The organism is Pseudomonas sp. P7548 (assembly GCF_013386585.1).
GTDB lineage: Bacteria > Pseudomonadota > Gammaproteobacteria > Pseudomonadales > Pseudomonadaceae > Aquipseudomonas.
The window spans coordinates 57,672-173,014 of record NZ_JACARO010000011.1; the positions used below are offsets into that span (position 1 = coordinate 57,672).

The window sequence follows — 115,343 nt, forward strand, 5'->3', positions numbered from 1 at the left end:
CGCTACCAACAGCACCAGGCCGGCGCCGATAAAACCGTTACGCTTGCTTGCCAGCAGGCGCGGCAGGTTGCACAGCACGGCGGCGGTCAGTGCCAGCGCAAATGAGATCAGCCACATCCCGCCCAGCGGCGCGAGGCCGGTGAGAGGGCCATCGAGCTGGCTGTAACCGGAGTACAGCCAGGGGAAACCGGTGAGGAACCAGCCGCGAAACGCTTCCTGGCCCACCCACAGCGCGGCGAAGGTCAAGGCATCGGCCAGCGGCGCCTCATTGCGACGCAGCCAGCGCGCCCACAGCCAGGCGGGCAGGGCGAAGAACCAGGCGATCGCGGCGGTAAACAGCAGCATCAGGAAACCGGCCAGCAACACCGAAGCGCCGCCGAAGTGATGGATGCTGTAGTAGATCCAGCTGGTGCCGGCGCCAAACAGGCCGAAACCGAAGCACCAGCCACGGCCGAGGGCCTGGCGTGGGCTCAGCTCCCGCAATCCGACATAGAACAGGCCGACCGCCACCAGCGCAAACGGCCATAGATCGAACGGCGCCAGCGCCAGGGTGGTGATGGCGCCGGCCACCACGGCCAGCAAATTACCGGGCCAGCCGGGGCGGGTTAGGCGCTGCATGTCATTCCTTAGCGGGCAATAGGGGTCAAGCGGATCAAGTGGATACGACGGCTGTCGGCATTCAGGATGCGGAAGCGATACGCGCCAATTTCGGTGGTTTCGTTACGTTTTGGCAGGTGGCCGAACGCACTCATCACCAGGCCGCCCACGGTGTCGAACTCATCGTCGGAGAATTCGCTGTCGAAGAATTCGTTGAAGTTCTCGATCGGCGTCAGCGCCTTGACCAGGAAATCACCGCTGGGCAGCGGCTTGATGTAGCTGTCCTCTTCGACGTCGTGCTCGTCTTCGATGTCGCCGACGATCTGTTCCAACACGTCTTCGATGGTGACCAGGCCGGCTACGCCGCCGTATTCGTCGATCACAATGGCCATGTGATTGTGGTTGGCGCGGAACTCACGCAGCAACACGTTCAGGCGCTTGGATTCAGGTACGAAGGTGGCCGGACGCAGCAGGTCCTTGATGTTGAAGTTGTCGCCGTTCTCCTTGAGGATCAGCGGCAACAGGTCCTTGGCCAGCAGGACACCCATCACGTCGTCATGGCTTTCGCCGATCACCGGGTAGCGCGAGTGCGCCGAGTCGATCACGGCCGGGAGGAATTCCCGTGGGGTCTGGTTCGCCTTGATGCTGATCATCTGCGAGCGCGGGACCATGATGTCCCGAACCTGCAGGTCAGCCACCTGGATGGCGCCTTCGACGATGGCCAGCGCTTCGCTGTCCAGCAACTTGTTCTGATGGGCCTCGCGCAGCAGCTCCAGCAGCTCCTGGCGGTTTTTCGGCTCGTGGGCAAAAGCCTGGGTCAATTTACCCAGCCATGACTTCTGCCCGTTGCTCGATCGGTCTTCGCTCATAGCGATTACTCTGAATCCTTTATTGTTACAGTTGAGTGTTTTTTAAGCTTCGTCGTCCGCATACGGGTCCGGATGACCCAATTCTGCAAGCAACGTTTGTTCCAGTGTTTCCATTTCCAGGGCTTCGTCATCGTCTATATGGTCGTAACCCAAGAGATGCAAGCAGCCGTGGATAACCAGGTGGGCCCAGTGGGCCTCAAGTTCCTTGCCTTGTTCCTTTGCTTCACGCTCCACCACCGGTACGCAGATCACCAGGTCGCCCAGCAGCGGGATATCCAGTAACTCATCCGGTACGTCGGCGGGGAAGGACAGCACGTTGGTCGCGTAATCCTTCTGGCGCCAGGTGTGATTCAGTTCACGGCCTTCGGGCTCGTCCACCAGGCGAATGGTCAGTTCCGAGTCGGCGGTGCGCTGGCGCAAGGCCAGGGCGCACCACTGGCGGAACTGTTCTTCGCTGGGGGCGGGCGCTTCGGTGGCGACTTGCAGGTCAAGCTCAAGCATCGTGGCGCACATCCTTGACGGGGGCGTCGTCGCGGTGCTCGAAGCGCTCGTAGGCCTCGACAATGCGCTGCACCAGCGGGTGGCGCACGACGTCCTTGGGCGAGAAGTGCGTGAAACTGATGCCCGGTACGTCCTTGAGCACTTCAATCACATGGCCCAGGCCCGATTTGGTGCCCCTGGGCAGGTCAACCTGGGTAATGTCGCCGGTGATAATGGCCGTGGAGCCGAAGCCGATGCGGGTCAGGAACATCTTCATCTGCTCGACCGTGGTGTTCTGGCTTTCGTCGAGGATGATGAAACTGTTGCTCAAGGTGCGGCCGCGCATATAGGCCAGCGGGGCGATCTCGATCACCTGGCGCTCGATCAGCTTGGCCACGTATTCAAAGCCAAGCATCTCGTACAGCGCGTCGTAGAGCGGGCGCAGGTACGGGTCGATCTTCTGGGCCAGGTCGCCGGGCAGGAAACCGAGCTTTTCGCCCGCTTCGACCGCCGGACGCACCAGCAGGATGCGGCGCACTTGCTCGCGCTCAAGGGCATCCACTGCACAGGCCACGGCCAGGTAGGTCTTGCCGGTACCGGCAGGGCCGATGCCGAAATTGATGTCGTTGCCCAGGATTGCCTTGACGTACTTCTGCTGATTCAAGCCCTTTGGGCGAATCATGCCTTTCTTGGTTCGCAGGGCCACGCTGGCTTCGGCCACCGGGTTGTTGGCCAGGTCTTCCACAGCTGATTCCTGCAAGTACAGGTGCACGATTTCCGGCGACAGTTCACTGCCCTTGGTTTCGCGGTAGAGACGGCGCAGCAGGTTTTCTGCCGATTGGGTGGGCTGGGGTTCGCCGATGAGCTCGAACTGATTGCCGCGGTTGCGGATCTCGATGCCCAGGCGTTGTTCGATCAGACGCAGGTGCTCGTCGAACTGTCCGCACAGATTGGCGAAACGGCGAGCCTCAAACGGCTCGAGGAGAAAACGATGGGGTTCTGCTATGGGTGCGTTCAAGGTTGCTTTTAGCCGCCCTTTGGCTGTTGAGGTGAAAGAGAGAATAACGCCAGCTGCTTGTGTGCGAAAGCACTTAAATCGGCTGACCTCGATCTCAGTAACAATGAAGAACCCCTGTGGGAGCTGGCTTGCCTGCGATGAGGCCAGCACATCCAAAATAGAGGCAGGCTGTTACATCGCTATCGCAGCGATGCGGTGACCCGACAAGCCAGCTCCCACATTTGATCTTCATTTGTAGTCAGAGTGTTTGTGTCAGTTGATCAGTGAGCCGCGCAACGAGTGCGGTTGCGCCGCATCAATGTGCACATCCGCAAACTGGCCGATCAAGGTTGGATTGTCGCAGCGGAAGTTGACGATTCGGTTGTTCTCGGTGCGGCCTTGCAGCTCGCCCGGGTCCTTTTTCGAATAGTCGGTGACCAGGATGCGCTGGATCGACCCGACCATTTGTCGGCTGATCTCGAACCCTTGCTGGTTCAGGCGGTGCTGCAGCGCATTCAGGCGCTCTTTTTTCAGCGCTTCCGGGGTCTCGTCCACCAAATCGGCCGCAGGCGTGCCCGGGCGCTGGCTGTAGACAAAGGAATAGGAGAAGTCGAAACCGACGTCTTCGATCAGCTTCATGGTCTGCTCGAAGTCTTTCTCGGTTTCACCCGGGAAGCCGACGATAAAGTCCGAGCTGATGCAGATACCCGGCACGGCGGCGCGCAGTTTGCGCAGTTTGGATTTGTACTCCAGCGCCGTGTGGTTGCGCTTCATCGCCGCCAGGATGCGGTCCGAGCCCGATTGCACCGGCAAATGCAGGTGTTTGACCAGCTCTGGCACTTCGGCGTGGGCCTGGATCAGGCTGTCGGAGAACTCCAGCGGGTGCGAGGTGGTGTAGCGGATGCGCTCGATACCGTCCACGGCCGCCACCACGCGGATCAGCTCCGCCAGGTCGGCCAGGCGCCCGTCGTCGGTCAGGCCGCGGTAGCCGTTGACGTTCTGGCCCAGCAGGGTCACTTCACGCACCCCGTTTTCGGCCAGGTGGATGATTTCCGACAGCACGTCGTCAAATGGACGGCTGACTTCTTCGCCACGGGTGTAGGGCACCACGCAGAAGGTGCAGTACTTGCTGCAACCTTCCATCACCGACACGTAGGCGCTCGGGCCGTCGATGCGCGGCTCGGGCAGATGGTCGAATTTTTCGATTTCGGGGAACGACACGTCCACCTGCGGCAACTTGCTGATGCGTGCGGCGTCGATCATTTCCGGCAGGCGGTGCAGGGTCTGCGGGCCGAAGACCACGTCGACATAAGGCGCGCGGTCGCGGATGGCGGCGCCTTCCTGGCTGGCCACGCAACCGCCGACGGCGATCACCATGTCCGGGTTGGCCAGTTTCAATTCACGCCAGCGGCCCAGCTGGGAGTACACACGGTCCTGGGCCCGTTCGCGGATTGAGCAGGTATTGAGCAGGATCACGTCGGCATCTTCGGCGCGGGCGGTGACTTCCAGGGCCTGGTGTTCGCCCAGCAGATCGACCATGCGCGAGCTGTCGTACTCGTTCATCTGGCAACCGTGGGTTTCGATGTAAAGCTTCTTGGCCATGGGAATCGTCAACTGGTGGTAAAGAACCGCGCATTATAGGGGGCATGCCCATTGGTTCCTAGCGTTGTGCATCGGGTGCCATGCTATAGTTCGCGCCCTCTTTTATATCCCCGATGTGTTATCCGCCCACCATGACCAAACGTGAAGCTCCAATCTACAAGGTGATTTTCCTCAACCAGGGCCAGGTGTTCGAAATGTACGCCAAGCAGATCTATCAGAGTGATCTGTGGGGTTTCCTGGAGGTGGAAGAGTTCGTCTTTGGCGAGCGCACCCAATTGGTCGTTGATCCGGGCGAAGAGAAGCTCAAGGCGCAGTTTGAAGGCGTGGTGCGCAGCTTTGTGCCGATGCATTCGATCGTGCGCATCGATGAGGTGGAGCGCCTGGGCACGCCGAAGATCAGCGAGGCCCGGGGCACCAGCAATGTGATGCCTTTCCCGATGCCAATGCCCGAGAAGTAAGGCTTTTAATCGCGGCGCGGCCTTCGCAGGCAAGCCAGCTCCCACATTTGACCGAGTTTCACTTTTGGAATGCGTTCAATGTGGGAGCCGGGCTTGCCCGCGATAGCGGTAGAAGGGTTTAGCTCAAATCAGGGAAGGGGTGAGAAGGGCGAACGCCCATCGGCACTCTGCAATTCCTGCAGGTAGTTACGGAAAATCTGGCCCAGCACCTGGGTGGCCACTTCCAGTTCATCGCGCTGCATGTGCTCGGCGACTTCGTCGGCAGTGTCCAGCGCGTCTTCAGCGCCGTTGACCGCGGCCATCTTCAGCACGATATAGGCCTGGACGTTGTTGGCTGGCACGCCTTCGCCCTTGAAGAACATGTTGCCCAGCTCAAATTGTGCCTGCGCATGGCCCTGCAACGAGGCTTTCTCGAAATAGCTCAAGGCTTTGTTGAGGTCGCGGGCGGGGTTCTTGCTGTCGTGGTAGTACTCGCCCAACTCGTATTGCGCCTGCGCATCCCCGCCATCGGCCTGTTTCTGGCACGCGCTCAGGGCTTCGGCCTGGCTGTCTGGCTGGGTATTGAGGGTGCAACGACCCATCGCTGGGATTAACAACGAGTTGCCGCCTGCTTGTGCATGTGCCAGCAGCGGCTGAAGGAGCAACAGGCAGCCCAGAACCAGGGTGCGGCCGGTGCGTTTCATGGGAATCGACTTACCTCTGACGGGGCACGCGGACCCTCGGGGGTCCAATAAGCGCGCATTATGAAATAAGCAGGCCCCTGCTTACAAAGTCTTTACTCGTTTTTCTGCTGCGTGGGCAAGTTATCTGCCGGATTGCAGGTGATTTCTCGAAAAATGCAGGAAATCTCTGTAAGCAAAGTAGCAAATCTGACGCCGCCAGGGGCAGCGCCAGGTTTTTGCGTCACTTATTTCAGGGCCGCGAAGGCGCGCTCGGCAGCGTCCAGGGTCAACTTCAACTCGGCTTCGCCATGGGCGATGGAGGTGAACCCGGCCTCAAAGGCACTCGGCGCCAGGTACACGCCGCCTTCGAGCATCAGGTGGAAGAAGCGCTTGAACAGGTCGGCATCGCTGCCCATCACGTCATCGAAGGTGACGATGTCGTCGGCGCCACTGAAGTACAGGCCGAACATGCCGCCCGCCTGGGTGGTGACAAACGGAATGCCCGCCGCGTCGGCACGCTGTTGCAGGCCGTCGAGCAGGCGGGTGGTGTAGTCGGTCAGCTCGGCGTGGAAGCCCGGGCGGCTGATCAGGCGCAAGGTGGTCAGGCCGGCGGCCATGGCCAGCGGGTTACCCGACAGGGTGCCCGCCTGGTACACCGGGCCCAGTGGCGCGATGTGCTGCATGATGTTGCGTTTGCCGCCGAAGCAGCCCACTGGCATGCCGCCACCGATGATCTTGCCGAAGGTGCTCAGGTCGGGCGTCACGCCGTAATAGGCCTGCGCGCCGCCGAGGGCTACGCGGAAACCGGTCATCACTTCATCGAAAATCAACACCACGCCGTGCTTGTCGCACTGCTCGCGCAAACCTTCCAGGAAGCCCGGTGCCGGTGGCACGCAGTTCATGTTGCCGGCGACCGGCTCGACGATGATGCACGCCACGTCCTGGCCCACTTCGTTGAGCATCTGCTCGACGGCGCCAATGTCGTTGAACGGCAGGGTCAGGGTGTGTTTGGCAAACGCGGCCGGCACACCGGCCGAGCTAGGCACGCCCTGGGTCAGCAGGCCCGAGCCGGCCTTGACGAGCAGGCTGTCGGAGTGGCCGTGGTAGCAGCCTTCGAACTTGATGATGCTGTCGCGGCCGGTAAAACCGCGGGCCAGGCGGATGGCGCTCATGGTGGCTTCGGTGCCGGAGCTGACCATGCGCACCATTTCCATCGACGGCACGATCGAGCAGACCAGGTCAGCCATCTCGGTTTCCATGGCGGTCGGTGCGCCGTAGGACAAGCCGTGTTCCAGCTGCTTGCGCACCGCGTCGAGCACGTCCGGGTGGCTGTGGCCGAGAATCATCGGGCCCCAGGAGCCCACGTAGTCCACATAACGTTTGTCGTCTTCGTCGGTGACGTAGGCGCCTTCGGCGTGCTTGAAGAACAGCGGCGTGCCGCCGACGCTCTTGAACGCACGCACGGGGGAGTTCACACCGCCGGGGATGTGTTTCTGGGCATTGGCAAACAGCGTTTCGGAACGGGACATGATCGGGCTCTCTGAAATCAAATCTTAAGAAGGGCGTTGAACGCACGGGCGCGGCGGGTAACTTCCGCAGTGCTGTCGGCACCGAACAGGCCGTGCACCACGGCGAGCAGGTCGGCACCGTGGGCCACCAGCGGCTCGGCGTTTTCCAGGGTCACGCCGCCGATCACGCAGATCGGCAATTGCACGCGGGCGCGGGCCTGGGCGAGCATTTCAACGGTAGCGGCAGGTGCGCCGGGCTTGGTACTGGAATTGAAGAAGCGGCCAAAGGCGACGTAGCTGGCGCCTTCCCGGGCGGCCTGCTCGGCCAGTTCGATCTGGCTGTGGCAGGTGGAGCCGATGATCGCCTTGGAGCCGAGCAGCGCGCGCGCCGGGGTCAGCGGGCCGTCGGTTTGCCCCAGGTGTACGCCGACGCCCAGGCGCGCAGCCAGTTCGGCGTCGTCGTTGATGATCAGCTGGGTCTTGTAGCGTGAGCACAGCTCTCGCAGTTTTTCCGCCTCACGCAGGCGACGGGCTTCGTCGTTGCTTTTGTCGCGGTACTGCAACAGGGTCACGCCGCCGTCCAACGCCGCTTCGACGTAGGCGAGGAATTTGCCGGCCAACAGTTGGCTGTCGGTAATGGCATACAGGCCACGTAGTTTCATCGGGCAGGCCTCTTAAGTCTTACGAGCAGAAATCCAGCGGCAAGCGGCGCGGCACGAACTGGCCCTGGCCGAGTTGTTCGGCATCACGCAGGGTGCGCCAAGTGTAGTTGAGGGCCGATTGCACGGCGCTCACCAGGCCTTCGCCCTGGGCAATCCGCCCGGCCAACGCGCTGGCCAGTGTGCAGCCCGAACCATGGTAGCTGCCCGGCAGGCGCTGGCAGGTAAAGGTCTGGTGCGTGCCGTCGCGGCTGTAGAGGCGGTTGTGCACTTCGTGCTCGTCGCCGTGGCCGCCGGTGATCAGCAGGTGCTTGATATACGGCAGCAGCTTCTCGGCGCATTCATCGGCCGTGCCGTCTGGCAGCTCGGCGAGGATGCGCGCTTCGGGCAGGTTCGGCGTGGCAATCAACGACAAGGGCAACAGCCGCTCGCGCATTGCATAACCGACTTCGTCCTTGCCCAGGCTGCCACCGCCACCGGCGCGCAGCACCGGGTCGCATACCACGGGCAGGTGCGGGTGCGCCTGCAGCAGTTCGACCACGGTGTCGACCATCGCCGTGGAGCCGAGCATGCCCAGCTTGACCGCCGCCACTTCGGAATCGCTGAGCACGGCATTGGCCTGGGCCAGTACCCACTCGCGGTCGAGCACGCGGAAATCGCTGACATTGACGGTGTTCTGCACGGTCAGGGCGGTGACGGCCGGAGCCGCATGGCAACCCTGGGCGAGCAGGGCTTCGATATCTGCCTGCAAGCCGGCGCCACCACTGGGGTCGTGGCCGGAGAGACAGAGGACAACGGGGCGAGAGCTGTAGATATTCATGGTGCGCGAGCTTACCACCAAACGCTTTTTGCGTGGCTGTCTGGCGAGGGGTGAATTTCACGGCCTGCCAGACGGGTTTATGGCTGTTTGCCAGCCAGGGTTTGTTGTTGAAAATGCGCTGAAAGTACCGTTCTAGAGCCTTTCAAAAAATTATTTCAATGGTGTCTAATGGCCTTTACCGGCTATGCTAAAGTGGATCCAAACAACTTACTGTATCGCCGGTATACGTCTTCTCAAAAGGAATGGGGGCTTTTGACAGAACCGGACAGGCCACGCTGGGGCTCTATGCGCTATTTGCTGATCTTAATCTTGTGCGGGCTGCCGATGCTCGCCAGCGCCATCGAGTTCGACCAGGCCACTCGCAGCCTGCCGCTGGGCCGGGTCATGCAAGTGCTCGAAGACCCTACCGATGCCCTCACCATCGCTGACGTCAGTTCCCCTGGCTACGCTTCGAAATTCAAGACCCACGACAAAGCCACTCTCAACGCCGGCTATTCGCGCTCGGTGTTCTGGCTCAAGGTCGACCTGCATTACGTTGCCCTGGATGCCCGCGCCCCGCGCACCTGGTTCCTGGAGCTGGCCTACCCGCCACTCAATCGCCTGGACCTGTACCAGGCCGACGGCACTGGCAAGTACCGCCTCACCACTCGCACCGGCAGCGCGCTGCCGTTCTCCAGCCGCGAAGTGCGTCAGAGCAATTACCTGTTCAAGCTCAACTTCGTGCCCGACCAGCAGGAAACGGTCTACCTGCGCCTGCAAAGCGAAGGCTCGATCCAGGCACCGTTGACGCTCTGGGCCGGCACCGCTTACCTGGAAGAACAGCCGCTGCGCCTGTATGTGCTGGGGGCGATCTATGGCGTGCTGCTCGGCATGTTGATCTACAACCTGTTCATCTACCTGAGCGTGCGCGACACCAGCTACCTTTATTACATCTTCTACATTGCGTCGTTTGGCCTGTACCAGTTGTCGGTCAATGGCGTGGCCGTGGAGTACTTCTGGCCGAACAACCCGTGGTGGACGAACGCGGTGGTGCCGTTCCTGATCGGTTCGGCGGCGCTGTTTGGCAGCCTGTTTGCGCGCAGCTTCCTGCACACCGCGCAGCACAGCCGTTGGCTGGATCGCATCCTGCTGGGGCTGGCCGCGTGTGGCGGGCTGGTGATGGCCCTGGCGCTGCTGACCAGTTATGCCGTGGCGCTGCGCCTGGCCACCGGCTTGGCGCTGGTGTTCACCGTGACCATCTTTGTCGCCGCGATCAAGGCCTGGTGCTGTGGCCAGCGCATGGCGCGCTACTTCATCATTGCCTGGTCGGCCTTCCTGCTGGGTGGCGTGGTTAACACGATGATGGTGTTGGGCTACCTGCCCAACGTGTTCCTCACCATGTACGCCAGCCAGATCGGCTCGGCCATCGAAGTGGCGCTGCTGTCCCTGGCATTGGCCGACCGCATCAACGGCATGCGCGAGCAGCAGGCGCAGATCCTCTTCGATGCCAGCCAGAAGCTCGAAGTGCTTAACCAGGAACTGGCCCGCAGCAACCGGCTCAAGGACGAATTCCTGGCCACCCTGACCCACGAACTGCGCACGCCCATGAACGGCGTGATCGGCTCCCTCGAACTGATGCAGACCGTGCCCTTGGGCGATGACCTTGCGCAATATCAGCAAACGGCTGCCGGTTCGGCGCGGGACATGATGCGCATGGTTAACGGCATCCTCACCCTCACCGAACTGCAGGCCGGCCGCCTCACCGCCCAGGCCCAAGTGTTCAGCCTGCGCGGTGTGCTCGACACCTTGCGCCAGCAGTTCAACGCCAGCGCCCAGAGCAAGGGCCTGGCGTTTTCCATTGATGTGGCCGACGAGCTGCCCGACCGCGTGATGGGCGATGCCGACAAATTGGTCCAGTGCCTGGACTGCCTGCTGGACAACGCCTTCAAGTTCACCCATGAAGGTGTCGTGCGCCTGCGTGTGGTGGGCGTGCCCCACAGTGATGGCAGCTTGCGCCTGAGCTTTATCGTCACCGATACCGGTATCGGCTTTGCTTTCCTCGACGAGGCCACCCTGTACCAGCGCTTCTTCCAGCTTGACGGCTCGACCACCCGGGAATACGGCGGCCTGGGGATCGGCTTGGCAATCTGTCGTCAGTTGATTGAGCTGTTGGGCGGGCGCCTGACCCATCATTCCGAGCCGCGCAAGGGCAGTCGGTTCCAGTTGGAAGTGAGCGTCGAGCAGGTCGCGCCCGAGCCCAAGCCCACCGGGCCGGAGCCTTTCGGTCAGCGTGCGCCCCAAGAGTGCGCGGTACTGCTGGTGGATGACAACAGCGTGGGCCAGTTGGCCGTGCGCGGCATGCTGCTCAAGCTGGGCTATCGGGTCAAAACCGTGGACAGCGGCCCGGCTGCGCTGGCGGTTTTGCAGGGTGAAACCTTTGATGCAGTGCTGCTGGATGTGCCTGAAGGCGGGTTCTCGCTGTGTTGTCAGATCCGCGCCTTGCCGGGCTGTGGCGAGCTGCCGGTGATCGCCTTGAGCACCTCGTTACAAGCCCCGGAACGCGAGCGCTGCCATGGCATTGGCGTGACTGATCGACTGGCCAAGCCGGTACGATTCGAGGCGTTGCAGGCGGTGCTGGAGCGCCGTTTGCTGTGCCCGTTAGAGGGTGAAAGCGCCGGGCATTAGGCGCATATGACACTTTTTTAAGCGGGGCGACGGTGCTTAACTGAAATTCAGGCCTCAATTGCACGTGGCCTTTTTTAGGAGGCCCGTCATGAACCTGCATCAATTTGCCGAAACCCACGACGTCACCAACCAGCCCCCGTCGCTCGACGGCACCAACCTGTATCGCATCGACTTGCCCCTGCAGGAATGGTCGCGCCGCTTTGGCGCCGGCTGGGCCGAGGCGCGTATAGACGCCTACGGTGCGCTGGCCGGCGGGCCGCTGATGGAGGCCGGATTCCTGGCGAACCAGAACAAACCGGTGTTCAACAGCCATGACCGATATGGTCATCGGATCGATCTGGTCGAGTTTCATCCCGCTTACCATGAACTGATGCGCACGGCGGTGGAGCATGGCCTGCCGTCGCTGCCGTGGGCCCATCCGCAGTCCGGTGCCCATGTGGCCCGCGCCGCCATGACCTACCTGCACAGCCAGGCGGAAGCCGGCACCGGTTGCCCGCTGACCATGACCTTTGCCTGTGTCCCTGCCCTGCGTCTGCAACCGGACCTGGCGCAGGCCTGGCTGCCGAAGATCCTCAACACCCAGTACGACCCGCGCAACGTTGGCATTGCCCACAAGGCCGGCGCCACCATTGGCATGGCCATGACCGAGAAACAAGGCGGCACCGATGTGCGTGCCAACACCACCCGCGCTTACCCCGTGGGCGCGGGCGGCCCCGGGCAGGCCTACGAACTGGTGGGCCACAAATGGTTTTGCTCGGCGCCGATGTGCGATGCCTTCCTGACCCTAGCCCAGACCGACAAAGGCCTGACCTGTTTCCTGCTGCCCCGGCACCGCCCGGATGACACGCGCAACGAGTTTTACATCCAGCGCCTGAAGAACAAGCTGGGCAACTGCTCCAATGCTTCCAGCGAAGTGGAGTTCCGTGGTGCCCTGGCCTGGATGGTCGGCGAAGAGGGGCGTGGCGTGCCCACCATCATCGAAATGGTTGCCATGACCCGCTTTGATTGCATGGTCGGCTCCAGCGCCCTGATGCGTCAGGCGCTCACCCAGGCCAGCCATCATTGCGCCCACCGTTCGGTCGGCGGCCGTGTGCTCAGCGAGCAACCGCTGATGCAAAACGTGCTGGCCGACCTGGCCCTGGAAAGCGAGGCCGCCCTGGCCTTGAGCATGCGCATGGGGCGCGCGCTGGATCATCTGGGCGATGAGAGGGAAGCCAAGTTCGCCCGGTTGGTGACGGCGGTGGGCAAGTATTGGATCTGCAAGCGGGCGCCGGCGATGATCAACGAAGCAGCCGAATGCATGGGGGGAGCAGGCTATGTGGAAGACAGCATCCTGCCGCGCCTCTACCGTGAGGCTCCGGTGAATTCGACCTGGGAAGGTTCGGGCAACGTGCAGTGCCTGGATGTACTGCGCGCGCTGTCGAAAGAACCCGGTGTGTTGGAAGCGTTGTTCGTCGAGCTGGGGGATGGGCATGGCGACAAATCATTGGTGCGGCATATTGATCGGTTGAAAGCGGCCTTCATGGACACCCAGGACATTCAATACCGCGCACGGCAATTGACCGAGGACATCGCCATGGCGCTGCAGGCCAAGCTGCTGCTGGAGGCCGGGAATGCGGCAGTCAGCGATGGCTTTATCGCCAGCCGCCTGGGCGAATCGTCCGGTCGGGTATACGGTACGTTGCCGCGTGGTGTGGATGTGGGGGCTATTGTTGCTCGTTCGACGCCAACCCTCTGACTACACTCGATTAAAATGTGGGAGCGGGCTTGCTCGCGAATGCGTTGTGTCAGTCACCTATTCATCAACTGACAGGCCGCATTCGCGAGCAAGCCCGCTCCCACATTATTAACCGCATTCCAAACCCGGTGTTTCAGTGAAGCTGGGATACAGGCAAGATGAAGGCCTGCACGTCAGAACACAGGATGCTTACCGTGACCGAAGCTTTTGTTGTCGTTCAAACCGCCGAGGAAGCCGTGGATCGGCTGGCGGCTCTGCATGAGCGTGCTACCGGCGCGCTTAACCAAGCCCTCAAGCGATACCTCAAAGACCGCGTCGAGCCCGACGCCGAACAACGTGCGCTGTTTCGCTACCCCGAACTGCGCCTGACCTACCACTGCCACGGCGAAGTCCCACAGACGACCCGGGCGTATGCCAAGGTCCAGTTGCCGGGGACCTACAGCGTCACCGTCACCCATCCCGGCGCGTTCCGTAAATACTTGCTGGAGCAACTGGTGCCGCTGATGCACGACTTCACCGTGACGGTGGAAGTGGGCGTCAGCCAGCAGAACATTCCCTACCCGTACGTGGTGGAGCAGGGCGACGAGCTGGCCGGTTCCGGTGTAACCGCCGCGACCCTGGCCCGGGTATTCCCGAGCACCGACCTGTCGGCGGCCACCGATGGCATCGCCGACGGCCTCTACGATTGGGAAAATACCGACCCGCTGCCTCTGGCATTGTTTGATGCGGCCCGCGTGGACTTCTCCCTGCGCCGCCTGGTGCACTACACCGGCAGCGACTGGCGCCATGTGCAGCCGTGGATCCTGCTGACCAACTACCACCGCTACGTTGACCAGTTCATCCTGCATGGCCTGGAACAACTGCGCAGTGACCCGCGCTTTATCCGCATGGTGCTGCCGGGCAACGTGGTGATCGACAAGTCCATGGACCATGGCGAAGCGTCTGCCATCGCCGCGGGCGTGGTCTGGCACCGTTACCAGATGCCGGCCTACCACCTGCAGGCCAGCGATGGCCATGGTGTGACCCTGGTGAACATCGGCGTTGGCCCGTCCAACGCCAAGAACATCACCGACCACCTGGCGGTGCTGCGTCCGCATTGCTGGCTGATGATCGGCCACTGCGGCGGCCTGCGCCAATCCCAGACCATCGGCGACTACGTGTTGGCCCACGCCTACATGCGCCGCGACGGGATTCTCGACCGCGTGGTGCCACCGAACATCCCGATCCCGGCCCTGGCCGAAGTGCAACTGGCCTTGCAGCAGGCGGCGGCCAACGTCACCGGCGAAAAAGGCGAAGAGCTGAAAAAACGCCTGCGCACCGGCACCGTGTTGACCTATGACGACCGCAACTGGGAGCTGCGCTGGGCCCAGGAGCGGCCGCTGATCAACCTGTCGCGTGCTGTGGCCGTGGACATGGAAAGCGGCACCATCGCCGCCCAGGGCTATCGCCTGCGGGTGCCGTACGGCACGTTGTTGTGCGTGTCGGACAAGCCGCTGCACAGCGAGATCAAGCTGCCGGGTTCGGCCAACGCGTTCTATGAGCGTGCGGTGAGCCAGCACTTGAAGATCGGCATCGAGGCGGTGGATTTGCTGCGCACCGAACTCAACTCGCTGCACTCGCGCAAACTGCGCAGCTTCGACGAGCCGCCGTTCCGCTAGTTGGGATGGTCATTTAGCGGTCAGGCCACTAGCATTGTCGGTCCTGACCGTTAGATGTACCGAAGCCATGTCCCGTCCCACTCGTCCCGATTCGCGCCGCCCTGGCGTGAAACCTCCGCACTCCGCTGCACGCCGTGTTGCCAAGGCGCCACCGGCCGAGCCCAAATTGATCCTGTTCAACAAGCCGTTCGACGTGCTGACCCAGTTCAGCGACGAAGGCGGGCGCGCCACACTCAAGGACTTCATCGACATCCCTGGCATCTACCCGGCCGGTCGCCTGGACCGCGACAGCGAAGGCTTGCTGCTGCTGACCAACGATGGCCAACTGCAGGCGCGCATTGCCGATCCCAAGCACAAGCTGGCGAAAACCTACTGGGTGCAGGTGGAAGGCGAGCCGACGCAAGAGCACCTGCAACGCCTGCGCGACGGTGTGGAACTCAACGACGGCATGACCTTGCCCGCCGAAGCGCGGCAACTGGATGAGCCCGAGTTATGGCCGCGCAACCCGCCGGTGCGCTTTCGCAAGAGCGTGCCCACTCATTGGTTGGAACTGGTGATTCGGGAAGGGCGCAACCGCCAGGTTCGGCGCATGACCGCTGCCGTGGGCTTGCCGACGTTGCGCCTGGTGCGTGTGCGCATTGGCGACTGGTCGATCGACGGCCTGGACCAGGGCCAGTGGAAGGAAGTGCCGGCGCGCTTATAAAGCGCCGGACTCGATCAGGCCGATCACCACGCTCTTGATGATGAAGGCGGCCACGCCCAGCCCCAGCACGAAGAACAGAATGAACGAGCCGAAGCGCCCGGCTTTGGACTTCTTGGCCAGGTCCCAGACGATAAAGCCCATGAAAATGATCAGGATAGTGACCAGGCCGGTCATCATCCATTCTTCAAACAGGGCGGGATCGATGTTGTTCATGCGGGAATTTTTCCGACAAGGCAGGCGGGAAAGTATACGGCAGTGTTACAGGCACAACATTGACCTGCGTCGTGGCGGGGTCAATGTGGGAGCTGGCTTGCCTGCGATAGCATCACCTCGGATAGGCTGATACACCGAGCCGCCTGCATCGCAGGCAAGCCAGCTCCCACATTTGTTATGCGGTGAGGTTAGGTGCGCAGGTGGGTCAGCGGCAATTCGGTGCTGTTAAGCACCTGGTTCAGCACAAAGCTGGAGCGCACGCTGGTCACGCCTTCGATGCGGGTCAGGTGGCCCAGCAGCAGCTTTTGATAGTGGTCCATGTCCGGCACCACCACTTTCAACTGGTAGTCGGCATCCATCCCGGTGACCAAACTGCATTCCAGCACCTGGGGCAGGGTGCGGATGGCGGCTTCGAAGTTCTCGAAACGCTCCGGTGTATGCCGGTCCATGCCGATTAGCACATAGGCCGTGAGGCTCAAGCCGAGCATCTTGCGGTCGAGCAGCGCGACCTGGCGGGCGATATAGCCGTCGTCTTCCAACTGCTTGACCCGGCGCGAGCAGGGCGATGGCGACAGGCCGATACGCTCGGCCAACTCCTGGTTGGAGATCCTCGCGTCGCGCTGCAATTCCGCCAAAATACTCAGGTCGTATCGGTCAAGCTTGCTCATTGGGTTGGCCTTTGTCGTAACTATTGCGGTGAATTATCTATGAAGGGTTAAAAATTGCGCAAGCACTGTTTATTGACGCAATCTTCGCAATCATCTGCCGGGCGCTCGCGGGTATCTTTATCAACAGAATCACCGCCTGGACAACAGTCCACTGCAGCCCGCCCAATCAGGCCCGCTGCGGCCGCCACCCCAGCAGGGTTGAGCCGGCCTCCAGGCTGCACACTGTCCAGAAGACGGCGTGAGGTGAGCCAACGTCAAAAGCGTTGAGCCAGGACGAAATTCTCAAGGGGTGGCCGACGGGTCACCCCTTTTTCTTTGCCTTCAGAAAATTGTTCTCGTGACTGATAACCTGTCTTAGAACCGGGTGAGGCTTTTCCAGTCTCATGGTATGAGGCCGGACACTCTAGGCCCTAATCCGCAGTGAGGAATAGCATGAAGCGCATCTGGCGTATGGCAGGTGTAGGTTTGCTGATGATCAGCGTCGGCACGCAAGTGATGGCCGACGACCCACGCTCAGAAGGCGGTGGTCAGCATGAACGAGGGCCCGAAGGCGGGCGGCAAGGCAACGAACAGCCGCGACCGCAGAACAACCAACCGCGACCTGAAAATAATCAGCCGCGCCCTCAGAGCCCTCAACCGCGGCCCGAAAACAATCAGCCGCGTCCGCAGAATCAACATTTCGAAAACAACCCGCCACGCCCGCAGAACGAGCACTTCGATCGTGGCGAGCAGCGTGGCGGCGGGCAATGGCAAGGGCGCCCACAAGGTGCTGATCAGCCTCGGCCTGCGCTGCAACCGGCCCAGCCGGCCAACAACCTGCCGATCCAGGGACGCCCGGATACCGTGCGCCAAACCCAGGAACCGCGCCAGGGTTACTACCAGGACATCCCGCGCCGCAACGACGGCAACCCGCATTGGCAAGGCGGCAACGCCCCAGGCCCGCGCCCGGGCGGCGGCTTCAATGGCCACCCCAATGACGTTCGCTGGCCGGGCCGCCCGAATGGGCACGGCAATGGCTGGGGCCCGGGGCCGCAGTATCGCCCGGGGTACACCGTCGACCGCTTTACCGACCGCAACTACCGCGTGCCTTACCGTGGCCAGGATTACTTCTTCTCCGGCGGCTACTGGTATCGCCCCCAAGGCCCGCGTTATGTGGTGGTGACGCCGCCTTACGGCATTCGCGTGCAATACCTGCCGGATTACGCTCGGGAAGTGTGGGTGGGCAGTGCGCTGTTCTTCGTCGCCGCCGGTGCTTATTACACCTACGAAGCCAGCTCCCAGCAGTACGTGGTAGTGCAACCGCCTGCACAGCCGCCGGCGCCCCAGGGCAATGGCTATGACGTGATCGCCTATCCCGCCAATGGCCAGTCACCGGCCCAGGTACAACAGGACGGTTACGACTGTTATCGCTGGGCGGTGCAGCAAAGTGGGTTCGACCCGCAGGCCGTCACCTACGCCCCGGACCCCGCGGTGGTGCAAACCTACCGCCAGGCCCAGGGCAACTGCCTGAGCAGTCGTGGTTACCAGGTGCAGTACTAGGCCTTGTTGCCGGTGACCACTTCCCGCGGGTCGGCGTGCACCAGCACTTCGGCGCGCGGGTAGGCTTGGTGAATGGCATCGGCGGCCTGGTCGCTGATGCCATGGGCCACTGATAGCGTCAATTCCCCTGGCAACTCCAGGTGCAGCTGCACAAACCAATGGCTGCCGGAAATCCGCGTGCGCAAATCATGCGCACCCAACACCCCCGGAACGCCACGGGCCAGTTCCAGCATATGCTGGCTCACATCAGGCGGCAGCTCCTCATCCATCAGCACCGCGAAGCTTTCCCGGGCGATCTGGATGGCACTCCACAAGATGTAGGCCGCGATCCCGAGGCCGAACCAGGCATCCACCTGATTGAACCCGAACCCCGCCAGTACCAACGCTACCAGGATGCTACCGTTGAGCATCAGGTCGGAGCGGTAATGCAGCGAGTCAGCCCGCACCGCGTTGGAGCCGGTTTCGCGGATCACCCGGTGTTGCAGCATCAGCAACGCCACGGTCATCACCAGGGAAAACACGATTACCCCGATGCTCAACCACGGCGCACCGACCGGTTCTGGGTGTTGCAGGCGTTGATAAGCCTGGAACGCGATCAGCACCGCACTGCCGGCGATAAACAGCGCCTGGGCCATGCCCGACAACGATTCCGCCTTGCCGTGCCCATAACGGTGATCGTCATCGGCCGGGCGTAGTGCGTAGTGCACCGCCAGCAAATTCAGCAGCGAAGTCACGCCGTCCAGCAGTGAGTCGGTCAACCCGGCGAGCATGCTCACCGAGCCGCTGAGCCACCAGGCGATGGCCTTGGTGATAATCAGCGCACAGGCCACGCCCACCGAGGCGCGCGTCGCCAGGCGCAAAAGCCGGGCGTGTTCGGGGCTGCTGGTCATAGGCGGGTCGAATCCTTAGGCAGCGGGTTTCAGGCCCAGGGAGGCGAGTTGTTGCACGCTGCCCTTGAACTGGATCATGCGCGGGTCGTCCAGCGGCAGGCGGTGGCCGGTTTCTTTCTGGATGATGGTTTGCAGCTTGGCGTTGTCGACCTTGCCGTCGGCGCCGATGGCTTCGTGGAGTTTTTCCGGGGCCACCTGAGCGGTCTTGCCCGGCTCGAAATAGATGGCGCCGGTGGCGAAGTCCACGCCAAACGCGATCAGGCCCGGGATCACATAGAACAGCAAGCCAATGGCGTCGAGCACGGCGACGGTGGGATCGATCTTGCCGTCGATCTGGCCACGGCGGTCGGGGAAGAAGATCGAGCCGCAGGCCGTCAACTGGCTCAGCAAGGTGACGGTGAGGACACCGCCGATGATGCGGGAAGCGATACGCATGGACTATCTCCTGAACACAATTAATACGGGACTATAAGCGACGAAGATCCAATGTGGGAGCGAGCAAGCCCGCTCCCACATTTAACCGTGTTGCCAAGTCAGTCGGGTGGTGCGTGTGAGACCACCATCGGCATCCGGCAGTTCGCCGTTATACTCGCCGCTCTGCTTTGGAGCCAGTATGAATTCGTTGCCGATCGATGATGTTTTACCCGCCCTGCGTGACGCCTTGGCGAATCGCCATGAGGCCGTGCTGGAAGCGCCCCCCGGCGCCGGTAAAACCACCCGCGTGCCCTTGGCATTGTTGAACGAGCCCTGGCTGGCCGGGCAGACCATCCTGATGCTCGAACCCCGCCGCCTGGCTGCGCGTGCTGCCGCCGAACGCCTGGCCAGTGAGCTGGGCGAAAAGGTTGGCGAAACTGTCGGCTATCGCATTCGCCTGGACAGCAAAGTCGGCCCCCACACCCGCATCGAAGTGGTCACCGAAGGCATCCTCACCCGCCGCCTGCAGGACGACCCGGCGCTGGAGGGCGTGGGGTTGCTGATCTTCGACGAATTCCACGAGCGCAGCCTCGACGCCGACCTGGCGCTGGCCTTGAGCCTCAACGGCCGCGACCTGTTTCGCGATGAGCAGCCGCTGAAAATCCTGTTGATGTCCGCCACCCTCGAAGGCGAGCGCCTGGCTGGCCTGCTGGACAACGCGCCGATCCTGCGTAGCGAAGGGCGCATGTTCCCGGTGCAGATGCGCTGGGGGCGGCCGTACCAGGCGGGTGAATTCATCGAGCCGCGTGTGGTGCAGACCATTCTTGAGGCTGTGCACGATGAGACCGGCAGCATTTTGGTGTTCCTGCCGGGCCAGGCGGAGATTCGCCGGGTCAATCAGCAACTGGCCGACGCTTTGGGTGATCGCCCGGATGTGCTCCTGTGCCCACTGCACGGTGAACTCGACCTCAACGCCCAGCGCGCCGCCATCGACCCGGCGCCTGCGGGCAAACGCAAAGTGGTGCTGGCCACCAACATTGCCGAGACCAGCCTCACCATCAACGGCGTGCGCGTGGTGATCGACGCCGGGCTGGCGCGGGTGCCGCGCTTCGACCCGGGCAGCGGCATGACCCGCCTCGACACCCAGCGCATCTCCCGCGCCAGCGCCACCCAGCGAGCCGGCCGGGCAGGGCGGTTGGAGCCGGGGGTGTGTTACCGGTTGTGGTCCGAGGACCAGCACGAAGGTCTGGCCGCCTACAGCAGCGCGGAAATCCTCGCCGCTGACCTGGCCGGCTTGGCCTTGCAGTTGGCGCGTTGGGGCGTCACGCCCGCTCAACTGGTGTGGCTGGATGTGCCCCCGGCCGCGGCTTATGCCCAGGCCCAGGACTTGCTGGTGCGCCTCGGCGCCTTGAATGAAGACAAGCTGACCGCCCACGGCCAAAAAATGGCCGAGCTGCCGGCCCATCCGCGCATCGCCCATCTGCTGCTGCGCGGGCAGGACCTGGGACTGGCGGCGACGGCCTGTGATGTCGCGGCCTTGTTGGGTGAGCGCGATATCTTGCGCGGTGGTGGCGCGGATTTGCACAGCCGTCTGGCACTGCTGTCGGGCGAAGAACGCGCGCGGGGTGCTCAAGGTGGCGTGCAGCGCGCCAAGCAACTGGCGCGGCAATATCGCGGTTACCTGCGAGGCCAAGCCACGCAACCCGTGGCCGACCCCGACCACCCGCGTTGGCTCGGCGCCTTGCTGGCGTTGGCTTACCCGGACCGCGTCGCCCAACAACGTCGCCCGGGTGGTGCCGAATACCGCCTGGCCAATGGCCGTGCTGCGCTGTTCGCCGAGGCCGACAGTTTGATGAAACAAGCCTGGCTGGTGATCGCCGACCTCGGCAGCCGTCAGGGCCAGCGCGAAGAGCGCATCTACCTGGCGGCGGATTTCGACCCCGCGCTGTTCGACACGGTGCTTGCCGAGCAAGTGCGCACGGTCGACCAATTGGATTGGGACGAGCGCGAAGGCGTGCTGCGTGCCGAGCGCCAGCGCAAAGTCGGCGAACTGGTGCTTAGTCGCGAGCCGCTCACGGGGCTCGATGAAGCCGCGCGCAGCCAGGCGCTGGTCAACCTGGTGCGCCGCAAAGGCCTGGAGCTGCTGCCGTGGACGCCCGAGCTGCGCCAATGGCAGGCCCGCGTCATGCTCTTGCGGCAACTGGACGCCGGAAAAACCAGCGAATGGCCCGATCTCAGTGACAGCGCCTTGCTCGCCAGCCTGGAGCATTGGCTGATGCCGTACCTGGGCAAGGTCTCGCGTCTGAGCCATTTCGCCAACCTGGATATCTCCAGTGTCCTGCACAACCTGCTGCCTTGGCCGCTGCCCCAGCGCCTGGATGAACTGGCGCCGCAACATGTGAAGGTGCCATCCGGGTCTTCGGTGCGCCTGGACTACAGCGAACAGCCGCCGATTCTGGCGGTGCGCCTGCAGGAGTTGTTCGGGCTGGCCGACACTCCGCGCATTGCCGGTGGGCGCCAGGCGGTGAAGCTGCATCTGCTTTCACCGGCACGCCGGCCGGTGCAGGTGACCCAGGACCTGGCGAACTTCTGGCGCAGTACCTATGCCGAGGTGAAGAAGGACCTGAAGGGGCGGTACCCGAAGCACTACTGGCCGGATGACCCGCTGATTGCCGAGCCCACCGCCAGGATCAAACCGAGAAAGCCGTAACGATGAAGATCCAAATGTGGGAGCGGGCTTGCTCGCGAAAGCGGTGGATCAGACAACACATCTGTGTCTGACCCAAAGCATTCGCGAGCAAGCCCGCTCCCACATGGGTTTCGAGGTGTGGGTTACTGCGCAGCAGGCAGCAGGAAGCGCGCGATCACCGGCAGGTGGTTGGAGATGCGCAACGTATCGTCCTGGCGAACCTTCGCCTCCACCCGCTTGATGCGCGGGCTGTAGAACAGGTAATCCAAGGTGCGATCCGGGCCCGTGACACGAGGGTCGTTGGGGAAGTACGTCAGCCATTTCTCACGGTCGATGCCGCTTGATTGGCTGTTGCTCGGGATCATCGGGTATTTTTCCCACAGTAGATGCAGCTCGCTGTCCGGCGAATACTGCCCACGCTTGCCCGCGTCCAGGCGCAGGAACTGCCCCAACGGCAGCAAGTTGAAATCCCCGCCAATCAGCCAGGGCGTGCCCCGGCCTTCGAATTTGTCCAACAGTTTGACGGTGCTGTTCACCTGCTCTTGCACGGCGCTGCGGCCGGGGGCGTCACCGTCGAAGCGGGTATTGAGCACCGCCAATTGGCCGCCGTCGCTCAACGGCAGATAAGTCAGCAGCAGCGCAGGCTTGGGTTGGAACTGACGGGCGATGAAGTTCGCCTCAGGCACTGGCAATTGCAGGCGCTCGGCGTGTTCGATCTGGTAGCGGCTCAGGGTCACGAGCTTGCGGCCGACGCTACCGAAGATATGCCGGTCGGGCACAAAGTCGGCTTTCCAGTCGAAGGCTTGGGTACTGCAGGGGTAGAGATCGGCCACGCGCTCCTGGAGCAGCGTGACCTGGTCCTGATAGTGGGAGGGCTTGGCGTTTTCGTCGAGTTCCTGCAACAACAGGATGTCGGGTTGTTCTTCGCGGATCACCCGTGCCACTTCGTCGAGGCTGGCGGCCATGTCTTCGACGGTGGGACGCTCGTCCGGGCCGCTGCCATCGGCGGTGTCGTACCAGAACACGTAGTTCTTGCCGGCCAGGTATTGCACGTTCCAGGTCATGACCTTGAGCGCCTGCCCGGGCAACAGCGTGGGCGCGCGGGGCGCCACACAACTGACGGGCAGGGTTTGCTTGGGCTCGGGGCGCCAGGTCAGGCTGTAAACCATGGCGGCGAGCAGGCCGGCGACGATCACCAGGCCCAGCAAGGTTATGCGCAATAAACGGGTCATCGGCTCGGCTTATAGCGTTTGGAAAGTGCCACGGAGCATATCACCGCGCGTCGGCATCGCCACCGATCAGCATGAATAAACGGAACAGCACCACGCTGGTAAACAGCTGCAGGAAGCTGTGGGCGCTGTCGATCAATACGCCCAGCATTGGCGCGGGATCGGGATAGGCCGCCACGCTTGCGCCCTTGAGCAGCCACAACGGCGTCATCACGCACAGCAGGCACACCAGGATTCGCCAGAAATGCCCACGGGTCAGGCGGAAACTTTCCTTCATTGCCGCCAGCGCCGGCATGCCGCGCAGCACCAGCAGGTATTCGGCAAACGCCAGCACCACCATCAGCCACAGGCCCGGCAGGAAATACAACGACAGGCCCAGCAGGATCAGCAGGGTGCTCATGGCCGTGAGCAGGGCGAAACGTGGCCACAGCGTCAGGGCCATGGCCCACACGTCCTTTGTGCGCGGCGACTCGCCACGGGTGCGGGCGTCGAGAAACAGGATCAAGGCGCCGGTGTACAGCGGGTAGACGAGCAACCCCACCACCACGCTGTAGCCGGGGAAGGCGTCCGGGCCCAGCGTGTGATCGAGCACCTGTTGCAGCAGGGCTTCGAGGATCACCAGCGGCAGGCACAGCTGGACGATGGCGCCCAGGTTGCGTTGGGTGAAACGAAAGGAGTCGCGCAGTACGTCTAACGGATTCATCGGGTTCATCACAGGCCTGAAAGCAAGGCCCACACTTTAACCGATCAGGGCTGGCGGTAAGCAAACGTAAACCTTGCGTAAAGACCATTGAAACGTCTGGTAACAGCCCCATAACTAGAGGCGTAGCTTGCCTGATCACAGGCAGGCCCATGATTTCTACCGGCAATCTAACGAGGTCGCCATGAACAGCGAAGAGCAAACCCTGATCGATGGACTGTTTTCACGGTTGCAGCAAGCCGAAACGGACTCAGCCCCCCGCGACGCCCTGGCCGAAGCGCGGATCAAGGAGCACATGACTCGCCAACCAGCGGCCGGGTACTACATGACCCAGTCGATCCTGGTGCAAGAACACGCGATCAAGAGCCTCGACGCGCAGAACAAGCAGCAGGCGCAACAGATCCAGCAATTGCAGGATGAGCTGCAACAGGCCCGTTCCCAGGCCGCACAACCCGCGCCGAGCAGCGGTGGTTTCCTGTCGAGCATCTTTGGCGGCGGTTCCCGCGACCCGCAACCGGCCCAGAGCGCCCCGGCATCTTCGGGGGGCGGCTGGCGCGAACCGGCACGGTCTTCGTTTGGCCAGCCGGCGCCGCAGCAGAACTACGGCGCCCCGCAACAGAACTACCAACAGCCACAACAAGCCCCGGCCGCGCCGATCGGCAGCGGTTTCCTGGGTGGCGCATTGAAAACCGCCGCAGGCGTGGCCGGTGGTGTAATGCTGGCCGAAGGTATCAGCAGCCTGTTCCACCACAACCAGCAACCCCAGGTGGTGGAAGAAATCATTGAACAACCGGCGCCGGCCAGCGATCAGGGCGGCTGGGGTAACGATGACCAGCGCTTTGCCGGTGGCAATGACAGTTGGGGCAACAACAGCGACAGCTTCGCCGACAACGATTACTCCGACGACTCCTCCTCCTTCGGCGACGACGATTCCTTCGTCTGACCCTCCCACGCCCGGTGCGCTTCGTCGCCCCGGGCTGATTTTTCGCTGAAACTTTCCCGTGGCTGGCATACTGGCGCCTTTGCGGACCTTCGCTTTCGAGGTCCACGCGGCAGCCATGGGGAAGTGCGGTGAAGAAAATTGCAGTGTTCGCCGATGTACAAAACCTCTATTACACCGTGCGCCAGGCGTATGGCTGCCACTTCAACTATGCGGCGCTGTGGGCTGACATCAGCGCGCGCGGGCAGATCGTCGAGGCGTACGCGTATGCCATCGACCGTGGCGACAGCAAGCAGCAGCAATTCCAGCAGATCCTGCGCAACCTGGGCTTCACGGTAAAGCTCAAGCCCTACATCCAGCGCAGCGATGGCTCGGCCAAGGGCGACTGGGACGTGGGCATCACCATCGACATCATGGACGCCGCCGACCATGTCGACGAAATCGTGCTGGCCTCCGGTGACGGTGATTTCGACATGCTGCTCGACCGCATCATCCACAAGCATGGTGTCGAGGCCGTGGCCTACGGTGTGCCGGGGCTGACCGCCAATTCATTGATACGCGCCGCCAGCCGCTACGTGCCGATCGAAGGCGCGTTGCTGCTCAAATAAACAGTTAGACGGAGTTGGAACAGGTTTGGAACGGATAGCGGTCATCGACTTTGAAACCACCGGCATCACCCCCAGCAGCCACTGCCGGGCCACGGAAATCGCGGTGGTCATCCTCGAACGTGGCCAGATCGTGGACCGCTACCAGAGCCTGATGAATGCCGGCGTGCGCGTGCCCGGGTTCATCGAGCAACTCACCGGCATCAGCAACGCCATGCTGCGCAGCGCACCACCGGCCGAGCGGGTGATGAACGAGGTCAATGAGTTTGTCGGCACCACGCCACTGCTGGCCCACAACGCCGCGTTCGACCAGAAGTTCTGGGACTTTGAGCTGGGCCTGATCCGCCGCACCCGCCTGCAAAAGTTTGCCTGCTCCTTGCTGCTGGCGCGGCGCCTGATGCCGTCGGCGCCCAACCACAAGCTCGGCACCCTGACCTCATTCGCCCAACTGCCCCACACCGGCAAGGCTCACCGGGCGATGGCGGATGCGGAGATGGCCGCCAACCTCACGGCGCACCTGGCCCAGGAACTGCGCGGCACACACGGCTTGCGCGAACTGTCCCACGACCTGCTGTGCAGCTTGCAGAAAGTGCCGGCCGCCAAGATCACCGAACACCTGAAGAAACATCGCGGGTTCTGAACCCGCCACGACTTCAAGAACACTGATGACCCAAATGCGGGAGCGGGCTTGCTCGCGAAAGCGGTGGATCAGTCGCCGGATATATTGACTGACACTCCGCTTTCGCGAGCAAGCCCGCTCCCACAGTTGACCGAGTTGCCAAGCCTGAATGCAATCTCCTGTGGGAGCCGGGCTTGCCCGCGATGGCGTCAGTCCGAGCGGCGATGTATTCAGGGAATAAACGCCATGACCGAAACCGGCGACCCCGACCCGCCTTCCAGCGCCAAAACGCCGATCACCACCGTTGAGCCCTTGGCCGGCAACCGATCAAGGTTCGTCAGGCACTCCAACACAATCCCGTTCCCCGCCAGCACCGCATGGTTCGTCGCGAAGGTGGTGCTTTGCCCCGGATCGACCCCATGGGTGTCGATGCCCACCCCGGCGACCTGTCGTTGTGAAAGCAAAAACACAATCGCGGCCTCGCCAATCCCGGGAAAATGAGAGCCTCGGGCGTCGTGCCCGAAAAACGCAGCCGGGTCATTCCACAGGTGCTGCCAGCCGGTGTACATCAGCACCACGCTGCCCGGTTCGATGATGCCGTGCTGGCGCTCCCAGTCTTGAATGTCTTGCACGCTGATTTCGTAATCCGCCGTGCAACGAGCGCGCACATCAATCACCACCGCAGGCCGCACCAGGTCTTGCGGCACGTAGCCATCAATCCCCATTCCATCGGCATAGAAACTGTTCGGCGCGTTCATGTGGGTGGCGCTGTGCTCACCCATGCTGAAACGCCGCAGGAAATAGCCGTCCTGTTCCAATGAGGCAACGTCTGTGAATTGCACCGGTGGGTCCCCCGGCCACAGCGGGATACGCGGCGTGATCGGGTGGCTGAGGCTCACGACATTGCTGTAGTCAGCCACCGTTCTTACCCTCCAGTTGCCCCAGCGGCACCCGCCGCTCTATCGCGCTCGACAAGATGATCGAGGTCTTGCTGAACCCGAACTTCGCCACCCGGTTGATTAAGTTCTCCAGCTCGGGCATCGAGCCCACCGCCGCCTGCATGATCACGCACGGGTCGCCCGTCACGCGGTGGCATTCGGTCAGTTCGGGGATTTCGGCCAGGGCGTCGTACACCTTCTGGTTGCCGTGGTTGGTCAGGCGCAGTTCCATCACGCATTGAATCGGCAGGCCGACCTTGGACAGGTCCACCTTGGCCTGGTAGCCGGTGATCACGCCGCTGGCTTCCAGCTTGGCCACGCGTTCGGCGACGGCGGGGGCGGAGAGGTTCACTGTGCGGGCCAGTTGTGCGTAGGACGCGCGGCCGTCTTCAAGCAGGGCGCTGAGGAGCATGCGGTCGTATTTGTCCATGAGAAGGCTCCAGTAGCGCGTGGCTTTCGAAAGCTTGGGTTATAGCCTTCATAACCGTGTTTTGAAAAGTGTATGGGCGCTTTAAACAGGTTTTGTAACTTATGTTTATCGGCCGACCTTTCTAGAATAAGCCTCCCGTTCCTGCCGCAGAGCTGCCCAATGCCTGGCCCACGTCGCTTTCCGTTACCGTTGATCGCTGCCTTTTTTGCGTTGTATGTGATTTGGGGTTCCACCTACCTGGTGATCCGCATTGGCGTGGAATACTGGCCGCCGCTGATGCTGGGCGGGATTCGCTTTCTGGTGGCCGGGATTGCGATGTATGGTTTTTTGCGCTGGCGCGGAGCGCCGGCCCCCACCTGGGTGCAGTGGAAGGCGGCGGCCAAGATCGGCGTGTTACTGCTGACTTTCGGTAATGGTGCGGTGACGGTGGCCGAGCACACGGGGGTTGCTTCCGGTGTGGCCGCGTTGGCGGTGGCGACGGTGCCGTTGTTCACCTTGTTGTGCGGGTACTTCTGGGGCGCACGCAACACACGTCTGGAGTGGGCCGGGGTGGTGCTGGGGATTCTCGGCATCGCCATGCTCAACATGGGCTCCAACCTGCAGTCGAGCCCGACCGGGGCGATGTTGCTGCTGTTTGCCGCCGCCTCCTGGGCCTTTGGTTCGGTGTGGAGCAAACACCTGCCGTTGCCGGCCGGCGCCATGGCCAGCGCGGCGGAAATGATCATCGCTGGTGCCTTGCTGCTGGTGGGCAGCGCGCTGACCGGTGAGCGGCTGCACGCCGTGCCCCCGCTGGAAGGCTGGTTGGCCCTGGCTTACCTCGCGGTGTTCGGCTCGATCATCGCCTTCAATGCCTACATGTACCTGCTCAAGCACGTGCGCCCTGCGGCGGCGACCAGTTATGCCTACGTGAACCCTGCGGTGGCGGTGTTGCTCGGGATTGTGTTTGTCGGTGAAACCATCGGCAAGGAAGAAGCCCTGGCGATGCTGGTGATCATCAGCGCCGTGGTGCTGATCGGCTTGCCCCAGTGGCGCAAGCCGAAGCCGGAAATAAGGTAAACTCCGCGCCATTGCGACTTGCGCTGAATTTTTCCTACGGTAAACACATGACTTTCGCCACCCTTGGCCTGATCGAACCCTTGCTGCGCGCCCTTGAGACGCTTGGCTACCAGACCCCGACGCCGGTGCAGGCGCAGGCCATTCCGGCCGTGCTGGCCGGTCGCGACCTGATGGCTGCGGCTCAGACCGGCACCGGCAAAACCGCTGGTTTCGCCGTGCCGCTGCTGCAATTGCTGACGATGGAAGGGCCGAAAGTTGCCCCCAATTCGGTGCGTGCGCTGATCCTGTGCCCGACCCGCGAATTGGCCGAGCAGGTTCACGCCAGCGTCGCCGAGTACGCCCAGAACCTGCCGCTGACCACCTACGCGGTGTACGGTGGCGTGAGCATCAACCCGCAGATGATGAAGCTGCGCAAAGGCGTTGATGTGCTGGTGGCCACCCCGGGCCGCCTGATCGACCTGTTCCGCCAGAACGCGCTGAAACTCAACCAGCTGCAAACCCTGGTGCTGGACGAAGCCGACCGTATGCTCGACCTGGGCTTCTCCGAGGAGCTGGCGAACATCTACCGCATGCTGCCGAAAAAGCGCCAGACCCTGCTGTTCTCCGCGACCTTCTCCGATGACATCCGCCTGCTGGCCGGGCAGATGCTCAACGACCCGCTGAGCATCGAAGTCAGCCCGCGCAACGTTGCCGCCAACACGGTCAAGCAGTGGATCGTGCCGGTGGACAAGAAGCGCAAGCCGGAGCTGTTTGTGCACCTGATGCGCAAAGGCCGCTGGAAGCAGGTGCTGGTGTTCGCCAAGACCCGCAACGGCGTGGATGCGTTGGTGGACAAGTTGCAAGGCCTGGGCATCAACGCCGACGGCATTCATGGCGACAAACCGCAGGCCACTCGCCAGCGTGCGCTGGACCGTTTCAAGACCAGTGACGTGCAGATCCTGGTGGCCACCGATGTGGCGGCCCGTGGCCTGGATATCGAAGACCTGCCGCTGGTGGTCAACTTTGACCTGCCGATTGTGGCCGAGGACTACATCCACCGTATCGGCCGTACCGGCCGTGCGGGCAACACCGGTGAGGCGATTTCCCTGGTGTGTGCCGATGAAGTGAACATGCTGTCGGCCATCGAGATGCTGACCCGCCAGACCCTGACCCGCAAGATGGAGCCGGAGTTCGAACCGGAGCATCGCGTGCCCGAGACCGATGCCAGTGGTCAGGTGGTGAAGAAGCCGAAGAAACCGAAGAAGCCAAAGGCGTCCGGTGGTGGCGGCAAGCGCAACCTGGGCAAGTGGGTGGACAGTGGCGAAGTGGCGCCGGCTGAGCCGTCGATCAAGCCGGTGCGCAAAGTGCCGGTGTTCAATACAGGCCCGCGCAAGAAGAAGTGAGTTTTTAGGTGTTGCGGATGGCCTCTTCGCGAGCAAGCCCGCTCCCACATTTGAATGCATTCCAATTTTGGAACTCGGTCGAATGTGGGAGCGGGCTTGCTCGCGAAGGCGGCTGTGAATTCACCGCCAGTCTCAGCGGTTAAGCCATTCCAACACGCCGCGCCCCGCCATCCGCCCACTGGCAAAACACCCCGTCAGCAAATACCCGCCCGTCGGCGCTTCCCAATCCAGCATCTCCCCCGCACAAAACACCCCCGGCAGTTGCTTGAGCATCAACCGCTCATCCAGCGCTTCAAACGGCACGCCGCCTGCGGTGCTGATCGCTTCATCCATCGGCCGGGTTTTCACCAGGGTCAGGGGCAGGGCCTTGATATCCACGGCCAACTGCGCCGGGTCATTGAAGTGTTCAGCCGGTGCCCGCTCCCGCAGCAACGCGGCTTTCACCCCATCCAGCCCCAACTGGCTGTGCAAATGCTTGCTCATCGAGCGTGAACCACGGGGCTTGGCCAGGGCGGCCTGGACCTTATCCAGCGGTTTACTGGGCAGCAGGTCGATGTGCACGGTCGCCGCGCCGTCACGGTTGATCGCCTCACGAATCGGTGCCGACAGCGCGTAGATCAGGCTGCCTTCGATGCCCGTGGCCGTGACCACGCACTCACCCAGGCGCGGCTTGTCGTCGTCCAAACCGATGGCGACGTTTTTCAACGGCGCACCGGCGAATTTGCTGACCATCAACTCGCTCCAGGACGACACCTCAAACCCGCAATTGCTCGGCTGCAGCGCGGCGTAAGGCACGCCTTTGTCTTCCAGCAGCTTGAGCCAGGCGCCGTCCGAGCCCAGCCGCGACCAGCTGCCGCCGCCCAATGCCAGCAATACCGCATCGCTGTGGACCGCTTTTTCACCGTCCGGGCTGTGGATAAGTAACTCACCGCTGGCATTCCAGCCGATCCAGCGATGGCGGGTGTGGATAACCACGCCTTGCTCGCGCAGGCGTTTAAGCCAGGCGCGTAGCAGGGGCGCGGCTTTCATGTCGGTAGGAAATACGCGGCCGGAGGTGCCGACAAAGGTCTCGATGCCCAAGCCATGAATCCACTCGCACAACGCCTCGGCGCCAAACGCGCGCAGCAGCGGCGCCATGTGCGGTGCACGCTCGGCGTAGCGCGACAGGAACGCCGGGTAGGCCTCGGAATGGGTGATGTTCATGCCGCCCACCCCCGCCAGCAGGAACTTGCGCCCCACCGACGGCATGCCGTCGTACAGGTCCACCCGCACACCCGCCTGGCTCAAGACTTCAGCGGCCATCAGCCCGGCAGGGCCGCCGCCGATAATGGCAACGTGGGAGGAGGTGGTGGACATCAGCAGGCCTGGGCAAAAGAAAAGGGCGCCCATTGTAAGCAATTGTGGTGCTTATGTAGTGAGCGGGCTTGCCCCGCGCCGCGGTGTACCAGGCTAACGTGAAGCGCCTGGTCAATCGCGACGCGGAGCAAGCCCGCCCACCACAGGCAACGGCGTGCCCGGGGATCAAGCAAAGCCGGTGTTGGTGTTTGGCGGGTACTCGTCGGAGCGGTCGGCATCGGTGATCGGGCCACCGGTGAGGCCGTATTTGTCCAGCACGGGCACCAGGGCGCCGAAGAACGCGTCCTGTTGTTTCTCACGCTTGACCACTTCGATGATCGGGAACACGAACGAGGTGATGATGCCCACGCCCGCCGCCGCCCAGCTCAATACACCGGCGAAGGTGCCGGCGATGGCGGCCGCGTCGGCCACGCCAAACAGGCCGGCGCCGCCTTCGATGATCGACGCCACCGCCGCGCCGGTGCCGAGGGCGCCGCTGGTCAGGGAGAAGCCGGCGTTGAGCTTGTCACCGGAGAATGCGCTGTTGACCCCACTGATCAGGCCGAACACGCCGCCGATAAAGCTGCCGGCGCCGCCGACGATTTTGCCCAGGTTTCCCAGTTTGTTGAGGCCGTCGGTGTTCTGCACCATCTTTCCGGTAGGGAAGTCGCCGATGCCCTGGGGCTTGCTCGGGTCAACCGGCGTGGGTTTCCAGGCCATGCCGTAGCCGGCTTCCTTGGCGTATTTGGTGCCGCCTTCGGTGATCAGGCCGGCGAACTGCATGCCCGCGGCCACGCGCCCGGCGTTGTCGGCCGGGCTGTTACCGCCGGTGGCCGAGCGCGCCGCCAGTACGCCGCCCGCCAGCAGGGCGCTGCCGATGTGCAACAGGCCCTGTTTGTAGGCGTCGCTGGCGTTGAGGTTCAGGCCATCCACGGCCTTGGGCAGCACGTCGCTGATCTTCTGGGTCTGGCGGTTGACGTCCCACATCGAGCGGATCAGCGAGATCACATCCTGGGGCTTGATCTGCGCCCCCGTGGCGTCCTTGAACATGTCCGGGTTGTCGGCCATGGCCTGGTTGAGGATGGCGGTGGTCTTGGCTTCGTCGAAGTTGCCGTTGGCGTCGCCGAAGGTGCTTTTGAGCACGTCGTCGTTGGCGCCATTGACCAGGCTGTCGGAGACCGCCTGGTTGACGTATTGCTGCACGGTGGAGGAGTCCTGCGCCGAGACCTTGTCGCCCAGAAACTCCTTGAGCAATGAGGCGTTGGCCGCGTACTGGCCGATGACCGTCATCGGGTCGGCATTCGGCGCGGCGAGGCCGTTCTGCAGGTCTTGCCCGCTGACGATGTGGTCCTGGAAGTACTGCTGGATCTCGGCCGACTTGCCTGACTTGTCGGCCATGGCCTCCAGGTCCACCGTGCCATTACCGCCCAGGGCCATGTCGGTGAGGGTGGCGTCGGTGCCGGCCAGGCTGAGCCCGTCGATCAGCGACACCGGATTGCCATTGCTGTCCTTGGTCGCCAGGGCGGTGTTGATCACGTTGCCGCTGTTGATCTGGCTGTCCTGGTAGTGCTGCATCTCGGTCTTGATCGCCGGGTCGCTGTTGACGATGTCGCGCATGCCGTCGGCCTGGTTCTGGGCCATGAAGGTCTTCACGTCCGGGTCGCCGGCCAACTGGTTGACGGCTGCGTCCAACTGGTCGGCGACTTTGGATTTGGTCGGGTTGAGGTGATATTCGCTGTCGGCAGTGATCCCGGCATACAGGTCGCCGTCGCCGACCTTGTCGCTGGAGGCCAGGCGCGCACGGGCGTCGCTGATTTCCAGCATCACGGCGGCCTTGGTCTTGCCGTCATAGTTTTGCGGGTTTTGCAGCACGTCCTGGGTCAGCTTCGAGGTGTCGACACCGGTCACCGAGCTGCGGATCGAGGCGTTGCTGAGCATCATCAACACGCCGTGATCGTCGGTGGGCGCCTGGTTTTCCAGCCAGGCACCGAGGTTCTTCTGCTGGGTGATGCCGTCGGCGGTGGCGGTGGCGGGCAGGTCGCCGGCCATGTCGAGGGTGCGCATCATGCCTGGGGTCGACCAGTAGCCGGCAGCGCCGGTCAGTTCGGGGCTCAGGCCGCTGTCGTTCTTGATGGCGTTGAGGTTGTCGGTGGTCAGGCTGCCGTTGTTGGCGCGCTGGTTGGGGCCTTCCATCGCGGGGCCGGCGCTGCTGACCAACGAGATATTGGCCATGACCAGCGCGGCCGACTTGGCGTTCGCCTTGGCCAGGTCGCTGGCACCCGGGTTTTTGCTAAGAAAGGTGCTGTAGGACTTGGAAGCGGCCGACAGATCCTTGTTCGACTGGCTGATGAAACTGTCGACGTTGCTGTGGGTAATCACGCCGTCGCTGCCGCCCAGGCCGCCGCTGTCCAGGGCATTCATGAGGCTCGGGCTGCCGGCCAGGTATTTGAGGCAGGCCTGGGCTTCGGGCGGCAGGTCGGCCGGCGGGTTGGAGAAGTCGATGGGGCGGTCGTGCATGCCCCACTTGTCCCAGTTGTCGCTGAGCATTTTGGCTGCGGCGCGTGGGCGGTCGAGGTCACGCTCTTCCTGGGTCGGCGTGCCGCTGGTGTTGCCGACGATCTTGTCCCAGTCCTTGGGGTTGGCGTATTGGGAGTTGTCGATCCAGTTGGTGTCGACGGCACCGCCCACGTTGAAGATGCCGTTGGATTCCTTGACCACCGAGGCATACAGGTCGGGGCTGATCGCCTGGGACACGATGACCTTGTCGCCGGACGCCGTTTCGTAACGGATCAGGCCGTGGCCGAGTTCTTCCGGGGTGCCCACCAGGCTGACGCTGCCGGTTGCGCTGGCGTCGGCGAGGGTGTAACCGGCGTTTTTGCTGTCGTTGATCAGGCCCCAGGTCTGGCCGTCGCCGGCCACCTGGTTGTACAGGTCGGGGTTCACTTCGCGGCTGACCACCACCTTGTCACCCGAGACGGTCTCGTAGCGGATAAAACCCGGGCCGATTTCATCCACAGGGCCGATGCCCTTGTAGTCGCCCAACCCCGGCGCGGTATCGCCGGCCTGGGCGATGCGGTAGCCATCGGCCTTGCTGGCATTGAGCGCGTTGACGGCGTCGACCTTGCCGGCCATGCCGTCGAACAGGTAGGGCGTCATCTGCTTGATGATGATGATGTCCTGGCCGTCGCGGGTCTTGAGGTCCAGCACGTTGTCGGAAATCTTGGTGATGCTGGCGATGTCCGCCAGGGGCACGCCAGTGTTGCTGATGTCGGCGAGGTTGGGGTCATTGAGGCGCTTGATCGCCTCCTGGTCGCCGGTGGCCATGACGGCGGCGATTTTCTGGTCTTTGGTGTTGTCGGTCACGCCGCTGGCCAGCACTTTGAAATTGCCGGGCTTGGCGGTGTCCTTGAAACCCGCCACGGCGCGGGCCATGGCGGTTTCGAAGGTAGCCGCGACCTTTTTCAGGGCGTCGTCATTGCCGGGGGTTGTCACGGTGCCGATCTTGTAGGTAGCCATCGCCGGGTACTCTGAAAACGGGAAGGTGTTCAGGGTGACGATGGGTTGCGGCAGTTTTGTTGCAAATCTGGAACAGGTCGAATGTTCCACAACGTTTCACGGCTGTGGAAAAGTATGTGGTCAAAAAACGTACAGTTTCCTGCAGGCTATACGGGAACTCGCTTGCAGCCCGTTACGCTCAAGTTATCCACAGGCCGTTCCACAGGCACTGTGGGTAACGCCCACAGTTCAGTGACAACCTGATGACGTCCACACCCGGTGTGCGCTGTGGTGCAGGATGCCATGGCGCCGGGCCAGGGCTGGGCGGTCCTTGCTGTAGCCGCCGCCGATCACGCCCATCACCGGGATGTCGCGGCCCAGGCAATGGCGCATCACGCTTTCGTCGCGGGCGGCGACGCCTGCGTCGGTCAGCTTGAGGTAACCAAGGGCGTCATCCTTGTGTACATCCACGCCCGCGTCATACAGCACCAGGTCGGGCTGGTAGAGCGGCAACAGGTAGTTGAGGGCGTCGTCGACCACCTTGAGGTAATCGGCATCGCCCATGCCCATGGGCAGGGGAATGTCCCAGTCGCTCTGGGCCTTGCGCGCCGGGAAGTTTTTTTCGCAGTGCAGCGATACGGTGATGGCGTCCGGCGTGTTGTGGAGGATGCGCGCGGTGCCGTCGCCCTGATGCACGTCGCAATCGAAGATCAGCACGCGGTTGACCCGGCCGCTGGCCAGCAGGTAATGGCTGATCACCGCCAGGTCATTGAAGATGCAAAAACCGGCTGGGTAATCGTAGTGGGCATGGTGGGTGCCGCCCGCCAAGTGGCAGGCCAGGCCGTGTTCAAGGGCTTTTTCGGCTGCCAGGATGGAACCGCCCACGGCGCGCACCGTGCGTCGGGCCAGGGCTTCGTTCCAGGGCAGGCCGAGGCGCCGTTGGTCTTCGCGGGACAACTCGCCACCCATGTAGCGTTCGATATACCCAGGGTCATGGGCCAGGGCCAGAATCTCTGCCGGGCACAACTGCGGGCGCAGCAATTGGCTGTCTTCGGTCAGGCCGCTGTCCACCAGGTGATCGCGCAGCAGGCGAAACTTGTCCATGGGGAACCGGTGGTCTGCCGGAAACTCGGGGCTGTAGTCGTCGTGGTAGATCAGGGGCAGGGGCATGGGATTTTCTGACAGGAACCTGCGACGCATCTTACCCGCGTTGTACACTCACGCACATGGCAAGGGAGGGGACCCATGGAGCCGATACTGGAATTGGAAAGTGCACGTCTGGTGCTGCGCCAATGGCGCGACAGCGACCTGCCGGAATTTGCGCGCATGTGCGCCGACCCGCAGGTGATGCGCTATTTCCCGGCCAAGCTGAGCCACCTGGAAAGCGCCGCATTGATCGGGCGCATACGTGGGCACTTCGCGGAATACGGCTTTGGGTTCTGGGCCTTGCAGCGCAAGGACACGGGCGAGTTTATCGGCCTGACCGGGCTGCAGAATGTCAGCTTCGAAGCGGGCTTCACCCCGGCAGTGGAGATCGGCTGGCGCCTGGCCCGTGAACACTGGGGCCTGGGGTATGCCAGCGAAGCGGCGTGGACGGCCTTGCGCTGTGGTTTCGACCGGTTGCAACTGGATGAAATCCTCGCGTTTACCACCGAGTCCAATTTGCCATCACAAAAAGTCATGCAGGCCATCGGTATGCATTACGATCCCCAGGCAGATTTTGAACACCCCAAGGTCGCAGCTGATGACCCGCTGCGCCATCATGTGTTGTACCGCATCACCCGCGCCCAATGGTTGGACACGCTGCACGGATAGGCAGCCCGGAATGCCCCGTAGATTTTAGGAGTTGCTCTATGAGCCAAGTATTGGAAGACCTAGTGGACTTGCTGACCCTGGAGCCGATCGAGGAAAACCTCTTTCGCGGCCGCAGCCAGGACCTGGGTTTTCGCCAACTGTTCGGCGGCCAGGTGCTTGGCCAGTCGCTGTCGGCTGCCAGCCAGACCGTAGAAGAAGCGCGGCACGTGCATTCCCTGCACGGCTATTTCCTGCGCCCTGGCGATGCCGCCTTGCCGGTGGTGTATTCGGTGGACCGCGTGCGTGATGGCGGCAGTTTCAGCACGCGGCGCGTCACGGCGATCCAGAAGGGCCATCCGATTTTCACTTGCAGCGCCTCGTTCCAATACGACGAACAGGGCTTCGAGCACCAGACCACCATGCCCGTGGTGGTCGGCCCGGAGAACCTGCCGTCGGAGCTTGAGCTGACGAAGCAACGCGCCCACCTGATCCCCGAGCCCATGCGCGACAAGCTGCTGTGCCCCAAGCCGATCGAAGTGCGCCCGGTGACCGAAAAAGACCCGTACAACCCTCAGCCGTCGGACCCGGTGAAGTACGTGTGGTTTCGTGCCGATGGCGCGCTGGCCGATTCGCCGGCGCTGCACAAATACCTGCTGGCCTACGCCTCGGACTTCGGTTTGCTGACCACCTCGTTGCTGCCCCACGGCAAGACGGTGTGGCAGAAAGACATGCAGGTCGCCAGCCTCGATCACGCGCTGTGGTTCCACGCCGACCTGCGTGCCGATGACTGGTTGCTGTACGCCATGGACAGCCCCTGGGCCGGCAATTCCCGTGGATTCTCCCGTGGCAGCGTGTACAACCGTGCCGGGCAACTGGTGGCGTCGGTGACCCAGGAAGGCTTGATTCGCCATCGCAAGGATTGGGCATGAGCCTGGCGGACGTTAAGCACTGGGTATTTGACATGGACGGCACCCTCACGGTGGCCGTGCATGACTTTGCGGCCATTCGCGTGGCCCTGGAGATTCCGCCCGAAGACGACATCCTCACCCACCTGGCGGCGTTGCCTGCCGATGTGGCTGCGGCCAAGCATGCCTGGTTGCTGGAACATGAACGTGAACTGGCGCTGGGTTCGGTCGCCGCCGAAGGCGCGGTGGAGCTGGTGCGCGAGCTGGCGGGACGCGGTTATCGCCTGGGCATCCTGACGCGCAATGCGCGGGAATTGGCCCACGTGACCCTGCAAGCGATTGGCCTGGCCGACTGCTTTGCTGTCGAGGACGTGTTGGGGCGTGATGATGCGCAACCCAAGCCCGATCCGGATGGCTTGCTGAAACTGGCCGCGGCCTGGGATGTTTCGCCGAGCGCGATGGTGATGGTGGGCGACTACCGCTTTGACCTGGACTGCGGCCGGGCAGCGGGGACACACACGGTCCTGGTCAACCTGCCGGAGAACCCGTGGCCGGAGTTGGTGGATTGGCATGCAGCCGACTGCTTGGCCTTGCGCCGAATGATCTAGATCGGCCTCTGAAGATCAAATGTGGGAGCGGGCTTGCTCGCGAATGCGGTGTGTCAGATTCAAATAAGTTGACTGATCCACCGCCTTCGCGAGCAAGCCCGCTCCCACATGGTTGACCGTATTTCTTCAGTAACTATTGGGTAAACAACACTTTCTGCCCTTCAGGCGAGGTAAACATCCCATCCCCGTTGTGCCCAACGCCTGGCACTTCCACCAGCTTATGCGTCAGTTGCGGGTGACGCTGCTTGAGGTAGTCGAAGTAGTTGTGCCCGCGAATCAGGCGATACGCGCCCTGGGTTTCGGCCCCACAGCTCTTGTCCAGTGCCGGGTGGTTCGGGTCAGTGTCTTGTTGGCCCAGCAGGTAGGTGATGTTGCGTGACACATAAGCCTGTTCCAGCTGCTCGGCGCTCTGGCCCTTGGCGTAGGCCGGCAGGTTTTGCATGCCGTATTTCCAGTCGTTGAAGCCTGGGCAACTGGCAACATCAAACTTCACCGGACGCTGCGGTGTGAAGTAGGCGTAGGACGACGGGTTGGCCACCACATACCGCAGGCTGATGCCTTCGGTTTGCAGCATCGGGTGGTCGTGGCCGGTGAGGGCGAAACGCTGCACCACCTGGCCGCCGCCGGAGTGGCCGGCCACCACGATTTCTTTCAGCGCCGGGAACAGCTTGCGGTTGCCCAGGTGCTTGATGATCTGGTCGAGGGCGCCGTAGGAACTGATCTGGCCGGGGCCGGTAGACGGCTCGCCAGCCATCCAGTCGTTGCCGTTCCAGCGCAGTACCTGGTTGTCCAGGTGGTTGCGCTTGATATCCAGCTCATTCAGGAACTGCGGTGCGATCACCAGGGTGTTGGCGGCCTGACCTGCGTGTTCAGCTGCGTCTTCGCCGCTCTGCAGGTAGGTCTGTGCATTGCGCAGGCGCCCGTGCACGATGATCAGGGCGCGGGTGACCTGCGGCAGCGGTTGGTTCCAGTCCTGGCTCAAGCCCAGGCTGAGGTCGCCGGCATCCAGGTGAAAACGATCGGGGCTGACCACCTTGACCCCATGCTCTTTCTCGGCGGCCCAGGTGGCGGTGGAGCAGGACAACATCAAACCCAGCAGCAATCCCAATCGTTTATTCATTTAAAGACTCTTCGCCGTAAAGGTGTCGCATTGAGTGATCTGGCCACCCGCAAAGCCGGTCTTGAACCAACGAACCCGCTGTGCCGAGGTGCCGTGGGTAAACGAGTCGGGCACCACGCGCCCTTGACCCTGTTGCTGCAAACGGTCATCGCCGATGGCGTTGGCCGCATTCAGTGCTTCTTCAATGTCGCCGGGCTCCAGCCAGTTCAGGCGCTTCTGCGCGCGGTTGGCCCATACGCCGGCAAAACAGTCGGCTTGCAGCTCCTGGCGTACCAGTAGGCCGCCGTCGCCTTGCATCTGCCGGCCTTGCTGGCGTGCGGCCTGGATCTTGGCCGAAATGCCCAGCAGCGTTTGCACGTGATGCCCCACTTCATGGGCGATCACATAAGCCTGGGCAAAGTCGCCCGCAGCCTTGAAGCGTTGTGACATCTCCCGGAAGAAATCCAGGTCCAGGTACACCTGTTGGTCGGCCGGGCAATAAAACGGGCCGCTGGCCGAGGTGGCGCCACCGCAGGCGGAATTGACCCGGCCACGGAACAGAATCAGTTTCGGGTTCTTGTAGGTCAGGCCGTTCTCCTTGAACACCTGGCCCCACGTGTCTTCGGTGTCACCCAGCACCGCGCGTACAAAGTCAGCCTGTTCATCGTTGGCCGGTGGTGCCTGGCGGGTCTGCGTGCTCACCGAGGGCGCCTGCTCCATCTGGCCGGTCAACTGGCCAAGGATCTGCAGCGGGTCCTGGCCGGTCAGCCAGCCAATGCCGACGATCAGCACGATGGCCGTGAGGCTCAGGCCCTTGCCGCCGCCAAAGCGCATGCCGCCACCCCCGCCGCCACTGTCGTCACGGGCATCCACCACGTTGTCGCTGCGTCGGCCTTTTTTCCATAGCATGGGGCAATCCTCTCGATGAACCTGAAAACAGTGTTGTTGGTGCGTGGGCATGGCGCCAGCCCGGCTGTCCGACAGGTACGAGAGCTGCGTAGTATCGCTGCTGTCAGTCCGTGCCGGCAGAGGGGCCAGATGAAAGTTGTGTCAGCTTTGCAGCTGGATCAGTCGCGGCAGTAACCTTCGCCGGTGTCGACGACCAGGCAATCCTTTTTATCCGCCAGCCATTTCAAACCGGTGGCTTCACCGTCGCCGGCGGTCAATTGTTGCGGGCCGTCCGGACGGGTAAAGGCGATGCCATCTTCATTGGCTTCGCCTTTGAAGGTGCCGGAGTCATCGGCGTCGAGGCCGTATTGCATGGTCAGGATGTAATGACCACGGCCGATGCTGTCGTCTTTGGCGATGGTCAGGTTCAGGCCTTCCACGCCCACCCACTTGCCCACCCATTTGTCGGTGGGCGGGTTGGCCGGCACCAGGGTGGCTTGCACCGACGCAGGGGCCGGTTTGGGGGCGGGGGCTTCCTCCTTGTTACAGGCGGTGAGCAGGGCAAGGGTTGAAAGAACGAAGAGTGTTTTTTTCATAGCGGCAAGGCCTTGGTTAAAAAGTGCACAATGCGGGGGCAAACGTGCAGCGTTGGACTCGAATCCCGTGATTTAGTGCGCTGTTCGCCCGGTGTTTGGTTATGCTCTTGGGGCGCACACAGGCGCGGCTGCTAGATTACCGGGTTGAGTGCTGCCACGTTCAGTGCTCAGCGTTCAGCCTGCCATGCAAGAGAATTCAATGACTGTCAGCACACCGCTTTCCGGCGTCAACCATCCGTTCAAAGGCATCTTGCTGATTGTGCTGGCGACGTTTCTGTTTTCCAGCCACGACGCCTTGTCCAAGTACCTGGCCGGGTTCTACCCGATCGTGATGGTGGTGTGGGCGCGCTACCTGGTGCACACGCTGTTGATGGCCGGGATCTTCCTGCCGCAATCGGGCCTGCGCGTGTTGCGCAGCAAGCGGCCGGGGATGCAGGTGGTACGGGCCTTGTGCCTGCTGGGCACCAGCCTGTTCTTCACGGCGGCGCTGCATTACATCCCGCTGGCAGAAGCCACGGCGGTGAACTTCCTGGCGCCGATCCTGGTGACGGCGCTCTCCGTGCCGCTGCTCGGCGAGCATGTGACACGTGGCCAATGGCTGGCGGTGATCTGCGGCTTTGTCGGCGTGCTGATCATCATCCACCCCGGTGGCGAGCTGTTCACCCCGGCGGTGCTGCTGCCGCTGTGTTCGGCGCTGTTCTTCTGCTTCTACCAGTTGCTCACGCGCATCCTCAGCCAATACGACACGCCCACCACCAGCAACTTTTTCGCCGGGCTGTGCAATACCTTGGTGATGAGTGCGATGGTGCCGTTCTTCTGGCAGATCCCGACCTTGTGGCACGGTGCGCTGATGCTGGCGCTGGGCACCTGCGGGATGACCGCCCACTTGATGTTGACCCAGGCGTTCCGCTTTGCGGCGCCGGCCTTGCTGGCGCCGTTCGGCTATTGCCAGATCGTGTTTGCGGGGTTGTTGGGCTGGCTGGTGTTCAACCACACCCCCGATGTGACCACGGTGGTCGGCATCGGGGTGATCTGCATGAGTGGGCTGGCCGCTGCCTGGCAGCAGCGGCGCAAGTAGATCAAACGTCTACGGTAGGAATCTTGCGCGGCGCCATGAAGTACATCCAGGTCAGTGCAATGAAATACATCGCCGGGATCAGGGTGAACAACACGGTGTAGTTGTTGTTCGTCACGGTGAGAATGTGGCCGACGATCTGGGTCATGAACATGCCGCCGATGGCCGCGCACATGCCGCCGAACCCAAACACCGTGCTCATCATGTGCTTGGGCGTGTAGTCCATCACCAGGCTCCAGATGTTGGCGGTCCAGGCCTGGTGCGCACCGATGGCCAGGGAAATGGCAAACACCGCGACCCATAGTTGGCTGGAACCCGCCGCCATGATCACACCGACGATACAGCAGGCGAACAGCAGCATCGACAGCAAGCGCGCCTTGATCGAGTTCATGCCACGGCCGATCAGGAACGACGACAGAATCCCCCCACCTACGCTGCCGAAGTCGGCCGTCAGGTAAATGATGATCAGCGGGATGCCCATCTGCGTCACGTTGATGCCCAGGTTGTATTGCTGGTTCAGGAATGGCGGCAACCAGTACAGGTAGAACCAGAACACCGGCGCGGTCATCGAGTAGGCGAGGGCGAAGGCCCAGGTGCCCCGCATGCGCAGGATGCGGCTGAACGGGACGCGGGGTTGTTCCGGTTCGACTTCCTGTTGCACGTAGTCCAATTCGGATTGTTTAACGGTGGGGTGCTCTTCGGGGTTGTAGTACTTCAGGCCCCAGCACACCAGCCAGATTCCGCCCAGTGCCGACATGCACAGGAACGCCGCTTGCCAGCCCCACACTTGCAGGATCAACGGCAGCAGCATTGGCGTCATCATCGCACCGACGTTGGTGCCGGCGTTGAAGATGCCGGTGGCCACGGCGCGTTCACCGGCCGGGAACCACAACCGCGTGGTCTTGACGCAGGCCGGGTAGTTGGCCGCTTCGGTGATCCCGAGGATAAAGCGGCAGACCATAAAGCCCACCGCCGAGGTGGCCAGGCCGTGGGCGCCGGTGGCCAGGCTCCACAGCAGCACCGCGCAGAAGAACACGCGTTTCACGCCGACGCGGTCGATCAAGCGGCCTTGCAGCACAAAACCGATGGCGTAGCCCACCTGGAACCAGAAGTTGATGTTGGCGTAGTCCATCGCCGTCCAGCTCATTTCCTTGGCGAGGATCGGTTGCATCACGCCCAGGGCGGCGCGGTCGATGTAGTTCAGGGTGGTGGCGAAGAACACCAGGGCCAGCATGCCCCAGCGAGTTTTACCCACGGCCAGGGCGCCGCGGATCTTGTCGCCGATGCCGGCGTGCGGGTTGCCCGGGCGCGCGGCCAGGACGGAGTTTTGCGAAGGCATGAGGTCGTACCCGTTTTTTGAAATTTTTATGGTGTGTTCTGGGTCTTGTTGCTGAATCGATGGTGCGCAGCGGTTAAAAAATCGTCAATTCGCCAAAGGGGCATAGTGTTCGATAATCGCACCAAAAACTAACCGGTTCGTACATTTTAATTGCTGTGTGTAAAGCTGGGGCCAATAATTTGCCGTAAATAACAATTGCCGGGAGTCGCCCCATGCAACGTTCCATTGCCACCGTTTCCTTGAGCGGCACCCTGCCGGAAAAGCTCGAAGCCATTGCCGCCGCCGGGTTTGACGGCGTCGAGATCTTCGAAAATGACTTGTTGTATTACGACGGCAGCCCCCGGGAAGTTAGGCAGATGTGCGCTGACCTGGGCATTGCCATCACCTTGTTCCAACCCTTCCGTGACTTCGAAGGGTGCCGCCGCGACCGCCTGGCGCGCAACCTGGAACGCGCCGAACGCAAGTTCGACCTGATGCAGGAGCTAGGCACCGACCTGGTGCTGGTGTGCAGCAATGCCTCGGCGGATTCGGTGGGCGACGAACGCATTTTACTCGATGACCTCAGCCTGCTGGCCGAGCACGCCGGTCGTCGAGGCTTGCGCATCGGCTATGAGGCGCTGGCCTGGGGCAAGCACGTGAACACCTGGCAGCAGGTGTGGAACCTGGTGCGCCAGGTCGATCACCCGAGCCTGGGGGTGTTGCTCGACAGCTTCCACACCTTGTCGCTCAAGGGCGACCCGAGTGGCATCGCCCAGATACCCGGCGACAAGATTTTCTTTGTGCAAATGGCCGACGCGCCGATCCTGGCCATGGACGTGCTGGAGTGGAGCCGGCATTTTCGCTGCTTCCCCGGGCAGGGCGAATTCGACCTGGCGGGCTTCCTCGCACCGATCATCCAGAGTGGCTACACCGGGCCGTTGTCCCTGGAGATTTTCAACGACGGCTTCCGCGCAGCACCGACGCGGGCGAATGCGGCGGATGGTTTGCGCTCGCTGCTGTACCTGGAAGAAAAGACCCGCGAACGCCTGGCGCAGGAGCAACCAGCCACGCCGGCGGACATCCTGTTTGAAACCCCGGCTGCCAGCGACTACGACGGCATCGAGTTCCTTGAATTTGCCGTGGATGAAAGCCTGGGTGCGAAGCTGACGCAATGGCTGGAGCGCCTGGGTTTCGTCAAGGCCGGGCAGCACCGTTCCAAGAGCGTGAGCTTGTTGCGACAGGGCGATATCAACTTGATCCTCAACTGCGAGCCGTATTCTTTCGCCCACAATTTTTTCGAGGCCCACGGGCCGTCGTTGTGCGCCACGGCGATTCGAGTCAAGGATAGCGCCAAGGCCCTGGCGCGCGCGGTGGCCTACAAAGGCCAGCCGTATCGCGGGCTGGTGGGGCCCAACGAGCTGGAGTTGGCAGCGGTGCGTGCGCCGGATGGCAGCCTGATTTATCTGGTGGACCCGTCCGAAGGTTCGCTGTACGACACCGACTTCAACCTGCAACCGGCGACGGCCTCCAGCGGCGGCCTGCTGCGCATCGACCATATGGCCATGGCCCTGCCGGCTGACAGCCTCGACAGCTGGGTGCTGTTCTACAAGAGCCTGCTGGATTTCGAGGCCGATGATGAAGTGGTGCTGCCCGACCCTTACGGTTTGGTGAAAAGCCGTGCGCTGCGCAGCCGTTGCAGCTCGATCCGCCTGCCGCTGAATATTTCCGAGAACCGCAACACGGCGATTTCCCACGCGCTGTCGAGCTATCGCGGCTCGGGCGTGCATCACATTGCCTTCGATTGCGCGGACATTTTCGCCGAAGTACGTCGGGCCAAAGAGTCGGGCGTGCCTCTGCTGGATATCCCGCTCAATTACTACGACGACCTCGCGGCGCGCTTTGATTTTGACGATGAATTCCTCAGCGAACTGGCGTACTACAACGTGTTGTACGACCGCGACGCCCAGGGCGGCGAGTTGTTTCATGTGTACACCGAGCCGTTCGAAGGGCGGTTTTTCTTCGAGATCATCCAGCGCAAGGGCGGCTATGCCGGCTACGGCGCGGCCAACGTGGCCGTGCGCCTGGCGGCCATGGCCAAGTCCCGCAGCGGTGCGGTGCGCCAAGCGCGTTTATAAGGGCTGGCCAGGTGCTTCCTTCGGGAAGCATCGCGGCCCATAATCAGCGCCTGCATAACAATGGCCGTGAGCGCACCATGACCTCGAGTCCCGAACTCCCCGCAGTGTCAGACGCACCGCGCAAGAGTCGTAAGAACAACCCGGAAAAGACCCGCGAAAACATTCTCCAGGAAGCCATTGTCGAGTTTGTCCAGCAGGGTTTGTCTGGCGCTCGCGTGGATGCGATCGCCGAACGTATCCACACCTCCAAGCGCATGATCTATTACTACTTCGGCAGCAAGGAGCAGTTGTACGTCGAGGTGCTGGAGAAGCTCTACGGCGATATCCGCAACACCGAAACCCGCATGAACCTCACGGCGCTGGAGCCGCGCGAGGCGATTCGCCGGCTGGTGGAGTTCACCTTTGATCACCATGACCAGAACGTGGATTTCGTGCGCATCGTGAGCATCGAAAATATCCACAATGCCGAGTACGTGAAGCGTTCGGACGCGATCAAGGCGATGAACAGCAACATCCTTGAAGCGTTGGGCGCAACTTTGCAGCGCGGGGCCGAGATGGGTGTGTTCCGCGCAGGACTGGAGCCGCTGGACGTGCACCTGCTGATCAACTCATTCAGCTTTTACCGGGTGTCCAACCGTCATACGTTCAGTGAGATCTTTCAGATTGAATTGTCGGATGAGGCGGTCAAGCAGCGGCATCGGGACATGATTTGTGAGTCGGTGATGCGTTACCTGCAGGCGTGAGAGCGCACGGTGCTTAAGGCTGAAATGCAATCGAAATGTGGGAGCGGGCTTGCTCGCGAATGCGGTGTGTCATTCACAGCATATGCTGACTGACAAACCGCATTCGCGAGCAAGCCCGCTCCCACATTTCGGATCTTCGTTTTGCCAATTAGCTATTCATGCTTTGGAAGTGCGCCAGCATCCTGTCGGCATCCGGCACTTCACCACTGAACAACTCAAACGCCTTCACCGCCTGAAACACCGCCATGTTGCCGCCATCCAGCGTGCGGCAACCCAGGGCACGGGCATCACGCAGCAGCTCGGTTTCCAACGGGAAATACACAATTTCCGCCACCCACAACTCGGCGCGTAACAGACTTGACGGCACCGGTGTGCCCGGCAGTTTGGCCATGCCCATCGGCGTGGTGTTCACCAAACCATCGGCCTCGGCCATGGCGTTTTCCAGATGGCTGCCCACCTGCGCACGCCCGGCACCGAAGCGCTGGGCGAGGTTATCCACAAGGTCGCGGGCACGGCTGGGGTCCACGTCAAAAATACTCAACTGTTCCACACCCTCGGCCAGCAGCGCATGGGCCACCGCCGCACCTGCACCGCCAGCACCCATCTGCACCACGCGTTGGCGTGCCACATCACTCAGGTTTCTGCGAAAACCCTCGGCGAAACCCAGGCAGTCGGTGTTGTGGCCGATGCGTTTGCCCTCCCTGAACACCACCGTATTGACCGCGCCAATGCCGCGCGCCTCGTCAGACAGCTCATCCAGCAGCGGCAGAATGGCCTGCTTGCACGGGTAGGTAATGTTCAACCCGGTGAAGTGCATCAGTTCGGCGGCGTCGAGCAGGTCGGGCAGGGCGTTGATGTTCAGGTGCAGGGGTTCCAGGTCGATCAGGCGATACAGGTAGCGCATGCCCTGGGCGTCACCTTCCTGTTCATGCAGCGCGGGCGTGCGGGAGGCCTGGATACCGGCGCCGATCAGGCCGGCGAGGATGCGCGGTTTCATCGGGCTCACCCTTTCAAGGTGTGGCTGAAATGTTCCAGGGCCAGGTGATAACCATGGCTGCCGAACCCGGCCAGCACGGCCTTGGCGATCGGCGAAACAAAGGAGTGGTGCCGGAACGCTTCACGCGCATGCACGTTGGATAAATGCACTTCGATCACCGGCACTTCACTGGCCACCAGCGCGTCGCGGATGGCCACTGAGGTGTGGGTCCAGGCGGCCGGGTTGATCACGATGCCGGCGCAGCGGGCGCGGGCGCTGTGGATCCAGTCGAGTAGTTCACCTTCGTGGTTGGTCTGGCGAAATTCGATCTTCAGCCCGAGTTTTTCCGCACTGCGCCCACACAGCGCGGCGATGTCAGCCAGGGTTTCATGGCCGTAGGTGGCGGGCTCGCGGGTGCCGAGCAGGTTGAGGTTGGGGCCGTTGAGCACCAGCACGATAGGCGGCATAAGGGGATCTCCACTGTTCTTGTTAGTTGTGGAGATAAAATGTACTGAATGGTTAATTTGGTCAATTGATCGCGGCGGATGTGTTCGATTATCGAACCGATATTCAGAGGGTTCCCACACCAGAATCAGATTAGATATCAATTGAAAATCATTCTCGACAACGCTTACTATGCCCGCCTGTTTCCTTAACATTCCAGGGAGTCGGTTTGTCGGACGTGGATCTCAAAGGCCTGTTTCTCAAGCATGCCGATACCCTGCGCGGGTATCTGGCGCGCAAGGTACGGGACCCGCAGTTGGCCGCAGACCTGGTGCAGGAGAGCTTCCTGCGTCTGGCGGAAAAACCGGCCGGCGAGCGTATCGACAATTCCCAGGGCTATCTCTATCGAACGGCGAGCAATCTGCTGATCGACCATATTCGCCAGGAAGCGCGGCGCAAGACAGACTCCGTGCCCCATGAGGCGCTGGCCGAGATTGAAGATGAAGTGGCCGGGTTGGAGGCTCAGGCAATGGCGCAGCAACAGCGACTGGCATTGAAGCAGGCACTGGCGGAATTACCGGAACGCACCCAGCAGATCTTCCGTCTCAACCGCATCGAAGGCATGACCCACGCCCAGGTGGCCCGGCACCTGGATATCTCCGACAGCTCCGTGCAGAAGCACTTGGCCAAGGCCTTGGCCTACGTGATGCAGCGTTTGCAGGAAGGCGAGGGGGCGCCATCCGACGAATGAGTTACCGAAATGCACTGGGTCAGACGTCACAGCGTTACATAACGAAAAATTCGAGATGCACACGTGAATAGCCAGGGTCCGCAACAGCACAGCATTACCGAGGCGGCGGCCGAATGGGCGGTGCGCCTGCACGCCGGTGCCCTGACCGAACAGGAGCAGGCCGAGCTGCAACATTGGATCGCCTGCGACAGCCGCCACGAAGCGGCGCTGCGCTTTGCCGAACAGACCTGGGCGGCGTTGGGTGAGGTCTACAAGGATGAGCCCGTACACCGTCAGCATCCGGTGGCGGCAACGTTGCCGGTGCGTCGGTCCAAGCGGCGCAGGCCATGGCAGCGTGCGGCCGCGGTGGCGCTGGTCGTGGTGGTGGCGGGCGTGGGCTGGGTGCGCGGGCCGGATGCGTTGCTGCGCCTGCAGGCAGACTACGTGACGCAAAAAGGTGAAGTGCGCACCGTGCACCTGGCCGATGGCAGCACGGTGGAGCTGGACTCCAGCAGCGCGATCCGCCTGGATTACGACGGTGTGCAACGGCGTGTCAGCCTGATCCAGGGCTCGGCGATTTTTGACGTGGCACCGAGGGTGGGCCCGGAAACGCGGCCCTTCGTGGTGCAAAGCGCCGGCGCGCAAACCCGGGCGCTTGGCACGCGGTTTGTGGTGACGCGTGAGGATGACCGGCAAGCCTGGGTCGGGGTGTTGCAGCACAGCGTCGAAGTCTCGATGCAGGCGCCACCTCGTCAAGGCCCGGCCGAACGCGTGCTCAAGGAAGGCCAAGCGGCGCGTTACAACCCGCAGGAGGGCGTGGCGCCGCTGGATCAGTTCGACGTGGAACGTGCCACCAGTTGGCGGCGGGGTGTGCTGATTTTCGACCGGCTGCCGTTGGCCAAGGTGGTCGAGCAGCTCAATCGCTATCGTCCCGGGCGGGTGGTGTTGACCGACGCCGCCTTGGGCGAGCGTGAAGTCAGCGGAGTGTTCCGTCTCGACATGCTCGATACGGCCCTCGGGACCTTGACCCAGGAACTTCAAGTGCAACGCTTGGACCTGGCGGGTTTTAGCCTGATTTATTGATTTCTCTGCGGGCGGTGGTGATCTCGCTGACGCCATCGCCGGCAAGCCGGCTCCTACAAAGGGGCTGTGCTCCTTGAAATTCCCTTCGATTAAAAACTTTCAAAAAAACCTTACTGAGTTCCTGCGCCTCGTACGTCTTGCTAGGTGAGAAGCATTCGCATAAACAAAAACGCTCAGTGCAGGGAAAACCAGAAATGTCAGCATTCACCAAGGGGCGCATCACCGGTAGCCGGTTGGCCCTGGCCATTCACTTGGGGGTGCTCGCCACAGCGGCCCCGGTGTATGCCGCGCAACCTCCGGCAGGTGCAGCACAGCCCGCCGTGCTGATGTTCGATATTCCTGCGCAATCCCTGGGCAGTGCCGTGCTGGCGTTCGCCGACCAGGCCGGCCTGCAAGTGTTGTTCGACAGCCAGCGCCTGCAAGGCTTGAGCAGCACCGCGCTCAAAGGCCACTTCAGCGTGCAGGAAGGCCTCGGTCGCCTGCTGGGTGGCGCACCCGTGGAGTACCGCTTCACCGGCGAGCGCCAAGTCACCCTCAACCGGGTTGCCACCGACCATGACAACGCTATCACCGTAGGCACCACCACCATCACCGGCGGCACCCATGGCCAGGCGAGCGATTGGGTGTACCAGAGCCCAAAGTCCGTGGCGGTGATCAGCCGTGACATGATCGATAAACGCCCGCCCCGTCACGCCGCCGACATGCTCGAAGAAACGGCCGGCGTGTACACCGCCGTCGACCAGCGCGACCCCGGCCTGTCGGTGAACATCCGTGGCGTGCAGGACTACGGCCGCGTGAACATGAACATCGACGGCATGCGCCAGAACTTCAACGTCAACGGCCACCAGCAACGCAACGGCACCCTGCTGATCGACCCGGAGTTCATCTCCAGCGTTCAGATCGACAAGGGCAGCCAGTCGGGGCAGGGCGGCGCGGCGGTGTTGGGCGGCATTGCCTCGTTCAAGACCCTGGAGGCCAGCGAGTTTCTCAAGGATGGCAAGGAGTACGGCGGACGTTTGCGCGCGGGCAGTGGCATCGGCAAATTGGGGAATGGCACCGACTTCAACGGCAGCGGCGTGTTCGCCTTTGGTGATGAGCGCGGCGACGTGATGCTCGGCTACAGCGAGCGCCACTTCGGCAACTACCACGGCGGCAAGCACAACGACCAAAACCTCGGCACCAACATGCGTGCCCGTAAATATGCCCCCGTAGCCTTTGATGACTGGCTCAACAGCGAAGTCGGCGACACCGGCAGCGTGACCCGCTCGCAGATCGTCAAGTTCGGCCTGAACCTGCCCAATGACCAGCGCGTGCAGCTGAGCTACCTGGAAAGTGACACTGACAGCAACGATTCATGGGGCTACATCGCCGATGACCTGCTGAGCACCTATTACCTGCGCACCAGCAAAAACAACCTCAACGCAAAAAACGTCGCGTTGGACTACAGCTACAGCCCGGATAACCCGCTGATTGATCTGAAGGCCAAGCTCTATTACGTCACCACCCAACTGGACCGGGCCAATGCGCCCAATGTGGCGTCGCTGAGTTCGGGCAACTACTTCGCGCCCTACACCGACCACTTCCAGACCGACACCTGGGGCCTGCAAGGGGAAAACACCTCGCGCTTTGACCTGGGCAGAGGCGGGCACTTGAGTTGGAACTATGGTCTGGAGATGTATCAGGACACCTTCAAACCCAGTACCAATAAAGTCGAGTCGAGCAACGTTCTCGCGACCGGGTCATTGCCCTACACCCCCAGTGCCGACCCGGAAGGTAAGCGCACCATTGCCAGTCTGTTCAACAACCTTCAATACGAATACGACGATTGGCTGACCGTGGATGCGGGGCTGCGTTACGACCGCTACCGGCTGGAAGGCGTTACTGGGATGACGCTCTACAAGCGTGATCGTTTTTACACCAGCAGCACGCCAGCCCGGCGCGTCGAGGACATTTTCGACATCGACCGTGAGGAAGGGCGCTTTTCGCCAACGTTTGGTCTCGGCATCAAGCCCGGGGTCGACTGGCTGCAACTCTATACCCGCTGGGGCAAGGGCTGGCGTCCGCCGGCCGTCACCGAAACCTTCATGACCGGCCGCCCCCACGGTGGCGGTTCGGGCGAGCGGGTATTCCCCAACCCTTACCTCAAGCCTGAGGAGTCCCGTGATTGGGAAGTGGGGATGAATGTGTTCAAGGAATCGTTGTTCTTCAACGACGACCGGTTGGGCATCAAAGTGGCGTACTTCGATACCAAGATTGAGAACTTTACCTTCCTCAATACCAGCGTGAGTCTGCCGGAAACCTCCGTCGGCGGGTTCAACGGGATCATGGCCTACACCAATAACCTCAATGACACGCGGTTCCGGGGCCTTGAATACCAGTTCAACTACGACATGGGGCGTGCCTACACCAACCTCAGCTACACCCACATGATCGGCAGCAACGAGTTCTGTTCGAAGAACTACTACATGGGCGGTGCCAAGAAGGCCGGGCCTACCACCACCGTGATCGAGCAGTTCACGCGCCCGAACGGCACCATCGGCTTCCGTCCGGTCACGCGGTATGAAGTGCTGGACGACGACGTCGCCAATGCCAAGGAAAGCTGCGGCCGCATCATGGGCAATGCCACCTACACCCCGGCTGACCGTGGATCGCTGACGCTGGGCGCGCGCTTTCTGGACAAACGCCTGGATACCGGTGTGCGGGTTCGCTATAGCTCCGGTAATGGGGAAAACCTGAATAACCAGGGCTATCAGTTCATCGACCAGGCCATGTGGCCCAAATACACCGTCTATGACTTTTACGCCAGTTACTGGATGACTGATCAATTGAACATCGCCCTGGCACTGGAGAACGCCACCGACGAGGCCTACTTCGTCGCCATGGGCGATGCCAACAACCTCAGCCTGGCGCGCGGGCGGACGTTGAGCGGGATGCTCGAATACAAATTCTGATACCGAGGCCGAGGCACCGGATCAACCAAGGTTTTGCCCAGGGTTGGGCAAAAAGTGCGCATCTGCGTACTGATACTAGCGCTGTTTATAACGAGGTTTAGTGATGACTATTTCTGTTAGCTACGAGTCGTACCTGGGCACTACTTCGCTGTCTGACTACCTGTCGGACTGGGCTCTTGGTTTTGCCACGGCAGGCCATGGCACCGGTAACACGGGCGGTTTCAGCAACGGCACCTTCAGTGGCGATCAGTATTCGACTCATGGCGCCAACAACTCCGACTACGCGTTTATCGCCGACAGCAACACCAGCAACGGCCTGCACTACGTGTTCAACCCGCTGCTGCCTGCCAGCAGCAACCAGAACCACTACTTGTGGGGCAACCTGGATAACGTCGAGCTGGGCACCGGCCTGACCGGCGGCAACGGCAGTGATTTCGACCTCAGCGCCTACAAGGTGGCTTTCAACGGTCTCGACCTGTTCGCCGCCGAAGGCGCGGGCCGCACCGGCAACGAAGTCCAAAGCGTGATCTACGGCCTGATGCAGGGCAACACTACTGCGCTGGAAACCGTGCTCAACAACCTGCTGGATGACTACGGCCTGTCCACCGCCGACACCTTCGACCACGTCGCTTCCACCTTGGCCAGCCACGCCGCCTCGGTGGCCACTGCCGACGTCGCGCTGGTCGGCGTGCAAGACGTCCCTCAGGACTTCGCCCTGGCGGCCTGAACCCCCGCTGCATGAAAAAAGCGAATGGGGGATCGCTCGCCCATTCGCCGCATGACACACCGCTGTCGCCAAGCCTTCTAATTCTTCGGCGGCGGCGGTGCCGAATTCTGCGCAGCGTCGTATCGCCTGTCAACGCGGCGACGCTGCCCGCTCAACCCTTCGAGACTCCCCAGATGCGCCACGCCGGCAACGAAACCCTGGCCGCCCTCACGGCCTATAAAAGTGGCTTCTTCAACATCGGCCTGTTCTCGGCGGTGATCAACCTGCTGATGCTCGCCCCGGCGCTGTACATGCTGCAGGTGTACGACCGGGTGCTGGCGTCGGGCAATCAGATGACCCTGTTGATGCTGACGCTGATGATCCTCGGCCTGTTCGGCCTGATGGGCGCGTTGGAATGGGTGCGCAGCCAGGTGGTGATCCGCTTGGGCACGCAAATGGACATGCGCTTGAACCAGCGGGTCTACGACGCCGCGTTCGAAGCGCAACTCAAGGGCAGCCCCCAGGCGGCGGGCCAGGCGCTGAATGACCTGACCACGCTGCGCCAGTTCGCCACCGGCCAGGCGCTGTTCGCGTTTTTCGATGCGCCGTGGTTCCCCGTGTACCTGCTGGTGATTTTCCTGTTCCACCCCTGGCTGGGCGTGCTGGCCCTGGGCGGCGCGGTGATCCTGATCGCACTCGCCTGGATCAACCACCACGTCAGCCAGGCGCCGATGGCCCTGGCCAGTCAGCTGTCCATCAGTGCCAGCCAGCAGGCCACGGCCAACCTGCGCAATGCCGACACCATCGAAGCCATGGGCATGCTCGCCACGTTGCGCGGCCGTTGGTTCGACCAGCACCAGGCGTTTCTGGCCCAGCAGAACCTGGCCAGCGAAAAGACCGCCGCCGTCACCGCCTGGTCCAAGGGCGTGCGCCTGGCGTTGCAGTCGCTAGTGTTGGGGTTGGGCGCGTTGCTGGCGGTACAGGGCGATATCACCCCGGGGATGATGATTGCCGGGTCGATCCTGATGGGGCGGGTGCTCAGCCCGATCGACCAGTTGATCGGCGTGTGGAAGCAATGGGGGTCGGCGCGCCTGGCCTATGAGCGCTTGTCGCAGATGCTGGCGGCCAACCCTGCACGCCCGGCGCGCATGCACTTGCCGGTGCCCAAGGGTCAACTGACGGTAGAGCAGCTCAGCGCATCCGCCCCCGGTAGTCGCCGCCCTGCCTTGAACAATTTGGGGTTCAGCCTGCCGGCGGGCGAAGTGCTCGGGGTGATCGGCCCATCGGGCTGTGGCAAGTCCACCCTGGCGCGGGTGCTGGTAGGCGCCTGGGCACCTCTGGCCGGCAAGGTGCGGCTGGACGGCGCCGACCTGACCCTGTGGGACAAACAGCAACTGGGCCCGCACATCGGCTACCTGCCCCAGGACATCCAGTTGTTCGCCGGCAGCATCGCGCAGAACATCGCGCGGTTTGCCGAGGTTGAAGCGGACAACGTGCTCGCCGCCGCGCAAATGGCCGGCGTGCACGAGCTGATCCTGCAGTTGCCCCAGGGCTACGACACCGTGCTGGGGGAGGGCGGTGCCGGCTTGTCCGGTGGCCAGAAACAACGCGTGGCCCTGGCGCGGGCGCTGTACGGCCTGCCCGCGCTGATCGTGCTGGACGAGCCCAACGCCAACCTCGATGAAGCGGGCGAGCAAGCGTTGCTCCAGGCCATCGCCCAGCTCAAGCAGCAGCGACGCACCCTGGTGTTGATCACCCACAAAGCCAACGTGCTGACCCTCACCGACCAACTGCTGATGCTCAAGGACGGCCAGCTGCAAGCCTTCGGCCCGACAGCACGGGTGCTGGAAGCACGTCAAAAACAAGCCGCACCGGTGACCAAACCGGTGTCGACCATGAGCATGAGTTACCGACTCGGTGAAGGAAAACAGGCATGAGCCAGGGCAAACCGATGCTGGTGAGCGACCAGCCCCACAACGTGCTGGCGCTGGACGACAAAAAGTACGCGCGCCTGGGCTGGTGGCTGGTGCTGGGCGGGTTCGTCGGGTTTATCGGCTGGGCCGCGCTGGCGCCGTTGGACAAGGGTGTGGCGGTGTCCGGCAAGGTCATGGTCTCGGGGCATCGCAAGACCGTGCAGCACCCGGCCGGTGGGATCGTCGAGCGTATCGAGGTGCGCGACGGTGACGTCGTCAGCGCCGGCCAGGTGCTGTTGCGCTTGAAGGAAACGCCGTTGCGCGGGCAGATGCAGTCGCTGCGCAGCCAGTACCTGGCGTCCCTGGCCAGTGAGGCGCGGTTGAGTGCCGAAAGCGAGGGGCTGCCGGCCATCAACTTCGGTCCGGAGTTGCTCAACGACCCCGACGCCACAGGCACCTTGAGCCTGCAACGGCAGTTGTTCAACAGCCGCGCCCAGGCGTTGGCCACCGAGCAACAAGGCCTGCGCGAAACCATCGCCGGTGCCGAGGCACAGCTGCGCGGCACACGGGATTCCCAAGCCAGCAAAGTCCAGCAGCGCGCCGCCCTGAACGAGCAACTGCACGGCCTGCGCGAACTGGCCCGGGATGGCTATATCCCGCGCAATCGCCTGCTCGACAGCGAGCGCCTGTACGCGCAGATCGACGGCACCATCGCCGAGGACTATGGCCGCATCGGCCAATTGCAGCGCCAGGTGCTCGAACTGCGCCTGCGCATTCGCCAGCTCGGCGAAGACTTCCAGAAAGACCTGCGCAGCCAGCTGGCCGACACCCGCACCCGCAGCGATGACCTGCGCAATCGCCTGGCGTCGGCCGAGTTCGAGCTGGCCAACAGTTTGGTGCGGGCGCCTGCGTCCGGCGTGGTGGTGGGACTGGACGTGTACACCGAGGGCGGCGTGATCAAGCCCGGCCAGGCGCTGATGGACATCGTGCCCCAAGGCGAACCGTTGCTGGTGGAGGCGCGCGTGCCGGTGCAGATGATCGACAAGGTGCATCCGGGCTTACCCGTGGAGCTGCTGTTCTCGGCCTTCAACCAGGCCACCACGCCGCGGATCGCGGGCGAAGTGACGCTGGTGTCGGCGGACCGCCAGGTCGATGAACGCACCGATGAGCCTTACTACACGCTGCGCGCCCAGGTGAGCGCTGCCGGTATGCAACAGCTCGATGGCGTGCAGATCCGCCCGGGCATGCCGGTGGAAACCTTCGTCAAGACCGGTGAGCGCTCGATGCTCAACTACTTGTTCAAACCCCTGCTCGATCGCACCCATATGGCCCTGGTGGAAGAATGAAGGCGCTGTTGTTTACTTTGTGTTTCGGTTGCACCTCGGCGGCAAACGCCTTGGGTTTGCTGGACGCCTACGATTTGGCGCTGCGCAATGACCCGACCTTTCAGGCGGCCATCCAGGAGCGTGAAGCCGGTGAAGAGAACCGCGTGATCGGCCGTTCGGCGCTGCTGCCGAACCTGTCGTGGAGCTACAACAATTCGCGCAATGAATCGGAAGTGACGGCGGGCAACACCACCAGCGACCGCGATTACCGCAGCTACGCCTCGACCCTCACCCTGCAGCAACCGTTGCTGGATTACGAAGCCTACGCGCGTTTTCGCCAGGGCACGGCCCAGGCGTTGATGGCCGATGAGCGCTTTCGCGGCAAGAGCCAGGAATTGGCGGTGCGCGTGCTCAATGCCTACAGCCAGGCGTTGCTGGCGCAGGAACGCATCGAGTTGAGTCGTGCACAGAAACGCGCGTTTGCCGAGCGCCTGCAACTCAATGAGCGTTTGCTCAAGGGCGGTGAAGGTACGCGCACCGACGTGCTGGAAACCCAAGCGCGCCTGAGCCTGGCCCAGGCCGAAGAGATCGAATCGCTGGATGCCCAGGACAGCGCCTTGCGCGAACTGGAAGCCATCGTCGGCCAGCCGTTGCAGATCGAAGCGCTGGCGCCCCTGACCCGCCAGTTCGATATCCCGCCGCTTGAGCCCAACCGCTTCGAAACCTGGCGCGAAATGGCCATGGCCAACAACCCGGAACTTAAATCCCAGCACCATGCGCTGGACGTGGCGGCCTATGAAGTGGAGCGCAAGCGCGCGGGCCATCTGCCCAAGGTCAGCCTGTACGCCAGCAGCCGCCAGACCAGCTCCGATTCAGAAAGCAGCTACAACCAGAAATACGACACCAACAGCGTGGGCATTCAGGTCAGCCTGCCGCTGTTTGCCGGTGGTTCGGTGTCGGCGTCCACGCGCCAGGCGGCGAACCAGTTGTCACAGGCCCAGTACCAGTTGGATGCGCAAACCTCTTCCACGCTGGTCGAATTGCGCAAGCAGTTCAACCTCAACACCAGCGGTGCGGCGAAAGTGCGGGCGTATGAGATGGCCGTCCGCTCGGCCACGGCGCTGGTTGCGGCGACCAAGAAGAGCGTCAGCGGAGGTGAGCGGGTGAACCTTGATGTGCTCGACGCCGAGCAACAGCTCTTCACCGCCCGCCGCGACTTGGCGGATGCGCGGCATGCGTACTTGCTGGCAAGGATTCAATTGAAGTATTACGCGGGGTTGCTCAGCGAGCAGGACTTGCGAGCGTTGGCGGGGTATTTCCAACCCTCTGCCTGATTGCGATCTTTGTCAGAGCACAGAACCAATGTGGGAGCGGGCTTGCTCGCGAATGCGGTGGTTCTGTCAATATCTCTAGTGACTGACACTCTGCATTCGCGAGCAAGCCCGCTCCCACATTTTTAATCCGTGGTGTTCACAGGTTTATCGGCGGGTCAGCAGCACGCCGGATTCCATGTGGTGCGTCCACGGGAACTGGTCAAACATCGCGCACTGGGTGATCTTGTGCGTGTCGTGCAGTTGCGCAATGTTCGCCGCCAACGTCTCCGGGTTGCAGGAGATGTACAGGATGTTGTCGAAGCGGCGGGTCAGTTCGCAGGTGTCCGGGTCCATGCCGGCGCGCGGCGGGTCGACGAAGACACTGCCGAACTCGTAACTCTTCAGATCAATGCCGTGCAGGCGACGGAACGGGCGCACTTCATTGAGCGCCTCGGTGAGTTCTTCGGCAGACAGGCGCACCAGGGTGACGTTATCCACGGCGTTCTCATCAAGGTTGCTCAAGGCTGCGTTGACCGAGGTCTTGCTGATCTCGGTGGCCAGTACCTTGCGCACGCGGGTGGCCAGCGGCAGGGTGAAGTTGCCGTTGCCGCAATACAGCTCGAGCAAATCATCCGGGCGATCGCCCAAGGCTTCGTACGCCCAGTTGAGCATCTTCTGGTTCACCGTGCCGTTGGGCTGGGTGAAGGCGCCCTCGGGTTGGCGATAGCTGAAGGTGCGACCGCCCACGTCGAGCTTTTCCACCACGTAGTCGTGGCCGATCACATCGCGTTTGCCCTTGGAGCGGCCAATGATGCTCACGTTCAAGTCCGCCGCCAGCTGGTTCGCGGCGGTGTGCCAGTGCTCGTCCAGCGGGCGGTGGTAGCACAGGGTGATCATCGCGTCGCCGGCCAGGGTGGTGAGGAACTCCACCTGGAACAGCTTGTGGCTCAGGGCGGCGCTGGCTTGCCAGGCGGCCTTGAGTTGCGGCATCAACTGGTTGATACGCAGGCTGGCAATCGGGAATTCTTCGATCAGGATCGGCGTGCGCTTGTCGTCTTGCGAAAACATCGCGTAGTGGCGATCACCGCCTTCGCGCCACAGACGGAACTCCGCACGCAGGCGGAAGTGCTGCAGTGGCGAGTCGAATACCTGCGGCTCGGGTGCGTCGAACGGTGCCAACAGGTCACGCAAGCGCGTGACCTTGTCTTGCAGTTGAGCGGTGTAGCTTGCGGCGTCAAAAGTCATGCGTTGAACCAGCCCAGCTTGATCACGAACAGGATCGACAGGATCACCAGTGCCGGGTTCAGCTCACGGTAGCGGCCCGAAAGCAGCTTGATAGCGGTCCAGGCGATGAAACCGAAGGCGATGCCGTTGGCGATGGAGTAAGTGAATGGCATTGCCAGGGCGGTGATCACCACCGGCGCGGCAACGGTGATGTCGTCCCAGTCGATTTCGGCCAGGCCCGAGGTCATCAGCACGGCCACGAACAGCAGCGCCGGGGCAGTGGCGAAGGCCGGCACGCTGGCGGCCAGTGGCGAGAAGAACAGCGCCAGCAGGAACAGGATCGCGACCACGATGGCGGTCAGGCCAGTACGGCCACCGGCGCTCACGCCTGCGGCGGATTCAATGTAGCTGGTGGTGGTCGAGGTGCCCAGCAGGGAACCGGCCATGGCGGCGGTGCTGTCGGCGATCAGCGCACGGCCCATTTTCGGCATGTGGCCGTCCTTGCCCATCAGGCCGGCGCGCTTGGCGACGCCGATCAGGGTGCCGGAGTTATCAAACAGGTCGACGAACAGGAAGGCGAAGATCACGCTGACCAGGCCGATATCCAGCGCGCCTTTGATATCCAGTTGCAGGAAGGTCGGGGCCAGGGACGGTGGCATCGAGGTCACGCCGCCGAACGGGGTGAAGCCCAGGGCGATGGAGACGATGGTCACTGCCAGAATGCCGATCAGCACCGCACCGCGCACGGCCAGGGCTTCCAGCGCGACGATCAGCGCGAAACCGAGGGTGGCCAGGATCGGCGCCGGTTGCTTCAGGTCGCCCAGGCCGACCATGGTGGCCGGGTTGCTCACCACGATGCCGGCGTTGTGCAGGGCGATCAGCGCCAGGAACAGGCCGATACCGGCGGCAATCGCCGAACGCAGGGGCAGGGGGATGCTGTTGATGATCCACTCACGGATGCGGAAGATCGACAGCAGGAAGAACAGCACCGCCGAAATGAACACCGCGCCCAGCGCCACTTGCCAGGTATGGCCCATGTGCAGGACCACGGTGTAGGTAAAGAAGGCGTTGAGGCCCATGCCCGGCGCCAGGGCGATCGGGTAGTTGGCAATCAGGCCCATCACGGTCGAACCGATGGCGGCCGCCAGGCAGGTCGCGACGAACACCGCACCCTTGTCCATGCCGGTTTCGCCGAGGATGCTCGGGTTCACGAACAGGATGTAGGCCATGGCCAGAAATGTCGTGATCCCCGCGAGAATCTCGGTGCGCACGTTGGTGTTGTGTGCCTTGAGTTGAAACAGCTTTTCCAGCATGCCGGCTCCCTGTGACGCTATTGTGCGTCGTTATTTGTTGACCTCTAAGTCAAAGCACAAACTGCGCCAAGCGCCTGTGGTTTCAGAGAGGATCGGAAAAAGCGGCGCATCATACCAGCAGCCGAGGCCATATGGTGTATGGGCTGGGCCTCTTGAACAATCGCTCCGGATCATGGCCTTGAGGCATACTGCGCCGACGTTTAATTCAAGGTCATTGCCAGCATGAAAAAAGCCAACGCGTGGAGTCTAGCTCTGATCGCCAGTATCAGCCTGTGGCTAAGTGCGGCACCGGCGTGGGGCGCGACTGCACCGGCCTTGAGCGAAGTGCGCGTGTTCAAGGTCGAGTCGGCAGCTTGCACTGAAACCATCCCGGAACGGGCACAGAGCACCCAGATGTGCACGCACCGCGGGCCTACCCGGGTCTCGGTGATGGAAGTCGGCCTGGGCAAGAACCCCATGGGCCGTTTCGACGGTGCCGAGCTGGACGGCACACGCACGCCCATCTGCCAGGTCGGCAACATCAGCCAGGCGTGCAACGGCGCAGGCACCCTGATGGGCTACATCTACGTGTTCAGCCTGAATGTCGAAGCGCCCGGTTGGTTCGAGTACAGCAACTCGTCGATCAACGGCCCGCAGAACACCTTGAAGACGCTGCTCAATATCCGCTGATCAATCCCCTTGAACGCTCATTACCCCGGGAAGTCGTACCCCTGAGACGGCGACTTTCCTGAACGCCGCGGATGTACACCAACCCGTGAGGTGTTTATGAGCGCAACCCCCAACGGCGCGTCGGCTCGACCGTTCGCCAGCCACCCGATACGCCTGATCCTCAACGGTCAAGATCGCCAATTGGATGTGTTGCCCTGGACCACTCTGCTGGACCTGCTACGCGAACAACTGGACCTGATTGGCAGTAAAAAGGGCTGCGACCACGGCCAATGCGGTGCCTGCACCGTGTTGCGCGATGGCAAACGGGTGAATGCCTGCCTGACCCTGGCGGTGATGTGCGACGGCGCCGAGCTGACGACGGTCGAGGGTTTGGCCAGCGGCGACGTGCTCCATCCGATTCAGCGGGCCTTTATCAAACACGATGCCTTTCAGTGTGGCTATTGCACCCCCGGTCAACTCTGTTCCGCCGTCGGCCTGGCCAATGAAGGCCGTGCGCACACCCCTGCGCAAATCCAGGAATTGATGAGTGGCAACCTCTGCCGCTGCGGCGCCTACAGCAATATTCGCGATGCCATCGAAGAGGTTGTACTGGGAGGTGAGCAATGAATCCCTTTCATTACAGCAAGCCGGTGGACATACAGGAGGCCGTTCACCTGAGCAGCGCCGCCTCGCGCTTCATTGCCGGCGGCACTAACTTGTTGGACCTGATGAAAGAAAACATCAGCCGCCCCGAACACCTGATCGATATCACCGGCCTGCCGCTTCAAGGCGTGGAGGCGACCGCCGACGGCGGGGTGATGATCGGTGCATTGGTCAGCAACGCCGACCTGGCCTGGCACCCGCTGATCGAACAGCGTTACCCACTGTTGTCTCAAGCCATCCTCGCCGGGGCCTCGCCGCAATTGCGCAACATGGCCAGTACCGGAGGCAACCTGTTGCAGCGCACGCGGTGCTATTACTTCTATGACGCCGCTGTGCCGTGCAACAAGCGCGAGCCCGGCAGCGGTTGCCCGGCGCGCACCGGCTTGAATCGCATCCACGCCATCCTCGGCGCCAGCGCCCAGTGTGTGGCCACTCACCCTTCAGACATGTGCGTCGCCTTGGCGGCGCTGGAGGCGCGGGTACATGTTGAAGGGCGTGGCGGCGCGCGGGTCATCGAGTTTGCTGACTTTCACCGCCTGCCCGGCGACGCGCCGCAACGCGATAACCAGTTGGCCGACGACGAACTGATCACGGCCATCGAGCTGCCAGCCGATCAACTGGCCCAACACAGCCATTACTTGAAGATTCGCGACCGCGCCTCTTATGCGTTTGCGCTGGTGTCGGTAGCCGCCGCCCTTGAGCTGGACGGCGAGACCATCGTCGATGCCCGTCTGGCGCTTGGCGGTGTGGCGCATAAACCCTGGCGTGACCGCGCGGTGGAGACGGGGTTGATCGGCCAGGTCGTCAGCCGTGAGACTTTCAGCGCGGCCGCCGACGCCCTGCTGCAAGACGCCGAACCGTTGGTGCACAACGCGTTCAAGATCAAGCTGGCACGCCGCGGGATTATTCGCGCCCTGAGTGATGCCGCTCTCGCTGGAGCACGGCCATGACTGCTATTGGCAAACCGTTGGACCGGGTGGACGGTCTGCTCAAGGTCACTGGTCAGGCGCGTTATGCCGGTGAGTTCCCGGAAGAAGGCTTGTTATATGGCAGCGTAGTGTCCAGCACCGTTGCCAAAGGGCGAGTGACCCGCATCGATGCCGCCAAAGCCTTGGCATTGCCGGGCGTGGTCATGGTGCTTGATCACCTCAACCGGCCGAAACTTGCGAGTTACGATGACGCTTTCGCTGACGCCGATGCAGCCGACGGCTCAGCGTTTCGTCCGTTGTACAACGACCGCGTGTTGTACAGCGGCCAGCCCTTGGCCTTGGTGATCGCTGATAACCTGGAACTGGCGCGGCATGCGGGCTCCTTGGTGGAAATCGAGTATGCCACCAAAGCCTTCGAAACCGACTTGCTGGCCGTGCAGGAACAAGCGCACCCGTCGCCACAAACTCCGCCTGCGCCACGCGGAAATTTCCAGGCCGAATGGAGCGCAGCCGCTGTCCACCTGGACGTGCACTACAGCACGCCCATCGAACACCACAACCCCATGGAACCCCATGCCAGTACCGTGCTTTATCAGTCCGATGGCACGTTGCATATCCACGACAAAACCCAAGGCCCGCAAAACTGTCAGGCCTATGTGCAAAAAGTCTTCGGCCTGGATAAAACCCAGGTGCGGGTTTTTGCCGCGTTTGTCGGCGGGGCATTTGGATCAGGATTGCGCCCGCAATATCAGTTGCCGTTGGCCGTGATGGCGGCCCTGGCGCTCAAGCGTTCGGTGCGCGTGACGCTGACCCGTCAACAGATGTTCACCTTCGGTTATCGCCCGCGCACCTTGCAGCGTTTGCAGATGGGCGCGGCGGCCAACGGTCGGTTGATGGCACTTGGGCACACCGCGATTGGCCAAACCTCACGTTTCGAGGATTTCAGCGAACACGTGGTGGAGTGGAGCGGCATGCTCTACCACTGCGACAACATGCAGTTGACCTACAAGCTGGTGCCACTGGACGTGTACACGCCGCTGGACATGCGCGCGCCCGGCGCCGCCCTCGGTGTGATCGGCCTGGAGTGTGCGATGGATGAGCTGGCCTGCGCGCTGGGCATCGACCCCGTGCAACTGCGCCTGATCAACTATGCCGAACACAATCAGAACGAAGATAAGCCTTGGTCCAGCAAGGCCTTGCGCGAGTGTTACCGCGAAGGCGCCGAGCGTTTCGGCTGGAGCCAGCGCAACCCGGAGCCACGCAGCATGCGCGACGGCCGCCAGTTGATCGGCTGGGGCATGGCCGGCGGCGTGTGGGAAGCGATGCAGATGAAGGCCAGTGCCAAGGCAAGGCTCGACGCTAACGGCAAACTGACGGTCAGCAGCGCCACCACGGATATCGGCACCGGCACCTACACCGTGATGACCCAAATTGCGGCGCAAACCAGCGGCGTGGCAATGGACGATATCCGCTTTTTGCTCGGTGACTCATCGTTGCCCACCGCGCCTTTGCAGGGCGGCTCGTTTACCGTTTCGTCGGTCGGGACCGCGGTGCAGCAGGCGTGTGAAGCGCTTAACGTCAAGTTGCTGGAAATCGCCCGGCAGACTTATCCCGTGTTCAAGGATGCCGAGACAGTCCGTTTTGAAGGCGGCCAGCTCCATACCCGCGACGTGAGTGTGTCGTTGGCGCAGCTGGTCAAGGACGGCGGCGAAGACGCTCTGGAAGTGCAGGTCGACAGTGAACCTGACAAGAAGCGCGAAGGTTATTCAACCGCTACTCACTCGGCGGTATTCGTCGAGGTGCGTGTGGATGAAGACCTGGGCACGATCAAGGTGAGCCGTGTGGTCAGCGCGATTGCGGCGGGGCGCGTGGTCAATCCGAAGATGGCGCGCAGCCAGATCCTCGGCGGTGTGGTGTGGGGTATCGGCATGGCGCTGCACGAAGAAACCCAGACCGATCATCAGCTCGGGCGCTATATGAACCACAGCCTGGCCGAGTACCACATCCCGGTGAACGCCGATATCGGCGACATAGACGTGGTTTTTGTCGAAGAACACGACGAAATCGTCAACGCCCTTGGGTCCAAGGGCGTAGGCGAAATTGGCATTGTCGGGGTGGCAGCCGCAGTGGCGAATGCGGTGTATCACGCCACTGGCAAGCGGGTGCGGGACTTTCCCATCACCTTGGATAAGGTGCTGTGAAAACGTCGTGCTGATGGGGGGCGGGAGGGAAGTATCGAATGCCTGGCTTCGCCAGAATCGGGGGTGACTCCCACCCACTATCAAGGTTTTTTCAGGTCGATGAAAAGCTCTGTTCTGTCTCGTGACTGAGTGACCGAGGTGCCCTGGTTGGGGGCTGCCTCGTCGAGGCTTACACCGCTTGCGCCTGTGAGCTCTGAAATGCCTCGTATAGGCGGTTCTGCGTCATAACTGGACACATGATCACTGCCAACCCTTGCAACCCACTTGCCTTGTGGTTGGCTGGCCTGGTCAGCATTAATGACACTGCTCGCGTAATAGTTCATGTTTTTAAGGCGGGTGGTCTTGGGCTCCACGGAGGGCACATCGATAGCTTTGACCCGTATGCCATGCTTTCGCATCGTCAACAGCAGGTCTCTGTTGGTGTAGCGCCCGTGGCCGGCATGAGCGCGGTCAATGAGCTTCAGATTGTTGCGCAGGGCAGGCGAGAACTCACCGGTTTCGAAAAAGTGGTCCAGGTCGGGTTGAAGCGAGTGATCGAACCCTTCGGAATACAAGGTGGTCACTTGGTTCTTCTTGAACTCGCCTGCGTTATCAATCAAAAACTGCAAGCCGGAGGGCTGGGAATGATCCTCGCCAAGGACCATCCCGGAAGATTTCTTGTAAACCGTGTCAATCACCTCTTTGGGCGAGGCATTTCTAGGCAACTCGGCAAGAGCAGGCCTCGGCTTGGTTTTTGCGGTTTTGTGATAGTCGTTGGCATCCGCTTTCAGCTTTTTATCAATCTTGTCCGTGACCTTCGACGTTGAAGGCTCGCCTGAGGCCGGGTACTCATAGGCGCCGGGGTCAAATGCTTGGTTCCCGGCGCCTTTCGTTTGCCACGGGAATTTTATTCCCCCCGGGCCGCGAACGGCTTCCCACGTCTCATCACCGATATTACGTGCGGTCATCACCGGTTTTCGGGTGAAGGGGTCGATGATCTCGACGGTATCGCCTCCCAGTTTAAAACTGCTCTGAATCTCAAATACTCGGGTGGTTTTTTCGTCATGGCTCACTTTGATCAACCATCGGTCTTCGCCAAGGGGACCTTTGACTTGATAGATACCTTTGGCATTTGGTTTAACGCCGGAGATCAGTTGTTCACCGTCTTGCACGGCGTAGTCCTTGATATCGTTAGACTCAATGCCTGGCTGAGGATTAGCACTCGGTTCAATTTTATGCTCAGGCGCAGGTGGCGTTTGCTCGCCGCTTTCCGGCACGGTCTCTGTGTCGGTTGTGACTTTCGGCTGTTTGATTTCATTGGCAACACCTTCGCCAGCGCTGCCCGCTTTCACAATATGGGGGAGCACTACCAAGCCGGCATTGAATACGCCGAATATGATTCGCTCATTGCCCTTTGGTTTGCCTTTTATTTTATCGTCGACGCCTATACCGCCTTCGGTTGCCCCAACAGCCAGATAGAAGAGGTTCAGCGCCGATTCGACTTCTGGCATGACCAACGCCAGCGGCGCGAGAAATAGCGCCGCTTTCATTGCCTTGTCGACGCCGGCAAGGACATGTTCTTTATTGACGTCTGCATCAGTGGTTATTTCGGTGGCTGCGTCGGAGTAGGAGCGCTCCTTTTGGCGTTTTGCGACTTCCTCGAAGGGTAAGTTGCTGGGCTCTGTCGTGATGAACTCCTGCGGGTTCCAGAAACCGGAAAATGCCCGATGATCATAGGAAAGCAAACCGCCGGGTGTCTCGCGTTTTTCCGGCCAAGTCCCGAGCCCTGCGAGTGTCTCGTCTATCCCTGCCCGGGCGTAGCCGTTGGGTTTGTCCTTAAGGGGGAAATGCGCGGCCAGCGCTGCACGTTTCATCGGATCAGCCAGTTGGCTGGCGAGCCATGTCTTCATTTCAGCCTGGCTACTGAAGGTGTGAATGGGCGATGAATTCCCTGGAATGTAAAGCAGCGTCAGCGGTGGGATCTTGTTTCCGTTGGCATCCAGTCTGACTTTGGTATCTGTGATGTAAACCAGGTCGGTGGATTGATAGTCGCCAATCTTGAGCAGGCCAACTTCAATATTCGGGTCCTTCGGTGGGTTTTTCTGCAGTTGCTCAATTGTGATATCCGGCCAGGATGTCTGGCTGTCTGGCAAACCGACAGCCCGCAGAACCAACTTCCGGCCTTCGTCGGTGAGGCTACCCTCCTGGTGCTGGGCCATGGCTGATTTGGCGAAGGAAGCTTTGGCTAACGTCGGGTATTTTTCTTTGTGAGTGTTCCAGAAAGTGTCCAGAAACGTCGTGTAGGGCGTTTGAAAGTCGGCCTTCCAAATCAGTTTCTTGAACTCCTCCGGTGTGATCAAACTCTGGTTGCCACCGTTGTAGACGGGGGCAACTGACTCAGGGGATTCAATGTAAATCCCTTGATAGGTATGGGTGATGTCAGATTTTTCACTGTTTGGGTTGAAGCGGCTTGAGAAGTCAAACACGCCAGGTTTCTCGGTTTTAATCTCAGGCTTGACGATTACTTCTGGTCCCCCTGGGTAGAAGGGCACCAAGTAGCCTTTTCCCGTTGGCGTATCTTGTGCGTTGGTGATAAGCGCCTGGGTGAGCGAGATCCTCTTGAGGACTTTCGCCGGGTAAGGGGCTTTGCCCTGGGTGTTGTAGTCGAACGTGACCAGGTAGGTGTTATCCGGGTCAATATTCCACTTTTCCTTTTCGGCAGGGGTCTGTGCCTTTGCTGCCATTTCGGCGAATTTCTTTTTCAGGAAAATGGAGGCTTCTTGCGAGACCGACTTGAATGACTCGTTGATTTCCACCGTGGCGGGGTCAACGCTGGGGTTCGGGCCTACATCGACGGGTACTGTCACTTTTTGACCCGTGCCGATGTTTTTATCGAGCCTGGGGTTATCACCGACAGTGTTCTGGGCGCTTGGAGCCTCATCAACAGTGCGTTTAAGGCGCGTGTGCGTGGGCAGTGGCAGATGAGTGTTGGTGGGAGGGGGCAAAGCCCCGGATCTGACGTGCATGGCTGTAATCCGGATGTGTTTGGCGGCAAAGGTTTCCTTTTGTGTGGTTGCGAAGTAAGAAGGGTTCCTGTGCCACTGTCAGCCTTTTCATCTTTTGATATAGGGCGTAGCCATGGCGCTGGTGAAACGGTGTTTAAGTTTTTTCCTCCCCCTTCGGCACATGCATGCGGTCGCGATTGGCCAGTGTCGGGAACAGCTTGATCCACACCCCAGTCACCAGCAGTGTCCCAACCCCGCCCATCACTACAGCCGGCACGGTGCCGAACCAGTGGGCCGTGATGCCCGACTCGAACTCGCCCAATTGGTTGGATGCGCCGATAAACAGGCCGTTGACCGCGCTGACCCGCCCACGCATTTCATCCGGTGTTTCCAATTGCACGAACGATGCGCGGATCACCATGCTGATCATGTCCGCTGCGCCCAGTACCACCAGCACGGCCAGGGAAAACCAGAACGAGGTCGACAGGCCGAAGGCGATGGTTGCCACGCCAAACACACCCACCGCCGTGAACATGACACGGCCCACCTGGCGGTCGACCGAGAACCGCGCCAGCCACAGCGACATCAACAATGCCCCCACCGCAGGCGCCGAGCGCAACAGGCCCAGCCCCCAGGCGCCGGTCAGCAGGATGTCCTTGGCAAACACCGGCAGCAGCGCAGTGGCGCCACCCAGCAGCACGGCGAACAGGTCCAGGGAGATGGCGCCGAGGATGTCCGGGCGGCTGCGGATAAAGCGAATCCCGGCGAGCAGCGAGTCCAGGGTGGCCTTGGCTTTGTTCAACGGCGTCTGGCGCGCAGGCAGGTTCAGGGTCAGCACGCAGGCAATCAGGTACAGCGCCACGGTGGGTCCGTAGACCCATACGCTGCCGAACGCATAGAGCAGGCCGCCGAGGGCCGGTGCGACGATGGTCGCCAGTTGCTGGGCCGATTGCGACGACGCCACCGCACGCGGAAACAGTGCGGTCGGCACGATGCTGGGCAGCAGCGCCTGGGTGGTGGGCATTTCAAAGGAGCGTGCGGCGCCCAGCAGGAAGGCGAGGATGAAGATCATCTCGCGGGTCACGTTGCCGGTCAGGCCGCCAATGGCCAGGCTCAGGGCGATCAACGCCTGCACGGTCTGGCAGATGGCCGCCACCTTGCGCCGCTCGTAGCGGTCGGCCACATGCCCGGTGTGCAGCATGAACAGCACGCGTGGCACAAATTCCACCAGGCCGACCAGCCCCAGGTCCAACACATTGCCGGTCAGTTGGTAGAGGTTCCAGCCGATGGCCACGGTGAGCATCTGGAAGCCGCTGGCGGTGAAGATGCGCGCCAGCCAGAACGCGATGAAAGGGCGGTGGTGACGCAACAGCAACGCGGGTTCACTAGGCATCGGAGGTTCAGATCAGGGCCGGAGGGAGCGCCGAGGTTATCATTAAGTTGTAACAGATAGTTGCAACAACTGAGCTGAGGCAGTCTGTCACGCGGCAAAAGACCACGCCGTCCTACGTCAAAATTAGGACTACTCTTTCAGCAATGCTTGATCCAGATCAAAACCCACGCGGGGATTGCTCTGGCGGCCGCAAGGCCAGATTCCCTACGTGGTTGGTTAAAAAAGAAACGAATTTGAATTCGCCACACTCCATATCCGTGGGGGCAGTGGGTGCAGGCTCCCAGCCAGCAGCCGGTATTACCTGACAGAGGAAGACTTATGTTCGGTTTGGAGGCGCTAGATCTCGCCCGAATTCAATTCGCATTCACCATCTCTTTCCACATCCTGTTCCCGGCGATCACTATCGGCCTGGCCAGTTACCTCGCGGTACTGGAAGGCCTGTGGCTCAAGACCCACAACGACACCTACCGTGACCTCTACCATTTCTGGTCGAAGATCTTTGCCGTCAACTTTGGTATGGGCGTGGTCTCCGGTTTGGTCATGGCCTACCAGTTCGGCACCAACTGGAGCCGCTTCTCGGACTTCGCCGGCGCCGTCACCGGGCCGCTGTTGACGTACGAAGTGCTCACGGCCTTCTTCCTTGAAGCCGGTTTTCTTGGGGTGATGCTGTTCGGCTGGAACAAGGTGGGGCGCAACCTGCACTTCTTCTCCACCGTGATGGTTGCGGTCGGTACGCTCATTTCGACGTTCTGGATCCTGTCGTCCAACAGCTGGATGCAGACGCCCCAGGGCTTCGAGATCATTGATGGGCGCGTGATCCCGACTGACTGGTTTGCAGTGGTCTTCAACCCGTCGTTCCCGTATCGCCTGGCGCACATGGCCACGGCGGCCTTCGTGGCCACCGCGTTCTTTGTCGGCTCTTCGGCGGCCTGGCACTTGCTACGCGGCAAGGACAACCCGGCGATCCGCAAGATGCTCTCGATGGCGATGTGGATGGCGCTCATCGTTGCGCCCATCCAGGCAGTGATCGGTGACTTCCACGGCCTCAATACCCTCAAGCACCAACCGGCGAAAATCGCTGCGATTGAAGGCCACTGGGAAAACATCGGTAACGAACCAACGCCGCTGATCCTGTTCGGCTGGCCTGACATGAAGGCCGAAAAAACCAAATACGCGGTGGAGATTCCCTACCTGGGCAGCCTGATCCTGACCCACTCCCTGGATAAACAGGTGCCGGCGCTCAAGGAGTTCCCGCCTGAGGATCGTCCTAATTCCACCATTGTGTTCTGGTCGTTCCGGGTCATGGTCGGCCTGGGCTTCCTGATGATCTTCACCGGTTTGTTCAGCCTGTGGCTGCGCCGGGGCGACAAGATGTACACGTCCAAGCCGTTCCTGTACCTGGCGTTGTGGATGGGCCCGTCTGGCCTGATCGCGATTCTCGCCGGTTGGTTCACCACCGAAATCGGCCGTCAGCCGTGGGTGGTCTACGGGTTGATGCGCACGGCGGATGCTTCATCGGGGCATAGCCTGGCGCAGATGACGATCACCCTGGTGTTGTTCGTGGTGGTGTATTTCGCGCTGTTTGGTGCAGGCCTGGGCTACATGATGCGCCTGGTGCGCAAAGGCCCTGTAACCCATGAAGGCACAGAGCCAACCCACGGTGGCCCCGGCCAGAAACGCACGCCGGCCCGTCCGCTGTCTGCCGCAGACGATGACAGCGATGACGACCACACCCACATCCAGCACAAGGGGCATTGAGATGGGTATTGATCTTCCGCTGATCTGGGCCGTGATCATCATCTTCGGCATCATGATGTACGTGGTCATGGACGGCTTCGACCTGGGCATCGGTATCCTCTTTCCGTTCATCCCGGGCAAGACTGACCGTGACGTGATGATGAACACCGTCGCCCCGGTATGGGACGGTAACGAAACCTGGCTGGTACTCGGTGGCGCGGCGTTGTTCGGTGCGTTTCCGCTGGCCTATTCGGTGGTGTTGTCGGCGCTGTACCTGCCGCTGATTTTGATGCTGATCGGGCTGATCTTTCGCGGCGTGGCCTTCGAGTTCCGTTTCAAGGCCAAGGACCACAAGCGTCACCTGTGGGACAAGGCGTTCATCGGCGGCTCGCTCGCGGCGACGTTCTTCCAGGGCGTGGCGCTGGGCGCCTTTATCGATGGCATCCCGGTGGTCGATCGCCAGTTTGCCGGGGGCTCCCTGGACTGGCTTACGCCATTCACGATGTTCTGCGGTGTGGCCCTGGTGGTGGCCTATGCCTTGCTCGGCTGCACCTGGCTGATCATGAAGACCGAAGGCAAGCTGCAGGAACAGATGCACAACCTGGCGCGGCCCCTGGCCTTCGTGGTGTTGGCCGTGATCGGTATCGTCAGCCTGTGGACGCCGCTGGCGCACCCGGAAATCGCCTCGCGCTGGTTCACCTTGCCGAATCTGTTCTGGTTCCTGCCGGTGCCGATCCTGGTGCTGGTGACCATGTACGGGTTGATCCGCGCCGTGGCGCGCAATGCGCACTACACGCCGTTCCTGCTGACGCTGGTGCTGATCTTCCTCGGCTACAGCGGCCTGGGGATCAGCCTGTGGCCGAATATCATTCCGCCATCGGTATCGATCTGGGACGCCGCCGCGCCACCGCAGAGCCAGGGCTTCATGCTGGTGGGCACGCTATTCATCATCCCGTTCATCTTGGGCTACACCTTCTGGAGCTACTACGTGTTCCGCGGCAAGGTCACCCACGAAGACGGCTACCACTAGGAGGGTCGCGACATGACGGGCAAACCTTCGTTGCACGAGATTGAACAGGCCGAGAAACAGCCGTTGTGGCGGCGCCTGGGGTGGCTGGCGATGATCTGGACCGGCAGCGTGCTGGCCCTGTTTATCGTGGCCAGCCTGATGCGCATGTTCATGAATGCGGCCGGCCTGACCACCCACTGACATCCCGATCCGGGCTTCGCGGCCCGGTTTTCAACCCTGCCTTTCGCAAGAAAGGCAGGGTTTTTTTATTTGCGCGCTTTGAGGATCACGAACTTCGGCGTGGTGGCGACTTGCTCGACCCCACGGAACAACCGCGCCAGCTTGGTGTGATAGCCCAGGTGGCGGTTGCCCACGATGTACAGGGCACCACCGACCACCAGGCTTTCCCGGGCTTGCTGGAACATGCGCCAGGCGAGGAAATCACCCACCACCTGTTGCTGGTGGAACGGCGGATTGCACAGCACCACGTCCAGCGATTGAGGTTCCTGGCCGGCCAGGCCATCGCCGGCGCGCACGCTCACTTCGCGCTCGCCTAGCGCGGCACGCCAGTTCTCGGCGGCCGATTGCACCGCCATATAAGACTCGTCCACCAGGGTGTACTGCGCGTCGGGGTTGTGCAGGGCGCTGGCAATCGCCAATACGCCATTGCCGCAACCCAGGTCCGCCACGCGGGCGCTGCCCAAGTTTTTGGGCAGGTGGGGCAGGAAGGCACGGGTGCCGATGTCCAGGCCTTCGCGGCAGAACACGTTGGCATGGTTGAGCAGCTCGATGGCCGGTGCTTCCAGGGCATAACGCGTCGGGTAGGGCGATACCGCCGTTGGGCGATCCGCTGGGGTCGCGATCAGCAACCGCGCCTTTTTCACCGCCAGGGAGGCGTGCATCGGGCCGATGTAGCGTTCCAGCAAGTCACCCGCGGCCCGTGGCAGGTGCTTGACCATGCCCGCGGCGATCACTTCGGCACCCGGGGCCAATTGGCCTTGCAGGCGGATCAGTTGTTCCTCCAGCAGTGCCAGGGTCTTGGGTACGCGGATCAGCACGCGATCGAACGGTCCGCTCGGCACCTGGCTCGCCGGGACGAACGTGACCGCGTCAAACGCCTTGCCGTTGCGTGCCAGGTTTTTCTCCAGGCCCAGGGCAGCGAGGAATGAGTCGCCGCTGGAGGTGACCTGCACGTGCCCCTCGAGGCTGGCGGCCAGGGCGCCAAAACTGTCGTTGAGCACCAGCACACGGGTTGTGGTTGCCGGCTGCTGTTCGGCCAGGTAGCTGAGCAAATACTCGTCGGCCGCATCGAAGGCCTGCAAGGGGTCGTTGTGTTGCTCTGGCTGGCGAATCAGATCGAGCTGGGCGAAGGGGCTGTCGAGCAGGGGCATGGCGGGGGAGGCTCTGGGTCATCGATGAGTGTTCGGCCGGCTGCGTAGGCGCTGGCGGAACCGTCGGAGTGAACTGCGAAGCGGCGCTTGAAGCACTGCGTCAACACTCAGAATTGGCTGCAAATGTTACTTTTTTTTCGGTGTAATTACATGCGGCGATTGATAGGACACTCAAAACAAGCCTGCTTTCGAGGCCGTGAGCACAGCTGCAATCTTGTTATTGACCCCTAACTTGATGAAAGAATTTTTCAAATGAAAGCCTACCGTACGTTCCGAGAGGCAAAGAATCGTCGCGATGTCCCCGGCGGTCTTGCCCATGGCCGACCATTTAAGAATCTCAGTTTCTCGGGGCGATAGCTTGTTGGGGGGCGGTGGAGCGGGCTTGTCTGCGTATTTTTGTGCGACCACCGCGTGCATCGCGTGGCACATCCACAACACCTGGCCGGCTTTTTCGTAAAGTTCTTCCAGGCTGACATCACCTTCGCCGCGCCCCAAGGTCAACATACTGAATACGCCCTGGAAGTCGTGGACCGATTGGCTCCAGCCTAAGTGCACACCGAACGATTGCGCCAGGTCCCACAAGTTGGGCGTGGCATGGAAGGCTTTTTCCTCCCAGACAATCGGAAGCACGCAACGTTTACAGTGGCCTACAACGGGGTCTACATCATAGAAGTGCGCTTGCTTATAAATCGTGTTCCATTCATTGGGGTAATTGTTTATCTGGATGGGTTCAGTTTGATTTTTAGGTAATTGGGAACTCATCGTAAATGAGCAGAATTGGAAGCCGAGCTCGTAGGTGTGGTTGACAACCATTTCAAACACACTGGTGATCTCGCTCTCGCCTTCCAGTTTGGGGAGCCGTGTGTTGCGCCAGTTAAGCATGGGTAAATCTCCATAGATTCTCCGTGACTTGGGTACGTCCTAATCCCCCAAAGCAGCACGAAATTGAGTGTAGGACATAGCCTACTGACGCTGGTGAAAAAAAGTTATGGATAACTTGGCTTTAGAGGCTTATGCCTTGTACAACGCGTTGCTTTTGGTACGAATTATTCAGTCTTCGAGAAAAATCTTTTTATTTTAATGGTTTACCGCTAGTGCCAAAGTGATAGCTAACAAGTGTCCAGCAACATTTAGCGAATTATTCCGACCTTCCTAATAGCGAAATGATTAGTTTTGACTGTTTGTCTATTACTGTTCCAAAAAAGTTACGCAAATCCACTCAAAGGGCCGGAGAAACCCTGAACGCCACAATGCCAGTACAAAACAGCGGTGTTTGCGGGCGCCGCTTTGAGGGACACTAGCGGCCTGTGCAAAACGGAGTTCCCCATGACGGCCAGTGCTGAGAAATTCACCCGCCAAACCTTGCTCGATGTGCAATCGCTGACCCCTAGTCTGTTCACCTTGCGCACAACCCGCGACTCCGGCTTTCGGTTCACGGCTGGCCAGTTTGTACGCCTGGGCGTTACCAAGGCCGATGGCAGTACCGTGTGGCGCGCTTATTCCCTGGTGTCTTCACCGTTTGATGAGCATCTGGACTTCTTCTCCATCGTCGTTCCGGGCGGCGAATTCACCAGCGAGCTGAGCCGCTTGCAGGTGGGCGATACCTTGATGGTGGAGCGCCAGGCCACGGGTTTCCTGACCCTGAACCGCTTTGTGGATGGGCGCGACTTTTGGCTGCTGGGCACCGGCACCGGGGTGGCGCCCTTCCTGTCGATCCTGCAGGACTTTGAAGTCTGGGAAAAATTCGAGCGCATCATCCTCGTGTACAGCGCACGGGAAGCCAAGGAGCTCGCGTATCAAACGCTGATCAAGTCGTTGGGCGAGCGTGAATACCTGGCTGAGTACGCGCACAAACTCACCTACATCCCGATTGTCACCCGTGAGCAGCACCCTGGCGCCTTGAATGGGCGCATCACCACACTGATCGAAAATGGCGAGCTTGAGCGTGCAGCCGGCGTCGAATTGACCCCGGAACATTCCCGCGTGCTGATTTGCGGCAACCCGCAGATGGTCGATGACACACGGCAATTGCTCAAGCAGCGCGGTATGAACCTGAGTTTGAGCCGGCGCCCCGGCCAGGTGGCGGTGGAAAACTACTGGTAATAAAAAAGGCGCCTCCAGCAGGCGCCTTTTTCTCAAGCCGGTCTTTACAGGCGCGGCTTGTCATTCTGTGCCTTGAGCAGATCGCGGATCTCGCCCAGCAACACTTCTTCCTTGGTCGGCGTCGGCGGCAGGCTTGGTGCCACGGCCTCCTCACGTTTCAGGCGGTTGATCGCCTTCACGCCCATGAAGATGGCGAACGCAATAATCACGAAGTCAATGATGCTCTGGATGAACTTGCCGTAGGCCAGTACCACCGCCGGAGCGTCACCTTGTGCTGCCTTGAGCGTTATCGCCAAATCGCCAAAGTCCACCCCCCCGATCAGCAGGCCGAGTGGCGGCATCACCACATCGCCTACAAACGAGGAAACAATTTTGCCGAAGGCGGCGCCGATGATAATACCGACGGCCATATCGACCACATTACCTTTGACCGCGAAGGCCTTGAACTCACTGATCACGCCCATAGGTTATTCCTTGTTACAGATGAGAAGGGTGGAGGTCAGTGTAAGTCAGTCGTAGAGGGCTTGCCCGACACAACTGTTAACACTGTTGATTTTTATCGACACATTAAATCGCAAATAGTTTGCAAAGTGCCACCAATCGCGCGCGAAATAGCCGCCATTTCAGTGGCTTACCATCTTATTTTATCAATCGGGTTGGTACGGCTTTTCTATTTATCTTCCGGCGTTCGGGTCACTAGCCTCTGGCAAGCACAACTGAATGTGCATTAAAAAAACCAGAGGAAACCTCGATGAAGACCCCCATGAGTCGCAGGCCTGTATCCGCGCGAGTCGCGCTGGCATTGGCCACCGCCAGCCTGCTGTCCCTCTCTGTGCAAGCCGCCAACCTGACCCGCGATAACGGCGCGGCGGTTGGCGACAACCAGAACTCGCAAACGGCCGGCGCCAACGGCCCGGTGCTGCTGCAAGATGTGCAACTGATCCAGAAACTGCAGCGCTTCGACCGCGAGCGCATCCCGGAGCGTGTGGTTCATGCCCGTGGCACCGGCGCCCACGGCACCTTCACGGTCACCGATTCGCTCAGCGACCTGACCAAGGCCAAGGTGTTCGCCGCTGGCGAAGCCACCCCGGTGTTCGTGCGCTTCTCGGCGGTGGTCCACGGCAACCATTCGCCGGAAACCTTGCGTGACCCACGCGGCTTTGCCACTAAGTTCTACACCGCCGAAGGTAACTGGGACTTGGTGGGCAACAACTTCCCGACCTTCTTTATCCGCGACGCCATCAAGTTCCCGGACATGGTCCATGCGTTCAAGCCAGACCCGCGCACTAACCTGGATGACGACTCGCGCCGTTTCGACTTCTTCTCCCATGTTCCGGAAGCCACTCGCACGCTCACCGAGTTGTACTCCGACTCCGGCACGCCAGCCAGTTACCGGGAAATGGACGGCAACGGCGTACATGCCTACAAGTTGATCAACGCCAAGGGTGAAGTGCACTACGTCAAGTTCCACTGGAAGAGCCTGCAAGGCATCAAGAACCTGGACCCCAAACAAGTCACCGACGTACAGGGGCGTGACTACAGCCATATGACCCATGACTTGGTCACCCATATCAACAAGGGCGACTTCCCCAAGTGGGACTTGTATGTGCAAGTGCTCAAGCCTGAGGACTTGGCCAAGTTCGACTTCGACCCCTTGGACGCCACCAAGATCTGGCCGAATGTGCCCGAGCGCAAAGTGGGGCAGATGGTCCTGAACCGCAACCCGGCGAATGTGTTCCAGGAAACCGAGCAAGTGGCCATGGCCCCCGCCAACCTGGTGCCGGGCATCGAGCCGTCGGAAGACCGCCTGCTGCAAGGTCGGGTCTTTTCCTACGCCGACACCCAGATGTACCGCCTGGGTCCGAACGCCCTGCAACTGCCGATCAACGCTCCCCGGGTGACCGTCAACAACGGTAACCAAGATGGCGCGATGAACATCGGCAAGACCACCAGCGGCGTGAACTACCAGCCAAGTCGCCTGGAACCGCGGGAAGAACCGCAAACCGCGCGCTACAGCCAGACGCCGCTGTCGGGCAGCACCCAGCAGGCGAAGATCCAGCGTGAGCAGAACTTCAAGCAGGCCGGTGATCTTTACCGCAGCTACAGCAAGAAAGAGCGCCAGGACTTGATCGAAAACTTTGGCGGCTCGTTGGCCAGCACCGATGACGAGAGCAAGCACATCATCCTGTCGTTCCTCTACAAGGCGGACCCGGAATACGGCACCGGTGTGACCAAAGTGGCCAAGGGCGACCTGGCACGCGTGAAGGCGCTGGCCGAAAAACTCACCGACTAACCCCACACCCCTGTAGGAGCCGGCTTGCCGGCGATGGCGCCGTTGAAATATATGCAATCTTCAAGGGCCTCATCGCCGGCAAGCCGGCTCCTACAAAGGGCGTGTTTTACGGAGGATGTGTGATGCGAATCTTGATGGGCGCCGTGCTGGCTTGCCTGGCGTTCGGCGCATGGGCCGAGCCTGCCGACCCTGCGAAGCTCAAGGCACAACTGCAGGATTATTACTTCGACGCCGCCCGCCGTGGCGACCTCGACATGCTCAACACCTTTATCGAGTCCGGCTACAGCCTCAACACCCAAGACGACAAGGGCTACACCGCGCTGATCCTCGCCGCCTACCACGGCCAGGGTCCGTTCGTGGAGCGCTTGCTCAGCGCCGGCGCCGACGCCTGTGTGCAGGACAAGCGCGGCAACACCGCACTGATGGGCGCGATCTTCAAGGGTGAGCTGAAAATCGCGCAGCGCCTGCTGGCCACCGACTGCAACCCCGACCAGCGCAACGGTGCCGGGCAGACCGCCGCCATGTACGCCGGGCTGTTCAAGCGGGTCGAGCTGCTCGATGCCCTCAAGGCCAAGGGCGCCGACCTGAATGCCGAAGACCCGATCGGCAACAGTGCTTCACGATTGGCCAGTGGTGAAATCCGGACCCCGGCGCCGCGCTGAGCTATCATCGCGGTTTTTCGGTTGGAGGTTCTCAAATGGCAAAGGCCAAGCGCATGTACGGCTGCACGGAGTGCGGCGCGACCTTTCCCAAGTGGGCCGGCCAGTGCACCGAGTGCGGTGCGTGGAACACCCTGACTGAAACCATGATCGAAAGCGGTGGCGCCGCGGCCCCCACCGGCCGTGCCGGTTGGACCGGGCAGCAGGCGCAGATCAAGACCCTGGCCGAAGTCAGCGTCGAAGAAATCCCGCGCTTCTCTACCGCTTCCGGTGAGCTGGACCGAGTGCTCGGCGGCGGCCTGGTGGACGGCTCGGTGGTGTTGATCGGCGGCGACCCGGGCATCGGCAAGTCGACCATCCTGCTGCAGACCCTGTGCAGCATCGCCAGCCGCATGCCGGCGCTGTACGTCACCGGTGAGGAATCCCAGCAACAAGTGGCCATGCGCGCCCGGCGCCTGGGCCTGCCCCAGGACCAGCTGCGGGTCATGACCGAAACCTGCATTGAAAGCATCATCGCCACGGCGCGTATCGAAAAGCCCAAGGTGATGGTGATCGACTCGATTCAGACGATTTTCACCGAACAACTGCAATCGGCGCCGGGCGGCGTGTCCCAGGTGCGCGAAAGTGCGGCACTGCTGGTGCGCTATGCCAAGCAGAGTGGCACGGCGATCTTCCTGGTGGGCCATGTGACCAAAGAGGGCGCGCTGGCCGGGCCACGGGTGCTGGAGCATATGGTCGACACCGTGCTGTATTTCGAGGGCGAATCCGACGGTCGCCTGCGCCTTCTACGGGCGGTGAAGAACCGTTTCGGTGCAGTGAACGAGTTGGGCGTGTTTGCCATGACCGACCGGGGCTTGAAAGAAGTCTCCAACCCCTCGGCGATTTTTCTCACACGTGCTCAGGAAGAAGTCCCGGGCAGTGTGGTGATGGCGACGTGGGAAGGCACCCGGCCAATGCTGGTGGAGGTGCAAGCCCTGGTCGATGACAGCCACTTGGCCAACCCACGCCGCGTGACGTTGGGCTTGGATCAGAACCGCCTGGCCATGTTGCTCGCGGTGTTGCACCGTCACGGCGGCATTCCGACCCACGATCAGGACGTGTTCCTCAACGTGGTCGGCGGGGTCAAGGTGCTGGAGACCGCGTCCGACCTGGCGTTGATGGCGGCGGTCATGTCCAGCCTGCGCAATAAACCGTTGCCTCACGACCTGCTGGTGTTTGGCGAGGTGGGCCTGTCGGGCGAAGTGCGCCCGGTGCCGAGCGGTCAGGAACGGTTGAAAGAAGCGGCGAAGCATGGCTTTAAACGCGCGATCGTGCCCAAGGGCAACGCGCCGAAGGAGTCGCCGCCGGGCTTGCAGATCATTGCTGTCACGCGCCTGGAGCAGGCGTTGGATGCACTTTTTGAATAAACCAGGGAGGGATGCCATGCAACGTTCGAAATACTGGGGCGCGCTCGCCCTGTTTGTGGCCTTGGCCGGGTTGCCCGCGTTGGCATGGGCTGAACTGCCAGCGGGTTACCGCCTGGCGCAAAAGCTGGCGACGGAGGACGGCAGTGTCCTGCAGGTGCTGGAGGACCAGCGCATCAGCGCTCAACTGCACAAGGACAGTTGGGGCAACGGGCTCGATGAGGACTCCTTCGACGAGCCCGGCGACCTGGTGGAAAACCCGCTGCTGGAAGCCCAGGTGCGGCTGGTGTCGGCTTCCGGCGATGTGATCGCCCACGAAGACCTCGGCTACCCGCTGGCTGAACTCAAAAAGGCGCCGCTCAAGGGGTTGCCGCAACCTGTGTATTTTTTGACCATCGACCAGACCGCGCCCATGGGCAGCTACAGCGGCCCGGCCACGCAACTGCTGATGCCCGCCACACAACACCTCAAACCAATGGATTTCAAAGGCACCGATGGCAAGGTCAAGCCACTGACCCTGGCCCAGACCGGCAAGGCGGCGTGGCAAGCTGCGACGCCCGCCGCTGGCGGCGTGGATGAACTGCTGCAAGTGTCGTCCTTCATGGACGGTGACGGCGACGAAGACTTTGTCACCCGTTACACCACCTACCGTTTTGCCGACGGCCTGTGGCAGGCTGCGTCGACTCAGAAAGCCGGCTTCTGGGAGTCGGAAGGCGACTTCCCGGTGCGTACGGCGTTTCCCTGAAGGCTAAACCTCGAGCAATGCACCCAGTTCGCGGTGCAGCTCATCCTCATCGCCCAGGTTCAGTTCGACCAGCCGCTTCAGGTGGCTGATCGATTCCAAGTCAATTTCCTTGCACACAAAACCCAACTGCCCGTGATCGTCATGGGCCAGCTTTACCTGCATCTTGATATGCGCCTGTGGGTCCAGCCGGATATCCACGTCAAATAGGCGCTTGCCATTGCCTCGCCAGTCGTCAGGGCGCTCCACCAGCAACCCGTGCAGCGACAAGTCCACCAGTTGCACCGGCGAATTCCAGCTGTCCTGGGCAATGGTCGTCCTGGCATCAAAGGCGATACGTCGAAAACGGCGGCGGTCAGACGGTTGCTCGGTCATTGGTTAAACCCTCTGTGAATAGAAGGATTGTAGCCTTGCGCCATCACCCGGCTTTTATTTCTGCTTTTTTTGCGATGGCAAGGCTCTAGACCAACGTAGGGGGGTGGTCTTTGAAGCCAACAGCGCTAAACTCGGGATGGCTGTCCTTTCTGTCCACCCTGGCTGGAATATAAAAATGAAAAATAATAATAGCCTGCTACGCCACCTACCCTGGCTGGTGCTGGCAATCGTAGGAGCGTGCGCCCTGGGCGTAGTGGCCTTGCGCCGCGGCGAGGCGATCAACGCCTTGTGGATTGTGGTCGCTGCGGTGGCCATCTACCTGGTTGCATACCGCTACTACAGCCTGTTCATCGCGAATAACGTGATGCAACTCGATCCACGACGGGCCACCCCCGCAGTGCTCAACAATGACGGTCTGGACTATGTGCCGACCAACAAACACATCCTTTTCGGTCACCACTTTGCGGCGATTGCCGGTGCAGGCCCGCTGGTCGGCCCGGTGCTGGCGGCGCAAATGGGCTACCTGCCCGGCACGCTCTGGCTGATTGCCGGCGTGGTGCTGGCCGGTGCGGTGCAGGACTTCATGGTCTTGTTCCTGTCCACTCGTCGCAACGGCCGTTCCCTGGGGGACATGGTCCGCGAAGAAATGGGGCGTATCCCGGGGACCATCGCGCTGTTCGGCTGCTTCCTGATCATGATCATCATCCTCGCGGTGCTGGCGCTGATCGTGGTCAAGGCCCTGGCCGAGAGCCCATGGGGCATCTTCACCGTGATGGCGACCATCCCGATCGCGATGTTCATGGGCGTGTACATGCGTTACGTCCGTCCGGGCCGCATCGGCGAGATCTCGATCATCGGCGTGCTGTTGCTGCTGGGTTCCATTTGGCTGGGCGGGCAGATTGCCGCTGACCCGGTCTGGGCCAAGGCCTTCACCTTCACGGGCATCCAGATCACCTGGATGCTGATCGGCTACGGTTTCGTCGCTGCGGTACTGCCGGTGTGGTTGATCCTGGCACCGCGTGACTACCTCTCCACCTTCCTCAAAATCGGCACCATCATCGCCCTGGCGATCGGCATCCTGGTCACCATGCCAGAGCTGAAAATGCCGGCCCTGACCCAATTCATCGACGGCACCGGCCCGGTGTGGAAGGGCGGCCTGTTCCCGTTCCTGTTCATCACCATTGCCTGTGGCGCGGTCTCGGGTTTCCACGCGCTGATCTCCTCGGGCACCACGCCCAAGTTGCTGGATAACGAAACCAACGCGCGCTACATCGGTTACGGCGGCATGTTGATGGAGTCGTTCGTGGCCATCATGGCGATGGTTGCCGCATCGGTGATCGAGCCTGGCGTGTACTTCGCCATGAACAGCCCGGCTGCCGTGGTGGGTAGCGATGTGGTGGCTGTGGCGCAAACCGTCAGCAGCTGGGGCTTCGCAATTACCCCGGAAGCCTTGACGGCGGTCGCCCATGACATCGGAGAAACCACGATCCTGGCCCGTGCCGGTGGTGCGCCGACCTTGGCAGTGGGGATCGCGCAGATCCTGCACAGCGTGTTGCCGGGTGAGAACACCATGGCGTTCTGGTACCACTTTGCGATCCTGTTCGAGGCGCTGTTCATCCTCACGGCAGTGGATGCGGGTACCCGTGCCGGTCGTTTCATGCTGCAAGACTTGCTGGGTTCCTTCGTTCCGGCGCTCAAACGTACCGAGTCCTGGACCGCCAACCTGATCGCGACCGCAGGCTGCGTGGCGATGTGGGGTTACCTGCTGTACCAAGGCGTGATCGACCCACTGGGTGGCATCAACACCTTGTGGCCGCTGTTCGGTATCTCCAACCAGATGCTGGCCGGTATCGCGCTGATGCTTGCCACCGTTGTGCTGATCAAAATGAAACGCCAGCGCTACATCTGGGTGACCATGCTGCCGGCCGTGTGGCTGCTGATCTGCACCACCACCGCGGGCTTCATCAAGCTGTTCGACGCCAACCCGGCGATCGGCTTCCTGTCGCTGGCGAAGAAGTACAGTGATGCATTGGCCAATGGCCAGATCCTCGCCCCGGCGAAGAGCATCGACCAGATGCAGCACGTGATCTGGAACGCCTACACCAACGCAACGCTGACGGCGCTGTTCCTGTTCGTGGTCTTCAGCATCCTGTTCTATGCGCTCAAGGTCGGTGTCGCCGCCTGGGGCAACAAGGAACGTACGGATAAAGAAGCCCCGTTCCAGGCCGTACCGGACGCATGATCGAGGATTGCAATCATGTTCAATGACATCAGTCGCCTCGGTAAATACCTCGGTCAGGCCGCGCGCCTGATGGTCGGCATGCCCGACTACGACACGTACGTCGAGCATATGCAAACCAAACACCCGGACAAACCGGTGATGGACTACAAGGCGTTCTTCCGGGAACGCCAGGAAGCCCGTTACGGTGGCAAGGGTGGGCCCAAGTGCTGCTGACCCGGTATTCGGGCTGGCGGTGATCCACTGTGGGAGCGGGCTTGCTCGCGAAGGCGGTCTGTCAGTTGATGTATGTGCTGACTGATAAACCGCCTTCGCGAGCAAGCCTGCTCCCACATTTGTTTTGTGTTCCTTCAGTTATAAGGAGAACTGCTTTTGTCCTCTCCCATTCCCGTCACAGTCCTCAGCGGCTTTCTCGGCGCCGGCAAGACCACCTTGCTGCGCCACCTGCTCAAGGCCGAGCACGGTTTGAAAATCGCCGTGATCGAAAACGAATTCAGTGACGCCGGTATCGACACCCAGCTATTGGGCGCCGAGCCGGTGCAAGTCATGACCCTGTCCAACGGCTGCGTGTGCTGCACCATCCACACCGACCTGACCAAAGCCCTGTACCTGCTGCTCGAACGCCTGGACAGCGGCGAGATCGCCTTCGACCGCCTGGTGATCGAGTGCACCGGCCTGGCCGACCCAGCACCCGTGGCCCAGACCTTTTTCATTGATGAAGAGCTGCGCGAGCGCTACATCCTCGACGGCATCATCACCCTGGTGGACGCGGCTCACGCCGAGCACCACCTGACCCAGACCATCGCCCAGGCCCAGATCGGCTTTGCCGACCGCCTGCTGGTGAGCAAACGTGACCTGGTGGACGACGCCACCTTCGACGCCCTCAGCCAGCGTCTCACCCGTATCAACCGCCGTGCGCCGATTCGTGTGGTCGACCACGGCAACATCGACCTGGCCGAGCTGCTCGATGTGCGCGGCTTCAACCTCAACGCCGGCATGAGCCTGCGCCCGGTGAGTGCTGCGCCGTCCATCGATCGCATCTCCAGCCTGGTGTTGCGCACTGATCTGCCGCTGGATATCGACCGCCTCAGCGAGTTCATGAACGCGTTGCTGGAAGACCATGGCAAGCAGCTGCTGCGCTACAAAGGCGTGCTGAACATCGCCGGGGAAGACCGGCGACTGGTGTTCCAGGGCGTGCTCAAGCTCTACGGTTTCGATTGGGACACCGAATGGGCCGAGGACGAAGCGCGTGAAAGCGTGATCGTATTCATTGCCGATGAACTGCCCGAAGACAAGATCCGCCAAGGTTTCCAGCAGCTGTACCAGCCGGAATAAACTGCCCACGCGAGCTGTTATCTCATCAGGCAGGTGAGATCGCAGAGGCAGACCCATGGTGAAAGTGGCACGGATCAACGCAGGCATTGGGGGCAGTGCCAATGCCGGCTAATTATGTTTCCTGGAAAACCCCGATCGGCATGAAAGTGCACCGGGTCGCCAAGTTCAAACAGCGCTCGGCATTGAGTAATAACGCCGCGATCAAGGAGATGCCCGGCGTGCAGAACGGCGCCTGCATCGGGCTGGCGTTTGCGTGGTTGCGGCGCAGGTTGCAGCAACCGTCGGAGACGCCGCAGCGGCGCATACAGTACCTGGGGCAGGAAGACACGCTGTACAAGGTCGATGTGGATTGCAGCTCCTTCAATCGCTGCTACTACAGGTCCGCCCGTGGCATCGAACGAATTGTCGCGGCAGCGCCCAATATCTGCGGCATGTCGAGCCGTTCGGCCATCGAAGCGAGCGGGCTGACGGGCTTGGAGGTATTGGCCAGTCATCTCGACGAGACCCTGCCGGGCTATTACCTGTGGGAATGCACCTTTACCGAGGGCGTCACGTCCCACGCTTTTGCCCTGTACGCCGACGGCAGCGGGATGAGTTTTTTCGACCCCAACTCGGGCGAGTACCGTATCGGGTCGAAGGGCAAGCTGGCCTTTTTCAAGCAGCTGTATAACCACTACCGGCATTACGTGTCGATGAAAGGCGTCAAGGCCGACCTTCAATTCGACAAGCTGTACCTGATTCAGCTGGGACGCCTGTAGTCGGGCACCCTGTTGGCCTGCTCATCAAGCCGAAGCCCAGGCCGTCGGAATAAACCGCGATCACCGACTGTTATTTCAACAGGCACGTTCAGACGTCGGAGATCGACCCCATGGCCACGGCAGCACAGATCCAAGCGGGCAGAAAGAGTGACGGCAAACTGGCCCAGACCTACCGGGCCAAGACCGGCATGATGACCTTCACCTACCAGGCCTATACCGGGCCTGGCGCGGCGATGATGAGCATCGGCAGCGAAAACGGTGACCCGCTCGCCCAGTTGAAACGCACCGCCATCGACAAGGCCCTGCAAGTGCTGGCGGCCAAGGGCTTCAGCCTGCCGCCGATCACCTTCCTCTGCTCGGCCACCGAGGGCGTGCCGTGCATTGCCTGCATGGGCAACCTGCGCGGCGGCGCCGAATACACCGTCTTCATGGGGCCCAAGACCGGGCAGCACAACCCGCAGATCCAGCTCAACGGCATTGAAGGCGGCTTGGGCAAGGACCCGGGAAGGGGCGTCGCCGACCAGGTGTACGACGGCACCCAGCGTTGGTTCGGCGACCCGAAGATGCATGGGCATGCCGCGACCGTGGTGATCCACGAAATCGGCCATATCCTTCACGAGATGAATCAGCCCGAGACGTTCTGGACCTTCAAGCTCGGTGCGCAAGACCCGTCGATCACGCTCAAGGCGGCCAACAACGGTACGGCGGTGAGCATGTACGCCATGACCAACCCGCTGGAGTTCGTGGCGGAAACCTTTGCCGCCCACCTGTCGGGCAAGTCTTTTGATAGCGGTGTGAGCAACTTCTACCGTGAGATAGGCGGTGCGCTGCCACCTTCGGGCAGCTTTTAAACGGGCAAAAAAAAGCGCCGACGTTGCCGTCAGCGCTTTTTTTCAAGCGACTGCAATCAGGCGCCGTAGACCGGCAGCTTTTTGCAGATGGCCTTGACCTTCTCACGGACCGCGTCGATCACGGCTTCGTTGTTCAGGTCTGCCAGGATGTCGCAGATCCAGCCGGCCAGTTCCTTGCACTCTGCTTCCTTGAAGCCACGAGTGGTCACAGCCGGGGTGCCGAAGCGCAGGCCGGAGGTGACGAACGGGGAACGTGGGTCGTTTGGCACGGAGTTCTTGTTCACGGTGATGAAGGCTTTGCCCAGGGCAGCGTCAGCATCTTTACCGGAAATGTCCTGCTTGATCAGCGACAGCAGGAACAGGTGGTTCTCGGTACCGCCAGACACTACGTCAAAGCCGCGCTCGATGAACACGCTGGCCATGGCCTGGGCGTTCTTGACCACTTGTTGCTGGTAGGTCTTGAACTCAGGCTGCAGCGCTTCCTTGAAGCAGATCGCTTTAGCAGCGATCACGTGCTCCAGCGGGCCACCTTGGGCGCCTGGGAATACGGCAGAGTTCAGCTTCTTCTCGATGTCGGCGTTGGCGCGAGCCAGGATCAGGCCGCCACGTGGACCGCGCAGGGTCTTGTGGGTGGTGGTGGTCACGACGTCAGCGAAAGGCACCGGGTTCGGGTAGACGCCCGCAGCCACCAGGCCGGCTACGTGAGCCATGTCGACGAACAGGTAGGCGCCGACTTTGTCAGCGATAGCGCGGAAGCGTGGGAAGTCCAGGATCTGCGAGTAGGCAGAGAAACCGGCCACGATCATTTTTGGCTTGTGCTCGACCGCCAGGCGCTCGACTTCGTCGTAGTCGATCAGGCCGTTGGCATCGATACCGTACTGGACGGCGTTGTACAGCTTGCCGGAGGAGGAAACGCTGGCGCCGTGGGTCAGGTGACCACCGTGGGCCAGGCTCATGCCCAGGATGGTGTCGCCGCCTTGCAGCAGGGCCAGGTACACGGCGCTGTTGGCTTGGGAACCGGCGTGCGGCTGGACGTTGGCGTAGTCGGCGCCGAACAGCTCTTTGGCGCGGTCGATGGCCAGTTGCTCAACCACGTCGACGTACTCGCAACCGCCGTAGTAGCGCTTGCCTGGGTAACCTTCGGCGTACTTGTTGGTCAAGACCGAACCTTGAGCCTCCATCACCGCTGGGCTGGTGTAGTTTTCCGAAGCGATCAGCTCAATGTGCTCTTCCTGGCGCACGGCTTCTTGCTCCATGGCGGCAAAGAGATCGGCGTCGTACTTGGCAATAGTCAAATCACGGCTGAACATGGCGGTCCTCAAGGATCGGGGGCAGAAAAGGAGGGCATTCTAACCCAATGGGTTTTAGATGGCATATGAAAGGACATCATGTCGCGGACAAGTGGGGTTCACTTAGGGATGAGTGGTGCCTGTGAGGGCCCCTTCGCGAGCAAGCCCGCTCCCACACTTGACCGAGTTCCATCTTTGAAATGCGGTCGAATGTGGGAGCGGGCTTGCTCGCGAAGAGGCCAGTGGCCTCACTACACAGTCTCAATCGAACATGAACAGCGCATCATTGCTGAACTGCGCCTCGAACCGATTCGCCGGCATCGGCCGCCCGAACAGGTAGCCCTGAACCTCATCGCACCCATGCTCACGCAGGAAGTCGAGTTGTTCGTGGGTTTCCACACCTTCGGCGATCACCGCCAGGTTGAGGCTGTGGGCCATGGCGATAATGGCGCGGGCGATCTGCGCGTCCTGCTCGCCGGACGGCAGGCCGTCGACGAAGGTGCGGTCGATCTTCAGCACGTCGATGGGGAATTGCTTGAGGTAGTTGAGCGACGAATAACCGGTGCCGAAGTCGTCGACCGCGATGCTCAGGCCCAGGTTTTTCAGGCTGTCGAGGATCTGCATCGCTTCGTTGACTTCACGCATCAGGATACTTTCGGTCAGCTCCAGCTCCAGGCACGCCGGTGGCAGGCCGGTGTCCTTGAGGATGGTGGCAATGCGCTCACCCAACTGGCCGTCCGAAAACTGCCGCGCGGAGATGTTCACCGACACCTTCGGCACGCGCACCTTGTTCTGGTGCCAGGTCTTGAGTTGGCGGCAGGCTTCGCTGAGTACCCAGTCGCCCACGTCCACCACCAGCCCCAACTCTTCCAGCACCGGGATGAAGTCCCCAGGCGGCACCAGCCCGCGACGCGGGTGGCGCCAGCGCAGCAAGGCTTCGGCGCCGGTCAGGCGTTTGCCGTCGCCGCTGAACTGCGGTTGGTAATAGAGCACGAATTCGTTCTGGTCCAGGGCGTGGCGCAGGTCGCTTTCCAGCTCCAGGCGCTCCAGGGCACTGGCGTTCATGTCGGCCTGGTAGAACTGGAAGTTGTTCTTGCCGCGTTCCTTGGCGTGATACATCGCCGTGTCGGCGTTTTTCATCAGTTGGCTGAGCTCGTTGCCGTCCTGGGGGCTCAAGGCGATGCCGATACTGGCCGTCACAAAGAACTCACGGCCTTCGAGCACGAAGGGCTTTACCAGGCTGGCCAGGATCTGCTCGGCCACGTGGATCGCCCGGTTCAGCGCCATTTCGCGGCTGACCCGCGGTTGCAGGAGCAGGGTGAACTCGTCGCCGCCCATGCGCGCCACGGTGTCGTCTTCGGCCACGCAGCCCAACAGGCGGGTGGCCATTTCCTTGAGCATGCGGTCGCCGGCGGCGTGGCCCAGGGAGTCGTTGATCGGCTTGAAGCGGTCGAGGTCGAGGAACATCAGCACCACCCACGACTTCTGCCGCTCGGCCGATTGCAGCGCGGTGTGCAGGCGGTCCTGGAACAGCGTGCGGTTGGGCAGGTGGGTCAGGGCGTCGTAGTAGGCCAGGCGGTGGATGCGCTGCTCGCTGGCCTTGCGCTCGCTGATATCGCTGAAGAAACACACATAGCTGGCCAGGTCGCCTTCATCGTCGAACACGGCGGTAATGCCGACCCAGGCCGGGTAGTGCTCACCGTTGCGGCGCTTGAGCCACACTTCGCCTTCCCAGGTGCTGTGCTGGTGCAACTGTTTGAGCACATAACGCAGGTGGGCTTCCTGTTGCTCGTCGACGGTGAGCATGTTGGGCAACTGGTCGAGCACATCGCTCACCGCATACCCGCTGACCCGGCTGAACGCTTCGTTGGCCTGCACGATATAGCCGGCCGGGTCAGTGATCAGGATCGCCGAGGTGGAGTGCTCGAATACTGTGGCCGCCATGCGCAGGTCTTTCTCGGCGCGGCGTTGTTGGCTGATGTCGCGGCCGACGCCGAGGATGCCTTCAAATGCACCGTGCTCGTCCCACACCAGCACCAGGCGCAGTTCGATCGGCACCTTGCGGCCATCGGCGCGCAGGCAGTCGAACAGGAACAGTTGGGTTTGCACTTCGTCGCGCAGCTGGTTCAGCGCTGCGGTATCGCCCAGTGCGCGGCTGACCCGCTCCACCAGGCTATAAATGCCGCTCAGTTGCTGCGGGTTGGCGATGATCGACTGCCAGCCGTTCTTGAACACCCAGTCCACGTCATAACCCAGCACCGCACTGACCGACGGGCTGATGTAGTTGAGGGCCAACTGGCTGTCGGTGGAGCAGATCACGTCGCTGATGCTTTCGGCCAGCATGCGGTAGCGCTGTTCGCTGTCACGCAGGGATTCGCTGGCTTCGATCTGGTCGGTCACGTCCTTGGCCACGCCGATGATCCGCGTGACCACGGCGGTCTTGTCCCGGGCCAGGGCCTGTTCGCGGATCTCGAAGCGACGCCACTGGTTGTTGCGGTGGCGAAAGCGCAACTGGCATTGCAACTGGGTGCTGTAGCCGGCCTGGCGCTGTTGCTGGCGCAGGTCGTGGTAATGCTCGGCGTCTTCGGGGTGCAGCAGGATCTCCCAGAAGTACTCGCCCATTTGCTGCAGTTCGGCCTTGTTGTAGCCCAGGGTGTGGCCCAGGTGGTGGTTGCTGAAAATCATGCGCTGGCTGATCACGTCCTGCACATACAGGTGGTCAGGCACGGTGCGCACCACGTCCGACCAGAAGCTCTCGCGCTCCACCAGCGACAGCTCGATCAGCTTGCGGCTGGTGATGTCGCTGATGCTGAGGATCACCGCCTTGAAGTCATCCTGCTGCTCCGGCAGGCGCATCACCAGCCACAGGTACTGTTCGTTGCCGGCGACATCGTTGAGCTGGATTTCCAGTTCCAGCTGCTTCTGCTGGGTCAGCACCGCCTCGAGCACCTGGTAGCCGATGGCCGTGGCGTTGCGCGGGCAATCGTCGATCAGGCGCTCCCACGCCTCTTCGCACGAGCCTACGTTGAGCAGGCGCACCGCCACCTGGTTGACCTCGGTGATGCGCAGTTCCTTGAGCAGTTGCTGGCGCTCGGCGGGGTTGTCCTGCAGCCAGTCGTGCAATTGCTCGCGGCTGTGCAACTGCGCCCTGTCGAAGAACGCATTGAGCCCCGACAGGTCGAGCACGCACAGGGCCACGCCGGTGCCTTCGAAAATATCCTGGTAGCGCCGCCGGCCTTCATGCACCTGGCGCTGGCGGCGGCGCATGTTCAGCAGCACGATCACCGGGATCAGGGAGAACGCCAGGCCCAGCAGGCATTTGCCAATAAACGCCGGCAGCAGTTGCTCAAGCACCGCCGTGCGGTCGAACAGGCCGCGCAGTTGCCAATCGCTTTTGCTCAGGGGGGTGACCAGCACGCTCTTGTTCAATTCGTCCGGGGTGAGGGCGGAGGCCCATTGCGCCGGCATGCCGCTGTCACGGGCGACCACGCGATGGTTCACGCGGTTCTCGATGGCCCACACCGGGCGCTGGCCCTGGCCGTCCTGGCGGGTGAGGTTGGTCAGGTAACTGGGTGCCAGGCGCAGCGCCCAGTACATCCGCGAACCGCCGCTGGGCTGGTGCAGCAGCAGGTAGATGATGGTGCCGTCGTTGTTGTTGCTCAGGTAATAAGGCTGGGAGTGGCTGCGTTGCACCAACTCTTCCAGCCAGGCGCCGTCCTGGCTGTCCTTGGCGCTGTCGCTGATCATCGCACCGCTGGGGGCCAGCAGGGCGACGCTGCGCAGCTCCGGCAACGAGCGTTGCAGGGTGCGCATCAGGGCCTGTTGCTGTTCATCGTTGCGCGGCGGCTCGACCATCGGGAGCAGGTTCAGCGCGATCTTTGCGCTCAGGGCCATGTTCAGGCTGATCTGTTCAGCCAGGTCGGCGCTGTAGTCGATGGTGTATTGCTGCTGGTTTTTCTGGTTTTGCTGCAACTGGTCCAGCAGTTGCCAGAACAACAGTGCGAGCAACATGAGGACAAGCGTCGCCAATGCGCCTTTGAGGGTGCCGTGCAGGGGCGCTCCCGGCGCTATATGAGCGGCGCGCAGGGGAGTTGGCGGCGTGACTTTGGACAAGCTGTGATCCTGCGGTTTGGCTGGACTGGCGCGCGACGTGCACTATAAGCCGGACGCCCGGAGGGCGGCTAGCATGCCTTGACTTGTGGCAAAGTGCCAGCCCTTGCCTGGCTGGACTGACCAAGCGCATTCAGGTAGCTTTGCCGGTTACGCGGGGCGTTCCAGCCCCAGACATTCAGGCTTTTTCCGCACGCAGGCATTGATCACCGTCAACGGCCCGCGCGGCGCATGGCCTGCACGGGCTCCGCCCGCTCAATTCATCAGTCACTGACGCTAGGTTTACCATGGCTCAATACGTCTTCACCATGCATCGGCTGGGAAAAGTTGTTCCGCCGAAGCGGGAAATCCTGAAAAACATTTCGCTGTCCTTCTTCCCGGGCGCCAAGATCGGCGTACTCGGCCTCAACGGTTCGGGTAAGTCCACGCTGCTGAAAATCATGGCGGGTGTCGACACCGAGTTCGAAGGCGAAGCCCGCCCGATGCCGGACCTGAACATCGGCTACCTGCCGCAGGAGCCGCAGCTGGACCCGTCCAAGACTGTGCGTGAAGTGGTCGAAGAGGCCGTCAGCGTGATCAAGGACGCCCAGGCGCGCCTGGACGAGGTCTATGCCGCCTACGCCGAGCCGGATGCCGACTTCGACAAGCTGGCCGCTGAACAGGCCAAGCTGGAAGCCATCCTGCAAGCCGGCGACGGTCACAACCTGGAGCGCCAGCTGGAAGTCGCCGCCGACGCGCTGCGCCTGCCGGCGTGGGATGCCAAGGTCGAACACCTGTCCGGTGGTGAGAAGCGCCGTGTGGCTCTGTGCCGCCTGCTGCTGTCGGCGCCCGACATGCTGCTGCTCGACGAACCGACCAACCACTTGGACGCCGATTCCGTCGCCTGGCTGGAACATTTCCTTCACGATTTCCCGGGCACCGTGGTTGCGATCACGCACGACCGTTACTTCCTGGACAACGTCGCCGGCTGGATCCTCGAGCTCGACCGCGGCGCCGGTATCCCTTACGAGGGCAACTACTCCGGCTGGCTGGAAGCCAAGTCCGACCGTCTGGCCCAGGAGTCCAAGCAGCAATCGGCTCACGAAAAGGCCATGAAGGAAGAACTGGAGTGGGTGCGCAAAGGCGCCAAGGCCCGCCAGTCCAAATCCAAGGCGCGTCTGCAGCGCTTTGAAGAAATGCAGTCCCAGGAATTCCAGAAGCGTTCGGAAACCAACGAGATCTACATTCCGGCCGGTCCGCGCCTGGGTGACAAGGTCATCGAATTCAAGAACGTCACCAAGGGCTATGGCGACCGCGTGCTGATCGACAACCTGTCGTTCTCCATGCCAAAAGGCGCGATCGTCGGCGTTATCGGTGGTAACGGTGCGGGTAAATCCACACTGTTCCGCATGCTGATGGGCAAGGAAACCCCGGATTCGGGCACCATCGAAGTCGGCGAAACCGTGCAGCTTGCTTGCGTTGATCAGAGCCGCGAGGACCTGGACGGCAGCAAGACGGTGTTCCAGCAGATTTCCGACGGCTCCGACCAGATCCGCATCGGCAACTATGAAATCCCGTCGCGCACCTACGTGGGTCGCTTCAACTTCAAGGGCGGCGACCAGCAGAAGTTCGTCAAGGACCTGTCCGGTGGTGAGCGCGGTCGCTTGCACCTGGCCCTGACCCTGAAAGAAGGCGGCAACGTGTTGCTGCTCGACGAACCGTCCAACGACCTTGACGTTGAAACCCTGCGTTCCCTGGAAGAAGCCCTGCTGGACTTCCCGGGCGCCGCCATTGTGATCTCTCACGATCGCTGGTTCCTTGACCGCGTCGCGACCCACATCCTGGCGTACGAAGACGATTCCCAAGCGGTGTTCTTCGAAGGCAACTACACCGAGTACGAAGCCGATCGCAAGAAGCGCCTGGGCGAAGCCGCTGCCCAGCCGCACCGTGTGCGTCATAAGAAACTGGCCTGATTCGGGTCTGTGGTTTGAAAAAGCGGAGCCTTCGGGCTCCGTTTTTTTTTGCATTTTTTCAGGTGGACCGAGGTGGGTTTATCGCAGGCAAGCCAGCTCCCACATTCAACCGCATTCCAACAGTAGAAATCGATCAAATGTGGGAGCTGGCTTGCCTGCGAAGGCAATTTACAGGCTGGTGCATGCCTAGAGTTGGTAATCCCTTTTAAGGTGCACAAAAGTCCTGTTTTCCTGATTTATTTATATCTAATGCACCATTTAAATTCACAAAGGCGACATTTTGCCCTTTTCAGGTGCGGCATGAGTTGCTAAGGTCCGGCTCAATCTCATTTAAAAACAATCAATTTGCCGAGACTTCCCATGATCGAATCTGTCGAATCTTTCCTTTCTCGCCTCAAGAAACGCGACCCCGACCAACCAGAATTCCACCAGGCCGTAGAAGAAGTCCTACGCAGCCTCTGGCCGTTTCTTGAAGCCAACCCCCACTACCTGACGTCGGGCATCCTGGAGCGCATCTGCGAGCCGGAACGTGCCATTACCTTCCGGGTGTCGTGGGTGGATGATCACGGCAAGGTTCAGGTCAATCGTGGGTTCCGCATCCAGATGAACAGCGCCATCGGTCCCTACAAGGGCGGCCTGCGCTTCCACCCTTCGGTGAATTTGGGTGTGCTGAAATTCCTCGCCTTCGAGCAGACCTTCAAGAACTCCCTGACCTCGTTGCCCATGGGCGGGGGCAAGGGCGGCTCGGACTTCGACCCCAAGGGCAAGAGCGACGCCGAAGTGATGCGCTTCTGCCAGGCCTTCATGAGCGAGCTGTACCGCCATATCGGCGCAGACGTGGACGTACCGGCCGGCGATATCGGCGTGGGCGCCCGTGAAATCGGCTTCCTGTTCGGCCAGTACAAGCGCCTGAGCAACCAGTTCACCTCCGTATTGACCGGCAAGGGCATGAACTACGGCGGCAGCCTGATCCGCCCGGAAGCCACCGGTTTCGGCTGTGTGTACTTCGCCGAAGAGATGCTCAAGCGCAACAGCCAGCGGGTGGAAGGCAAGCGCGTGGCGGTGTCGGGTTCGGGCAACGTGGCGCAATACGCAGCGCGTAAAGTCATGGACCTGGGCGGCAAGGTGATTTCCCTGTCCGACTCCGAAGGCACTCTTTACGCCGAAAGCGGTTTGACCGAGGCGCAATGGTCGGCCCTGCTGGAACTGAAGAACGTCCAGCGCGGGCGTATCAGCGAACTGGCTGAGCGCTTCGGCCTGGAGTTCCGCAAGGGCCAGACCCCTTGGCAGCTGGCGTGTGATATTGCCCTGCCCTGCGCGACCCAGAACGAACTCGACGCCGAGGCCGCGCGCACCCTGTTGCGCAATGGCTGCATCTGCGTGGCCGAAGGCGCCAACATGCCGACCACGCTGGAGGCTGTGGATATCTTTATCGACGCGGGCATTCTGTTTGCCCCGGGCAAAGCCTCCAACGCCGGTGGCGTGGCCGTGAGCGGGCTGGAAATGTCGCAGAACGCCATGCGCCTGCTGTGGACTGCCGGTGAAGTGGACAGCAAGCTGCACAACATCATGCAGTCGATCCACCATGCGTGCGTGCACTACGGCGAAGAAAACGGCCGGGTCAACTACGTGAAAGGCGCGAACATCGCCGGCTTCGTAAAAGTCGCCGACGCGATGCTGGCCCAAGGCATCGTCTAAGCCTCGGGCTCGATCAGCAGCACTTCGATCAACTGATCGCCGACGGGGCGTTTCCACAGCACTTCGTCGCCGAGCCGGGCGCCCAGTAATGCACGGCCCAACGGTGAGCCCCAGTTGATCAAGTGTGCAGTGGCATCGGCCTGGTCCTCGCCGACCAGCTGGATGCGCTGCTGCTCATCCTGTTCATTGGCGAAGGTGACCCAACTGCCGATCTGTACTTTGTCGGTGGAAGTCGCCGGTGCGACGACCTGGGCGCTTTGCACCCGTTGATTGAAGTAGCGCAGATCGCGCTCAAGGTCGGCCAGGCGCTGTTTGTCATCTTTGGCAGATTCGGCGCTGTACGCCTGCTGCAACTGCGCCACCTTGGCCTGCAACTGCGCCAACCCTTGGGCCGTCACCCGGTTGGGCTGCTCACTGACCTGGCGCTCCACCGGCTGGTCGGCCTGGGCGGCGGCGTTGTCTTCATTCACAAAAGCTCGGCTCATGACGTTCTCCCTCTATGGCGTTTGGGCCATAGTCGCCGCGCTTTAGTTTCGATGGATGTCTGAAAGCGACCTATTGCGAGCGATAGGCCCTGGCGGCGTCGCGGTCCTTCTCCTGCTGCCAGGCGCGCTCACGGTCGTCCCAGTGATGGTCCTTGTAGTCGCGCAACTCTTCGTTTTCACGCATGGCCTTGCACTGGCGGAAGCCATCCTCCCAGCCTTCGGCGTACTCGCGGTCCTTGAGGTAACGCGGCACATTCTTGCGAAACTCCCCGCTGATCACTCCAGCCGCCTGGCGGCCGCTGCTGCAACCGTCGTCAAAGCCATCGGCAAAGGCCGGTGGATAACCCTTGGCCAGCAAATCCTGATGGGTGGACTGGCAACCGGCCAACCACACCATCGCACACAGCATTACCGCATACCGCCACATTGCCTGCTCCCTCGCCGTGTCACGGCTGATAGGGGAAGTCTAGAAGGGGATTCGTCGGAGAGATGTGAAAGGAAGGTGAGAACGGTGTGGTCCGTCGGCGCCGGCAAGCCCGCTCCCACACAAGCCCGTTCTCACATTTTTGATCGTTGTGCGCCTTTGGTCAGTAGTGATACCACTTCACTTCCAGCAGCACTTCGTTCACCGGGGTGGACAGGTGGCTGTACTCGCGTTGGGCACTCAGGCGCAGGCCCAGGTTGCGGGACAGTTCCCATTGCTGGTTCAGGCTGAGGCTGCGGCGCACTTCGCCGTTGGTGAAGAAGTCGCCCTTGGCTTCCAGGCTCAGGTTACCCAGCGGGTTTTTCCACAAAACGCCGGTGTTGAAGCCGGCCGCGGGGGAGATGGCTTCGCTGAAGTCGTTGTTGTGTTCCACGCGCACGGTGCCGAGGGCGAAGCCGAGCATGTCGTCACTCAGTTGCCACGTACCGCCGGCGCCACCGTTGACGTGGGCCACCAGGGTTTCGTCGTCGTGCTTGCCGGGTACCCGCTCCAGGCCGCCGGTGACTTGCCAGGACCACGGCTGCAACAAGGCATTGCGCGGGGTCAGGGAGCGGATGGTGGCGAGGTCCAGTTGCTGAAGTTGCCAGTGATTGCCTTCGTACTGGCGCAGTTTCATCTGCAGGATTTCGATCTGCGCGCCGAGGGGGAAGCCTTCGGTGTTGTCGTTGAGGTCGTGGTAGGCCATGCGCAGGCCGTATTCACCGAAGGCTTTATCGCCACGGGTGCCGATGCCGGCTTGCCAGGTGCGGGACTCATGGCCGTCTTCCGGCAGGCCGGGACGTTCGACGTTCAGGTCGGGCGCCGGGTTCTGGTTGATCGCACGCAGCAGTTCGAAACTGCGTTGGGAGCGTTCGGTGTCACGCTCCAAACCGTTGGCGCGGTAGCGGCCCAGGCGGTAGGCGGCGTCGATGATCAGGGCTTGGCGCTCGCGGGGCAGGGCCTTGAAGGCCGGCTCCTGCAGTTGCTTCTGGTCATCGCTGATCTTGAGTACCCATTGTTGCTCTTCACTGCTCAGCGGTTTGGCGCGCTCCAGCAGCTCGCGCTCGCGGGAAGGGCGGTAGTCGATCTTTTCCACCAGCCCTGCATCCTTCACCGCCTTGACCGTATCGGTGGGGATGGCGGTCAGCGGGAATTGCTCGGTCAGGCGCAGGCCGGGGCGGGCCACTTGCAGCAGCTCCAGCAGGCGGTAGGAGCAGTTTTCGTCAAAAAAGAAGTAGTCGAACTGGATCTGCTTGAGCTCCCACACGTGCTCGACCATGCGCTCGGTCTCGACCTGGGTCAGGTTCAAGCGGTATTCCCACAGGTCGCGGTTTTCCAGGCTACGGTACTCGGAGAGTTTTTCCTGGTAGGGCACCAGGGCGAACAGACCGGGGTAGCCGCCCATCAGGCCTTTCCAGGCGTAGAGGATGCTGTTGTCCGAACCTTCGATGTAGGCGCCGAAGTTGATCGCGTAGCTGAGCAGGGCGGTCTTGTCCCGTTGCACGTCGGCCTGGTCGATGCGCAGCAGGGTGTGACCGAACATGGAGGACGGGCTGTTGAGGTAGGCCGCCGGGAAGATCATCACCGCGCTATGGGGGGCGACGTCTTTGAACCATTGCTTGAATTCTTTGCAGTCCACAGCAGGCAGGTCGGTCAGTTGTAACTGATCCTTGAGCCAGCGGGTGCGTGCGGGGTAAACGCATTGAGCGTGTTTTTCGCCCAGGCTGGCCGGCGCGTACAACGCGTCAACGGTGGCCTTGAGTTCGGCGTCCGGATGGTGGGCGCCGTCGGGGGCGAGGAAGAATTTCTTGTCGCTGACGTAACTGCGCCAGCCCTTGAGCTTGCCGGCTTCGTAATGGCCCAGGGACAACCAGAACGGATCATTGGCCAGTTGCTGCAAACGTTGATCATCAATATGCGGGGCCGCGTACAGCGGGGCGCAGGCGAAGAGTGCCAACAGGGCAAAGCGTTTGAGCATAGGGGCAACTTAAGTCGTAAAAAGTGAGACTCAAAGGGGAGGCGGGTCCAAAAATAAAGCCCGCACCTCGAAAGGCGCGGGCAGGTCGAGCTTAAGCCTGGGTGGCGTATTTCGCCAGGCGGGCGTCGCCCTTGAGGACGGCGAGGGTGTTGGTGTGCACGTCGTCAGCGGTCACGTCGGCTTTGCTGAAGATCTGTTGGAAGTGCTCGTGGGTCACGGCAGCGAAGTGCTCGCGATCTTCTGGAGCAACGCCCAGTACCACCGCGTAGGTGGTCAGTGCTTCGCCATTGCCTTTGGCCATGTCTTCGGACAGCTCGTTCATCATGCCATTCATGGCAATCCAGGACTTGCCGCCATAAGTCAGGGCGCTGTTGGTGCTGCAACCGTTGGTGCCCGAGGTCATGCCGAAAGTGGCGTTACCGGAGGTGCCGTTGGTGGTGGACGCCAGGAAGTGAGCGGGAGTACCGCGTTGGCCTTCAAACAACATGTTGCCCCAACCGCAGTTCGGGCCGCCTGGTGCTTCTGCCATTGCATTGAGGGAGACGACGGTGAAGAGAGTACCAAGAAGGATCCGTTTCATAGCTTTGTTCTCTTTGTGTGCAAACCAATGGACAAGGGTTCAGGCGCGTTGCAGCGCCCTAGGGATCGGTTATTAGTCCAACCCGCGCAGTTTGGAGTTTAGGCACGTTCCCGGGGTTCCGTGATTTTTTATAAAACAATCAGCGATGTCGCGAATTATTTGTAGGACGCCTCCCGTGTCTATGCTTTCCCAAAGGCTCGCCTTGCCAGAGCGCGCAAGCGAGAGCCAGAATGCCGTTATCTGCCCCGCCTGATGTAAGGAAGCCCGATGCCTGATCCTGTTGCTGCCAGCTTGCGTCTAGCGCCCGAAGCGCTGACTCGTCCTTTTTCCGCTGAACAGTTCAGCTTCTCGACCACCAATGATTTGGAGCCCTTTCGCGGTGTGCTTGGCCAGGAACGTGCGGTTGAAGCCTTGCAGTTCGGTGTGGCCATGCCACGCCCCGGTTACAACGTGTTTGTCATGGGCGAGCCCGGTACTGGCCGCTTTTCGTTCGTCAAACGCTACCTGAAGGCAGAAGGTAAACGCCTGCAGACCCCGTCGGACTGGGTCTATGTGAATAATTTCGATGAGCCCCGCGAACCCCGTGCGCTGGAATTGCCAGCGGGCGGCGCGGCGGCGTTCATCAGTGACATCAGCGGGTTGATCGACAACCTGGTGGCCACCTTCCCGGCCGTGTTCGAACACCCCACCTACCAACAGCGCAAAAGTGCCATCGACCGCGCCTTCAACCAGCGCTACGACAAGGCCCTGGACGTGATCGAACGCCTGGCATTGGAAAAGGACGTGGCGCTGTACCGCGACAGTTCGAACATCGCCTTCACCCCGATGCTCGACGGCAAGGCGCTGGACGAAGCCGAGTTTTCGCAGCTGCCGGAGGCCGACCGCGAGCGCTTCCACACGGATATTTCCGAGTTGGAAGAGCGCCTCAACGAAGAGTTGGCCAGCCTGCCGCAGTGGAAGCGCGAGTCGAACAACCAACTGCGTCAGTTCAACGAAGAAACCATCACCCTGGCCCTGCAGCCGTTGCTCTCACCGCTGTCGGAAAAGTACGCAGAAAACGCGGCAGTCTGCGGCTACCTGCAAGCCATGCAGGTGTACCTGTTGAAAACCGTGGTCGAGCAATTGGTGGATGATGCCAAGACCGACGCCCAGGCGCGCAAGCTGCTTGAGGAGCAATACTGCCCGAGCCTGGTGGTGGGCCACCCGATCAACGGCGGCGCGCCGGTGGTGTTTGAACCGCACCCGACCTACGACAACCTGTTTGGTCGTATCGAGTACAGCACCGACCAGGGCGCGCTCTACACCACCTACCGGCAATTGCGCCCTGGCGCTTTGCACCGCGCCAATGGCGGCTTTTTGATCCTCGAAGCCGAGAAAATGCTCGGCGAGCCATTTGTGTGGGATGCGCTCAAGCGTTCCCTGCAGTCGCGCAAGCTGAAGATGGAGTCGCCGTTGGGCGAACTGGGCCGCCTGGCCACCGTCACGCTCAACCCGCAGATGATCCCGTTGCAGGTCAAGGTGATCATCATCGGTTCGCGCCAGTTGTACTACGCGCTGCAAGACGCCGATCCGGACTTCCAGGAGATGTTCCGGGTGCTGGTGGACTTCGACGAAGACATCCCGATGGTGGACGAGAGCCTGGAGCAGTTCGCCCAGTTGCTCAAAACCCGCACCTCGGAAGAAGGCATGGCGCCGCTGACGTCGGACGCGGTGGCGCGCCTGGCCACCTACAGCGCACGCTTGGCCGAGCATCAGGGCCGTTTGTCGGCGCGTATTGGCGACTTGTTCCAGCTGGTCAGCGAGGCGGATTTCATCCGTCACCTGGCGGGCGACGAGATGACCGACGCGGGGCATATCGAGCGGGCGCTCAAGGCCAAGGCCACGCGCACCGGGCGCGTGTCGGCGCGGATTCTCGACGACATGCTCGCCGGGGTCATTCTGATCGACACCGCAGGTGCCGCTGTGGGCAAGTGCAACGGGCTGACGGTGTTGGAAGTCGGCGACTCGGCCTTCGGCGTGCCGGCGCGGATTTCCGCCACGGTGTACCCGGGCGGCAGCGGCATTGTCGACATCGAGCGTGAGGTCAACCTCGGCCAGCCGATTCACTCCAAGGGCGTGATGATCCTCACCGGTTACCTGGGCAGCCGTTATGCCCAGGAATTCCCGTTGGCGATCTCGGCGAGCATCGCGCTGGAGCAGTCCTACGGTTATGTGGACGGCGACAGTGCGTCCCTGGGCGAGGCCTGCACCTTGATTTCGGCCCTGTCGAAGACGCCGCTCAAGCAGTGCTTTGCCATTACCGGCTCGATCAACCAGTTCGGCGAAGTGCAGGCGGTGGGCGGGGTCAACGAGAAAATCGAAGGCTTCTTCCGCCTGTGCGAAGCGCGCGGCTTGACCGGTGAGCAAGGGGCGATCATTCCCCAGGCCAACGTGGCCACGCTGATGCTCGATGAGAAGGTGCTGCAGGCCGTGCGGGCCGGGCAGTTCCATATTTATGCGGTGCGCCAGGCGGACGAGGCGTTGAGCCTGTTGGTGGGCGAGGATGCCGGTGAGCCGGATGCCGAGGGGCAATTCCCGGAGGGCACCGTCAATGCCCGTGTGGTCGAGCGTTTGCGTGCGATTGCCGAGATGATCAGTGAGGAAGACCTGAAAGAGGCGGAAAAGGAGCTGGCACAGCAAGCACTGGCCGAAGCCAAACCCACCTGATTTTTAGTCGGAGTGCAGTCAATGTGGGAGCGGGCTTGCTCGCGAAGGCGGTGTATCAGTCGACTTATAAGTGGCTGATCCACCGCATTCGCGAGCAAGCCCGCTCCCACATGGGTTCAGTGGTGTATTTGGGAATGGCGGGTAGTTCGCCATATTTTTGACTCGTTTTTCAGGGGGCAACGTCCGTTGGTCCCTACAACCTTGGTTTGTCGCGGTTTTCTTCTATTCTCTGCTCAAGGGATATCCACAGGAGTCGCTGGATAGAGACAGCCTCGCCATGCGCTGAGGTTGAACACCGATCTACCGAGGGTCGCCGCCATGCCGCGCAACCTTTGCCTTACCCGTCAATGCCTGGGCCTGGTCACCCGTATCGAATGCTCCATTCGCCCGCTCGCCGGGGATAACGGGATGTGGACCTTGCTGTTTGCGGCCGGAATGACCGGCGAACAGCCGTCCACCATCAAGTCCCAGGGCCCGTTTCATGGGCCCTTCGTGGCAGAAACCATTCTGGAATCGATTGTCGACAGCCTCACGCTGCACGGCTACGAGAAAGCGGGCGACCCGCAGATCTGGAGCCTGCACATGCAGGCCCATCTGCGACAGCTCAACGGCGGGCGTTCACAGACCGTCAGTGATACCCATCACTGAAGGTTATTGCGCCGGCGGCTTGTCCAGCTTGACCTCGAAGCCGTACTGCACGGTATTCAGGTCGGTGCGCTGGTAGCTTTCCAGCACGGTCGGCTGGCCGTAGAAATAGTGCACGTCAAACATCGCCGTGCCGTACTCCTCGGCGCGGTGGCTGACGCCGAGGATTTCCTTGAGGTAGTTGCCGCTGGCGTCCTTGGCGTAAAAGCGCCAGCTGTCGGACGGGAATGCCTTCTGGTCGACGATCAGCGCGTTGTCTTTGAGCGTCAGGCCCTTGGGCAACTTGGCGACGTCAATCGTGGCTTTTTCGATGTTGGCCAGGAACAGCGGGATCGAACCCACCACGAACGCCGGGTTTTCCGGGAACAGATTGAGGTCGTAGGTCAGCGTGCCACGGGCTGCGTCCAGCTCAAACGCTTCGGCTGGCAACTCGATGGGTTCGCCGCGCTCGCCCTTGTCGTCGGCCGTGAAGAAGGTGATGGGCGCTTCGCTGCTGTTGCGTTCGCTGCCGATCAGGTCGTCGTTGAAGGTGAACGGGTGGTCGAACACGATGTGCGCGGCGCTGGCGTCTTCGGTCGACTGGGTGATGGTGACGCTTTTTTTCAGTTGGTCTTCGGTCAGGGTCGCGTCTTTGAGCCAGTTGGCGGCGCTGTCGTCATACACCGTGACGGGCATCGGCAAGGCTTGCACGTTTTTTTGCAGGCTGTTCTTGTCGAAGCGCAACACCGGCAGGTCAAGGTCCTTGTGCGTGACCGTGGCCTTGGAGAAGTCCAGAACGTTGACCTGCAGGCTATCGATCACGCCGTTGAAGTACACCTTGGCGTAGTGGCTGCTCTGTTTGTGCTCGAACGCCTTTTGTTCGTCGTCCAGCTGCTTTTCAAATGCGTCGGACCAGGCCTTCTGCTTTTGCATCTCGGCCAGCTGTTTCTCGTAGAACGCCACCTGGGCGCTGCTCTCGTTGATCGAGCCCGCGCGGGTGAGGAATTGCCCGGTGGTGTCCCGAGCCTGCACCAGCAGAGGGTTCGGCGATTCGTCGCCCACTTCCGGCGCCAGGGGTTCGCTGTTGGTCAGTTCGATCTCGGCGTAGTTCTTTTCAAGCAGCAGCAGGTTGAGGGTGATAGTGCCCTCGGTGCGTTTGCGGCCCACGTCTTTTTTCGACAGGTCGAAGGTCAGCACTTTGCCGGGTGCAATCACTTCGACCGCGCCCTTGAGGCTGACCGGTTGCGGCTGGCTCTTGTTCTCGGTCTCTACGCCATCGATGAACGGGTAGGTCACCGTCAGGTCGTCGGGGTTGGTCAGGTTGGAACTGCTGGGGCTCAGTTGGATGCCCGGGTCGGTTTCCGACCATTCAGGCTGGAAGGGTATGACCTTGTTGTTGCTCAAGGTCACCGACTGCCATTCCAGGCCATGGGGGAAAGGGAACTGGTCGGGGCTATTGAAGTTGAACGGGAAGACCGGCTGCAGATCGGTCAGGTAGTCGGAGTGCGAGGCTTTGCGCAGCACGAACAGGCCGTTGATGTAGGTGTCCACCAAGGCTTGTGGTGTGGGGTAGTGTTTGATCAGGGCCAGGGTGTCTTCGCCGTATTCGGCTTCGACGGGCTTTTCGGCGAGCTTCACGCGCGCCCGCTCCAGCAGGAGCAGCGAACCGCCGAGGTCGGCGATGGCGTCGCGCAGCTTGGGGTCCTGGATGCTGTCCAGGGACTGCTCGAACTTGGCGGTTCTCTCTTCGAGGGTGGCTTGCTTCTGCTCTTCTTTGGGGGAGCAGCCGCCGCTCATCAACAGCATCGCACCCAGGCCGATAGTGGCCAAATGGGATCGCACATCCATCATCTGAGTTTTTCCTGTTCGACGTCAGTGAGCCGATTTGATGGGCTCGACACTAGCAGAAAAATTCTCTTACAGATGCCGCCCAGGTCAGTTTTCTCGCGGTGACAGGTGTTCTGTAGCGGCTGGTATACTCGCGGCCATTTTTAGCCAAGCTGTGTGAGATCCAATGGAACGCTTTATCGAAAATGCTATGTACGCCTCGCGCTGGCTGCTGGCGCCAATCTATTTCGGCTTGTCCCTGGGGTTGCTGGCGCTGGCGCTGAAATTCTTCCAGGAAGTGATTCACCTGCTGCCGAGCGTGTTCTCGATGGCCGAGTCCGAGCTGATCCTGGTGCTGCTGTCGTTGATCGACATGGCCCTGGTCGGCGGCTTGCTGGTGATGGTGATGATCTCCGGCTACGAGAACTTCGTCTCGCAGCTGGATATCGATGAGAGCAAGGAAAAGCTCAACTGGCTGGGCACCATGGACTCTTCGTCGCTGAAGATGAAGGTGGCGGCGTCCATCGTGGCGATTTCCTCCATCCACCTGCTGCGCATCTTCATGGACGCCAAGAACGTCGATCCGCAGCATCTGATGTGGTACGTCATCATCCACATGACCTTCGTGATCTCGGCGTTCGCCATGGGTTACCTGGACAAGGTCACCAAGCACTGATGCCTTGCGGCGGCCTTACTGCTCGACGAAGTAGTAAGGCTGGCGATTGATCGACATCTGCTTGATGACCGTGACCTTCTCGGTCAGTTGTTCGGTACGGTCCATCAGCGCCACGTTGCCCGGCTTGGCCGTGAGGAATGTGCGCAACTGCGCCTCGGTTTGCAGGATCGGCAAGTAAGCCTGCAGATAGAACACGCTGGCCCCGGCAATTCGCTCGTTGGGCTGGAACAGCACCACTTCCTTTCCTTGCGCTTGCAGCGCCTGCACCTGGCTGATCACCGGGACGAAGGACTGGCGCACGTCCGCTTTGGGCGCAAACCAGAAGGCTGCAATCAGGTAGCAAGCGACCGCCAGGGTGAACACGCTGCCGATCACCGCCTTATGGTGTGTGTACAGCGACGGCTTGTGCTGCTTGGCCCATTCCAACAGGACCCGTGCGTATTCGGCGGCCAGCACGGCCGCGGCCGGCGTCAGCGCCATGAGGTACACCGTGCGCTTGCTGGAGGCCAGGGTCAGCAGGGTGAATTGCGCCACCAGCCAGATACTGAAAAACAGGTAGTAGCGGTTGCGCACCAGGCTTTTTCGGAAGTGCCAAAGCCCCAGGTACACCAGGATGTTCCACGGCAGGAACGCTTCGGGCAGCTTGGCGATGTAGTAGTAGAACGGCTCGTAATGCCCAGCCTCGACGAATGAACCGCTGAAGCGGCCAACGCTGTTGGTCCACAACACTTCGCCCACGGCCTGCATCCCACCGCGCTGGAACAGGAAACCCAGCCAGATCATCAGCGGCACCAGCGCCAGCAAGGTGAACAGCCCCGGTTTGAGCCAGTCACCGATACGCAGGCGCTTGTCCATCACCGTGGTCACGATCAGGTACACGAAGATCACAATGCCCGGCATTGCCAGGCCCAGCACGCCCTTGCTCAGGGTGGCGATGACCATCCCGGCAGTAAACAACGCCCATGCCCAAACACTGGAGCCTTGGCGGTCGGGTCGTACCGCCTGATAGAACCCCAGCAATGCAGTGGTCACGCCCAGGCTGAGCAAGGAGTCCTCGCCAACACCACGTACGTTGCCCCAGTAACTGGCCATGGTCGCGAGGATCAGGGCTGCGCATAAGGCCAATGTTTTCGGGCGGCCAAAGGTGCGCAGCATCCCGTAGAACAGCATCACGCTGAACAGCCCGGCAAATGCCGAGGCCAGGCGCACCGCGCCGGTGCTGGCGCCAAACAGGCGAATGGCGCCGGCGTCCAGCCACAGGCTCAGGGGCGGTTTTTCGAGGAAGGGTTCACGAAACAGCTGGGGCACCACCCAGTTGTTGTCCAGGTGCATGGCCATGGCGATCCCGGCGACGCGGGCTTCGGTGGAGCCCTGCAGTTCATGGTTACCCAGGGCAAAAAAGAACAACAAACCAGCGAGCAGGAGCAGCAGAGGAGCAGGACGCGTCATAGTACTGGCAACCGAGGCAAGGGACCGTTCGGGGGAACGGCCGTGGCAATCGGCTAGTATCGGTGAGCGTTTCTGAATATTTCGTGAATGAGTGTCAGTTTTTTGTAAGGCGCCCTTGTGTACCTGCTCTGGCGGTCAGGGCGCCTTCAAGCTGGGCAGTGCGGCTTTGCCTTCTGCCGTCAGCACCGGCTCCAACTGTTCCCAGGTAAAACTCAATTCGTTGTCGCAGCCATCGCCTTGGGCGGGCGTCGAAAGCTGCATCCCTTCGGTATTGAAACTCAGGTCGAAGGTGGAGTAACTGGTCACCGCCGGGCAGCCTTCGTCAGCACTGGTCTGTTTGGCGAGCCATGCGCTGAAGGGCGCAGGCAACTTGATCTGGCCGGAGTAGGGGTTGTCCCATTCTTCACGGCCACCCAGCCAGGTCCACGGGTCGACGCTGTCGCCGGTTTGCAGGTTCCAGGTGTGCAGGCCCCAACTGATGCCACCGCGACCGTAGCCGGCCGTCCAGCGGTAAAACCGCACGGTGATCCAGTGCGAGGACCAGTAGTGCGGCTCCACGCTGATCTCGCTGGTCGACGTGCCGCCGCCCTGGTCCAGTGAATTGCGCCGCTCCCGATAGAAATCGGTCTGGCCGTCCGGGCTGATAGCCATGCGCGCCAAGTCCCGGTTGATCTTGTCGATGGCCGCGCCGTCACCTTCGAGCTTGAGGATGACCTGGCCGCCTTGGGTTTTCACCTGATAGGCGTGTTCATGAAAAGTGTTTTTCTCCACCTTCACCGGCGGCGGCAGCGCTTCGATGGCGTTGTTGTAGGCATCGCTGGCACAGCTGTCGACGTCTATGCGTTTCAGCGACAACGCCAATCCCTTGCCGCCCGGGGTCTTGCTCCAGGTCCCGGTCAGCGTGTCGCCCTGGGGTTCGTCCAGTTGCCAGAAACCGCTGTTGCCCTCTTCAGCCCAGGGTTCACTCGCGTTGGCTTGGGTCAGCTGGATCGGCGTGAGGATGCGTTGGTAGTAATAACTGCCATTGGCCCCATGCGCGCCGTTGAAGCACGCGGTGATGGCGGATTTGCCCAAGGTGCCTTGCCACACGCCGGCGAGGTCGGCAGCGGTAGCGATTAACGGGGTGCAGGCGAGTACGAGAACGGCGAGGGGCTTGAGCACGGGTATCGGACTTCCGATTGTCTGATAGAGGGGGGCAGGGTAATGGGAAGTGTGGGGGGATTCCAGATGGACAGCAAAAGGCCGAGTCGCTGAACGCGCCTCGGCCTTTTTTGTTACTCGAATATTTGTGTGTCTTGGGTGAGGGCCAGTACGCGCTCGACCAGCAGTTCGCCCAGCACGATCAGTTGCTGGCTGGCCAACAGCTTGTGGCGGCTGGCACCTTCGAGTTCGAAGGCCAGGTCAGTGGTCATGGCGTTGAGTGAGGCGAGGGTTTCGCTGGCTTGGATCAGTAGCGTTTCGGGGGAGATACCCTGAGAGATGGTGAAAAGGTTTGCGGGGGGTGGATTGGGGGTGATCTTTTTCATGATGAAGCTCCCACACTGTTTAAGGAGCTACCGCCCCCCTGCTGTCAAACAGGAATGGGTGGCAGCTCTACGCGGGTTGACAGACCGGAAGTGTAGGAACCCGGCGCACCCGAAGATGCCCCACGCACAGCCGCCATGAACGAAGCGGAACGCGTAAAGCATGCCGTCTTATCAAGGGGGGTGAAAGGTTACACTTTTCGGCCTGTCAAAGCCGTTCGCTGATGAGCAGCGACTGGAGGAAGTTAGCGTTGCGGCGCGGGCTGCGCCAGTTCATCAACGGCGCGATATCTTGAAGGAAAAATCCGAGGGCCCATTGGCCGAGCTTCTCCAAACTCCAGAAGCAACAGAATCATAATGTGCCAGGTTTTGTCGGTGCTTCAAATTGGTTTGTCGTGGTCATCTCCCCTTATGATTCGGTCGTTTGAGATTGCGGCTGTCATTACTGTCGCACTGTTTAGTGCTCTGTCTTCGTGAAAGCATTTGTTCCTAGCATTTCTGAGCTTGACATTGTGGCACGTGAGCTCCATTTTATAGCTGAGCCGCATGAAGGGGTTGCATGGGTTAGGAACCGAAGCAGTGTGCCGTAGGAACCGAGGCCCTTAGAGAATGTCGAACGTGTGACTCATCCGAAAGCGAGCGAAAAGGCTGAGCAGTGCTTGCATCGGATACAGAAGCTATATAGTCTCAGCCACCCACAGCATCACGCAATGATAGAGCTGGCCATCAGCTGCTTAGCGAACTCTTAATCGTACCGAGGAGTGGATTATGAAAAGTGTTCTTGTTTCGTTGAAAAATGACGACTACGAAGGCTTCTAACCAGAAGCCTCATCAGAATTCTAATAAATTGGAGGCTTAGGCCTCCTTTTTTTTGCTTAGGAATTGACATGGATTGTACGGGTTTTTTTGAGTGTTCTGGGATGATCGTAGGTTCGGATTGGTTCCGAAGCCTGTCATTTTTGCTCGGTGTCACCGTCGCAGTCATATCTGTACTGACAGTTAAGGCCACTGCAAAGCGTAAGCAGTCAGCTGATCTATTATTCGCGAGCAGAGCGGACAAGGAGCTTATGGCCGGGATGCGCTGTCTGGCTGGTATTCATGAACGGGCAGACGCCAATGTTCGGGCTTATGCTCGAAAAGACCAAGGAGGAACGGAGGAAGCCAAAAGTATTCGCTATGTACTTAATCATTGGGAGTATGTAAGCGTTGGAGTTCAGGCCGGGATCTATGACGAGAAAATGCTATGGAATGCCAGCTACAACACCCTTGTAGGGCTCCATAGGAATGCTAGGCCCTTTATTGATGCGTTGAGAGAGGCGAGTGGACGTTCGACGTTATTTCAAGAGGTGCAATGGTTGGCTGAACGTTGGGATTATCTTGGTCCGCCCGTGAAGAAAAAGAGAAAGTTTACTCGATTGCTTTAGCTGGTTTTTCCCGGAGATAGGTGAGAGTAGTTGTCTAACCATGCTTCCTGCCGTCGTTTCAGATAGTTGCGCACTGCGCTCGCGGATGCCTGCGATCACTCTCTAGTCGTGGTGGGGGGGGGGCACACCTCGGGATGTAGTGCAAGTAGGCGTGTTAACGAATTTGGGAGGGCGTGAATTCGATTTGCCACTGGATCATAGACTTAGCAAGCTTGGATCTCGGGATGGTCCTCGTATTGCGCTACGCTGCCTGTTCACGGACCTTTCCTAGACTTCAGTCATTAGCAGGAGTTTAATTACCGGTTCGGTTAGTATCGGAGTTGTTGGCGTAATGTAGTGACGTTTGGATGCGGGCGATTGCGTTGGAAACTTATTAAATTGAGGGAGTAATGCTTTCGTATGGCCATAAAAATCACACCTCATCTCGTCCAGCTTGCTTATGAGGCAGCACTCAAATCTTTCTGGCGGAAGGAGTCGCTGCGAAAGTTTTTACGGCAAACGCATGTGGCCGAGTCTCACTTGTCCACATGGTCGGCAGATGAAAGTAAGCGTGACTTTTTGGATCGTACCTTCGCTGCTTTGCAGCGAACTGATAAGGGTAAGGCGGTTATTGGCCAAATGGCCAATTTTCTTGCCGAACAGTCCACCTTCCCTGATCTTCGTACTTGGGAGGACTCGGCCGTAAAAATCCAGGATGCATCCAAGGCCGTTGCTGAGTTGAAAGCTCTCATTGCTCGCCAAACTGAAGAGGTTCGTTCTGAGCGAGAGCGTGAGGACGCGAAGGCCCGAGCAAGAGAAGAGCTCGCTGTCGCCCGGCGACAGCGAGCGAACATATCTGACTTGAAGCAACGACTCGAAGACCTGGCCCCAGAGATGGGCACTGCGCCGGGTGGTTATGCGTTTCAAAACTGGTTCTATGATTTTTTGACTTTCTCAGAAGTCGAGCATCGCCGCCCGTACAATATGGGCGGCAGGCAAATCGACGGTTCAGTCACTGTTGATGGCACCACCTATCTTATCGAGTTGAAGTTCACAGTAGCCCAAGCTGGAGCGCCTGATATCGACATATTTCGGGGGAAGGTAGAGAGCAAAGCCGACAACACGATGGGTCTTTTCCTGTCGATGGCTGGGTATTCCTCAGTAGCGGTGAAAGAAGCATCAGGCAAGAAGAGCACGGTGCTGCTTCTCGATGCCTCTCACATGTACCTCATCCTCACTGGGGGCATGCATTGCTTAGACGTTGTTCGTAGGGTTCGTCGCCATGCCTCTCAAACAGGTGAGGCGTATCTCCCGCCCTCATCATTCGGGGGGTGAGTCGATAAGGCTCCCTCGACGGACTATAATATTTTTCCTCAAGCTTTTTGGATTCACGAGCCGCGTTATTGAATGTCGTTCGACTGGACTCCCCCTCGACTATCAGTTTTGAGTGAACGTCGAATTTCACGTCTTCCGTTGACCAATGGGCGTATCGAAGCTGCGATTAAGATCTGAAAATAATACGTTTCATGGCGATAGAGAGAGTGGTGGCAGGGGTTGTGTTTAATGTTGGGCACCCAGTGATGCTCGTAAAATTGTCACATCTCAATATAGTTAAGCCAGAAAGCACAAAGCCCCGAAAAAACGGGGCTTTGTGTAGGAATTGGTGGGCCGGGGTAATTTGAACCGAGTTTTTTAGTGTTTGATTTAATTGATTAATGTGAGTTTGTGAATTTCTTTGGAATACCGATTGGAATACCGAGAGAAGCTGGAATGAGCAATATGCTTAGTTTCTATATCTTGCAAAGGACGGCCAAAAGGATCATCTGTTTACTCGAACCCGGGCAAGCTGAGCATGCCGCCCTGGCTGCGTTTGCCAAAGCCGGTAGGCGTTAGGATCTTGTGCTTTTTCATCTCTGCGAGTACTGCCAACCATTTGGTTTTGCCAAAGCGCAGCTTGGTATCGTTCCAGTTATGCCACACTTCGTCCACGATGGTGTCATCGGAAAACGGGCGGCCTTCGAGAATAAAGTCGTTCCAGACGGTATAGAGCGTCACAGTCATTTCGCAACGATCCGTATCCCAGTCCCGCATTAACTCGATGATCTGCTCAATGGTGGTGCGTTTAGCGACCGGCCAGGCGCTGCAATACGCCTGCCGGTGCTGCCCTGCATGGGAAAGGGGGCGGTAAGCATGGCCAACAGTCTCGCGTTCTACGCGCTCATACCACTGCTGGTTTTGCAGCTCGCTTTCGACCTGCTTCATTAACTGACGATCATGGGGCCCAGCAGCGTCGCGCAGGTAGTCACCCTGAATAGCGGCAAGCCTGGCCGCATGCTCGGCCAAGTAAATCACTTTTTGCAGTTTGCGTTGGCCAAAGGTGCGCTGGTTATGCAGTCGATGAGTGATTTCTGCGGCGAGCAGTACGGGCTGCTTGCCTATCCATGGTATGTAGAAGCTGCTGAGCATCTTCGGCAAGAGCGTGTTCGATCAGGGTACTGGCCAACTGTTCGTTCAGTAGTCGCGCTTGAGTCAGGCGTGTTTTGAGCTGATCGCAGAGTTCCATCAGTTGATCGACTTTGGCGACGATGCGGCGTTGTTCTGATACTGGCGGTAGCGCTACAGGAATGCTACGAATTTTACCGACGCTCAAGTTGAAAAGACCGCTTGTTGTGATAGCCAAGCGCTTCATGTGAGCGATGCCAACTGGAGAGTTGAGGTAAAGGGCCAGATATTCCACTTGCTCACATATTTCCGGGCGAACACGCATCAGGTGATTTTGGTAGACGCAATCTACGACTTCTCCCCGCCAAATTGCACATCTTCCTATTTCGTTCTCACTGCCATTTCCCTCAACGATCAAGAGATCACCTGAGTTTAGTCGCCACTTTGCGAGTTCAGCCAGCGACAGCTCATATCGCTCAAGCTCTTTAACATCAATCCGACCACGCTGAACATTCGCAACACGTAGGTATGGAAAGTGCTGAGAGATCGGCCTTCGCAGAGGGGTTTTCTGAATCCCTCCTTGGACAGTGCAGAATTTTTCAATTCTGATCTCATCCCAGCCAGAAGGCAGCCCGACCTGGAGGCAACCGCTCACATCTTGCGGCACCAGTTTGCCCGTCACTGCCAATTGCAACAGGGTTTGTTTGAGTGCGTCGATGCTGGATTCGGTAGTGAACAAGGTGTGGAAGTGTTCCGCCAGTCGCTGCCAGTTGCTGGCGAAGTCGGTGGCGTCGCTGGTTTGAGTCAGACTGTCGAGCAGTACTTGCACCAGTTGGGCGTGGGCGCTTTCGGAATCAGCCTGCTGGGCTTCCATGCGGTCGCACAGGGTCATAAGCTCATCGACTTTGGCGACGATGCGTTGTTGTTCGGCTAGCGGAGGAAGAGGGACTGGAATCTCTTTTAATCGAGAGGACTTTACCCCGGTTGCTGTCATTCCTGTTGCTACTTCTAGGAGCTGCCTTTGGAACGTGGATGACATCATGGCGAGCTTTAGAAATGGTCCGATACTTATCTCATGCAGTTGAAAACAAATTACTCTCTGAGCTAATGCAAATTGTTCGGATATGTTAACCAACGCAACGTTGCCCATCGGTGCTTCGGTGGTGAAAAGTAAGTCGCCTAGCCGAGGAAAACCTCTAGTCATCCATGACGAGTATTCATTCTTGGCTATGAATTCTTGTGGTTCGCGGCTGATAAAGCCTGATCGCACATTCTTAGCAGTAATTAATGGAATCCCTGAGCTGGTTTTGGTAGGCGTCCTGCCGCGGTAATCAATAAAGCGAGCAAGATTTCCAAGTCGGGAATATGCCCAGCCGGAGCTAATTTTAAGATACTGGTCTTTTTGTGGAACTTCGGTTTGCGCCTTGGTACGTAAACCTTCCTCAACCATCAATCGTAATTGTTCTGCAGTAATGCTTTTTAGCAACTCACCGGCTGGTTCATCACTCGGATCTTGCGGTACCAACTTTCCACGCACAGCTAGCTCCAGAATCAGCTCACGGAGCTTTTTTATTCCGTCTGGCGCGCCTGAGAGCAGTGGCAGATTCTCGGTCAACAGCACGGTCATGCCTGGCGCTCCAGGGCTTCGGCCAGTACCACTTTGAGCTGATCGCGCAGATCGCTAATCTCGCCTCGCAGCTTGGCGTATTTACGCAGTAATTCATCCGGGTCGTGGCTGATTTGCTCGCCGATATGCGGGTTTTTGCAGTCTAGATTCCAGTTGCGCGCCTGCAGCTCTTCGACGCCGACCTTCCAGGAAAATTCGTTCTCCATCCGCGCGGCAAAGCCGTCCGCCTCGCTGCCCCACCATTCCTCTTCGACGGAGAACTCTTCGATACGCATGGGGCGAGTTTTGGAGTAGTTCTTAACGCCTGCCGGGTACTGGTGTTCGTAGAACCACACCTGTTTGGTCGGCGTGCCCTTGGTGAAGAACAGCAGGTTGGTCTTGATGCTGGTGTAGGGGTTGAATACGCCGTTGGGTAGGCGAACGATGGTGTGCAGGTTGCACTCGGTCAGCAGCTTTTCCTTGATCCGGCTTTTGATGCCTTCGCCAAACAAGAAGCCATCGGGCAGTACCACAGCGGCGCGGCCACCGTCTTTGAGCAACTGCATGATCAGCACCAAAAACAGGTCGGCGGTTTCGCGAGTGCGGAAGGCAGCAGGGAAGTTGGTTTCGATGCCATCTTCTTCCATGCCGCCGAACGGCGGGTTGGCAACGATGCAGTGCACGCGCTCACTCGGCCCCCAGCTGATCAGCGGTTTGCTCAGGGTGTTGTCGTGGCGAATCTGGTTGGGCACCTCGATGCCGTGCAGGATCATGTTTGTGGTGGCCAGCAGGTGCGGTAGCGGCTTTTTCTCCACGCCGAAAATGCTGGTCTGCAGGGTGCGTTCGTCTTCGGCGGTTTTTACATAGCGGTTGCGTTTGTGTTCGATGGCGCAGGTGAGGAAGCCGCCTGTTCCGCAGGCCGGATCCATGACCTTCTCGTCCAGCTTGGGGTCGACCATGCGCACCATAAATTCAGTGACTGGGCGCGGGGTATAGAACTCGCCGGCGTTACCCGCGTTCTGCAGGTCTCGCAGCAGCTGCTCGTAGAGGTTGCCGAACTCGTGGCGCTCCTGGGCTTTATTGAAGTCCACGCCTTCCTGAATCTTATTGATCACCTGGCGCAGCAACTGCCCGGACTTCATGTAGTTGTACGCGTCTTCAAACACGCTGCGCACTACAAAGGCCGAGGGCGTGTTGCTGTACTCGTGCAGGTTCTGCAGTTGGGGGAACAGGTTGTTGTCGATAAAGTCCTTCAGCGCCTCGCCGGTCATACCTTCCGGATCGGCGGCCCAGGAACGCCAGCGGCAACTGTCGGGAATGGGCGAGCGGTAGTTGTCGTCCATCAGCTCCCATTCCATCTCGCGGTCATCGAAGATTTTCAGGAACAGCAGCCAAACCAACTGTCCGATGCGCTGGGCGTCGCCGTCTATGCCAACGTCTTTGCGCATGATGTCTTGGATGGACTTGATGGTGGAGCTAATGGACATGAAGTTCTCTCAACGCGTACCGCAAGGGGGGCGAAATTCTACCGGATAGTACGAACGACTGCTTTGGCATGTCGTCGGCGCTTAGCCCTTAGCTTGCGTAAAGTTCGTCTTCCAGTTCGTGGATAGCCTTGTTGTAGCCAGCCTTGCCGCCAAAGGCTTTGACCAGCTCGATGGGCGCTCCGAACTGGCTGAAAGGGTCAAGCTGCAGGATTTTGATGTCCTCGATATGCTCGATGCCAGTATCGGCGTATTTATCCAGCAACGCCTCCAGCACCTGTCGGGCTGCGCCTGAATATTTGGCGAAATAGTTGCGCTTTTTCACCTGCTCGGCCCGCTCGCGGCGTGATAGGGCAGGCTGATCGAAGGCTACGTGGCAGATCAGATCGAACGGATCGAGCGGCTTGCCCTGTTTCTTTTCCACTTCTTCGGCCAAGGCTTCCCACATCACACCCTGGGCGGCCATCTCCTCGATGATGACTTTCTTTTGTTCGGCATCACTCCAACGCCGGAGGAAGTCGTCCAGCGAGGCGAACTGCTTTTGCACGCAGGTGCGGGTGTAGTCGTGCAGCGATTCGGTGATCAGTCGGCCATCCGGACCGTAATACTGCACACGCTCGGCGATGACATAAATCGGGACGTTGTCGATGACGTACTTGATGCGTTTTTTGCCCTCATCTTCGCCGGTAAAATCCAGGTCATCACCCTCGTTATCGTTGCCTGCGCTGATGCCATCTTCGTCGGCAAGCGGGTCATCCGGTGGTACGGGGGAGTCATCGCCTTCTGGGGCGTAGATCACCACCGGGTCGCCGTCGAAGGCAGGGTCGGCAAACAGCTCGGTGGCCTTTTTGAAGTCCATGATGGTGAACCAGTACTTGCCGTAGTCTTCGTTAATGCGAGTGCCGCGACCGATGATTTGCTTGAACTCGGTCATCGATTTGATGTGCTGGTCGAGCACAATTAGCTTGCAGGTCTGAGCATCGACGCCGGTGGTCATCAGCTTGCTGGTGGTGGCAATGACTGGGTAGCGCGCCTCCGGGTTGATGAAGTTATCCAGCTCGGCCTTGCCTTCCTGGTCATCGCCGGTGATACGCATGACGTATTTGCGATTCTCGGCCACACGCTCGGGGTTGAGGTTGACCAGGGCCTGGCGCATGCGCTCGGCGTGGTTGATGTCGTCGCAGAAGACGATGGTTTTCTGAAACGGATCGGTGGCCTTGAGGAGTTCGGTAACCTTCTGCGCCACCAGTTGGGTACGCGCCTCTATAACCAGGGTGCGGTCCATGTCTTTGAGGTTGTAGATGCGGTCTTCGATCAGCTCGCCATTCTTATCGAGCATGCCTTTGGGTGGCCGCCAGCCTTGCAGGTCTTTATCGAAGTCGATGCGCACCACTTTGTAGGGGGCCAGAAAGCCGTCTTCGATGCCTTGCTTCAAGGTGTAGCTGTAAATCGGCTCACCGAAGTAAGTGATGCTGGATACTTCTTTGGTTTCCTTTGGTGTGGCGGTAAGGCCGACATGGGTGGCGCTGGAGAAGTATTCGAGGATTTCACGCCAGGCGGAATCCTCGGAGGCGCTGCCACGGTGGCATTCGTCGATCACGATCAGGTCGAAGAAGTCGCGAGAGAACTGCTTGTAGAT

At 60.9% G+C, this 115,343-nt stretch carries 97 protein-coding genes (2 of these 97 cut by a window edge); 49 read left to right on the forward strand and 48 right to left on the reverse strand.

Annotation, left to right across the window (positions count from 1 at the left end):
* From lnt to miaB, 5 genes are all read right to left on the reverse strand, one after another.
* Positions 1 to 618: the beginning of an apolipoprotein N-acyltransferase gene (lnt, locus tag HX803_RS05060; RefSeq protein WP_178919407.1), read on the reverse strand. It extends 906 nt beyond the left edge of the window; only the first 618 of its 1,524 coding nucleotides appear in the window; the start codon lies at positions 616 to 618; the stop codon falls past the left edge of the window.
* Positions 619 to 626: 8 nt separating this feature from the next.
* Entirely contained in the window at positions 627 to 1,466 is an 840-nt protein-coding gene (locus HX803_RS05065; RefSeq protein ID WP_176998520.1) for an HlyC/CorC family transporter, read from the reverse strand.
* Positions 1,467 to 1,508: 42 nt separating this feature from the next.
* Positions 1,509 to 1,967: an rRNA maturation RNase YbeY gene (gene ybeY, locus HX803_RS05070; protein WP_178919409.1), complete on the reverse strand. Its 459-nt coding sequence runs from the start codon at positions 1,965 to 1,967 to the stop codon at positions 1,509 to 1,511.
* The gene (locus HX803_RS05075; RefSeq protein ID WP_178919411.1) at positions 1,960 to 2,964 is read right to left on the reverse strand and encodes a PhoH family protein; all 1,005 of its coding nucleotides are present in this window, start codon (positions 2,962 to 2,964) and stop codon (positions 1,960 to 1,962) included. The genes ybeY and HX803_RS05075 overlap by 8 nt, the downstream gene beginning before the upstream one ends.
* Before the next feature lie 252 nt (positions 2,965 to 3,216).
* Positions 3,217 to 4,545 carry a tRNA (N6-isopentenyl adenosine(37)-C2)-methylthiotransferase MiaB gene (gene miaB / locus HX803_RS05080; protein ID WP_178919413.1) on the reverse strand — a complete coding sequence of 443 codons (1,329 nt, stop codon included), beginning with the start codon at positions 4,543 to 4,545 and terminating at the stop codon, positions 3,217 to 3,219.
* A gap of 131 nt (positions 4,546 to 4,676) precedes the next feature.
* Between miaB and HX803_RS05085 the strand changes: the two genes are divergently transcribed.
* Positions 4,677 to 5,003: a DUF1820 family protein gene (locus tag HX803_RS05085; RefSeq protein ID WP_003194436.1), complete on the forward strand. Its 327-nt coding sequence runs from the start codon at positions 4,677 to 4,679 to the stop codon at positions 5,001 to 5,003.
* Positions 5,004 to 5,131: 128 nt separating this feature from the next.
* Here the strand turns inward: HX803_RS05085 and HX803_RS05090 are convergent, their stop codons facing one another.
* The 4 genes from HX803_RS05090 to HX803_RS05105 all read right to left on the reverse strand — a co-directional run bounded on the left by HX803_RS05090 (position 5,132) and on the right by HX803_RS05105 (position 8,652).
* Positions 5,132 to 5,686, reverse strand: coding sequence for a tetratricopeptide repeat protein (locus tag HX803_RS05090; RefSeq protein WP_176998516.1), 555 nt, complete (start codon positions 5,684 to 5,686; stop codon positions 5,132 to 5,134).
* 224 nt (positions 5,687 to 5,910) lie between these two features.
* Positions 5,911 to 7,194: a glutamate-1-semialdehyde 2,1-aminomutase gene (gene hemL, locus HX803_RS05095; protein ID WP_178919415.1), complete on the reverse strand. Its 1,284-nt coding sequence runs from the start codon at positions 7,192 to 7,194 to the stop codon at positions 5,911 to 5,913.
* A gap of 17 nt (positions 7,195 to 7,211) precedes the next feature.
* Positions 7,212 to 7,835, reverse strand: a complete 624-nt coding sequence (gene thiE / locus HX803_RS05100; RefSeq protein ID WP_178919417.1) for a thiamine phosphate synthase — start codon at positions 7,833 to 7,835, stop codon at positions 7,212 to 7,214.
* A 19-nt stretch (positions 7,836 to 7,854) separates the two neighbouring features.
* Complete coding sequence (locus tag HX803_RS05105) at positions 7,855 to 8,652, reverse strand: hydroxymethylpyrimidine/phosphomethylpyrimidine kinase (protein WP_178919419.1); 798 nt, start codon at positions 8,650 to 8,652, stop codon at positions 7,855 to 7,857.
* A gap of 285 nt (positions 8,653 to 8,937) precedes the next feature.
* Here HX803_RS05105 and HX803_RS05110 point away from each other — a divergent pair, with 285 nt between their 5' ends.
* From HX803_RS05110 to HX803_RS05125, 4 genes are all read left to right on the forward strand, one after another.
* Positions 8,938 to 11,316, forward strand: a complete 2,379-nt coding sequence (locus HX803_RS05110; protein ID WP_178919421.1) for a hybrid sensor histidine kinase/response regulator — start codon at positions 8,938 to 8,940, stop codon at positions 11,314 to 11,316.
* A gap of 88 nt (positions 11,317 to 11,404) precedes the next feature.
* The gene (locus HX803_RS05115) at positions 11,405 to 13,054 is read left to right on the forward strand and encodes an acyl-CoA dehydrogenase family protein (protein WP_178919423.1); all 1,650 of its coding nucleotides are present in this window, start codon (positions 11,405 to 11,407) and stop codon (positions 13,052 to 13,054) included.
* Between the two features lie 158 nt (positions 13,055 to 13,212).
* Positions 13,213 to 14,712, forward strand: a complete 1,500-nt coding sequence (gene amn / locus HX803_RS05120; RefSeq protein WP_178919425.1) for an AMP nucleosidase — start codon at positions 13,213 to 13,215, stop codon at positions 14,710 to 14,712.
* A gap of 67 nt (positions 14,713 to 14,779) precedes the next feature.
* Entirely contained in the window at positions 14,780 to 15,415 is a 636-nt protein-coding gene (locus tag HX803_RS05125) for a pseudouridine synthase (RefSeq protein WP_256732814.1), read from the forward strand.
* On the opposite strand, the gene HX803_RS05130 is transcribed toward HX803_RS05125, so the two are convergent.
* Complete coding sequence (locus tag HX803_RS05130; RefSeq protein WP_025999909.1) at positions 15,410 to 15,619, reverse strand: DUF2788 domain-containing protein; 210 nt, start codon at positions 15,617 to 15,619, stop codon at positions 15,410 to 15,412. The genes HX803_RS05125 and HX803_RS05130 overlap by 6 nt on opposite strands.
* Before the next feature lie 197 nt (positions 15,620 to 15,816).
* Complete coding sequence (locus tag HX803_RS05135; protein WP_003194418.1) at positions 15,817 to 16,296, reverse strand: Lrp/AsnC family transcriptional regulator; 480 nt, start codon at positions 16,294 to 16,296, stop codon at positions 15,817 to 15,819.
* Positions 16,297 to 16,728: 432 nt separating this feature from the next.
* Here HX803_RS05135 and HX803_RS05140 point away from each other — a divergent pair, with 432 nt between their 5' ends.
* On the forward strand, positions 16,729 to 17,835 hold the full coding sequence (locus HX803_RS05140) for a DUF6515 family protein (protein ID WP_178919427.1): 1,107 nt from the start codon (positions 16,729 to 16,731) through the stop codon (positions 17,833 to 17,835).
* On the opposite strand, the gene HX803_RS05145 is transcribed toward HX803_RS05140, so the two are convergent.
* Both HX803_RS05145 and HX803_RS05150 read right to left on the reverse strand, forming a co-directional pair.
* Positions 17,832 to 18,725, reverse strand: coding sequence for a cation diffusion facilitator family transporter (locus HX803_RS05145; protein WP_178919429.1), 894 nt, complete (start codon positions 18,723 to 18,725; stop codon positions 17,832 to 17,834). The genes HX803_RS05140 and HX803_RS05145 overlap by 4 nt on opposite strands.
* Positions 18,726 to 18,740: 15 nt before the next feature.
* A complete protein-coding gene (locus tag HX803_RS05150) occupies positions 18,741 to 19,160 on the reverse strand; it encodes a polyribonucleotide nucleotidyltransferase (protein WP_176998507.1) in 420 nt (139 codons plus the stop codon).
* Between the two features lie 178 nt (positions 19,161 to 19,338).
* Between HX803_RS05150 and hrpB the strand changes: the two genes are divergently transcribed.
* Positions 19,339 to 21,849 carry an ATP-dependent helicase HrpB gene (hrpB, locus tag HX803_RS05155; RefSeq protein ID WP_178919431.1) on the forward strand — a complete coding sequence of 837 codons (2,511 nt, stop codon included), beginning with the start codon at positions 19,339 to 19,341 and terminating at the stop codon, positions 21,847 to 21,849.
* Positions 21,850 to 21,971: 122 nt separating this feature from the next.
* Here the strand turns inward: hrpB and HX803_RS05160 are convergent, their stop codons facing one another.
* Together HX803_RS05160 and HX803_RS05165 are read right to left on the reverse strand one after the other, a co-directional pair.
* A complete protein-coding gene (locus tag HX803_RS05160; protein ID WP_178919433.1) occupies positions 21,972 to 23,060 on the reverse strand; it encodes an endonuclease/exonuclease/phosphatase family protein in 1,089 nt (362 codons plus the stop codon).
* A gap of 40 nt (positions 23,061 to 23,100) precedes the next feature.
* A complete protein-coding gene (locus HX803_RS05165) occupies positions 23,101 to 23,760 on the reverse strand; it encodes a YciC family protein (protein ID WP_178919435.1) in 660 nt (219 codons plus the stop codon).
* Between the two features lie 181 nt (positions 23,761 to 23,941).
* Here HX803_RS05165 and HX803_RS05170 point away from each other — a divergent pair, with 181 nt between their 5' ends.
* The 3 genes from HX803_RS05170 (at position 23,942) to HX803_RS05180 (ending at position 25,942) form a co-directional block, all read left to right on the forward strand.
* Positions 23,942 to 24,700, forward strand: coding sequence for a DUF2076 domain-containing protein (locus HX803_RS05170; RefSeq protein ID WP_178919436.1), 759 nt, complete (start codon positions 23,942 to 23,944; stop codon positions 24,698 to 24,700).
* A gap of 128 nt (positions 24,701 to 24,828) precedes the next feature.
* Positions 24,829 to 25,305, forward strand: a complete 477-nt coding sequence (locus HX803_RS05175; protein WP_034117765.1) for an NYN domain-containing protein — start codon at positions 24,829 to 24,831, stop codon at positions 25,303 to 25,305.
* Between the two features lie 25 nt (positions 25,306 to 25,330).
* Entirely contained in the window at positions 25,331 to 25,942 is a 612-nt protein-coding gene (locus HX803_RS05180) for a PolC-type DNA polymerase III (RefSeq protein ID WP_178919437.1), read from the forward strand.
* Positions 25,943 to 26,151: 209 nt separating this feature from the next.
* Here the strand turns inward: HX803_RS05180 and HX803_RS05185 are convergent, their stop codons facing one another.
* The gene (locus tag HX803_RS05185) at positions 26,152 to 26,841 is read right to left on the reverse strand and encodes a cyclase family protein (protein ID WP_178919438.1); all 690 of its coding nucleotides are present in this window, start codon (positions 26,839 to 26,841) and stop codon (positions 26,152 to 26,154) included.
* Complete coding sequence (locus tag HX803_RS05190) at positions 26,834 to 27,289, reverse strand: Lrp/AsnC family transcriptional regulator (RefSeq protein WP_178919439.1); 456 nt, start codon at positions 27,287 to 27,289, stop codon at positions 26,834 to 26,836. The genes HX803_RS05185 and HX803_RS05190 overlap by 8 nt, the downstream gene beginning before the upstream one ends.
* Before the next feature lie 159 nt (positions 27,290 to 27,448).
* Here HX803_RS05190 and yedA point away from each other — a divergent pair, with 159 nt between their 5' ends.
* Positions 27,449 to 28,345 (forward strand): drug/metabolite exporter YedA, encoded by an 897-nt coding sequence (gene yedA, locus HX803_RS05195; RefSeq protein WP_178919440.1) that lies wholly within the window; start codon positions 27,449 to 27,451, stop codon positions 28,343 to 28,345.
* A gap of 47 nt (positions 28,346 to 28,392) precedes the next feature.
* Entirely contained in the window at positions 28,393 to 29,727 is a 1,335-nt protein-coding gene (locus HX803_RS05200) for a DEAD/DEAH box helicase (protein ID WP_178919441.1), read from the forward strand.
* A gap of 132 nt (positions 29,728 to 29,859) precedes the next feature.
* Here the strand turns inward: HX803_RS05200 and HX803_RS05205 are convergent, their stop codons facing one another.
* From HX803_RS05205 to HX803_RS05215, 3 genes are all read right to left on the reverse strand, one after another.
* Complete coding sequence (locus tag HX803_RS05205; RefSeq protein WP_178919442.1) at positions 29,860 to 31,083, reverse strand: TIGR03862 family flavoprotein; 1,224 nt, start codon at positions 31,081 to 31,083, stop codon at positions 29,860 to 29,862.
* A 165-nt stretch (positions 31,084 to 31,248) separates the two neighbouring features.
* Positions 31,249 to 34,578, reverse strand: coding sequence for a type III effector HrpK domain-containing protein (locus tag HX803_RS05210; RefSeq protein ID WP_178919444.1), 3,330 nt, complete (start codon positions 34,576 to 34,578; stop codon positions 31,249 to 31,251).
* 228 nt (positions 34,579 to 34,806) lie between these two features.
* Positions 34,807 to 35,727 (reverse strand): histone deacetylase, encoded by a 921-nt coding sequence (locus HX803_RS05215; protein WP_178919446.1) that lies wholly within the window; start codon positions 35,725 to 35,727, stop codon positions 34,807 to 34,809.
* A 75-nt stretch (positions 35,728 to 35,802) separates the two neighbouring features.
* Here HX803_RS05215 and HX803_RS05220 point away from each other — a divergent pair, with 75 nt between their 5' ends.
* From HX803_RS05220 to HX803_RS05230, 3 genes are read left to right on the forward strand one after another with little or no spacing between them, the layout of a single operon-like run.
* A complete protein-coding gene (locus HX803_RS05220) occupies positions 35,803 to 36,372 on the forward strand; it encodes a GNAT family N-acetyltransferase (RefSeq protein ID WP_176998493.1) in 570 nt (189 codons plus the stop codon).
* Positions 36,373 to 36,410: 38 nt separating this feature from the next.
* The gene (gene tesB / locus HX803_RS05225) at positions 36,411 to 37,280 is read left to right on the forward strand and encodes an acyl-CoA thioesterase II (RefSeq protein WP_178919449.1); all 870 of its coding nucleotides are present in this window, start codon (positions 36,411 to 36,413) and stop codon (positions 37,278 to 37,280) included.
* On the forward strand, positions 37,277 to 37,864 hold the full coding sequence (locus HX803_RS05230; protein WP_178919451.1) for an HAD family hydrolase: 588 nt from the start codon (positions 37,277 to 37,279) through the stop codon (positions 37,862 to 37,864). Before tesB ends, HX803_RS05230 begins: the two co-directional genes overlap by 4 nt.
* A 133-nt stretch (positions 37,865 to 37,997) precedes the next feature.
* Here the strand turns inward: HX803_RS05230 and HX803_RS05235 are convergent, their stop codons facing one another.
* From HX803_RS05235 to HX803_RS05245, 3 genes are all read right to left on the reverse strand, one after another.
* The gene (locus HX803_RS05235) at positions 37,998 to 38,984 is read right to left on the reverse strand and encodes an alpha/beta hydrolase (protein WP_178919453.1); all 987 of its coding nucleotides are present in this window, start codon (positions 38,982 to 38,984) and stop codon (positions 37,998 to 38,000) included.
* The gene (locus HX803_RS05240) at positions 38,985 to 39,872 is read right to left on the reverse strand and encodes a neutral zinc metallopeptidase (RefSeq protein ID WP_176998489.1); all 888 of its coding nucleotides are present in this window, start codon (positions 39,870 to 39,872) and stop codon (positions 38,985 to 38,987) included. It abuts the gene before it with no gap.
* Positions 39,873 to 40,030: 158 nt separating this feature from the next.
* The gene (locus tag HX803_RS05245) at positions 40,031 to 40,447 is read right to left on the reverse strand and encodes a membrane lipoprotein lipid attachment site-containing protein (RefSeq protein ID WP_178919455.1); all 417 of its coding nucleotides are present in this window, start codon (positions 40,445 to 40,447) and stop codon (positions 40,031 to 40,033) included.
* Between the two features lie 199 nt (positions 40,448 to 40,646).
* On the opposite strand from HX803_RS05245, the gene HX803_RS05250 reads away from it, so the two are divergent.
* Positions 40,647 to 41,525, forward strand: coding sequence for a DMT family transporter (locus HX803_RS05250; RefSeq protein ID WP_178919457.1), 879 nt, complete (start codon positions 40,647 to 40,649; stop codon positions 41,523 to 41,525).
* A gap of 1 nt (position 41,526) precedes the next feature.
* Here the strand turns inward: HX803_RS05250 and HX803_RS05255 are convergent, their stop codons facing one another.
* Complete coding sequence (locus HX803_RS05255) at positions 41,527 to 42,861, reverse strand: MFS transporter (RefSeq protein WP_178919458.1); 1,335 nt, start codon at positions 42,859 to 42,861, stop codon at positions 41,527 to 41,529.
* 212 nt (positions 42,862 to 43,073) lie between these two features.
* Between HX803_RS05255 and quiC the strand changes: the two genes are divergently transcribed.
* Complete coding sequence (quiC, locus tag HX803_RS05260; RefSeq protein WP_178919460.1) at positions 43,074 to 44,975, forward strand: 3-dehydroshikimate dehydratase QuiC; 1,902 nt, start codon at positions 43,074 to 43,076, stop codon at positions 44,973 to 44,975.
* A 77-nt stretch (positions 44,976 to 45,052) separates the two neighbouring features.
* Positions 45,053 to 45,718 carry a TetR/AcrR family transcriptional regulator gene (locus tag HX803_RS05265; RefSeq protein WP_178919462.1) on the forward strand — a complete coding sequence of 222 codons (666 nt, stop codon included), beginning with the start codon at positions 45,053 to 45,055 and terminating at the stop codon, positions 45,716 to 45,718.
* Between the two features lie 148 nt (positions 45,719 to 45,866).
* On the opposite strand, the gene HX803_RS05270 is transcribed toward HX803_RS05265, so the two are convergent.
* Both HX803_RS05270 and aroQ read right to left on the reverse strand, forming a co-directional pair.
* Positions 45,867 to 46,715, reverse strand: coding sequence for a shikimate dehydrogenase (locus tag HX803_RS05270; protein WP_178919464.1), 849 nt, complete (start codon positions 46,713 to 46,715; stop codon positions 45,867 to 45,869).
* A 5-nt stretch (positions 46,716 to 46,720) separates the two neighbouring features.
* Entirely contained in the window at positions 46,721 to 47,161 is a 441-nt protein-coding gene (gene aroQ, locus HX803_RS05275) for a type II 3-dehydroquinate dehydratase (RefSeq protein WP_106579308.1), read from the reverse strand.
* A gap of 206 nt (positions 47,162 to 47,367) precedes the next feature.
* On the opposite strand from aroQ, the gene HX803_RS05280 reads away from it, so the two are divergent.
* From HX803_RS05280 to HX803_RS05310, 7 genes are all read left to right on the forward strand, one after another.
* Positions 47,368 to 47,889, forward strand: a complete 522-nt coding sequence (locus HX803_RS05280; RefSeq protein ID WP_178919466.1) for an RNA polymerase sigma factor — start codon at positions 47,368 to 47,370, stop codon at positions 47,887 to 47,889.
* A 63-nt stretch (positions 47,890 to 47,952) separates the two neighbouring features.
* Positions 47,953 to 48,951, forward strand: a complete 999-nt coding sequence (locus HX803_RS05285; protein WP_178919467.1) for a FecR family protein — start codon at positions 47,953 to 47,955, stop codon at positions 48,949 to 48,951.
* A 194-nt stretch (positions 48,952 to 49,145) separates the two neighbouring features.
* On the forward strand, positions 49,146 to 51,902 hold the full coding sequence (locus HX803_RS05290; protein ID WP_178919468.1) for a TonB-dependent receptor: 2,757 nt from the start codon (positions 49,146 to 49,148) through the stop codon (positions 51,900 to 51,902).
* Positions 51,903 to 52,005: 103 nt separating this feature from the next.
* Positions 52,006 to 52,629, forward strand: coding sequence for a heme acquisition protein HasA (locus HX803_RS05295; protein WP_178919469.1), 624 nt, complete (start codon positions 52,006 to 52,008; stop codon positions 52,627 to 52,629).
* Between the two features lie 173 nt (positions 52,630 to 52,802).
* Positions 52,803 to 54,545 (forward strand): type I secretion system permease/ATPase, encoded by a 1,743-nt coding sequence (locus HX803_RS05300; protein ID WP_178919470.1) that lies wholly within the window; start codon positions 52,803 to 52,805, stop codon positions 54,543 to 54,545.
* Positions 54,542 to 55,867: an HlyD family type I secretion periplasmic adaptor subunit gene (locus HX803_RS05305; RefSeq protein WP_178919471.1), complete on the forward strand. Its 1,326-nt coding sequence runs from the start codon at positions 54,542 to 54,544 to the stop codon at positions 55,865 to 55,867. Before HX803_RS05300 ends, HX803_RS05305 begins: the two co-directional genes overlap by 4 nt.
* Complete coding sequence (locus HX803_RS05310) at positions 55,864 to 57,180, forward strand: TolC family outer membrane protein (RefSeq protein ID WP_178919472.1); 1,317 nt, start codon at positions 55,864 to 55,866, stop codon at positions 57,178 to 57,180. Before HX803_RS05305 ends, HX803_RS05310 begins: the two co-directional genes overlap by 4 nt.
* 144 nt (positions 57,181 to 57,324) lie before the next feature.
* On the opposite strand, the gene trmA is transcribed toward HX803_RS05310, so the two are convergent.
* Both trmA and HX803_RS05320 read right to left on the reverse strand, forming a co-directional pair.
* Positions 57,325 to 58,404, reverse strand: coding sequence for a tRNA (uridine(54)-C5)-methyltransferase TrmA (gene trmA, locus HX803_RS05315; protein WP_178919473.1), 1,080 nt, complete (start codon positions 58,402 to 58,404; stop codon positions 57,325 to 57,327).
* Positions 58,401 to 59,696, reverse strand: coding sequence for an NCS2 family permease (locus HX803_RS05320; RefSeq protein ID WP_025858939.1), 1,296 nt, complete (start codon positions 59,694 to 59,696; stop codon positions 58,401 to 58,403). The genes trmA and HX803_RS05320 overlap by 4 nt, the downstream gene beginning before the upstream one ends.
* 222 nt (positions 59,697 to 59,918) lie before the next feature.
* Between HX803_RS05320 and HX803_RS05325 the strand changes: the two genes are divergently transcribed.
* From HX803_RS05325 to HX803_RS05340, 4 genes are all read left to right on the forward strand, one after another.
* Positions 59,919 to 60,365, forward strand: a complete 447-nt coding sequence (locus tag HX803_RS05325) for a DUF4879 domain-containing protein (RefSeq protein ID WP_178919474.1) — start codon at positions 59,919 to 59,921, stop codon at positions 60,363 to 60,365.
* A 96-nt stretch (positions 60,366 to 60,461) separates the two neighbouring features.
* A complete protein-coding gene (locus HX803_RS05330) occupies positions 60,462 to 60,971 on the forward strand; it encodes a (2Fe-2S)-binding protein (protein WP_178919476.1) in 510 nt (169 codons plus the stop codon).
* Positions 60,968 to 61,957 (forward strand): xanthine dehydrogenase family protein subunit M, encoded by a 990-nt coding sequence (locus tag HX803_RS05335; protein ID WP_178919478.1) that lies wholly within the window; start codon positions 60,968 to 60,970, stop codon positions 61,955 to 61,957. Before HX803_RS05330 ends, HX803_RS05335 begins: the two co-directional genes overlap by 4 nt.
* Positions 61,954 to 64,137 carry a xanthine dehydrogenase family protein molybdopterin-binding subunit gene (locus HX803_RS05340; RefSeq protein WP_178919480.1) on the forward strand — a complete coding sequence of 728 codons (2,184 nt, stop codon included), beginning with the start codon at positions 61,954 to 61,956 and terminating at the stop codon, positions 64,135 to 64,137. Before HX803_RS05335 ends, HX803_RS05340 begins: the two co-directional genes overlap by 4 nt.
* A gap of 80 nt (positions 64,138 to 64,217) precedes the next feature.
* On the opposite strand, the gene HX803_RS05345 is transcribed toward HX803_RS05340, so the two are convergent.
* Together HX803_RS05345 and HX803_RS05350 are read right to left on the reverse strand one after the other, a co-directional pair.
* Positions 64,218 to 67,142, reverse strand: coding sequence for a membrane-targeted effector domain-containing toxin (locus tag HX803_RS05345; protein WP_178919482.1), 2,925 nt, complete (start codon positions 67,140 to 67,142; stop codon positions 64,218 to 64,220).
* 133 nt (positions 67,143 to 67,275) lie between these two features.
* Positions 67,276 to 68,514, reverse strand: a complete 1,239-nt coding sequence (locus HX803_RS05350; protein WP_178919484.1) for an MFS transporter — start codon at positions 68,512 to 68,514, stop codon at positions 67,276 to 67,278.
* Positions 68,515 to 68,832: 318 nt separating this feature from the next.
* Here HX803_RS05350 and HX803_RS05355 point away from each other — a divergent pair, with 318 nt between their 5' ends.
* The 3 genes from HX803_RS05355 to HX803_RS05365 are packed head-to-tail and all read left to right on the forward strand — an operon-like array spanning position 68,833 to position 71,461.
* A complete protein-coding gene (locus HX803_RS05355) occupies positions 68,833 to 70,272 on the forward strand; it encodes a cytochrome ubiquinol oxidase subunit I (RefSeq protein ID WP_178919486.1) in 1,440 nt (479 codons plus the stop codon).
* Position 70,273: 1 nt separating this feature from the next.
* Positions 70,274 to 71,281 carry a cytochrome d ubiquinol oxidase subunit II gene (gene cydB, locus HX803_RS05360; RefSeq protein WP_176998469.1) on the forward strand — a complete coding sequence of 336 codons (1,008 nt, stop codon included), beginning with the start codon at positions 70,274 to 70,276 and terminating at the stop codon, positions 71,279 to 71,281.
* Positions 71,282 to 71,293: 12 nt separating this feature from the next.
* The gene (locus HX803_RS05365) at positions 71,294 to 71,461 is read left to right on the forward strand and encodes a DUF2474 domain-containing protein (RefSeq protein WP_178919488.1); all 168 of its coding nucleotides are present in this window, start codon (positions 71,294 to 71,296) and stop codon (positions 71,459 to 71,461) included.
* Positions 71,462 to 71,526: 65 nt separating this feature from the next.
* Here the strand turns inward: HX803_RS05365 and HX803_RS05370 are convergent, their stop codons facing one another.
* A complete protein-coding gene (locus HX803_RS05370; protein WP_178919489.1) occupies positions 71,527 to 72,651 on the reverse strand; it encodes a class I SAM-dependent methyltransferase in 1,125 nt (374 codons plus the stop codon).
* Positions 72,652 to 72,822: 171 nt separating this feature from the next.
* The gene (locus HX803_RS05375) at positions 72,823 to 73,533 is read right to left on the reverse strand and encodes a LuxR family transcriptional regulator (RefSeq protein ID WP_178919491.1); all 711 of its coding nucleotides are present in this window, start codon (positions 73,531 to 73,533) and stop codon (positions 72,823 to 72,825) included.
* A gap of 444 nt (positions 73,534 to 73,977) precedes the next feature.
* Here HX803_RS05375 and HX803_RS05380 point away from each other — a divergent pair, with 444 nt between their 5' ends.
* Entirely contained in the window at positions 73,978 to 74,754 is a 777-nt protein-coding gene (locus HX803_RS05380) for a ferredoxin--NADP reductase (RefSeq protein ID WP_178919493.1), read from the forward strand.
* A gap of 44 nt (positions 74,755 to 74,798) precedes the next feature.
* Here the strand turns inward: HX803_RS05380 and mscL are convergent, their stop codons facing one another.
* Positions 74,799 to 75,218 (reverse strand): large-conductance mechanosensitive channel protein MscL, encoded by a 420-nt coding sequence (mscL, locus tag HX803_RS05385; protein WP_178919494.1) that lies wholly within the window; start codon positions 75,216 to 75,218, stop codon positions 74,799 to 74,801.
* A 287-nt stretch (positions 75,219 to 75,505) separates the two neighbouring features.
* Between mscL and katB the strand changes: the two genes are divergently transcribed.
* The 4 genes from katB to HX803_RS05405 all read left to right on the forward strand — a co-directional run bounded on the left by katB (position 75,506) and on the right by HX803_RS05405 (position 79,854).
* Positions 75,506 to 77,047: a catalase KatB gene (gene katB / locus HX803_RS05390; RefSeq protein ID WP_178919496.1), complete on the forward strand. Its 1,542-nt coding sequence runs from the start codon at positions 75,506 to 75,508 to the stop codon at positions 77,045 to 77,047.
* 122 nt (positions 77,048 to 77,169) lie between these two features.
* Positions 77,170 to 77,709 (forward strand): ankyrin repeat domain-containing protein, encoded by a 540-nt coding sequence (locus HX803_RS05395; RefSeq protein WP_178919498.1) that lies wholly within the window; start codon positions 77,170 to 77,172, stop codon positions 77,707 to 77,709.
* A gap of 35 nt (positions 77,710 to 77,744) precedes the next feature.
* Complete coding sequence (gene radA / locus HX803_RS05400) at positions 77,745 to 79,112, forward strand: DNA repair protein RadA (RefSeq protein ID WP_176998461.1); 1,368 nt, start codon at positions 77,745 to 77,747, stop codon at positions 79,110 to 79,112.
* A gap of 16 nt (positions 79,113 to 79,128) precedes the next feature.
* The gene (locus HX803_RS05405; protein ID WP_178919500.1) at positions 79,129 to 79,854 is read left to right on the forward strand and encodes a hypothetical protein; all 726 of its coding nucleotides are present in this window, start codon (positions 79,129 to 79,131) and stop codon (positions 79,852 to 79,854) included.
* A gap of 3 nt (positions 79,855 to 79,857) precedes the next feature.
* On the opposite strand, the gene HX803_RS05410 is transcribed toward HX803_RS05405, so the two are convergent.
* Entirely contained in the window at positions 79,858 to 80,226 is a 369-nt protein-coding gene (locus HX803_RS05410; RefSeq protein ID WP_178919502.1) for a PilZ domain-containing protein, read from the reverse strand.
* Positions 80,227 to 80,401: 175 nt separating this feature from the next.
* On the opposite strand from HX803_RS05410, the gene HX803_RS05415 reads away from it, so the two are divergent.
* From HX803_RS05415 to HX803_RS05435, 5 genes are all read left to right on the forward strand, one after another.
* A complete protein-coding gene (locus HX803_RS05415) occupies positions 80,402 to 82,468 on the forward strand; it encodes a carbon starvation CstA family protein (protein WP_178919504.1) in 2,067 nt (688 codons plus the stop codon).
* Between the two features lie 15 nt (positions 82,469 to 82,483).
* Complete coding sequence (locus tag HX803_RS05420) at positions 82,484 to 82,681, forward strand: YbdD/YjiX family protein (RefSeq protein ID WP_003194308.1); 198 nt, start codon at positions 82,484 to 82,486, stop codon at positions 82,679 to 82,681.
* Between the two features lie 156 nt (positions 82,682 to 82,837).
* Positions 82,838 to 83,800 (forward strand): GTPase, encoded by a 963-nt coding sequence (yjiA, locus tag HX803_RS05425; protein WP_178919506.1) that lies wholly within the window; start codon positions 82,838 to 82,840, stop codon positions 83,798 to 83,800.
* A gap of 101 nt (positions 83,801 to 83,901) precedes the next feature.
* Positions 83,902 to 84,558, forward strand: coding sequence for a YopT-type cysteine protease domain-containing protein (locus tag HX803_RS05430; protein WP_256732816.1), 657 nt, complete (start codon positions 83,902 to 83,904; stop codon positions 84,556 to 84,558).
* A 110-nt stretch (positions 84,559 to 84,668) separates the two neighbouring features.
* The gene (locus tag HX803_RS05435) at positions 84,669 to 85,409 is read left to right on the forward strand and encodes a hypothetical protein (protein WP_178919508.1); all 741 of its coding nucleotides are present in this window, start codon (positions 84,669 to 84,671) and stop codon (positions 85,407 to 85,409) included.
* Positions 85,410 to 85,465: 56 nt separating this feature from the next.
* Here the strand turns inward: HX803_RS05435 and glyA are convergent, their stop codons facing one another.
* The gene (glyA, locus tag HX803_RS05440; protein ID WP_058427701.1) at positions 85,466 to 86,719 is read right to left on the reverse strand and encodes a serine hydroxymethyltransferase; all 1,254 of its coding nucleotides are present in this window, start codon (positions 86,717 to 86,719) and stop codon (positions 85,466 to 85,468) included.
* A gap of 240 nt (positions 86,720 to 86,959) precedes the next feature.
* On the reverse strand, positions 86,960 to 90,811 hold the full coding sequence (locus tag HX803_RS05445; RefSeq protein WP_178919510.1) for a bifunctional diguanylate cyclase/phosphodiesterase: 3,852 nt from the start codon (positions 90,809 to 90,811) through the stop codon (positions 86,960 to 86,962).
* A 284-nt stretch (positions 90,812 to 91,095) separates the two neighbouring features.
* Between HX803_RS05445 and ettA the strand changes: the two genes are divergently transcribed.
* Both ettA and gdhA read left to right on the forward strand, forming a co-directional pair.
* Positions 91,096 to 92,760, forward strand: a complete 1,665-nt coding sequence (ettA, locus tag HX803_RS05450; RefSeq protein WP_178919511.1) for an energy-dependent translational throttle protein EttA — start codon at positions 91,096 to 91,098, stop codon at positions 92,758 to 92,760.
* A gap of 360 nt (positions 92,761 to 93,120) precedes the next feature.
* Positions 93,121 to 94,458 carry an NADP-specific glutamate dehydrogenase gene (gdhA, locus tag HX803_RS05455; protein ID WP_178919513.1) on the forward strand — a complete coding sequence of 446 codons (1,338 nt, stop codon included), beginning with the start codon at positions 93,121 to 93,123 and terminating at the stop codon, positions 94,456 to 94,458.
* On the opposite strand, the gene HX803_RS05460 is transcribed toward gdhA, so the two are convergent.
* The 4 genes from HX803_RS05460 to HX803_RS05475 all read right to left on the reverse strand — a co-directional run bounded on the left by HX803_RS05460 (position 94,455) and on the right by HX803_RS05475 (position 97,964).
* Entirely contained in the window at positions 94,455 to 94,943 is a 489-nt protein-coding gene (locus HX803_RS05460) for a GreA/GreB family elongation factor (RefSeq protein WP_178919514.1), read from the reverse strand. The genes gdhA and HX803_RS05460 overlap by 4 nt on opposite strands.
* A gap of 70 nt (positions 94,944 to 95,013) precedes the next feature.
* Positions 95,014 to 95,370 carry a hypothetical protein gene (locus tag HX803_RS05465; RefSeq protein WP_178919516.1) on the reverse strand — a complete coding sequence of 119 codons (357 nt, stop codon included), beginning with the start codon at positions 95,368 to 95,370 and terminating at the stop codon, positions 95,014 to 95,016.
* Between the two features lie 160 nt (positions 95,371 to 95,530).
* Entirely contained in the window at positions 95,531 to 97,384 is a 1,854-nt protein-coding gene (locus HX803_RS05470; RefSeq protein WP_178919518.1) for a DUF4105 domain-containing protein, read from the reverse strand.
* Positions 97,385 to 97,475: 91 nt separating this feature from the next.
* Entirely contained in the window at positions 97,476 to 97,964 is a 489-nt protein-coding gene (locus HX803_RS05475) for a DUF3015 domain-containing protein (RefSeq protein WP_176998451.1), read from the reverse strand.
* A gap of 267 nt (positions 97,965 to 98,231) precedes the next feature.
* Here HX803_RS05475 and HX803_RS05480 point away from each other — a divergent pair, with 267 nt between their 5' ends.
* Complete coding sequence (locus HX803_RS05480) at positions 98,232 to 100,670, forward strand: Lon protease family protein (protein WP_178919519.1); 2,439 nt, start codon at positions 98,232 to 98,234, stop codon at positions 100,668 to 100,670.
* Positions 100,671 to 100,988: 318 nt separating this feature from the next.
* Entirely contained in the window at positions 100,989 to 101,318 is a 330-nt protein-coding gene (locus HX803_RS05485; protein ID WP_178919521.1) for a hypothetical protein, read from the forward strand.
* Positions 101,319 to 101,321: 3 nt separating this feature from the next.
* Here HX803_RS05485 and HX803_RS05490 read toward each other — a convergent pair whose 3' ends face one another.
* Positions 101,322 to 103,145: a hypothetical protein gene (locus HX803_RS05490; RefSeq protein WP_178919523.1), complete on the reverse strand. Its 1,824-nt coding sequence runs from the start codon at positions 103,143 to 103,145 to the stop codon at positions 101,322 to 101,324.
* 163 nt (positions 103,146 to 103,308) lie between these two features.
* On the opposite strand from HX803_RS05490, the gene HX803_RS05495 reads away from it, so the two are divergent.
* Positions 103,309 to 103,797, forward strand: a complete 489-nt coding sequence (locus HX803_RS05495; RefSeq protein WP_016976786.1) for a TIGR00645 family protein — start codon at positions 103,309 to 103,311, stop codon at positions 103,795 to 103,797.
* A gap of 15 nt (positions 103,798 to 103,812) precedes the next feature.
* On the opposite strand, the gene HX803_RS05500 is transcribed toward HX803_RS05495, so the two are convergent.
* From HX803_RS05500 to HX803_RS05510, 3 genes are all read right to left on the reverse strand, one after another.
* Positions 103,813 to 105,246 (reverse strand): glycosyltransferase family 39 protein, encoded by a 1,434-nt coding sequence (locus HX803_RS05500; protein WP_178919524.1) that lies wholly within the window; start codon positions 105,244 to 105,246, stop codon positions 103,813 to 103,815.
* Between the two features lie 135 nt (positions 105,247 to 105,381).
* The gene (locus HX803_RS05505; RefSeq protein WP_178919525.1) at positions 105,382 to 106,407 is read right to left on the reverse strand and encodes a hypothetical protein; all 1,026 of its coding nucleotides are present in this window, start codon (positions 106,405 to 106,407) and stop codon (positions 105,382 to 105,384) included.
* 113 nt (positions 106,408 to 106,520) lie between these two features.
* Positions 106,521 to 106,772, reverse strand: coding sequence for a DUF6124 family protein (locus tag HX803_RS05510; protein ID WP_178919526.1), 252 nt, complete (start codon positions 106,770 to 106,772; stop codon positions 106,521 to 106,523).
* Positions 106,773 to 107,656: 884 nt separating this feature from the next.
* Between HX803_RS05510 and HX803_RS05515 the strand changes: the two genes are divergently transcribed.
* A complete protein-coding gene (locus HX803_RS05515; protein WP_218646946.1) occupies positions 107,657 to 108,193 on the forward strand; it encodes a DUF4760 domain-containing protein in 537 nt (178 codons plus the stop codon).
* Positions 108,194 to 108,592: 399 nt separating this feature from the next.
* A complete protein-coding gene (locus tag HX803_RS05520; protein ID WP_178919528.1) occupies positions 108,593 to 109,507 on the forward strand; it encodes a hypothetical protein in 915 nt (304 codons plus the stop codon).
* A 492-nt stretch (positions 109,508 to 109,999) separates the two neighbouring features.
* On the opposite strand, the gene HX803_RS32660 is transcribed toward HX803_RS05520, so the two are convergent.
* The 4 genes from HX803_RS32660 to hsdR form a co-directional block, all read right to left on the reverse strand.
* Positions 110,000 to 110,647 (reverse strand): hypothetical protein, encoded by a 648-nt coding sequence (locus HX803_RS32660; RefSeq protein WP_256732817.1) that lies wholly within the window; start codon positions 110,645 to 110,647, stop codon positions 110,000 to 110,002.
* Positions 110,559 to 112,241: a restriction endonuclease subunit S gene (locus HX803_RS05525; RefSeq protein ID WP_256732818.1), complete on the reverse strand. Its 1,683-nt coding sequence runs from the start codon at positions 112,239 to 112,241 to the stop codon at positions 110,559 to 110,561. Before HX803_RS05525 ends, HX803_RS32660 begins: the two co-directional genes overlap by 89 nt.
* On the reverse strand, positions 112,238 to 113,707 hold the full coding sequence (locus tag HX803_RS05530) for a class I SAM-dependent DNA methyltransferase (protein WP_178919529.1): 1,470 nt from the start codon (positions 113,705 to 113,707) through the stop codon (positions 112,238 to 112,240). The genes HX803_RS05525 and HX803_RS05530 overlap by 4 nt, the downstream gene beginning before the upstream one ends.
* Positions 113,708 to 113,795: 88 nt before the next feature.
* Positions 113,796 to 115,343 carry the 3' portion of an EcoAI/FtnUII family type I restriction enzme subunit R gene (hsdR, locus tag HX803_RS05535; protein ID WP_178919530.1) on the reverse strand. 819 nt of this gene lie beyond the right edge of the window, so the window shows 1,548 of its 2,367 coding nt (coding positions 820–2,367); its start codon lies off the right edge, out of view; its stop codon occupies positions 113,796 to 113,798.

Excerpts from the sequence above, each read along its gene's own strand:
- HX803_RS05290 (WP_178919468.1), top strand. The coding sequence starts at position 49,146 with ATGTCAGCATTCACCAAGGGGCGCATCACCGGTAGCCGGTTGGCCCTG.
- HX803_RS05405 (WP_178919500.1), top strand. The coding sequence starts at position 79,129 with ATGCAACGTTCGAAATACTGGGGCGCGCTCGCCCTGTTTGTGGCCTTG.
- HX803_RS05230 (WP_178919451.1), top strand. The coding sequence starts at position 37,277 with ATGAGCCTGGCGGACGTTAAGCACTGGGTATTTGACATGGACGGCACC.
- HX803_RS05530 (WP_178919529.1), bottom strand. The coding sequence starts at position 113,707 with ATGTCCATTAGCTCCACCATCAAGTCCATCCAAGACATCATGCGCAAA.
- HX803_RS05510 (WP_178919526.1), bottom strand. The coding sequence starts at position 106,772 with ATGAAAAAGATCACCCCCAATCCACCCCCCGCAAACCTTTTCACCATC.
- HX803_RS05365 (WP_178919488.1), top strand. The coding sequence starts at position 71,294 with ATGACGGGCAAACCTTCGTTGCACGAGATTGAACAGGCCGAGAAACAG.
- HX803_RS05170 (WP_178919436.1), top strand. The coding sequence starts at position 23,942 with ATGAACAGCGAAGAGCAAACCCTGATCGATGGACTGTTTTCACGGTTG.
- HX803_RS05220 (WP_176998493.1), top strand. The coding sequence starts at position 35,803 with ATGGAGCCGATACTGGAATTGGAAAGTGCACGTCTGGTGCTGCGCCAA.
- HX803_RS05375 (WP_178919491.1), bottom strand. The coding sequence starts at position 73,533 with ATGCTTAACTGGCGCAACACACGGCTCCCCAAACTGGAAGGCGAGAGC.
- yedA (WP_178919440.1), top strand. The coding sequence starts at position 27,449 with ATGCCTGGCCCACGTCGCTTTCCGTTACCGTTGATCGCTGCCTTTTTT.
- HX803_RS05240 (WP_176998489.1), bottom strand. The coding sequence starts at position 39,872 with ATGCTATGGAAAAAAGGCCGACGCAGCGACAACGTGGTGGATGCCCGT.
- cydB (WP_176998469.1), top strand. The coding sequence starts at position 70,274 with ATGGGTATTGATCTTCCGCTGATCTGGGCCGTGATCATCATCTTCGGC.
- HX803_RS05395 (WP_178919498.1), top strand. The coding sequence starts at position 77,170 with ATGCGAATCTTGATGGGCGCCGTGCTGGCTTGCCTGGCGTTCGGCGCA.
- tesB (WP_178919449.1), top strand. The coding sequence starts at position 36,411 with ATGAGCCAAGTATTGGAAGACCTAGTGGACTTGCTGACCCTGGAGCCG.
- HX803_RS05310 (WP_178919472.1), top strand. The coding sequence starts at position 55,864 with ATGAAGGCGCTGTTGTTTACTTTGTGTTTCGGTTGCACCTCGGCGGCA.
- HX803_RS05265 (WP_178919462.1), top strand. The coding sequence starts at position 45,053 with ATGACCTCGAGTCCCGAACTCCCCGCAGTGTCAGACGCACCGCGCAAG.
- HX803_RS05525 (WP_256732818.1), bottom strand. The coding sequence starts at position 112,241 with ATGACCGTGCTGTTGACCGAGAATCTGCCACTGCTCTCAGGCGCGCCA.
- katB (WP_178919496.1), top strand. The coding sequence starts at position 75,506 with ATGAAGACCCCCATGAGTCGCAGGCCTGTATCCGCGCGAGTCGCGCTG.
- gdhA (WP_178919513.1), top strand. The coding sequence starts at position 93,121 with ATGATCGAATCTGTCGAATCTTTCCTTTCTCGCCTCAAGAAACGCGAC.
- HX803_RS05160 (WP_178919433.1), bottom strand. The coding sequence starts at position 23,060 with ATGACCCGTTTATTGCGCATAACCTTGCTGGGCCTGGTGATCGTCGCC.
- HX803_RS05210 (WP_178919444.1), bottom strand. The coding sequence starts at position 34,578 with ATGGCTACCTACAAGATCGGCACCGTGACAACCCCCGGCAATGACGAC.
- HX803_RS05300 (WP_178919470.1), top strand. The coding sequence starts at position 52,803 with ATGCGCCACGCCGGCAACGAAACCCTGGCCGCCCTCACGGCCTATAAA.
- HX803_RS05430 (WP_256732816.1), top strand. The coding sequence starts at position 83,902 with ATGCCGGCTAATTATGTTTCCTGGAAAACCCCGATCGGCATGAAAGTG.
- HX803_RS05250 (WP_178919457.1), top strand. The coding sequence starts at position 40,647 with ATGACTGTCAGCACACCGCTTTCCGGCGTCAACCATCCGTTCAAAGGC.
- HX803_RS05485 (WP_178919521.1), top strand. The coding sequence starts at position 100,989 with ATGCCGCGCAACCTTTGCCTTACCCGTCAATGCCTGGGCCTGGTCACC.
- HX803_RS05255 (WP_178919458.1), bottom strand. The coding sequence starts at position 42,861 with ATGCCTTCGCAAAACTCCGTCCTGGCCGCGCGCCCGGGCAACCCGCAC.
- radA (WP_176998461.1), top strand. The coding sequence starts at position 77,745 with ATGGCAAAGGCCAAGCGCATGTACGGCTGCACGGAGTGCGGCGCGACC.
- HX803_RS05420 (WP_003194308.1), top strand. The coding sequence starts at position 82,484 with ATGTTCAATGACATCAGTCGCCTCGGTAAATACCTCGGTCAGGCCGCG.
- HX803_RS05305 (WP_178919471.1), top strand. The coding sequence starts at position 54,542 with ATGAGCCAGGGCAAACCGATGCTGGTGAGCGACCAGCCCCACAACGTG.
- HX803_RS05125 (WP_256732814.1), top strand. The coding sequence starts at position 14,780 with ATGTCCCGTCCCACTCGTCCCGATTCGCGCCGCCCTGGCGTGAAACCT.
- HX803_RS05470 (WP_178919518.1), bottom strand. The coding sequence starts at position 97,384 with ATGCTCAAACGCTTTGCCCTGTTGGCACTCTTCGCCTGCGCCCCGCTG.
- HX803_RS05150 (WP_176998507.1), bottom strand. The coding sequence starts at position 19,160 with ATGCGTATCGCTTCCCGCATCATCGGCGGTGTCCTCACCGTCACCTTG.
- HX803_RS05495 (WP_016976786.1), top strand. The coding sequence starts at position 103,309 with ATGGAACGCTTTATCGAAAATGCTATGTACGCCTCGCGCTGGCTGCTG.
- HX803_RS05090 (WP_176998516.1), bottom strand. The coding sequence starts at position 5,686 with ATGAAACGCACCGGCCGCACCCTGGTTCTGGGCTGCCTGTTGCTCCTT.
- HX803_RS05200 (WP_178919441.1), top strand. The coding sequence starts at position 28,393 with ATGACTTTCGCCACCCTTGGCCTGATCGAACCCTTGCTGCGCGCCCTT.
- HX803_RS05490 (WP_178919523.1), bottom strand. The coding sequence starts at position 103,145 with ATGATGGATGTGCGATCCCATTTGGCCACTATCGGCCTGGGTGCGATG.
- HX803_RS05105 (WP_178919419.1), bottom strand. The coding sequence starts at position 8,652 with ATGAATATCTACAGCTCTCGCCCCGTTGTCCTCTGTCTCTCCGGCCAC.
- HX803_RS05340 (WP_178919480.1), top strand. The coding sequence starts at position 61,954 with ATGACTGCTATTGGCAAACCGTTGGACCGGGTGGACGGTCTGCTCAAG.
- HX803_RS05320 (WP_025858939.1), bottom strand. The coding sequence starts at position 59,696 with ATGCTGGAAAAGCTGTTTCAACTCAAGGCACACAACACCAACGTGCGC.
- glyA (WP_058427701.1), bottom strand. The coding sequence starts at position 86,719 with ATGTTCAGCCGTGATTTGACTATTGCCAAGTACGACGCCGATCTCTTT.
- trmA (WP_178919473.1), bottom strand. The coding sequence starts at position 58,404 with ATGACTTTTGACGCCGCAAGCTACACCGCTCAACTGCAAGACAAGGTC.
- HX803_RS05295 (WP_178919469.1), top strand. The coding sequence starts at position 52,006 with ATGACTATTTCTGTTAGCTACGAGTCGTACCTGGGCACTACTTCGCTG.
- HX803_RS05165 (WP_178919435.1), bottom strand. The coding sequence starts at position 23,760 with ATGAATCCGTTAGACGTACTGCGCGACTCCTTTCGTTTCACCCAACGC.
- HX803_RS05115 (WP_178919423.1), top strand. The coding sequence starts at position 11,405 with ATGAACCTGCATCAATTTGCCGAAACCCACGACGTCACCAACCAGCCC.
- mscL (WP_178919494.1), bottom strand. The coding sequence starts at position 75,218 with ATGGGCGTGATCAGTGAGTTCAAGGCCTTCGCGGTCAAAGGTAATGTG.
- HX803_RS05335 (WP_178919478.1), top strand. The coding sequence starts at position 60,968 with ATGAATCCCTTTCATTACAGCAAGCCGGTGGACATACAGGAGGCCGTT.
- HX803_RS05465 (WP_178919516.1), bottom strand. The coding sequence starts at position 95,370 with ATGTGGCGGTATGCGGTAATGCTGTGTGCGATGGTGTGGTTGGCCGGT.
- HX803_RS05520 (WP_178919528.1), top strand. The coding sequence starts at position 108,593 with ATGGCCATAAAAATCACACCTCATCTCGTCCAGCTTGCTTATGAGGCA.
- ettA (WP_178919511.1), top strand. The coding sequence starts at position 91,096 with ATGGCTCAATACGTCTTCACCATGCATCGGCTGGGAAAAGTTGTTCCG.
- HX803_RS05480 (WP_178919519.1), top strand. The coding sequence starts at position 98,232 with ATGCCTGATCCTGTTGCTGCCAGCTTGCGTCTAGCGCCCGAAGCGCTG.
- HX803_RS05145 (WP_178919429.1), bottom strand. The coding sequence starts at position 18,725 with ATGACCAGCAGCCCCGAACACGCCCGGCTTTTGCGCCTGGCGACGCGC.
- HX803_RS05515 (WP_218646946.1), top strand. The coding sequence starts at position 107,657 with ATGGATTGTACGGGTTTTTTTGAGTGTTCTGGGATGATCGTAGGTTCG.
- HX803_RS05435 (WP_178919508.1), top strand. The coding sequence starts at position 84,669 with ATGGCCACGGCAGCACAGATCCAAGCGGGCAGAAAGAGTGACGGCAAA.
- HX803_RS05190 (WP_178919439.1), bottom strand. The coding sequence starts at position 27,289 with ATGGACAAATACGACCGCATGCTCCTCAGCGCCCTGCTTGAAGACGGC.
- HX803_RS05460 (WP_178919514.1), bottom strand. The coding sequence starts at position 94,943 with ATGAGCCGAGCTTTTGTGAATGAAGACAACGCCGCCGCCCAGGCCGAC.
- HX803_RS05475 (WP_176998451.1), bottom strand. The coding sequence starts at position 97,964 with ATGAAACGGATCCTTCTTGGTACTCTCTTCACCGTCGTCTCCCTCAAT.
- HX803_RS05110 (WP_178919421.1), top strand. The coding sequence starts at position 8,938 with ATGCGCTATTTGCTGATCTTAATCTTGTGCGGGCTGCCGATGCTCGCC.
- HX803_RS05085 (WP_003194436.1), top strand. The coding sequence starts at position 4,677 with ATGACCAAACGTGAAGCTCCAATCTACAAGGTGATTTTCCTCAACCAG.
- HX803_RS05410 (WP_178919502.1), bottom strand. The coding sequence starts at position 80,226 with ATGACCGAGCAACCGTCTGACCGCCGCCGTTTTCGACGTATCGCCTTT.
- HX803_RS05345 (WP_178919482.1), bottom strand. The coding sequence starts at position 67,142 with ATGCACGTCAGATCCGGGGCTTTGCCCCCTCCCACCAACACTCATCTG.
- HX803_RS05270 (WP_178919464.1), bottom strand. The coding sequence starts at position 46,715 with ATGAAACCGCGCATCCTCGCCGGCCTGATCGGCGCCGGTATCCAGGCC.
- ybeY (WP_178919409.1), bottom strand. The coding sequence starts at position 1,967 with ATGCTTGAGCTTGACCTGCAAGTCGCCACCGAAGCGCCCGCCCCCAGC.
- HX803_RS05350 (WP_178919484.1), bottom strand. The coding sequence starts at position 68,514 with ATGCCTAGTGAACCCGCGTTGCTGTTGCGTCACCACCGCCCTTTCATC.
- quiC (WP_178919460.1), top strand. The coding sequence starts at position 43,074 with ATGCAACGTTCCATTGCCACCGTTTCCTTGAGCGGCACCCTGCCGGAA.
- aroQ (WP_106579308.1), bottom strand. The coding sequence starts at position 47,161 with ATGCCGCCTATCGTGCTGGTGCTCAACGGCCCCAACCTCAACCTGCTC.
- miaB (WP_178919413.1), bottom strand. The coding sequence starts at position 4,545 with ATGGCCAAGAAGCTTTACATCGAAACCCACGGTTGCCAGATGAACGAG.
- HX803_RS05415 (WP_178919504.1), top strand. The coding sequence starts at position 80,402 with ATGAAAAATAATAATAGCCTGCTACGCCACCTACCCTGGCTGGTGCTG.
- HX803_RS05355 (WP_178919486.1), top strand. The coding sequence starts at position 68,833 with ATGTTCGGTTTGGAGGCGCTAGATCTCGCCCGAATTCAATTCGCATTC.
- HX803_RS05380 (WP_178919493.1), top strand. The coding sequence starts at position 73,978 with ATGACGGCCAGTGCTGAGAAATTCACCCGCCAAACCTTGCTCGATGTG.
- HX803_RS05205 (WP_178919442.1), bottom strand. The coding sequence starts at position 31,083 with ATGTCCACCACCTCCTCCCACGTTGCCATTATCGGCGGCGGCCCTGCC.
- amn (WP_178919425.1), top strand. The coding sequence starts at position 13,213 with ATGAAGGCCTGCACGTCAGAACACAGGATGCTTACCGTGACCGAAGCT.
- HX803_RS05500 (WP_178919524.1), bottom strand. The coding sequence starts at position 105,246 with ATGACGCGTCCTGCTCCTCTGCTGCTCCTGCTCGCTGGTTTGTTGTTC.
- HX803_RS05235 (WP_178919453.1), bottom strand. The coding sequence starts at position 38,984 with ATGAATAAACGATTGGGATTGCTGCTGGGTTTGATGTTGTCCTGCTCC.
- HX803_RS05370 (WP_178919489.1), bottom strand. The coding sequence starts at position 72,651 with ATGCCCCTGCTCGACAGCCCCTTCGCCCAGCTCGATCTGATTCGCCAG.
- HX803_RS05245 (WP_178919455.1), bottom strand. The coding sequence starts at position 40,447 with ATGAAAAAAACACTCTTCGTTCTTTCAACCCTTGCCCTGCTCACCGCC.
- HX803_RS05325 (WP_178919474.1), top strand. The coding sequence starts at position 59,919 with ATGAAAAAAGCCAACGCGTGGAGTCTAGCTCTGATCGCCAGTATCAGC.
- thiE (WP_178919417.1), bottom strand. The coding sequence starts at position 7,835 with ATGAAACTACGTGGCCTGTATGCCATTACCGACAGCCAACTGTTGGCC.
- HX803_RS05065 (WP_176998520.1), bottom strand. The coding sequence starts at position 1,466 with ATGAGCGAAGACCGATCGAGCAACGGGCAGAAGTCATGGCTGGGTAAA.
- hrpB (WP_178919431.1), top strand. The coding sequence starts at position 19,339 with ATGAATTCGTTGCCGATCGATGATGTTTTACCCGCCCTGCGTGACGCC.
- HX803_RS05330 (WP_178919476.1), top strand. The coding sequence starts at position 60,462 with ATGAGCGCAACCCCCAACGGCGCGTCGGCTCGACCGTTCGCCAGCCAC.
- hemL (WP_178919415.1), bottom strand. The coding sequence starts at position 7,194 with ATGTCCCGTTCCGAAACGCTGTTTGCCAATGCCCAGAAACACATCCCC.
- HX803_RS05140 (WP_178919427.1), top strand. The coding sequence starts at position 16,729 with ATGAAGCGCATCTGGCGTATGGCAGGTGTAGGTTTGCTGATGATCAGC.
- HX803_RS05215 (WP_178919446.1), bottom strand. The coding sequence starts at position 35,727 with ATGCCCCTGCCCCTGATCTACCACGACGACTACAGCCCCGAGTTTCCG.
- HX803_RS05135 (WP_003194418.1), bottom strand. The coding sequence starts at position 16,296 with ATGAGCAAGCTTGACCGATACGACCTGAGTATTTTGGCGGAATTGCAG.